This is a genomic window from Glycomyces sp. NPDC046736, from assembly GCF_040645615.1.
Taxonomy (GTDB): domain Bacteria; phylum Actinomycetota; class Actinomycetes; order Mycobacteriales; family Micromonosporaceae; genus Glycomyces.
Map to the genome: position 1 here is coordinate 1 of NZ_JBEYYO010000006.1, position 107,491 is coordinate 107,491.

The 107,491-nt window shown below is 69.7% G+C and carries 125 protein-coding genes, 1 tRNA gene, 2 pseudogenes and 1 CRISPR repeat array (1 of these 129 cut by a window edge); of the genes and pseudogenes, 51 read left to right on the forward strand and 77 right to left on the reverse strand.

Going from position 1 to position 107,491, the window contains the following annotated elements:
* Positions 1 to 253: 253 nt before the first annotated feature.
* Together holA and AB0B28_RS07880 are read left to right on the forward strand one after the other, a co-directional pair.
* The gene (holA, locus tag AB0B28_RS07875) at positions 254 to 1,246 is read left to right on the forward strand and encodes a DNA polymerase III subunit delta (protein WP_360118326.1); all 993 of its coding nucleotides are present in this window, start codon (positions 254 to 256) and stop codon (positions 1,244 to 1,246) included.
* Positions 1,239 to 1,490 carry a hypothetical protein gene (locus tag AB0B28_RS07880; RefSeq protein WP_360118329.1) on the forward strand — a complete coding sequence of 84 codons (252 nt, stop codon included), beginning with the start codon at positions 1,239 to 1,241 and terminating at the stop codon, positions 1,488 to 1,490. Before holA ends, AB0B28_RS07880 begins: the two co-directional genes overlap by 8 nt.
* Before the next feature lie 228 nt (positions 1,491 to 1,718).
* Here AB0B28_RS07880 and rpsT read toward each other — a convergent pair whose 3' ends face one another.
* A complete protein-coding gene (gene rpsT, locus AB0B28_RS07885) occupies positions 1,719 to 1,991 on the reverse strand; it encodes a 30S ribosomal protein S20 (protein WP_360118332.1) in 273 nt (90 codons plus the stop codon).
* 201 nt (positions 1,992 to 2,192) lie between these two features.
* On the reverse strand, positions 2,193 to 2,789 hold the full coding sequence (locus tag AB0B28_RS07890) for a TetR/AcrR family transcriptional regulator (RefSeq protein ID WP_360118335.1): 597 nt from the start codon (positions 2,787 to 2,789) through the stop codon (positions 2,193 to 2,195).
* An 87-nt stretch (positions 2,790 to 2,876) separates the two neighbouring features.
* Here AB0B28_RS07890 and AB0B28_RS07895 point away from each other — a divergent pair, with 87 nt between their 5' ends.
* Both AB0B28_RS07895 and lepA read left to right on the forward strand, forming a co-directional pair.
* A complete protein-coding gene (locus AB0B28_RS07895) occupies positions 2,877 to 3,893 on the forward strand; it encodes a hypothetical protein (protein WP_360118338.1) in 1,017 nt (338 codons plus the stop codon).
* Between the two features lie 662 nt (positions 3,894 to 4,555).
* Entirely contained in the window at positions 4,556 to 6,388 is a 1,833-nt protein-coding gene (gene lepA / locus AB0B28_RS07900) for a translation elongation factor 4 (RefSeq protein WP_360118341.1), read from the forward strand.
* Between the two features lie 48 nt (positions 6,389 to 6,436).
* On the opposite strand, the gene AB0B28_RS07905 is transcribed toward lepA, so the two are convergent.
* From AB0B28_RS07905 to AB0B28_RS07920, 4 genes are all read right to left on the reverse strand, one after another.
* Positions 6,437 to 7,093, reverse strand: a complete 657-nt coding sequence (locus tag AB0B28_RS07905; protein WP_360118344.1) for a hypothetical protein — start codon at positions 7,091 to 7,093, stop codon at positions 6,437 to 6,439.
* Positions 7,094 to 7,288: 195 nt separating this feature from the next.
* On the reverse strand, positions 7,289 to 8,953 hold the full coding sequence (locus AB0B28_RS07910; protein WP_360118347.1) for an alkaline phosphatase D family protein: 1,665 nt from the start codon (positions 8,951 to 8,953) through the stop codon (positions 7,289 to 7,291).
* A 132-nt stretch (positions 8,954 to 9,085) separates the two neighbouring features.
* Complete coding sequence (locus tag AB0B28_RS07915; RefSeq protein ID WP_360118350.1) at positions 9,086 to 9,940, reverse strand: hypothetical protein; 855 nt, start codon at positions 9,938 to 9,940, stop codon at positions 9,086 to 9,088.
* Between the two features lie 30 nt (positions 9,941 to 9,970).
* Positions 9,971 to 10,738, reverse strand: coding sequence for an enoyl-CoA hydratase-related protein (locus tag AB0B28_RS07920; RefSeq protein WP_360118353.1), 768 nt, complete (start codon positions 10,736 to 10,738; stop codon positions 9,971 to 9,973).
* 66 nt (positions 10,739 to 10,804) lie between these two features.
* Between AB0B28_RS07920 and hemW the strand changes: the two genes are divergently transcribed.
* The 14 genes from hemW (at position 10,805) to AB0B28_RS07990 (ending at position 22,479) form a co-directional block, all read left to right on the forward strand.
* Complete coding sequence (hemW, locus tag AB0B28_RS07925; protein WP_360118790.1) at positions 10,805 to 11,959, forward strand: radical SAM family heme chaperone HemW; 1,155 nt, start codon at positions 10,805 to 10,807, stop codon at positions 11,957 to 11,959.
* Between the two features lie 143 nt (positions 11,960 to 12,102).
* Positions 12,103 to 13,263, forward strand: coding sequence for a CapA family protein (locus AB0B28_RS07930; protein WP_360118356.1), 1,161 nt, complete (start codon positions 12,103 to 12,105; stop codon positions 13,261 to 13,263).
* A gap of 132 nt (positions 13,264 to 13,395) precedes the next feature.
* Positions 13,396 to 14,412 (forward strand): heat-inducible transcriptional repressor HrcA, encoded by a 1,017-nt coding sequence (gene hrcA / locus AB0B28_RS07935; protein WP_360118792.1) that lies wholly within the window; start codon positions 13,396 to 13,398, stop codon positions 14,410 to 14,412.
* Between the two features lie 15 nt (positions 14,413 to 14,427).
* Positions 14,428 to 15,561 (forward strand): molecular chaperone DnaJ, encoded by a 1,134-nt coding sequence (dnaJ, locus tag AB0B28_RS07940; protein ID WP_360118359.1) that lies wholly within the window; start codon positions 14,428 to 14,430, stop codon positions 15,559 to 15,561.
* A gap of 72 nt (positions 15,562 to 15,633) precedes the next feature.
* The gene (locus AB0B28_RS07945; RefSeq protein WP_360118362.1) at positions 15,634 to 16,095 is read left to right on the forward strand and encodes a hypothetical protein; all 462 of its coding nucleotides are present in this window, start codon (positions 15,634 to 15,636) and stop codon (positions 16,093 to 16,095) included.
* Positions 16,096 to 16,145: 50 nt separating this feature from the next.
* Positions 16,146 to 16,871: a 16S rRNA (uracil(1498)-N(3))-methyltransferase gene (locus AB0B28_RS07950; RefSeq protein WP_360118365.1), complete on the forward strand. Its 726-nt coding sequence runs from the start codon at positions 16,146 to 16,148 to the stop codon at positions 16,869 to 16,871.
* An 83-nt stretch (positions 16,872 to 16,954) separates the two neighbouring features.
* The gene (locus tag AB0B28_RS07955; protein WP_360118368.1) at positions 16,955 to 17,692 is read left to right on the forward strand and encodes a hypothetical protein; all 738 of its coding nucleotides are present in this window, start codon (positions 16,955 to 16,957) and stop codon (positions 17,690 to 17,692) included.
* Positions 17,693 to 17,721: 29 nt separating this feature from the next.
* Positions 17,722 to 18,075 (forward strand): HIT domain-containing protein, encoded by a 354-nt coding sequence (locus tag AB0B28_RS07960; protein ID WP_360118371.1) that lies wholly within the window; start codon positions 17,722 to 17,724, stop codon positions 18,073 to 18,075.
* Between the two features lie 141 nt (positions 18,076 to 18,216).
* Entirely contained in the window at positions 18,217 to 19,260 is a 1,044-nt protein-coding gene (locus tag AB0B28_RS07965; protein ID WP_360118374.1) for a PhoH family protein, read from the forward strand.
* Positions 19,238 to 19,708 (forward strand): rRNA maturation RNase YbeY, encoded by a 471-nt coding sequence (gene ybeY / locus AB0B28_RS07970; protein ID WP_360118377.1) that lies wholly within the window; start codon positions 19,238 to 19,240, stop codon positions 19,706 to 19,708. The genes AB0B28_RS07965 and ybeY overlap by 23 nt, the downstream gene beginning before the upstream one ends.
* Before the next feature lie 6 nt (positions 19,709 to 19,714).
* Positions 19,715 to 21,010, forward strand: a complete 1,296-nt coding sequence (locus AB0B28_RS07975) for a hemolysin family protein (RefSeq protein WP_360118380.1) — start codon at positions 19,715 to 19,717, stop codon at positions 21,008 to 21,010.
* Complete coding sequence (locus tag AB0B28_RS07980) at positions 21,003 to 21,341, forward strand: cytidine deaminase (RefSeq protein ID WP_360118383.1); 339 nt, start codon at positions 21,003 to 21,005, stop codon at positions 21,339 to 21,341. The genes AB0B28_RS07975 and AB0B28_RS07980 overlap by 8 nt, the downstream gene beginning before the upstream one ends.
* Positions 21,334 to 22,233 carry a GTPase Era gene (gene era, locus AB0B28_RS07985; protein ID WP_360118386.1) on the forward strand — a complete coding sequence of 300 codons (900 nt, stop codon included), beginning with the start codon at positions 21,334 to 21,336 and terminating at the stop codon, positions 22,231 to 22,233. Before AB0B28_RS07980 ends, era begins: the two co-directional genes overlap by 8 nt.
* A gap of 172 nt (positions 22,234 to 22,405) precedes the next feature.
* A tRNA-Met gene (locus AB0B28_RS07990) sits at positions 22,406 to 22,479 on the forward strand.
* A gap of 82 nt (positions 22,480 to 22,561) precedes the next feature.
* Here the strand turns inward: AB0B28_RS07990 and AB0B28_RS07995 are convergent.
* Complete coding sequence (locus tag AB0B28_RS07995) at positions 22,562 to 23,017, reverse strand: MarR family transcriptional regulator (protein WP_360118389.1); 456 nt, start codon at positions 23,015 to 23,017, stop codon at positions 22,562 to 22,564.
* Between the two features lie 100 nt (positions 23,018 to 23,117).
* On the opposite strand from AB0B28_RS07995, the gene AB0B28_RS08000 reads away from it, so the two are divergent.
* The 4 genes from AB0B28_RS08000 (at position 23,118) to AB0B28_RS08015 (ending at position 26,382) form a co-directional block, all read left to right on the forward strand.
* Entirely contained in the window at positions 23,118 to 23,933 is an 816-nt protein-coding gene (locus AB0B28_RS08000) for an alpha/beta hydrolase (RefSeq protein WP_360118392.1), read from the forward strand.
* 44 nt (positions 23,934 to 23,977) lie between these two features.
* Positions 23,978 to 24,751 carry a DinB family protein gene (locus tag AB0B28_RS08005; protein WP_360118395.1) on the forward strand — a complete coding sequence of 258 codons (774 nt, stop codon included), beginning with the start codon at positions 23,978 to 23,980 and terminating at the stop codon, positions 24,749 to 24,751.
* A 181-nt stretch (positions 24,752 to 24,932) separates the two neighbouring features.
* Complete coding sequence (locus tag AB0B28_RS08010; protein WP_360118398.1) at positions 24,933 to 25,766, forward strand: RNA methyltransferase; 834 nt, start codon at positions 24,933 to 24,935, stop codon at positions 25,764 to 25,766.
* Between the two features lie 265 nt (positions 25,767 to 26,031).
* Positions 26,032 to 26,382 (forward strand): Rv3235 family protein, encoded by a 351-nt coding sequence (locus tag AB0B28_RS08015; protein ID WP_360118401.1) that lies wholly within the window; start codon positions 26,032 to 26,034, stop codon positions 26,380 to 26,382.
* A 52-nt stretch (positions 26,383 to 26,434) separates the two neighbouring features.
* On the opposite strand, the gene AB0B28_RS08020 is transcribed toward AB0B28_RS08015, so the two are convergent.
* Genes AB0B28_RS08020 through AB0B28_RS08030 form a run of 3 tightly spaced genes read right to left on the reverse strand, consistent with a single transcriptional unit; the run spans position 26,435 to position 30,352 of the window.
* A complete protein-coding gene (locus AB0B28_RS08020) occupies positions 26,435 to 28,522 on the reverse strand; it encodes an iron ABC transporter permease (protein ID WP_360118794.1) in 2,088 nt (695 codons plus the stop codon).
* Between the two features lie 5 nt (positions 28,523 to 28,527).
* Positions 28,528 to 29,517 (reverse strand): iron-siderophore ABC transporter substrate-binding protein, encoded by a 990-nt coding sequence (locus AB0B28_RS08025; RefSeq protein ID WP_360118404.1) that lies wholly within the window; start codon positions 29,515 to 29,517, stop codon positions 28,528 to 28,530.
* A 10-nt stretch (positions 29,518 to 29,527) separates the two neighbouring features.
* Positions 29,528 to 30,352: an ABC transporter ATP-binding protein gene (locus AB0B28_RS08030; RefSeq protein WP_360118407.1), complete on the reverse strand. Its 825-nt coding sequence runs from the start codon at positions 30,350 to 30,352 to the stop codon at positions 29,528 to 29,530.
* 263 nt (positions 30,353 to 30,615) lie between these two features.
* On the opposite strand from AB0B28_RS08030, the gene AB0B28_RS08035 reads away from it, so the two are divergent.
* The gene (locus tag AB0B28_RS08035) at positions 30,616 to 30,888 is read left to right on the forward strand and encodes a helix-turn-helix domain-containing protein (RefSeq protein WP_360118410.1); all 273 of its coding nucleotides are present in this window, start codon (positions 30,616 to 30,618) and stop codon (positions 30,886 to 30,888) included.
* Positions 30,889 to 31,216: 328 nt separating this feature from the next.
* Here the strand turns inward: AB0B28_RS08035 and AB0B28_RS08040 are convergent, their stop codons facing one another.
* Positions 31,217 to 31,402, reverse strand: coding sequence for a hypothetical protein (locus AB0B28_RS08040; RefSeq protein WP_360118413.1), 186 nt, complete (start codon positions 31,400 to 31,402; stop codon positions 31,217 to 31,219).
* Positions 31,399 to 31,707: a hypothetical protein gene (locus tag AB0B28_RS08045; protein ID WP_360118416.1), complete on the reverse strand. Its 309-nt coding sequence runs from the start codon at positions 31,705 to 31,707 to the stop codon at positions 31,399 to 31,401. The genes AB0B28_RS08040 and AB0B28_RS08045 overlap by 4 nt, the downstream gene beginning before the upstream one ends.
* Positions 31,708 to 31,853: 146 nt before the next feature.
* On the opposite strand from AB0B28_RS08045, the gene AB0B28_RS08050 reads away from it, so the two are divergent.
* From AB0B28_RS08050 to AB0B28_RS08075, 6 genes are all read left to right on the forward strand, one after another.
* Positions 31,854 to 32,579, forward strand: a complete 726-nt coding sequence (locus AB0B28_RS08050; RefSeq protein WP_360118419.1) for a helix-turn-helix transcriptional regulator — start codon at positions 31,854 to 31,856, stop codon at positions 32,577 to 32,579.
* Entirely contained in the window at positions 32,563 to 32,943 is a 381-nt protein-coding gene (locus AB0B28_RS08055) for a DUF296 domain-containing protein (RefSeq protein ID WP_360118422.1), read from the forward strand. The genes AB0B28_RS08050 and AB0B28_RS08055 overlap by 17 nt, the downstream gene beginning before the upstream one ends.
* Positions 32,944 to 33,373: 430 nt before the next feature.
* Positions 33,374 to 33,757, forward strand: a complete 384-nt coding sequence (locus AB0B28_RS08060; protein ID WP_360118425.1) for a hypothetical protein — start codon at positions 33,374 to 33,376, stop codon at positions 33,755 to 33,757.
* A 48-nt stretch (positions 33,758 to 33,805) separates the two neighbouring features.
* A complete protein-coding gene (locus tag AB0B28_RS08065; RefSeq protein ID WP_360118428.1) occupies positions 33,806 to 34,501 on the forward strand; it encodes a hypothetical protein in 696 nt (231 codons plus the stop codon).
* A 9-nt stretch (positions 34,502 to 34,510) separates the two neighbouring features.
* Complete coding sequence (locus AB0B28_RS08070; protein WP_360118431.1) at positions 34,511 to 34,894, forward strand: hypothetical protein; 384 nt, start codon at positions 34,511 to 34,513, stop codon at positions 34,892 to 34,894.
* Between the two features lie 13 nt (positions 34,895 to 34,907).
* Positions 34,908 to 35,051, forward strand: coding sequence for a hypothetical protein (locus tag AB0B28_RS08075; RefSeq protein ID WP_360118434.1), 144 nt, complete (start codon positions 34,908 to 34,910; stop codon positions 35,049 to 35,051).
* A gap of 253 nt (positions 35,052 to 35,304) precedes the next feature.
* Here AB0B28_RS08075 and AB0B28_RS08080 read toward each other — a convergent pair whose 3' ends face one another.
* Positions 35,305 to 35,544: a hypothetical protein gene (locus AB0B28_RS08080; RefSeq protein WP_360118437.1), complete on the reverse strand. Its 240-nt coding sequence runs from the start codon at positions 35,542 to 35,544 to the stop codon at positions 35,305 to 35,307.
* A 1-nt stretch (position 35,545) separates the two neighbouring features.
* On the reverse strand, positions 35,546 to 35,770 hold the full coding sequence (locus tag AB0B28_RS08085) for a hypothetical protein (RefSeq protein WP_360118440.1): 225 nt from the start codon (positions 35,768 to 35,770) through the stop codon (positions 35,546 to 35,548).
* A 54-nt stretch (positions 35,771 to 35,824) separates the two neighbouring features.
* Here AB0B28_RS08085 and AB0B28_RS08090 point away from each other — a divergent pair, with 54 nt between their 5' ends.
* Entirely contained in the window at positions 35,825 to 36,082 is a 258-nt protein-coding gene (locus AB0B28_RS08090) for a hypothetical protein (RefSeq protein WP_360118443.1), read from the forward strand.
* Here AB0B28_RS08090 and AB0B28_RS08095 read toward each other — a convergent pair.
* The 48 genes and pseudogenes from AB0B28_RS08095 to AB0B28_RS08330 form a co-directional block, all read right to left on the reverse strand.
* On the reverse strand, positions 36,079 to 36,444 hold the full coding sequence (locus tag AB0B28_RS08095) for a hypothetical protein (protein WP_360118446.1): 366 nt from the start codon (positions 36,442 to 36,444) through the stop codon (positions 36,079 to 36,081). The genes AB0B28_RS08090 and AB0B28_RS08095 overlap by 4 nt on opposite strands.
* Positions 36,444 to 37,310, reverse strand: a complete 867-nt coding sequence (locus tag AB0B28_RS08100; RefSeq protein ID WP_360118449.1) for an N-acetylmuramoyl-L-alanine amidase — start codon at positions 37,308 to 37,310, stop codon at positions 36,444 to 36,446. Before AB0B28_RS08100 ends, AB0B28_RS08095 begins: the two co-directional genes overlap by 1 nt.
* Positions 37,311 to 37,374: 64 nt before the next feature.
* Positions 37,375 to 38,130 (reverse strand): hypothetical protein, encoded by a 756-nt coding sequence (locus AB0B28_RS08105; RefSeq protein WP_360118452.1) that lies wholly within the window; start codon positions 38,128 to 38,130, stop codon positions 37,375 to 37,377.
* Between the two features lies 1 nt (position 38,131).
* Positions 38,132 to 40,516 (reverse strand): hypothetical protein, encoded by a 2,385-nt coding sequence (locus AB0B28_RS08110; protein ID WP_360118455.1) that lies wholly within the window; start codon positions 40,514 to 40,516, stop codon positions 38,132 to 38,134.
* Between the two features lie 22 nt (positions 40,517 to 40,538).
* On the reverse strand, positions 40,539 to 41,903 hold the full coding sequence (locus tag AB0B28_RS08115) for a hypothetical protein (RefSeq protein ID WP_360118458.1): 1,365 nt from the start codon (positions 41,901 to 41,903) through the stop codon (positions 40,539 to 40,541).
* A 16-nt stretch (positions 41,904 to 41,919) separates the two neighbouring features.
* Positions 41,920 to 42,786 (reverse strand): hypothetical protein, encoded by an 867-nt coding sequence (locus AB0B28_RS08120; protein ID WP_360118461.1) that lies wholly within the window; start codon positions 42,784 to 42,786, stop codon positions 41,920 to 41,922.
* Positions 42,786 to 45,335 (reverse strand): hypothetical protein, encoded by a 2,550-nt coding sequence (locus tag AB0B28_RS08125; RefSeq protein ID WP_360118464.1) that lies wholly within the window; start codon positions 45,333 to 45,335, stop codon positions 42,786 to 42,788. The genes AB0B28_RS08120 and AB0B28_RS08125 overlap by 1 nt, the downstream gene beginning before the upstream one ends.
* Positions 45,336 to 45,551: 216 nt before the next feature.
* Complete coding sequence (locus AB0B28_RS08130; protein ID WP_360118467.1) at positions 45,552 to 46,079, reverse strand: hypothetical protein; 528 nt, start codon at positions 46,077 to 46,079, stop codon at positions 45,552 to 45,554.
* Positions 46,080 to 46,091: 12 nt separating this feature from the next.
* Positions 46,092 to 46,835, reverse strand: coding sequence for an IPT/TIG domain-containing protein (locus tag AB0B28_RS08135; protein ID WP_360118470.1), 744 nt, complete (start codon positions 46,833 to 46,835; stop codon positions 46,092 to 46,094).
* 9 nt (positions 46,836 to 46,844) lie between these two features.
* Positions 46,845 to 47,291 carry a minor capsid protein gene (locus AB0B28_RS08140; protein WP_360118473.1) on the reverse strand — a complete coding sequence of 149 codons (447 nt, stop codon included), beginning with the start codon at positions 47,289 to 47,291 and terminating at the stop codon, positions 46,845 to 46,847.
* A 16-nt stretch (positions 47,292 to 47,307) separates the two neighbouring features.
* Positions 47,308 to 47,652, reverse strand: a complete 345-nt coding sequence (locus AB0B28_RS08145) for a hypothetical protein (RefSeq protein WP_360118476.1) — start codon at positions 47,650 to 47,652, stop codon at positions 47,308 to 47,310.
* 5 nt (positions 47,653 to 47,657) lie between these two features.
* Positions 47,658 to 47,975, reverse strand: a complete 318-nt coding sequence (locus AB0B28_RS08150; protein WP_360118479.1) for a hypothetical protein — start codon at positions 47,973 to 47,975, stop codon at positions 47,658 to 47,660.
* Between the two features lie 4 nt (positions 47,976 to 47,979).
* A complete protein-coding gene (locus AB0B28_RS08155; protein ID WP_360118482.1) occupies positions 47,980 to 48,399 on the reverse strand; it encodes a hypothetical protein in 420 nt (139 codons plus the stop codon).
* Between the two features lie 2 nt (positions 48,400 to 48,401).
* Positions 48,402 to 48,791, reverse strand: coding sequence for a hypothetical protein (locus AB0B28_RS08160; RefSeq protein ID WP_360118485.1), 390 nt, complete (start codon positions 48,789 to 48,791; stop codon positions 48,402 to 48,404).
* Entirely contained in the window at positions 48,791 to 49,162 is a 372-nt protein-coding gene (locus AB0B28_RS08165) for a hypothetical protein (RefSeq protein WP_360118488.1), read from the reverse strand. The genes AB0B28_RS08160 and AB0B28_RS08165 overlap by 1 nt, the downstream gene beginning before the upstream one ends.
* A gap of 16 nt (positions 49,163 to 49,178) precedes the next feature.
* On the reverse strand, positions 49,179 to 50,021 hold the full coding sequence (locus AB0B28_RS08170; RefSeq protein WP_360118491.1) for a P22 coat protein - protein 5 domain protein: 843 nt from the start codon (positions 50,019 to 50,021) through the stop codon (positions 49,179 to 49,181).
* 10 nt (positions 50,022 to 50,031) lie between these two features.
* Positions 50,032 to 50,610, reverse strand: a complete 579-nt coding sequence (locus AB0B28_RS08175; RefSeq protein ID WP_360118494.1) for a hypothetical protein — start codon at positions 50,608 to 50,610, stop codon at positions 50,032 to 50,034.
* Positions 50,611 to 50,697: 87 nt separating this feature from the next.
* Complete coding sequence (locus AB0B28_RS08180) at positions 50,698 to 50,889, reverse strand: hypothetical protein (protein ID WP_360118497.1); 192 nt, start codon at positions 50,887 to 50,889, stop codon at positions 50,698 to 50,700.
* Positions 50,886 to 52,958, reverse strand: coding sequence for a phage minor capsid protein (locus AB0B28_RS08185; RefSeq protein ID WP_360118500.1), 2,073 nt, complete (start codon positions 52,956 to 52,958; stop codon positions 50,886 to 50,888). Before AB0B28_RS08185 ends, AB0B28_RS08180 begins: the two co-directional genes overlap by 4 nt.
* A gap of 3 nt (positions 52,959 to 52,961) precedes the next feature.
* On the reverse strand, positions 52,962 to 54,662 hold the full coding sequence (locus AB0B28_RS08190) for a phage portal protein (RefSeq protein WP_360118503.1): 1,701 nt from the start codon (positions 54,660 to 54,662) through the stop codon (positions 52,962 to 52,964).
* An 11-nt stretch (positions 54,663 to 54,673) separates the two neighbouring features.
* The gene (locus AB0B28_RS08195) at positions 54,674 to 55,945 is read right to left on the reverse strand and encodes a PBSX family phage terminase large subunit (protein WP_360118506.1); all 1,272 of its coding nucleotides are present in this window, start codon (positions 55,943 to 55,945) and stop codon (positions 54,674 to 54,676) included.
* Complete coding sequence (locus AB0B28_RS08200; RefSeq protein ID WP_360118509.1) at positions 55,923 to 56,489, reverse strand: hypothetical protein; 567 nt, start codon at positions 56,487 to 56,489, stop codon at positions 55,923 to 55,925. The genes AB0B28_RS08195 and AB0B28_RS08200 overlap by 23 nt, the downstream gene beginning before the upstream one ends.
* Positions 56,490 to 56,765: 276 nt before the next feature.
* Positions 56,766 to 57,755 carry a hypothetical protein gene (locus tag AB0B28_RS08205; RefSeq protein WP_360118512.1) on the reverse strand — a complete coding sequence of 330 codons (990 nt, stop codon included), beginning with the start codon at positions 57,753 to 57,755 and terminating at the stop codon, positions 56,766 to 56,768.
* 212 nt (positions 57,756 to 57,967) lie between these two features.
* On the reverse strand, positions 57,968 to 59,467 hold the full coding sequence (locus AB0B28_RS08210) for a hypothetical protein (protein ID WP_360118515.1): 1,500 nt from the start codon (positions 59,465 to 59,467) through the stop codon (positions 57,968 to 57,970).
* Complete coding sequence (locus AB0B28_RS08215; protein WP_360118518.1) at positions 59,460 to 59,960, reverse strand: hypothetical protein; 501 nt, start codon at positions 59,958 to 59,960, stop codon at positions 59,460 to 59,462. Before AB0B28_RS08215 ends, AB0B28_RS08210 begins: the two co-directional genes overlap by 8 nt.
* Positions 59,961 to 59,983: 23 nt before the next feature.
* Positions 59,984 to 60,154 carry a hypothetical protein gene (locus AB0B28_RS08220; RefSeq protein WP_360118521.1) on the reverse strand — a complete coding sequence of 57 codons (171 nt, stop codon included), beginning with the start codon at positions 60,152 to 60,154 and terminating at the stop codon, positions 59,984 to 59,986.
* On the reverse strand, positions 60,151 to 60,360 hold the full coding sequence (locus tag AB0B28_RS08225) for a hypothetical protein (protein ID WP_360118524.1): 210 nt from the start codon (positions 60,358 to 60,360) through the stop codon (positions 60,151 to 60,153). The genes AB0B28_RS08220 and AB0B28_RS08225 overlap by 4 nt, the downstream gene beginning before the upstream one ends.
* 21 nt (positions 60,361 to 60,381) lie before the next feature.
* Positions 60,382 to 60,645, reverse strand: coding sequence for a hypothetical protein (locus tag AB0B28_RS08230; protein WP_360118527.1), 264 nt, complete (start codon positions 60,643 to 60,645; stop codon positions 60,382 to 60,384).
* Positions 60,642 to 61,163, reverse strand: a complete 522-nt coding sequence (locus AB0B28_RS08235) for a hypothetical protein (protein WP_360118530.1) — start codon at positions 61,161 to 61,163, stop codon at positions 60,642 to 60,644. Before AB0B28_RS08235 ends, AB0B28_RS08230 begins: the two co-directional genes overlap by 4 nt.
* Positions 61,160 to 61,987 carry a hypothetical protein gene (locus AB0B28_RS08240; RefSeq protein ID WP_360118533.1) on the reverse strand — a complete coding sequence of 276 codons (828 nt, stop codon included), beginning with the start codon at positions 61,985 to 61,987 and terminating at the stop codon, positions 61,160 to 61,162. Before AB0B28_RS08240 ends, AB0B28_RS08235 begins: the two co-directional genes overlap by 4 nt.
* Positions 61,987 to 62,508, reverse strand: coding sequence for a RusA family crossover junction endodeoxyribonuclease (locus AB0B28_RS08245; RefSeq protein WP_360118536.1), 522 nt, complete (start codon positions 62,506 to 62,508; stop codon positions 61,987 to 61,989). Before AB0B28_RS08245 ends, AB0B28_RS08240 begins: the two co-directional genes overlap by 1 nt.
* A complete protein-coding gene (locus AB0B28_RS08250) occupies positions 62,501 to 62,725 on the reverse strand; it encodes a hypothetical protein (RefSeq protein ID WP_360118808.1) in 225 nt (74 codons plus the stop codon). Before AB0B28_RS08250 ends, AB0B28_RS08245 begins: the two co-directional genes overlap by 8 nt.
* Positions 62,725 to 63,123 carry a hypothetical protein gene (locus AB0B28_RS08255; RefSeq protein WP_360118810.1) on the reverse strand — a complete coding sequence of 133 codons (399 nt, stop codon included), beginning with the start codon at positions 63,121 to 63,123 and terminating at the stop codon, positions 62,725 to 62,727. Before AB0B28_RS08255 ends, AB0B28_RS08250 begins: the two co-directional genes overlap by 1 nt.
* 67 nt (positions 63,124 to 63,190) lie before the next feature.
* Positions 63,191 to 63,721, reverse strand: a pseudogene (locus tag AB0B28_RS08260) (DNA cytosine methyltransferase); the annotation flags it as partial.
* Entirely contained in the window at positions 63,687 to 63,881 is a 195-nt protein-coding gene (locus AB0B28_RS08265; protein ID WP_360118539.1) for a hypothetical protein, read from the reverse strand. The gene AB0B28_RS08265 and the pseudogene AB0B28_RS08260, both read right to left, overlap by 35 nt.
* Positions 63,878 to 64,366 (reverse strand): hypothetical protein, encoded by a 489-nt coding sequence (locus tag AB0B28_RS08270; RefSeq protein ID WP_360118542.1) that lies wholly within the window; start codon positions 64,364 to 64,366, stop codon positions 63,878 to 63,880. Before AB0B28_RS08270 ends, AB0B28_RS08265 begins: the two co-directional genes overlap by 4 nt.
* 211 nt (positions 64,367 to 64,577) lie before the next feature.
* Entirely contained in the window at positions 64,578 to 65,051 is a 474-nt protein-coding gene (locus tag AB0B28_RS08275; protein ID WP_360118545.1) for a hypothetical protein, read from the reverse strand.
* Positions 65,048 to 65,716 (reverse strand): hypothetical protein, encoded by a 669-nt coding sequence (locus AB0B28_RS08280; protein WP_360118548.1) that lies wholly within the window; start codon positions 65,714 to 65,716, stop codon positions 65,048 to 65,050. Before AB0B28_RS08280 ends, AB0B28_RS08275 begins: the two co-directional genes overlap by 4 nt.
* Positions 65,716 to 66,123, reverse strand: coding sequence for a hypothetical protein (locus AB0B28_RS08285; protein WP_360118551.1), 408 nt, complete (start codon positions 66,121 to 66,123; stop codon positions 65,716 to 65,718). Before AB0B28_RS08285 ends, AB0B28_RS08280 begins: the two co-directional genes overlap by 1 nt.
* A gap of 4 nt (positions 66,124 to 66,127) precedes the next feature.
* Positions 66,128 to 66,910 (reverse strand): BRO family protein, encoded by a 783-nt coding sequence (locus tag AB0B28_RS08290; protein WP_360118554.1) that lies wholly within the window; start codon positions 66,908 to 66,910, stop codon positions 66,128 to 66,130.
* Entirely contained in the window at positions 66,907 to 67,212 is a 306-nt protein-coding gene (locus AB0B28_RS08295) for a hypothetical protein (protein ID WP_360118557.1), read from the reverse strand. Before AB0B28_RS08295 ends, AB0B28_RS08290 begins: the two co-directional genes overlap by 4 nt.
* Positions 67,209 to 67,682 carry a hypothetical protein gene (locus tag AB0B28_RS08300; protein ID WP_360118560.1) on the reverse strand — a complete coding sequence of 158 codons (474 nt, stop codon included), beginning with the start codon at positions 67,680 to 67,682 and terminating at the stop codon, positions 67,209 to 67,211. Before AB0B28_RS08300 ends, AB0B28_RS08295 begins: the two co-directional genes overlap by 4 nt.
* 59 nt (positions 67,683 to 67,741) lie before the next feature.
* On the reverse strand, positions 67,742 to 68,038 hold the full coding sequence (locus AB0B28_RS08305) for a hypothetical protein (RefSeq protein WP_360118563.1): 297 nt from the start codon (positions 68,036 to 68,038) through the stop codon (positions 67,742 to 67,744).
* Positions 68,035 to 68,244, reverse strand: a complete 210-nt coding sequence (locus AB0B28_RS08310) for a hypothetical protein (RefSeq protein WP_360118566.1) — start codon at positions 68,242 to 68,244, stop codon at positions 68,035 to 68,037. Before AB0B28_RS08310 ends, AB0B28_RS08305 begins: the two co-directional genes overlap by 4 nt.
* Positions 68,241 to 68,474 carry a hypothetical protein gene (locus AB0B28_RS08315; protein ID WP_360118568.1) on the reverse strand — a complete coding sequence of 78 codons (234 nt, stop codon included), beginning with the start codon at positions 68,472 to 68,474 and terminating at the stop codon, positions 68,241 to 68,243. Before AB0B28_RS08315 ends, AB0B28_RS08310 begins: the two co-directional genes overlap by 4 nt.
* Entirely contained in the window at positions 68,471 to 68,803 is a 333-nt protein-coding gene (locus tag AB0B28_RS08320; RefSeq protein ID WP_360118570.1) for a hypothetical protein, read from the reverse strand. Before AB0B28_RS08320 ends, AB0B28_RS08315 begins: the two co-directional genes overlap by 4 nt.
* Positions 68,804 to 69,083: 280 nt before the next feature.
* Positions 69,084 to 69,281 carry a hypothetical protein gene (locus tag AB0B28_RS08325; protein WP_360118572.1) on the reverse strand — a complete coding sequence of 66 codons (198 nt, stop codon included), beginning with the start codon at positions 69,279 to 69,281 and terminating at the stop codon, positions 69,084 to 69,086.
* A complete protein-coding gene (locus AB0B28_RS08330; RefSeq protein WP_360118574.1) occupies positions 69,274 to 69,525 on the reverse strand; it encodes a hypothetical protein in 252 nt (83 codons plus the stop codon). Before AB0B28_RS08330 ends, AB0B28_RS08325 begins: the two co-directional genes overlap by 8 nt.
* Positions 69,526 to 69,749: 224 nt before the next feature.
* Here AB0B28_RS08330 and AB0B28_RS08335 point away from each other — a divergent pair, with 224 nt between their 5' ends.
* Positions 69,750 to 70,247: a hypothetical protein gene (locus AB0B28_RS08335; RefSeq protein ID WP_360118576.1), complete on the forward strand. Its 498-nt coding sequence runs from the start codon at positions 69,750 to 69,752 to the stop codon at positions 70,245 to 70,247.
* 223 nt (positions 70,248 to 70,470) lie between these two features.
* Positions 70,471 to 70,899: a hypothetical protein gene (locus AB0B28_RS08340; protein ID WP_360118577.1), complete on the forward strand. Its 429-nt coding sequence runs from the start codon at positions 70,471 to 70,473 to the stop codon at positions 70,897 to 70,899.
* Between the two features lie 51 nt (positions 70,900 to 70,950).
* Here the strand turns inward: AB0B28_RS08340 and AB0B28_RS08345 are convergent, their stop codons facing one another.
* Genes AB0B28_RS08345 through AB0B28_RS08355 form a run of 3 tightly spaced genes read right to left on the reverse strand, consistent with a single transcriptional unit; the run spans position 70,951 to position 73,781 of the window.
* Positions 70,951 to 72,564 carry a recombinase family protein gene (locus tag AB0B28_RS08345; RefSeq protein WP_360118579.1) on the reverse strand — a complete coding sequence of 538 codons (1,614 nt, stop codon included), beginning with the start codon at positions 72,562 to 72,564 and terminating at the stop codon, positions 70,951 to 70,953.
* Between the two features lie 23 nt (positions 72,565 to 72,587).
* Positions 72,588 to 72,857 (reverse strand): Smr/MutS family protein, encoded by a 270-nt coding sequence (locus AB0B28_RS08350; protein WP_360118581.1) that lies wholly within the window; start codon positions 72,855 to 72,857, stop codon positions 72,588 to 72,590.
* A 9-nt stretch (positions 72,858 to 72,866) separates the two neighbouring features.
* On the reverse strand, positions 72,867 to 73,781 hold the full coding sequence (locus tag AB0B28_RS08355) for a cation diffusion facilitator family transporter (protein ID WP_360118583.1): 915 nt from the start codon (positions 73,779 to 73,781) through the stop codon (positions 72,867 to 72,869).
* 381 nt (positions 73,782 to 74,162) lie between these two features.
* Between AB0B28_RS08355 and AB0B28_RS08360 the strand changes: the two genes are divergently transcribed.
* Complete coding sequence (locus AB0B28_RS08360; protein ID WP_360118586.1) at positions 74,163 to 75,365, forward strand: MFS transporter; 1,203 nt, start codon at positions 74,163 to 74,165, stop codon at positions 75,363 to 75,365.
* Here the strand turns inward: AB0B28_RS08360 and AB0B28_RS08365 are convergent.
* Positions 75,356 to 76,015, reverse strand: a complete 660-nt coding sequence (locus tag AB0B28_RS08365; RefSeq protein ID WP_360118588.1) for a Pr6Pr family membrane protein — start codon at positions 76,013 to 76,015, stop codon at positions 75,356 to 75,358. The two genes, AB0B28_RS08360 and AB0B28_RS08365, sit on opposite strands and share 10 nt — an antisense overlap.
* Positions 76,016 to 76,171: 156 nt before the next feature.
* Between AB0B28_RS08365 and AB0B28_RS08370 the strand changes: the two genes are divergently transcribed.
* A complete protein-coding gene (locus tag AB0B28_RS08370; RefSeq protein ID WP_360118590.1) occupies positions 76,172 to 76,768 on the forward strand; it encodes a DUF998 domain-containing protein in 597 nt (198 codons plus the stop codon).
* Between the two features lie 7 nt (positions 76,769 to 76,775).
* Here the strand turns inward: AB0B28_RS08370 and AB0B28_RS08375 are convergent, their stop codons facing one another.
* On the reverse strand, positions 76,776 to 77,771 hold the full coding sequence (locus AB0B28_RS08375; RefSeq protein ID WP_360118592.1) for an AraC family transcriptional regulator: 996 nt from the start codon (positions 77,769 to 77,771) through the stop codon (positions 76,776 to 76,778).
* Positions 77,772 to 77,898: 127 nt separating this feature from the next.
* Between AB0B28_RS08375 and AB0B28_RS08380 the strand changes: the two genes are divergently transcribed.
* Positions 77,899 to 78,363: a DUF6069 family protein gene (locus AB0B28_RS08380; RefSeq protein WP_360118594.1), complete on the forward strand. Its 465-nt coding sequence runs from the start codon at positions 77,899 to 77,901 to the stop codon at positions 78,361 to 78,363.
* A gap of 355 nt (positions 78,364 to 78,718) precedes the next feature.
* Positions 78,719 to 80,577: a CRISPR direct-repeat array (repeat unit 28 nt; unit sequence GTGCTCCCCGCAAGCGCGGGGATGAGCC).
* 149 nt (positions 80,578 to 80,726) lie between these two features.
* Here AB0B28_RS08380 and AB0B28_RS08385 read toward each other — a convergent pair.
* Both AB0B28_RS08385 and AB0B28_RS08390 read right to left on the reverse strand, forming a co-directional pair.
* A pseudogene (locus tag AB0B28_RS08385) lies at positions 80,727 to 80,882 on the reverse strand (DUF397 domain-containing protein); the annotation flags it as partial.
* 57 nt (positions 80,883 to 80,939) lie between these two features.
* Positions 80,940 to 81,743: a Scr1 family TA system antitoxin-like transcriptional regulator gene (locus AB0B28_RS08390; RefSeq protein ID WP_360118596.1), complete on the reverse strand. Its 804-nt coding sequence runs from the start codon at positions 81,741 to 81,743 to the stop codon at positions 80,940 to 80,942.
* A gap of 296 nt (positions 81,744 to 82,039) precedes the next feature.
* On the opposite strand from AB0B28_RS08390, the gene AB0B28_RS08395 reads away from it, so the two are divergent.
* Positions 82,040 to 82,357 (forward strand): hypothetical protein, encoded by a 318-nt coding sequence (locus AB0B28_RS08395; RefSeq protein WP_360118597.1) that lies wholly within the window; start codon positions 82,040 to 82,042, stop codon positions 82,355 to 82,357.
* A 191-nt stretch (positions 82,358 to 82,548) separates the two neighbouring features.
* Here the strand turns inward: AB0B28_RS08395 and AB0B28_RS08400 are convergent, their stop codons facing one another.
* Positions 82,549 to 83,463, reverse strand: coding sequence for a glycoside hydrolase family 19 protein (locus AB0B28_RS08400; RefSeq protein ID WP_360118599.1), 915 nt, complete (start codon positions 83,461 to 83,463; stop codon positions 82,549 to 82,551).
* Between the two features lie 144 nt (positions 83,464 to 83,607).
* Positions 83,608 to 84,357: a VOC family protein gene (locus AB0B28_RS08405; RefSeq protein WP_360118601.1), complete on the reverse strand. Its 750-nt coding sequence runs from the start codon at positions 84,355 to 84,357 to the stop codon at positions 83,608 to 83,610.
* 122 nt (positions 84,358 to 84,479) lie between these two features.
* On the opposite strand from AB0B28_RS08405, the gene AB0B28_RS08410 reads away from it, so the two are divergent.
* The 10 genes from AB0B28_RS08410 to AB0B28_RS08455 all read left to right on the forward strand — a co-directional run bounded on the left by AB0B28_RS08410 (position 84,480) and on the right by AB0B28_RS08455 (position 95,388).
* A complete protein-coding gene (locus AB0B28_RS08410; RefSeq protein WP_360118603.1) occupies positions 84,480 to 85,169 on the forward strand; it encodes a hypothetical protein in 690 nt (229 codons plus the stop codon).
* A 67-nt stretch (positions 85,170 to 85,236) separates the two neighbouring features.
* Positions 85,237 to 85,854 carry a LysE family translocator gene (locus AB0B28_RS08415; RefSeq protein ID WP_360118605.1) on the forward strand — a complete coding sequence of 206 codons (618 nt, stop codon included), beginning with the start codon at positions 85,237 to 85,239 and terminating at the stop codon, positions 85,852 to 85,854.
* Positions 85,855 to 86,045: 191 nt separating this feature from the next.
* On the forward strand, positions 86,046 to 86,849 hold the full coding sequence (locus tag AB0B28_RS08420; protein ID WP_360118607.1) for a class I SAM-dependent methyltransferase: 804 nt from the start codon (positions 86,046 to 86,048) through the stop codon (positions 86,847 to 86,849).
* A 23-nt stretch (positions 86,850 to 86,872) separates the two neighbouring features.
* Positions 86,873 to 87,769: a hypothetical protein gene (locus tag AB0B28_RS08425; RefSeq protein WP_360118608.1), complete on the forward strand. Its 897-nt coding sequence runs from the start codon at positions 86,873 to 86,875 to the stop codon at positions 87,767 to 87,769.
* A gap of 408 nt (positions 87,770 to 88,177) precedes the next feature.
* Positions 88,178 to 89,359 (forward strand): methyltransferase, FxLD system, encoded by a 1,182-nt coding sequence (gene fxlM, locus AB0B28_RS08430; protein ID WP_360118610.1) that lies wholly within the window; start codon positions 88,178 to 88,180, stop codon positions 89,357 to 89,359.
* 228 nt (positions 89,360 to 89,587) lie between these two features.
* A complete protein-coding gene (locus AB0B28_RS08435) occupies positions 89,588 to 91,468 on the forward strand; it encodes a potassium transporter TrkA (protein WP_360118612.1) in 1,881 nt (626 codons plus the stop codon).
* A gap of 125 nt (positions 91,469 to 91,593) precedes the next feature.
* Positions 91,594 to 93,369: an ABC transporter ATP-binding protein gene (locus tag AB0B28_RS08440; protein ID WP_360118614.1), complete on the forward strand. Its 1,776-nt coding sequence runs from the start codon at positions 91,594 to 91,596 to the stop codon at positions 93,367 to 93,369.
* 186 nt (positions 93,370 to 93,555) lie between these two features.
* Entirely contained in the window at positions 93,556 to 94,617 is a 1,062-nt protein-coding gene (locus AB0B28_RS08445) for a glycerophosphodiester phosphodiesterase family protein (RefSeq protein ID WP_360118616.1), read from the forward strand.
* Positions 94,618 to 94,738: 121 nt separating this feature from the next.
* On the forward strand, positions 94,739 to 94,993 hold the full coding sequence (locus AB0B28_RS08450; RefSeq protein ID WP_360118618.1) for a hypothetical protein: 255 nt from the start codon (positions 94,739 to 94,741) through the stop codon (positions 94,991 to 94,993).
* Entirely contained in the window at positions 94,990 to 95,388 is a 399-nt protein-coding gene (locus AB0B28_RS08455; RefSeq protein ID WP_360118620.1) for a type II toxin-antitoxin system VapC family toxin, read from the forward strand. Before AB0B28_RS08450 ends, AB0B28_RS08455 begins: the two co-directional genes overlap by 4 nt.
* Positions 95,389 to 95,430: 42 nt before the next feature.
* Here the strand turns inward: AB0B28_RS08455 and AB0B28_RS08460 are convergent, their stop codons facing one another.
* The 3 genes from AB0B28_RS08460 to mscL all read right to left on the reverse strand — a co-directional run bounded on the left by AB0B28_RS08460 (position 95,431) and on the right by mscL (position 97,670).
* Entirely contained in the window at positions 95,431 to 96,231 is an 801-nt protein-coding gene (locus tag AB0B28_RS08460; RefSeq protein WP_360118622.1) for a VOC family protein, read from the reverse strand.
* A 69-nt stretch (positions 96,232 to 96,300) separates the two neighbouring features.
* The gene (locus AB0B28_RS08465; protein WP_360118624.1) at positions 96,301 to 97,137 is read right to left on the reverse strand and encodes a VOC family protein; all 837 of its coding nucleotides are present in this window, start codon (positions 97,135 to 97,137) and stop codon (positions 96,301 to 96,303) included.
* Positions 97,138 to 97,283: 146 nt separating this feature from the next.
* A complete protein-coding gene (gene mscL, locus AB0B28_RS08470) occupies positions 97,284 to 97,670 on the reverse strand; it encodes a large conductance mechanosensitive channel protein MscL (RefSeq protein WP_360118626.1) in 387 nt (128 codons plus the stop codon).
* 188 nt (positions 97,671 to 97,858) lie between these two features.
* On the opposite strand from mscL, the gene AB0B28_RS08475 reads away from it, so the two are divergent.
* Positions 97,859 to 98,701: an aldo/keto reductase gene (locus AB0B28_RS08475; RefSeq protein ID WP_360118627.1), complete on the forward strand. Its 843-nt coding sequence runs from the start codon at positions 97,859 to 97,861 to the stop codon at positions 98,699 to 98,701.
* Between the two features lie 30 nt (positions 98,702 to 98,731).
* Here the strand turns inward: AB0B28_RS08475 and AB0B28_RS08480 are convergent, their stop codons facing one another.
* Both AB0B28_RS08480 and AB0B28_RS08485 read right to left on the reverse strand, forming a co-directional pair.
* On the reverse strand, positions 98,732 to 101,101 hold the full coding sequence (locus AB0B28_RS08480) for a hypothetical protein (RefSeq protein ID WP_360118629.1): 2,370 nt from the start codon (positions 101,099 to 101,101) through the stop codon (positions 98,732 to 98,734).
* A gap of 54 nt (positions 101,102 to 101,155) precedes the next feature.
* Positions 101,156 to 102,202 (reverse strand): LacI family DNA-binding transcriptional regulator, encoded by a 1,047-nt coding sequence (locus AB0B28_RS08485; RefSeq protein WP_360118631.1) that lies wholly within the window; start codon positions 102,200 to 102,202, stop codon positions 101,156 to 101,158.
* Between the two features lie 486 nt (positions 102,203 to 102,688).
* On the opposite strand from AB0B28_RS08485, the gene AB0B28_RS08490 reads away from it, so the two are divergent.
* The 4 genes from AB0B28_RS08490 to AB0B28_RS08505 all read left to right on the forward strand — a co-directional run bounded on the left by AB0B28_RS08490 (position 102,689) and on the right by AB0B28_RS08505 (position 107,409).
* Positions 102,689 to 103,981, forward strand: a complete 1,293-nt coding sequence (locus AB0B28_RS08490) for an ammonium transporter (protein ID WP_360118633.1) — start codon at positions 102,689 to 102,691, stop codon at positions 103,979 to 103,981.
* 121 nt (positions 103,982 to 104,102) lie between these two features.
* Positions 104,103 to 105,650 carry a signal recognition particle protein gene (ffh, locus tag AB0B28_RS08495; RefSeq protein WP_360118635.1) on the forward strand — a complete coding sequence of 516 codons (1,548 nt, stop codon included), beginning with the start codon at positions 104,103 to 104,105 and terminating at the stop codon, positions 105,648 to 105,650.
* Between the two features lie 45 nt (positions 105,651 to 105,695).
* A complete protein-coding gene (locus AB0B28_RS08500; protein ID WP_360118636.1) occupies positions 105,696 to 106,802 on the forward strand; it encodes an amidohydrolase family protein in 1,107 nt (368 codons plus the stop codon).
* A gap of 112 nt (positions 106,803 to 106,914) precedes the next feature.
* Positions 106,915 to 107,409, forward strand: a complete 495-nt coding sequence (locus AB0B28_RS08505; RefSeq protein WP_360118637.1) for a DUF4190 domain-containing protein — start codon at positions 106,915 to 106,917, stop codon at positions 107,407 to 107,409.
* A gap of 50 nt (positions 107,410 to 107,459) precedes the next feature.
* On the opposite strand, the gene AB0B28_RS08510 is transcribed toward AB0B28_RS08505, so the two are convergent.
* Positions 107,460 to 107,491, reverse strand: the final stretch of a protein-coding gene (locus AB0B28_RS08510) for a VOC family protein (protein WP_360118638.1). Its footprint extends 325 nt past the window's final position; 32 of the gene's 357 nt are visible here — the last part of the coding sequence; the start codon falls outside the window, past its right edge; it ends in the stop codon at positions 107,460 to 107,462.

A 107,491-nucleotide genomic window follows, 5' to 3' on the forward strand; every position in this document is an offset into this window, starting at 1 on the left:
CGCCGGCCGGCCGCCGCCGGTCCCCCCCGGAGCGCGGCGGGGGCGAGGGGGCGAGGGGGCGAGGGGGCGAGGGGGCGAGGGGGCGAGGGGGCGAGGGGGCGAGGGGGCGAGGGGGCGAGAGGGCGAGAGGTTTCTTTTGGGTGATTTGCGCGGAGCGGTGCCGGGAGGGTGTGGGCTGGGTGCGGGGGTTGCGTGGGAGACGTCGGGCCGGTCGAACACCGTCGTCGTCTCAGCGGCGTGGGAGGATGGGTCGGTGGCCGCACTCCAACCCATCCGCCTGATCCTGGGCGACGACGAATTCCTCGCCGAGCGGGCCGCCGCCGAGTACGTGAAGGCGGTCCGCGCCGAGCTGCCCGAGCACGAACCCGCACCCGCCGTCAACCGCGTCAGCGGCAACGACCTCACCAAAGGCGCCCTCGCCGAGATCACCAGCCCGACCCTGTTCGGCGGCGCGGTCATCGGCGTGGTCGAAAGCGGCCAGGACGTCGACAAGGACACCATCGCCGCCGTCCTCGCCTACGCCAAGCAGCCCGCCCCCGGCATCTACCTCGCCGTCTGCCACAACGGCGGCAACAAGGGCAAGGCCCTCTCCGAAGGCCTCAAGAAACTCGACGTCGACACCGTGCGCGTCTCCAAGATCAAACGCCAGCCCGACCGGGTCGCGTTCGTGCGCGGCGAACTGCGCGACGCCGGGGCCTCGCCGCGGTCGGCCTCCGCCGAGATCGCCGACACCATCATCCAAGCCGTCGGGTCCGACCTGCGCGAACTCGCCTCCGCCTGCTCGCAGCTCGTGGCCGACACCGATGGGAAGATCACCCAGGAGTCGGTCGCCAAGTACTACTCCGGCCGCGCCGAGGTCTCCGGCTTCACCGTCGCCGACGCCACCATCGCCGGGGACGCCGCCGAAGCGCTCGGCGCGCTGCGCTGGGCCATGCAGGTCGGCGTCGACCCCGTGCCGATCGCCGACGCCCTCGCCATGGCCGTGCGCAACCTCTCCCGAGTCGCCGCCGAACGCGGCGGGGCCGCCCAGCTCGCGGGCCAGCTCGGCATGGCGCCCTGGCAGATCGAGAAGGCCCGCAAGCAGTCGCGCAACTGGACCGCCGACGCGCTGGCCGAGGCCATGCGGGTGTGCGCCCGCCTCAACGGCGAAGTCAAAGGCGGCATGGACGACCGCGGCTGGGCCCTGGAGCACGCCATCCTCGAAATCACCCGACTGAGCGCCGCCGGGAGGACCAGCCGTGTCTGAGTACCGCCACGGCCGAGTGAGCCGCCCCCGCCGCCCCTGGTACTCGCGGATGCTGCGCCTGCAACACCTCTACCTGTCGAACCTGTGGTGCGTGGTGCTCTTCGAAGGTTCCGTGGCGCTGGCGATCCTCATGGCGCTCACCGAACTGGTCACCTGGTGGGTGGTGCTCATCCTCCCCGTCGCCGTCGCGGCGATGGTCAAGCTCAACGACGTGATAGCCGGAGCCCTCAGCCGCCACGGCTGAACCGAGGCGTCGCACGCGGGGCGCGGGCCGCAGACGTCGGCGGCGAACTCCCGGTCTCGTCTCGCTCGTCGCGCCGAACGTCCCGCGCGAGCGGGGCCGCAGGCGGCGATCGCCAGCGCGTTGCGCACCCGTTCCCGCCTCGCCCTGACGAACGTCCCGCGGGCAAGCACAAGGCCCGAAGGCGATGCCTTCGGGCCTTGTGAAGCTTTTCGCTCTTCGCGTTCGCGCTTAGGCGTTGGCGGACAGCTTGTTGTAAGCCGCAGCGAGCTTGGACTTGCGCTGCGCGGCCTGGTTTTTGTGGATGACGCCCTTGGTGGCGGCCTTGTCCAGCTCGCGGCTGGCGGCGCGCAGGTGCGTCTCCGCAGCGGTGACGTCGCCAGAGGCCGACGCTTCACGGAACTTCCGGACGGCGGTCTTCAGCGACGACTTCACAGACTTGTTGCGGATACGGCGCTTCTCGTTCGTAAGAATGCGCTTTTCCTTGGACTTAATGTTCGCCACGCGTGAAGCCTCAGTTTCGTGATTGCTTGATTCCTTAATTAACAGCGTCGAAGGCAGAGGGCACTCCGAGCGCTCGTCAACGTTACCAGGAGCCGAGCATCGCACACGCCCTGGGAGCATGACCGCGAGCCAGATTACACCAGGTCGAAGGGCCCGCTCCCCGCCCGGTCCGCGGCTGTAGCCCGCGTTACCCCCGGACGGTCAGGTTCGGGCGCCGCGGGCCCGCAGCGCGGGCAGGATCACTTCGTCGACCATCTCGTCGATCGCGGTGTCGGAGGCGTCGCTGAACACCAGGAACTCGTTGCGCACCAAGTCGGTCGGGAGCCTGCGCAGGCGGGGGGTGAGGTGTGCCTCGTCGAGTTCGCCGCGCGCGATCGCGCGCTGGTACACGCCCGCGTAGAGCAGGGTCACGAGTTCGTCGATGAGCCCGGCGAACAGGGCGTTGCGCGCGACGGGGTCGGCGCTGACCTCGGCGAGGATGCCGAGCATCGCGCCCTGGCCGATGAGCCGCATGCGCTCTCTCGCGAGAGTGAGCAAGGCGACCAAATCTCCGCGCAGCGACCCGGTGTCGGGGATCAGCTCGGCCCGGGGGATGCGGTTGGCGACGCACGCGATGAGCAGTTCTACCCGGCTCGGCCAGCGCCGATACAGCACGGGCTTGCTCGTCCCGGCCCGTTTCGCGACGCCCTCCATCGTCAGGCGGGCGAAACCGACCTCGCTGAACTCGGCCCATGCCGCGTCGAGAATCGCCTGCTCAAGCTCCTCGCCGCGGCGTCGGGACGTTGCCTTGCGCTTCACCGGTCTCCTCTAGATACGAGTCGTTTCTTATGCTACATTGGGCCTGTGAAGATACGGATCGTATCTTACGGATGATTGGAAACCATCATGGAAACCTCCGCCCCCGAGCGCACCCCGATCGGACGGGTGATCGCGCTCAGCGCCGGACTCGCGCTCATCGTCGGCGTCCTCACTCTCGCATTCTCCTGGCCCTCGACCGGAATGGGCCCGCACGAGGTCCCGATCGCCGTCGTCGGCCCCCAAGAGGCCGCCGACCAGGTCCAGGCGCAGCTCGACCAGGCCGAGCCCGACGGCTTCGACGTCACGGCCGCGGCCGACGCCGACGAGGCCGCCACGCTCATCGAGGAACGCGAGGTCTACGCCGCGTTCGCGATCGCCCCCGACGGGATCACCGTCTACACCGCCTCGGCCGCCTCGCCGGTGGTCTCGCGCATGGTCGTCGGCATCGCCGACGGCGTGGCCGCCCAGATGGGCGGCATCCCGGTCACCGTCGAGGACCTCGTGGCCCTGCCCGACGACGACCCGAACGGGGCCGGGCTCGCCGCCTCGGCCCTGCCGCTCGCGGCCGGCGGCATCCTGATCGCGGTGCTCATCGGCCTCAACGTGCGCGGCTCGGGTCGCCAGGTCGCGGCCGCGATCCTCGCGCCGCTCGCGGTCGGCGCGGGCGTCGCCGCGCTCATGCTGTACGTGCTCGAATCGATCGAGGGCGAGTTCCTGCCGGTGGCCGGCGCGCTGGCGCTGGCGATGGCCGGCACCGGGTGGCTGATCCTGGGCCTGGTGAAGCTGCTCGGCCGCGCCGGGGTCGCGGTGGGCGCGGTGCTGGTGATGCTGGTCGGCAACCCGCTGTCGGGCATGGCGAGCTCGCCGGAGATGCTGCCCGCGCCGTGGGGCGAGTTCGGCCAGTACCTGGCTCCGGGCGCGGGCGGGACGCTGCTGCGCTCGGCCGCGTACTTCGACGGCCACGGGGGCCAGACCGCGATCCTGGTCCTCGGCGCCTGGCTGGTCGCGGGAATCCTACTCTTCGCGATCGGCGCGGCCCGCGCGAAGGCGAAGGAGGCGAACGCCGAGGTCGAGGAACGCGAGGCGGTCCCGGCGGCAGCTTGATCGAACACCCGAATCCGGCCGCTCCGCAATCACGCGGGGCGGCCGGAGGTGTGTAAACGCGAGCATCGCTCGATTCGCAGCGCCCCCCGGCTACACATGATCGCCGGTGGGTATGACACATCGGCGAGGGCGAGGGCGAGGGCGAGGGCAGCTCGCGGTGGCGCAGAGGCGCGATCGCGCGGAGGTGTTTGCGAAACGCGAGGAGTGCTCGATTCGCAGCGCCCCCCGACTTCACATGATCGCCGGAGGGTGTGACACGACGGCGAGGGCGAGTGAGTTGAGACGCGGTTGCCGCCTGAGGCGTGTGTGGAACGTGAGCGTTGCTCGATTCGCGGCGCCCCCCGACTTCACATCATCGCTGGAGGGTGTGACACAACAGCGGGAGCGGATCTTGGCGGGAGCGAGCGGGGGTGGGAGTGGATCTCGGCGGGAGCGGGAGCGGGAGCGGGGGTGGGGGTGGGCCGTGGCGGGGTGGGAGTTCGCCGTGGGTGCGGTGTCGTGGGATGTGCGGTGCGGTAAGTGTGGGGGTTGTGGGTGAGCGGGGCGCCTTTTGTGGGCGGGTGGGCGGGGGGTGGTGGGTCGGTAGGGCAGAATTGGCAGACCACCCCGTCCGAGCCGCGCGAGTCGCGGTTCGCCAGCGTTCGCCGAGAGGGAAGGTCACCGTGACCAACGCGCCAGGCTCGACTGCTCCGGAGTCGATCCGGAACTTCTGCATCATCGCGCACATCGACCACGGTAAATCCACCCTGGCCGACCGGATGTTGCAGATCACCGAGGTCGTCGAGGAACGCCAGATGCGCGCGCAGTACCTCGACCGGATGGACATCGAGCGCGAGCGCGGCATCACCGTGAAGTCGCAGGCCGTGCGCATGCCCTGGAAGGTCCGCTCGGGCGAGGACGAGGGCGGCGACTTCGTGCTCAACATGATCGACACCCCCGGGCACGTCGACTTCACCTACGAGGTCTCCCGCTCGCTCGCCGCGTGCGAGGGCGCGATCCTGCTCGTGGACGCCGCGCAGGGGATCGAGGCGCAGACCCTCGCCAACCTCTACCTGGCGATGGGCAACGACCTCACGATCATCCCGGTGCTCAACAAGATCGACCTCCCCTCGGCCGACCCCGACCGGTACGCCGAGGAGATCGCCCACCTCATCGGCTGTGAACCCGAGGACGTCTTCCGCGTCTCGGGCAAGACCGGCGAAGGCGTGGCCGAGCTGCTCGACGCGGTCGTGAAGCAGATCCCGGCCCCCACCGGCGACGCCGAAGCGCCCCCGCGCGCGCTCATCTTCGACTCCGTCTACGACGTCTACCGCGGCGTCGTGACCTACATCCGGGTGGTCGACGGCAAGCTCTCCTCGCGCGACCGCATCCGCATGATGTCGACCCGCGCCGACCACGAGCTGCTGGAGATCGGGGTCATCAGCCCCGAACCGGTGGTCTCCAAGGCCCTCGGCGTGGGCGAGGTCGGCTACCTCATCACCGGCGTGAAGGACGTGCGCCAGTCGAAGGTCGGCGACACCGTCACCCTCAACAAGCGCCCCGCCGAGACCGCGCTGCCCGGCTACACGATCGCCAAGCCGATGGTCTTCTCCGGGCTCTACCCCATCGACGGCTCCGACTACGGCAACCTGCGCGAAGCCCTCGACAAGCTCCAGCTCAACGACGCCGCGCTCCAGTACGAGCCCGAGACCTCCGCGGCGCTCGGGTTCGGCTTCCGCGTCGGGTTCCTCGGCCTGCTGCACCTGGAGATCATCCAAGAGCGCCTCGAAAGGGAGTTCAACCTCGACCTGATCTCGACCGCGCCGAACGTGATCTACCAGGTCGTCAAGGAAGACGGCGAGGAGATCGAGGTCACCAACCCCTCGGAGTTCCCCGAAGGGAAGATCCACTCGATCACCGAGCCGATCGTCAAGGCCACCATCCTGACCCCGACCGAGTACATCGGGACGGTCATGGAGCTGTGCCAGGCCAAGCGCGGCGTCCAGATCGGGATGGACTACCTGTCCACTGACCGCGTCGAGATCCGCTACACGATGCCGCTGGCCGAGATCGTGTTCGACTTCTTCGACCAGCTCAAGTCCCGCACCAAGGGCTACGCCTCGCTCGACTACGACATCGACGGCACCCAGGAGTCCGACCTGGTCAAGGTCGACATCCTCCTGCAAGGCGAGCGGGTCGACGCGTTCGCTGCGATCGTCCACAAGGACCAGGCCTACCCCTACGGGGTGCGGCTGTCCGAGCGGCTCAAGAAGCTCATCCCGCGCCAGCAGTTCGAGGTCCCCATCCAGGCCGCGATCGGCTCCCGGATCATCGCGCGCGAGACCATCCGCGCCCTGCGCAAGGACGTCCTCGCCAAGTGCTACGGCGGCGACATCTCCCGCAAGCGCAAGCTGCTCGAGAAGCAGAAGGAAGGCAAGAAGCGGATGAAGAACATCGGCCGCGTCGAAGTCCCGCAGGAGGCGTTCATCGCCGCCCTGCGCACTGACGAGGACTAAGCGAGACACGAAGGGGCGGAGCCGATTCGGCTCCGCCCCTTCGTCGTGCTACTGGCCCCCGGACGAGGGCGGCTGCTGGTGCCCCACACCCGGGTTCGGCGGCTGGGGCGGGTAGTTGCCGGGGTGCTGCGGCGGGACCGGCGGCTTGGGCTGGTTGCCCGGCCGCGACCGGATCCAGTGCGCCACATCCGGTTGGAACAACAGGTAGAACGCCGCGCCGATCGCCGCGAGCTTCACCAGCGCCAGCAGCGAGCCTAGCGCGGCGAACCAGCCGATGGCCCACACGCCGAAGAAGCCGCCCAGCGAGAAGAACCCGAGGACGCCCAGGGCGATGTACAGCGGCACGCGCGCGTCCGTGGCCCCGAAGACGCCCAGGCGCTCCTTGGCCACGAGCCACACGACCACGACCGCGCCGGCCCCCCACAGCAGGTTGAACACGGCGCCGCCGACCAGGAACCCGGTCGCGTACCACCAAGGCGCGGTAGCGGAAGCGAGGATCGCGAAGATGAGGATCAGCACGGTCGCCGCGGCGTAGGCCCACAGCGCTTGCGTGAACTGATTGATCTTCTTGGGACGGTTGGGGTTCTCTTTGATCCCCCATTCGACGAGGAGGTCCGGGGACGGCCCCGGGCCCTGTCCTGGCGCGCCCGGGCCGGGGCCGGCGCCATGCGGATTCGGTTCGGGCGATTGCGGCGGGTACGTCATATTCGCAGCTCCGGGCAGAGAAAAGGGTGTGCTGTCACTGCTCACTGTAGCCCTCGGCCCCCACTTCCGGGGGCCCGAGCCGCACGCCATCCGAATGGGGGACAGGTCATTTCGCGACAATTCAGGAATAGCGAAGAACGGTGTCCGAACAATGGGAAAGGGCGGCGCCCGAACGCCGCCCTTTCGCGGGAGGAACTAGTTCAGGAAGTCGTCGGCGAGCTCGTCGGAGTCGGCGAACGGCCCTGTGTCCTTCGACATCGTGGCCGGGTCCACCGGCCGATCGTACGTCTGGTGCAGCGTACGGTCCCCGTCCACCACCGAATAGGACCGCCGCGTGTACACCGGGGCGCCCTGCACCGTCACCTGCGGCACCACCCGGAAGTGCACGTCCATCTGGTCGGGGCCGATCACCGTCTCCACATACCCGCGCTGCGCGTTGCGGAACTTGATGTGCGGGTTGATGACCAGCGCCGCGTTGTCCTCCGGCACCGAGTCCACGCCGTTCCCACCCGACGTGATCGATGAGGCCACCAGCTCCACGCCCACCGAAGCCCCTTGCGCAGCAGGGAAGTCCGGCAGGATCTCCCCGGCCCAGTGCGTGTGCACGTCCCCGGTCAGCACCACCGGGTTGCGCACCTCGGCCTCGACCCAGCCGTCGATGATCCGCTGCCGCGAGGCCGCGTACCCGTCCCAGCCGTCCATGCTCGTGCGCAGGTCGTCCTCGGCCGCGGCCGCGTCCCGCTGCGTGAAGAACACCTGCTGCCCGAGCAGGTCCCAACGCGCGCTTGAGGAGTGGAAGCCCTCGATGAGCCAGTCCTCCTGCTCCTGGCCGGTGATGGTGCGCGACTCGTCCCACGCGTCGGCGCAGTTGCTCTGCGTGCCGTCGCCGCAGGCCTGGTCGTCGCGGTACTGGCGCGTGTCCATCATGTGGAAGTTCGCGAGCTGTCCCCATTGGACTCTGCGGTAGAGCTGCATGTCGATCCCCGAAGGGACCGAGGACCGCCGCAGCGGCATGTTCTCCCAGTACGCCTTGAACGCGGCCTCGCGCCGCCGCAGGAAGTCCTCGGGCTCAGGCGTGTCCGATCCGGACTCGGGCACCTCGTCGGCCCAGTTGTTCTCGACCTCGTGGTCGTCCCAGACCACCAGCCACGGCGCGACCGCGTGCGCGGCCTGGAGGTCGGGGTCGGTCTTGTACTGGGCGTGGCGCTGGCGGTAGGTCGCCAGCGAGACCGTCTCGGGCCCTTCGTGGTCGCGCACGTTCCCGTCGGGGGAGAGGTACACCCCGGCCTTGTACTCGTACTGGTAGTCGCCGAGGTGGAGCACCAGGTCGGGGTTCGACTCGGCCAGGTGCCGGTAGGCGGTGAAGTAGCCGTGCTCGTACTGCGAGCACGAGGCGAAGGCCATCCGCAGCTCGGCGGGTATCGAGCCGAGCGGCGGCGCGGTGCGGGTGCGCCCGACCGGGGAGACCCACCGGCCGGTCCTGAAGCGGTAGTAGTACTCCCGGCCCGGTTCCAGGCCCTCGACTTCGATGTGGACGCTGTAGCCGATCTCGGGGCCGGTCTCGTACCGGCCCGAGGCCACGCGGCGGCGGAACCGCTCGTCGGTCGCCACTTCCCATCGGACGTCGACCGAGCCGTTCGGCATGCCGCCCATGCCGTCCTCGGCCAGCGGGTGCACCGCCAGGCGGGTCCACAGGACCACGCCGTCGGGTTCGGGATCGCCGGAGGCGACGCCCAGGTTGAAGGGGTCGGCGTCGAGGGTCGGGTGCCTGCGGCTCTGGGCCCACGCCACTGCCGGGACCGCGGAGGCGGCGGTCGCGGAGGCGGAGGAGGCGAGCAGGATACGGCGCGAAAGGCGCATGTGGACCTCGCTTTGATGGGGGTTGTGCGGGTTTGACCCACCCAGCCCAACAAGCGATCGTGGAGGAACCTGGTCCCTGGCCCTACGCTGCGGTGAACCGCCGCTGAACTCTGCCGCTGTTGCGGCGGTTGCCTACTCGGTCTCGGCGAAGGTCACGACGATGCGCGCGTACGTGTCGTTCGCGGCCGCCACCGCCTCCTCGCCGTCCACTTCGGCGTCGGGCGCGGCCCAGCCGTCTTCCCCTGGCGTCCATACCAATCCCGAGAACGCCACGCTGGCGATCCGGTGGTCGTAGGCGCGGGCGACGGCCCACGCGGCCCGGTTCCAGCCCTCGGCCGCGCCGTCGGGCACGATCACCATCGTCGAACCGTCCACATCGGCCTCGGCGCCCCACTGGTAGGAGTACGCCTCGGCCAGCACCGCCGCCTCGGGCTCGGGCTCCTCGGCCCCGCCGGAGATGCACATCAACCCCGACTCCTGGCCCCCGGCCAGCGCCTCGGCGATGACCACGGCCTCGTCCTCCCACTGCTCGTACAGCTCGGGGTAGGCGCTGATCTGGACCGCCTGCGAGGCCTCGGCGAGCGTCATCTCCCGCCAGCCGTCGATGCGCTGGAGCTTCTCGTAGAACTTGAACGAGGCGTAGACGGGGTCCATGAGCTCTTCCTCGGTGCCCCAGCCCATGCTGGGCCGCTGCTGGAACAGCCCGAGCGAGTCGTGGTGCCCGTAGTTCACGTTGATGAGCTCGGACTCCTGCATGGCCGTGGTGATCGCCACCGACACCGCGTGCTCGTCGAGCCCGTCGCGCATCCCGACCGCCGCGATCGTGGCCGCGTTCGAGGTCTGCTGCGCCGAGAGGTGCACCTGGGTCTCGCCCGAGCCGAAGTAGCAGCCGGTGCGGCTCGGGCGCAGGAAGTCCTCGGCCGTCTCGCCGCAACCGGCGAGCGTCGCGGCCAGGGCGAGGGTCGTCAGCGCAGGGAGCAGGCGCACGGGAGACTCCGATCAGGTCGGTCGGGCCTGTCAGCCTACCCAGGAAGGCGACCGCTTCTCAATGAACGATCGGACACCTTCGCGTCCCTCTTCGGAGAAGAAGTACTCAGCCGTCACGGCAGCCGCATCGCGCAACTCCTGTCGCAGATCCGGTGTGGCCGTGAGCACTTTGATGCCCGCCTGCGCCGCCGGGCCGCCCGCGACGAGGGCCCCCACGGTCTTGGCCTGCCATTCGTCGGCCGCGCCGGTGACGACCGCGTGGGTGATCAGGCCCCACCGGTGCGCGTCGTAGGCGCCGAAGGCCTCCCCGGTCAGGAACAGGGTGCGCATCTGCGCCGGGGTCAGGTGGCGAGCCACGACCGGGCCGATCACGGCCGGGACCACGCCCAGCCGGACCTCGCTGAACGCCATGCCCGCGTCGCCTTCGACGATCGCGATGTCGGCCGCGGCCAGGAGCCCCAGGCCCCCGCCCTTCGCGCCGCCCTTGGCGACCGCGACCACCGGTTTCGGCGACTCGCAGATGTCGGCGAGCAGCTCGGCGAGGTGCGCTGCCGGGAGTTTCTCCAGGCTCGTCGCGGCCGCCGACTCCTTGAGGTCGGCCCCGGCGCAGAACACCGGGCCGGTGTGGTCGATCACGATGGCGCGCACGTCGTTATCGGCGAGCGCCGTCGCCAGCGCCTCCCGGAGCTCGGCGATCATCCGCGTGGACAGGGCGTTGCGCCGGTTCGGGGCGTCGAGGGTAATCGAGGCCACGTTCCGCGCCGGCCAGTACTTGATCAAAGCATCGTTGCCGTTCATGCCAGTACCGTAGTCAGCGTGTCCACCAGTCCCGCAACCGCAGCCGCGACTTCGCCCGCCTCCGCGATCGACGCCGGCGCGGGCGGCCCCATCGACGCCGGTTTCGGCTTCTACGTGCACGTCCCGTTCTGCGTCTCGCGCTGCGGCTACTGCGACTTCAACACCTACACCGCCTCCGAGCTGGGCGCGGGCGTCTCGCGGGAGACGTACTCCTCGATCGTGCGCGCCGAGATCCGATCGGCCGCGGCCAGGTTCGACACCCGGCCGAAGGTCGACACGGTGTTCTTCGGCGGCGGCACCCCGACCCTGCTGCCCGCCGCTGACCTGGCCGCGATCCTCGCCGAGATCGACCGCGAGTTCGGGCTCGCCGAAGGCTACGAGGCCACCACCGAGGCCAATCCCGAATCGGTGGACGCCGACTACGTGGCCGAGCTCCACGACGGCGGCTTCACGCGATTGTCGGTGGGCATGCAGTCGACCGCCTCGCACGTGCTCAAGATCCTCGACCGCGAGCACTCCCCGAAGAAGGCCCTGGCCGCCGTCGAGCACGCCCACCGGGCCGGATTCGAGCATGTGAGCCTCGACCTCATCTACGGCACGCCCGGCGAGACCGCCGCCGACTTCGCAGAAAGCCTCGCCTCGGCGGTGGACACCGGCGTGGACCACGTCTCGGCGTACGCGCTCATCGTCGAGGACGGCACCGCGCTGGCCCGCCGCATCCGCGCCGGCGAGGTCGCCCAGCCCTCCGACGACGTGGCCGCCGACCGTTACCTCGCGGCCGAAGCGGCCCTCTCGGCGGCCGGTTTCGAGTGGTACGAGGTCTCCAACTGGGCCAAGACCCCCCAGGCGCGCTGCCGCCACAACCTCCTCTACTGGGAAGGCGGCCACTGGTGGGGCGCGGGGCCGGGCGCCCACTCGCACCTGCCGGGGGTGCGCTGGTGGAACCACAAGCACCCCTCGACGTACGCCACGGCGCTGGCCCAGGGCCTGCCCGCGGCCGGGCACGAGGAGCTCACCGAAGAGGACCGCTATCTGGAGCGAGTGCTCCTGCTCACCCGGCTGGCCACCGGGGTGCCCGTGGCCGAGCTGCGGCCCGCCGGAGCCGCCGCGGTCGAACGCGTTGTGGCCGACGGGCTCGGCGTCCTCGCAGCAGGCCGCCTCACCCTCACGCTGCGCGGTCGCCTCCTCGCCGACGCCGTGGTGAGAGACCTCACCGCCTGACGAACCCCGGGCGGGCGACCCGTAGATTTGACGACGTCACGCGGGAGCCTGCGTCTCGTAAGCTCCCCGGCCCTCCGGCACCGCACCCCATGCGAAGCCCGCCGGAGCCGACCCCCGTCCCCCATACCCGGAGCCCGCCACCCATGCACACCTCACGTTCAGCGCGTCCCTACCCGGCTGCCCTGCGGGGCACGCAGCTCGCCCGCCGCGGGCTCCTCACCGCCTCCGCCGCCGGGCTCGTCGCGGCCGCCGCGGCCTGCTCCGAGGAGGAGCCGCCCCCGGCCGACGAGGGCGGCATCGGCGCGGCCGAGGAGAGCCCTTCGCCCGAGCCGTCCCCCCAGCCGCCCCGCGAGATCACCATCACGCACGTGGGCGACACGATGCCCGGCTCCTACCCCAACCAGCTGGCCTCCGACGAGGGCGCGAGCTTCTTCTCCGGCGTCAAGGACGTCATCACCGGCGACCTGCGCATCGCCAACCTCGAAGGCGCCCTGTCGACCCACGAGTTCGACAAGTGCGGCGGCGGCACCTGCATCTACTTCCGCCTCCCCGCCGAGTACGCGCAGGTCTTCGCCGACGCGGGCTTCCACGTCCTCAACCAGGCCAACAACCACGGCTGGGACGCCGGGCCCGACGGCGCGACCGAGACCCAGGAGGCCGTGCGCGCCGCCGGGATGGAGATCTGCGGGATCAAGGACGAGGTCGCCCTGGTCGAGACCGAGTCGGGCCTGACCGTCGGCCTGGTCGGCTTCGCGCCGTACACGTTCTACACCGACAACCGCGACCTCGACGCGGTCGCCGCCCTCGTCTCGGCCGCCAAGCAACAGGCCGACATCGTGATCGCCACCGCCCACCTCGGCGCCGAGGGCACCGACCACCGCCACGTCCCCGAAGGCGTCGAGACCTACTTCGGCGAGGACCGCGGCGACACGCGCGCGTTCGCCCGCACCTGCATCGACAACGGCGCCGACGTGGTCTTCGGCCACGGCCCGCACGTCCTGCGCGGCATGGAGTACTACAACGGCAAGCTCATCGCCTACTCCCTGGGCAACTTCGGCGGCGGCCAGAACCTCTTCGCCGGCGACGGCGCCCTGGGCCGCTCGGCGATCCTGTCGGTCACCATCCGCGAAGACGGCACCATCGTCGCAGGCCAGGCCCTCGCCACCCGCATGGACGGCGACGGCTACCCGCAGGTCGACGCCGACAACGGCGCGTTCGACGACTTCAACGAGCTCGCCGCCGACTTCGGCGACGACGCCGTGACCGTCGCAGACGACGGCGCGCTCGTGTTCCCCGGTGTCTGAGGGCCCACGTAGACTGGCACTCCCGGACCGGGAGTGCCAAACTTGAGTCCGGCCCGAGGCCGGGCGCACGCCCGGCCGCAGCGCCACCGGGCACGCAAAGCCCGGCAACGACACTGAGGGGACGTGGCAGCGATGGACGACCGCAAGCTCGAAGTGCTGCGCGCCATCGTCGAGGACTACGTCGCCACCCAGGAACCGGTCGGCTCCAAGGCCGTCTCCCAGCGCCACGCCCTCGGCGTCTCCGCGGCCACCGTCCGCAACGACATGGCCTACCTCGAAGAGGCCGGCTACATCCAGCAGCCGCACACCTCCGCCGGGCGCATCCCCACCGCCAAGGGCTACCGGCTCTTCGTCGACCGCCTCGGCAAGATCAAGCCGCTCTCGGCCGCCGAGCGGCGCGCCGTGCACCGCTTCCTCTCCGAGGCCGTCGACCTCGACGACGTGGTCACCCGCACCGTGCGGCTGCTCTCGCAGCTCACCCACCAGGTGGCCGTCGTCCAATACCCGAGCCTCAACCGCTCCTCGATCCGCCACCTCGAACTCGTCTCGCTCACCCCGACCCGTCTCATGATCGTCATGATCACCGACACCGGCCGGGTCGAGCAGCGCTTCACCGAGGTTCCCGCCGAGCTCAGCGAGGACAACGTCCTCGAACTGCGCCGCCTGGTCAACGAGCAGCTCCAGGGCAAGCCCCTGTCCGACGCGCCGCGGATCATCGCCGACCTCGCCTCCCTGGCCCGCCCCGAGCTGGGCGCCACCGCCACCGCGCTGGCGCAGGGCCTGCTCGACACCGTGGTCGCGCGCACCGAAGAGCGCGTGGCCGTCGCGGGCGCGGCCAACCTCACCCGCGACGGGAACTTCTTCGCAGGGTCCATGCGGCCCATCCTCGAAGCCCTCGAAGAGGAGGTCGTGCTCATGCAGCTGTTGGGCCGGGCCGACTCGAACGCGCTGTTGACGGTGCGCATCGGCGACGAGAACGAGATCGACGACTTCCGCGAGACCACCGTGGTCGCCGCCGGATACGGGCCGGGCTCGGTGGTCGGCCACATGGGCGTCCTCGGTCCCACCCGCATGGACTACCCGGGCACGATCGCGGCCGTCCGCGCCGTGGCCCGGTACGTGTCCGAGATTTTGGAACAGAACCGCTGACAGGACAGAGCGCACGTGGCTAAGGACTACTACGGCATTCTCGGCGTCGACCGGAACGCCAACGACGACGAGCTCAAGAAGGCGTATCGGAAGCTGGCACGCAAGTACCACCCCGACGTCAGCGACGAGCCCGACGCTCAGGAGCGACTCCAGGAGATCAACGCCGCCTTCGAAGTCCTCATGGACCCCCAGAAGAGGGCGATCGTCGACGCCGGAGGCGACCCGTACTCGCGCGCCGCAGGCGGCGGCGCGGGCGCTCCGTTCATGGGCTTCGAAGACATCATGGATGCCTTCTTCGGCGGCTCCATGGGCGGCTTCGGACGCCGCGGCCCGCGCTCGCGCACCCGGCCGGGCAACGACGCGCTGCTGCGCCTGGACCTCGACCTCGAAGAGGTCGCGTTCGGCACCGAATCGACCCTGACCGTCGACACCGCGATCCTGTGCGACTCGTGCGACGGCTCGTGCACCGAGGGCACCGCCGAACCCCAGGCCTGCACCACGTGCGGCGGTTCGGGCGAGGTCCAGGTCGTGCAGCGCACGATCCTCGGGCAGGTCCGCACCGCGCGCCCGTGCTCGGCGTGCTCCGGATACGGCACGATCATCACCGACCCGTGCCGCAAGTGCGGCGGCGAAGGCCGCGTGCGCTCGCGGCGGCGCATCACCGTCAAGGTCCCCGCCGGCGTTGAGGACGGCATGCGCATCCGCCTCTCCGGCGAAGGCGAGGTCGGCCCCGGCGGCGGGCCCGCCGGCGACCTCTACGTCGAGGTCCACGAGAAGCCCCACGAGGTCTTCACCCGCGAAGGCTCCGATCTGCGCTGCCGCGTGCGCGTCCCCATGACGCAGGCCGCGCTCGGCACCAAGCTCAACATCCACACCCTCGACGACCAGGTCGAAGTCGAGGTCGCCACCGGCACCCAGCCGGGCACCGTCAAGAAGGTCCGCGGCCACGGCGTCCCCAAGCTCCGAGGCGGCGGCGCCCGCGGCGACCTCTACATCGAGCTCGACGTGCGTACCCCCACCAAGCTCGACACCGAGCAGGAGGAACTCCTCAAGAAACTCGCGAGCCTGCGAGACGAGGAGATCAAAGAGGTCAAAGGCGGCAGCGGGTTCTTCTCAAGGATGCGAGACGCCTTCAACGGCCACGCCTAGACAGCGCTGAACCGGCCCCGGCCTGGCCGGGGCCGACTTCGACTCACCAATCCTGAAACGGGGAGCCTCTCGATGCCCGGTCTGGCAACCATCGTCACCGTCGTGCTGGTCGCGGCGGCCCTCGCCCTCGTCGTCATCGCACTGCGCCGCCGCCCCCGCGGCGGACCGAGGCGCGACGCCACCCCGCCCGCTGGCGGGCCCCAGATCGGCGAGCGCTGGCTCGCGGACGTGCCCTTCGCCGACGAGCCCCGCCGCTCCAAGGAACGCCCCGTCCTGGTGATCGGCTACTCCGGCCGCGGCTACTGGGCCCTCAAGTGCACCACCCAAGAGCCCCGCGACGCCGGGTGGCGCGTCGCCGCCCCCGCGAACCGCTGGGAACCGCCCGCCGACAAGGACGGCTGGGTCGACCTCGTCCCCAACCACCTCCCGCGCGCCCGCTTCGACCATTCCTTCGGTCGCATCGGCGACCAGGGCCTCTATCGCAAGATCACCGGCCGCCTGCGCTGGGAACGCGCCGTCGACTTCACCCGCTGAACGCGGACTAAGCTGTTCCGGTCAGCGACACGCCACCGAACAGGAGCCACGTGAGCGATCCGGTCTTCCTCGTCGACGCCCTGCCCTCCACCGACGAGTTCGTCCTCGACGGCCCCGAAGGGCACCACGCCGCCGACGTGCAGCGCCTCCAGCCCGGTGAGACCCTGCTCCTGTCCGACGGCGCCGGGGCGGTCGCCTCGGCGCGCGTGACCGCCGCCGAACGCGGATCGCTGCGCCTGGCCGTCCTCGAACGACGCACCCTCCCCGAGCCCGACCCCAAGCTCACCGTGGTCCAGGCCCTCCCCAAAGGCGACCGGGGCGAACGCGCCGTCCAGATGCTCACCGAGATCGGCGTCGACGAAGTGATCCCTTGGGCCGCATCGCGATCCATCGTCCAATGGAAAGGCCCCCGCGGCGACAAGGCCCGCGCCAAATGGACCGCCACCGCCCGCGAGGCCACCAAGCAGGCCCGCCGCGCCCGCCTCGCTCACGTGGCCGAACTCCACACCACCAAGCAGCTCGTGCAGCGCCTGCGCCAAGCCGCGCAGGTCCTGGTCCTCCACGAGAGCGCCACCGCTCCGCTCTCGGGCGTCGACCTCGCCGCGACCGGCGAGATCGCCCTCGTCATCGGCCCCGAAGGCTCCATCAGCCCCGACGAACTCGCCGCCCTCGCCGAATTCGGCCCCCCGATCCGCCTCGGCGACACCATCCTCAGAACCTCGACAGCAGGCCCGGCCGCCTTGGCAGTACTCCAAGCCCGTCTGGGGCGCTGGTAGCACCCGTTCGGGGGACCGTCCGTCTACTCCGGAACGACTAGCATCGAAGGAGCCTCGAACCCTCCGCACCCCTTGGGGATCCAATGAACGCTCCCGTTCGCGAGTCCCGACTCAACCGAGCCCACCTCATCGTCACCATCGTCACCTCGCTCGCCGCCGTCGGCCTCGGCGTCTTCAGCATCGTCAAACAGGACCAGGCACAGGAACTGACGGTCAACATCGAAGGCCTCAGCGACGACCTGAGCGCGATCGAATCCGAGCGCGACTCCTACTCCGCCCGCGTCGACGAACTCGAAGCCGAACTGGCCGACACCGGAGACGAGACCGGCGAGACCACCGTCTCCTCCCCGGCCGCACTCGACTTCGAGGACAACCTCGCCGTCGAGAACTGCACCAACTACCGCAGCAGCGGCGGCCAATGGAACACCGAACCCGTGCGCCTGGGAGGCCAGGAGTACACCGACGCCTTCTCCTGCGTCCCCTACATCACCGACGCGACCATCGCCGACGGGCGCAAATCCGTCGGCTACGTCGACTTCGCCGTGCCCGGCGGCGCCGAGCGCCTCACCGGAGTCGTCGGCATCGCCGACGACTCGGCCGACACCGCCATGGTCCTCGAGTTCATCGTCCTGCCCGTGCCCGAGACCGGCGAGCCGCTGTTCGCCCAGACCCTCAAATACGGCGACGTCCAGGAACTCGACCTCGACCTCAGCGGAACCAGTCGAGTCCGCTTCCAAGTCGAGATCGTCGACACCGAGGTGTACGGCGCGCTCACCGACGGCACCGCCACGGCCTCCTGGGCCGAGGTCCGCATGGCCTGAGACGCCCCGCGACCTCCTAGACTGTCCGCATGAACGACGCCGACTGCCTTTTCTGCAAGATCGTCGCCGGGGACATCCCCTCGACGAAGGTCGCCGAGACCGAACGGGTGCTCGCGTTCCGCGACATCCACCCCAAAGCGCCCGTCCACGTCCTGGTGATCCCGAAGGACCACTACGCGAACACCGCGGCCCTCGCCGCCGCCGACCCCGCGCTGGCCGGGGACCTCCTCGCCGTCGCGGCCGACGTCGCCGCGGCCGAAGGGGTCGACCAGAGCGGGTGGCGCCTGTTCGCCAACACCGGCGACGACGGCGGCCAAGACGTGTACCACGTCCACTTCCACGTCGTCGGGGGCAAACCGCTCGGACCGATGCTCGCGGCCTGAAATCACAACGGCGACCGGATTTCTCGTTGTTGCCCGCTCGCCGCAGCAACTACCATTGACCTACCGCAAGCGGCGGCCCCCGAGGCCGCCGAACTCTCACCTTTGGAAGCAGGTGGCGAACAGCCCTCGCGGGCGAAGCCTATGACCGACCGCTCTGACCACGCCCAGAACACCTCGACGATCACGTCCACGATCACCGTCGGCGACCAGAGCTCGCTCATGGCCCTGCTCGGCCGCGCCGACGAGAACCTGCGCTTCATCGAACGCCGCTTCCCCGGCGTCGACCTCCACGTGCGCGGGGACACCATCACCCTCACCGGCATCAACGGCGCGCCGCGCGCGGCCGAACGACTCGTGAAGGAGCTGCTCGCCTTGATCGAGAACGGCGAGGACGTCGACGCCGACGTCATCCGGCGCACCGAGAACATGCTCAAGGCCGCCCCCGGCGAGCGCCCCGCCGAGGTGCTCACCCAGAACATCATCTCCAAGCGCGGCAAGGCCATCCGGCCCAAGACCATCGGTCAGAAGCGCTACGTCGAGGCCATCGACGAGAACACGATCGTGTTCGGCATCGGCCCCGCCGGCACCGGCAAGACCTACCTGGCCATGGCCAAGGCCGTCCAGGCCCTCCAGGCCAAGGAGATCAACCGGATCATCCTCACCCGGCCCGCCGTCGAAGCCGGAGAGAAGCTCGGCTTCCTCCCCGGCACCCTCTTCGAGAAGATCGACCCCTACCTGCGCCCCCTCTACGACGCCCTCCACGACATGATCGACCCCGCCTCCATCCCCAAACTCATGGAAGCGGGCACGATCGAAGTCGCCCCCCTCGCATTCATGCGCGGAAGGACCCTCAACGACGCGTTCATCATTCTCGATGAGGCGCAGAACACCACGCCCGAGCAGATGAAGATGTTCCTCACCCGCCTCGGGTTCGGGTCCAAGATCGTCGTCACCGGTGACATCACTCAGGTCGACCTCCCCGGCCACGCGACCTCCGGGCTGCGCATGGTGCGCGACATCCTCGAAGGCCTCGACGACGTGCACTTCGCCACGCTCAGCGCCGACGATGTGGTCCGGCACCAGCTCGTCAGCGATATCGTGAACGCCTACGAGCGGTGGGACGCCCGAAGCGGCGACCCCAGGAAAGGGCAACGAGGAAACCGTGGGCATCGAGATCATCAATGAGTCCGGGACCGAAGTCGACGAGCCGGGCATCCGCGCCGTCGCCGACTTCGCCCTCAACGAGATGGGCGTCAACCCGCTCGCCGAGCTCTCGGTGCTCGTGGTCGACATCGACCACATGACCGAGCTCAACCGCCGCTGGATGGGCGGCACCGGGCCCACCGACGTCCTCTCGTTCCCGATGGACGACGCCATGCCCGGACGCCCCGACTCGACCGAACCGGGCACGCCGATCCTCGGCGACCTCGTGCTCTCGCCCGAGGTCGCCGCGGCCCAGGCCAAGGAGGCCGGGCACTCCACCGCCGACGAGCTGCACATGCTCACCGTCCACGGGGTGCTCCACATCCTCGGCTACGACCACGCCGAGCCCGAGCAGGCCAAGGAGATGTTCGGTCTCCAGAACCGCATGCTCGACTCCTGGCGGGCCAAACGAGTCGCGGCGGAGAGTTAGGACCCGATGTTCCCGTACTCGCTCCTGGCCGCGGCGATCGCACTGACCGCCGTCGCCGGGGCCGCGGCCGCTGTCGACTCGGCCCTCACCGCCGTCTCGCCCGCCCGCACCGCCGAGCTCGCCGAACAGCGCCGCAGAGGCGCCGAAGCGCTCGTCAAGGTCATCCACGACCTCCCCAGGCACCTCAACCTCCTGATCCTGCTGCGCCTGGCCTGCGAGGCCGCCGCGATCGCGATCGTGGCCGTGGTGGCGTTCGACGCCTGGAACGACTCCTGGCCGGCCGTGGGCATCTCGGCCGCGATCATGACCGTGGTCTCCTTCGTCGCCATCGGCGTCGGCCCCCGCACCCTCGGCCGCCAGCACGCCTATCCGATCGCGCTGGCCGCGGCCGGGCCGGTCTCGCTGCTCGGCACCGCGCTCGGGCCGCTCGCGAAGGTGCTCATCCTCCTCGGCAACGCCGTCACGCCCGGCAAGGGTTACCGCGAAGGGCCGTTCACGACCTCGGAGATCGAGATCCGCGAGATGGTCGACGCCGCCGAGGCGCAGGGGACGGTCGACCACGAGGAGCGCGACATGATCGCGTCCGTGTTCGCGCTCGGCGACACCGTGGCCCGCGAGGTCATGGTGCCGCGTACCGCGATGGTCTGGGTCGGGGCCGACATGCCCGCCGACGAGGCCAAGCGGGTCGCGCTGCGCTCGGGCTTCTCGCGCATCCCGGTCGTCGGCGAGGACCTCGACGACCTGCGCGGCGTGGTCTACCTCAAGGACCTCGCCCGCCTTGAAGGGGTCAACCCGCCCGTGTCCGAGGTGATGCGGGCCGTCTCGTTCGTCCCCGACTCCAAGCCGGTCGACGACCTGCTGCGCGACATGCAGACCGCGCGCATCCACATCGCCGCGGTCGTCGACGAGTACGGCGGCACCGCCGGGCTGGTGACCATCGAGGACATCCTGGAGGAGATCGTCGGCGAGATCACCGACGAGTACGACCAGGAGCTTCCGCCGGTCGCGTGGCTCGACGACCACACGGCCCGCGTCACCGCCCGCTACGCCGTCGAGGACCTCGCCGAGTTGTTCGACGTGGACCTGCCCGAGGTCGACGTGGACACCGTCGCCGGCCTGCTCGCGTCCGAGCTGGGCAAGGTCCCGCTCGCGGGCGACCGGGCCCGCATCGCCGGGCTCGACCTGACCGCCGAAGGCACCGTGGGGCGCCGCAACCGCATCGAGACGGTGCGCGTCGCGCGCCTGCCCGAAGACCCGCGGCCGCCCGCCGCGAACGATGAGAGGCACGAGATCAATGTCTGACCTGACCCTGGACGGCCTGGACGCCGAGGACGCGAAGCTCGTCACGCTCGCGCGCGGCGCGGCCGGACGCGTCCAGCAGCCCACGGGCGCGGCCGTGCGCGACGGCATCGGCCGCACCTACGCCTCGGCTGCGGTCGACCTGCCCTCGCTCAAGCTCAGCGCGCTCCAGGCCGCTGTCGCCCAGGCCTTCGCCGCGGGCGCCGACAAGCTCGAAGCCGCCGTCGTGTTCGGCGCCGCCGACGACGAGGACGGCCTCAAGGCCGCCAAAGAGATCAGTTCCGACCTGGCCGCGTACTCGGTCATCCGCAAAGAGGTGCACCGTCTTGTCTAGCAACGCATTCCGCGCCGGCTTCGCCTGCTTCGTAGGCCGCCCGAACGCCGGGAAGTCCACGCTCACGAACGCGATCATGGGCCAGAAGATCGCGATCACCTCCAAGCGGCCGCAGACCACGCGCCACGTGGTGCGCGCGATCCTCCACCGCCCGGACTCCCAGCTCATCCTGGTCGACACGCCCGGCCTCCACCGGCCGCGCACGCTGCTGGGCGAGCGGCTCAACGACCTGGTGCGCCAGACCTGGTCCGAGGTCGACGTGATCGGGCTGTGCCTGCCGGCCAACGAGAAGCCCGGCCCCGGCGACAAGTTCATCGCAGGCGAGATCGCCAAGCTCCACGCGAAGGTCGTCGCGGTCGTCACCAAGATCGACCTCGTCTCGAAGGACAACCTGGTCCGCCACCTGACGAACGTCGAGGCGCTCGCCGACTTCGCCGACATCGTGCCGGTCTCGGCCAAGCAGGGGGAGAACCTCGACACGCTGGTCGACGTGCTCTCGGGGCACCTGCCCGAGTCCCCGAAGCTGTACCCGGACGGGATGATCACCGAGGAGCCCGAGCGGGTCATGATGGCCGAGCTCATCCGCGAGGCCGCTCTCGAAGGCGTGCGCGACGAGCTCCCGCACTCGCTCGCGGTCGTGATCGAGGACGTCGAGGACGAGGAGTCCGAAGGCGGCCCCCGCAAGAAGATCTGGGCCGAGATCTACGTCGAGCGCGACAGCCAGAAGGGCATCATCATCGGCAAGGGCGGCGAACGCCTCAAGCGCGTCGGCACCAAGGCCCGCAAGGGCATCGCCCAACTCATCGGAGGCCGCGTCTACCTCGACCTCCACGTCCGAGTCGCCAAAGACTGGCAACGGGACCCCAAGCTCCTGGAACGCCTCGGCTTCTAACCAACCCGAGACGAACTCGCAGGCCCGGCCCGATGGGACCGGGCCTGCGGCGTCCCAAAAGCGAAGTCCATCCCCGAACACCCCAAAACCACCCCGAAAACCCACAGTGACCCCACTCACCCCACCCGCCTTGGCACCCCTCCCCAAAGCCATGTAAGCTTTAAACATACGGCGCGGGATAGAGCAGCTCGGTAGCTCGCCAGGCTCATAACCTGGAGGTCGGTGGTTCAAATCCGCCTCCCGCTACTATGAAATACCAGGTGAGAGCCGGTTTCCTCGGAAGAGGGGGCCGGCTCTTTTGGGTTTTGCTCGTCTTTTGCTTGCGTGGTCAGGTGTCGATTCGGGTCAGGGCGCTTGGGTTGAGGTGGGTGGCCAGTAGGCGTAGTGCGTCTTTGACCTCGTTGAGTTGGGTGGGGTCTTCGAGGGCGGCGGTGAGGATGGGGTCGATGTCGGCGGCGCGGACCTTGGCGACTCGGGTGGAGACCCGGCCTGCGGGGCGGATGAGGGTTCGGCGGCGGTCGGTCGGGTCGGGTTCGCTTTCTACCGCGCCGGCTTCGCGCAGGCGGGCGACGCAGGCCGAGACCTTGCTTTGGGGGAACCCGGTCCGGGCGGCGATGTCCTTGATCGGTGTGCCGGGGTGGGCTTTGATGTCGGCCGCGACGATGATCACCGACTGCTCGCTGGTGCCGTAGACGCCGATGCCCTCGGTCGGGATGGCGGCCTCGCCGAGCTTCATGAGGGTGCGGCCCAACAGGGCCAGTTCCATGCCGTTCACGTCGAACATAATACATCATGACTGATGCATCACAAGAGATGTGTCAATCTTGATGCATCAGAAAAGATGCAATATCGTGGAGTCCATCGAACCCCATCAAGGAGGACCCATGATCACCGGCCTGCTTCCCGTCGACGGCGCGACCATCTACTTCGAGCAGCGCGGCACCGGCCCGCTCATGCTCATCTCCCAAAGCGGCGAAGGCGACGCCCAGCGCTCCGTCGACCTCGTCGACGCCCTTGAGGACGACTTCACCTGCCTCACCTACGACCGCCGGGGTCTGTCGCGCAGCCCCGTCGAGGACCCTCAGGTCGCCATCGCCGACCACGCCGAGGACGCCCGCAGTCTCCTCGCCCACCTCGCCGACGGCCCGGCTTTCATGCTCGGTTGCAGCTTCGGCGCCGTCATCGGCCTCCACCTGGCCGCCGACCACCCTGAGCACATCGCGACGCTCATCGCCCACGAACCGGTCGCCCCCTGGCTCCTGCCTCCGGATGCGGCCGCAGCGCACCGCCGCGAACTCGCCGACCTCCAGCACCTCTACGCCGCAGACGGACTCATGGCGGCGCTGCCGGCCATCGCCGCCTCACTTGGCATCGACCCCGCAGGTCCGACCGAACCCGACCTGACCCCGCAACCCATGAACGACCAGCGCCGGACCAACTTCGCGCACTTCATCACGAACGAATTCACCGCCATCCGCACCGACCCCGGCTGCCTCAGCCAGCTCGACGCGACCACCGCCGCCATCATCCCCGCCGCTGGAGTCACCACCCCGCGAACCGCCTTCGACTACCAGGCCGCCCTCCACCTCGCCGAGCTGCTCAACCGACCCCTCACCACCCTCCCAGCCGGCCACAACGGCAACCTCACCCACCCCCGAGCCTGGGCAAACCAACTCCGCACTCTCCTCAACACCCGCTGAACGCATCGAGGTGGGTTGTCGGTGGGGTGGGGGAGGATGGGCCCATGACAGCGAGGTTCGAGGGCGCCGATTTCCGTGGCGCGGTGTTTCAGTCGGTGGACTTGTCGGGGGCGGTGTTTCGGGACTGCGATTTGAGCCGGGTTCGGATCACGGGGTCGGCGATTCCCGAGTTGCGGGTGTCGGGGCATGGCGGGGAGATCGATCGGTTCGTGGTCAACGATGTCGACGTGACCGATTTCGTGCAGGGCGAGCTCGATCGGCGCTATCCCGAGCGGGTGCGGTTGCGGGCGGTGCGGACTCCTGACGACTTCCGGTCGATGTGGAAGGAGCTTGAGCGGCTCTGGCAGGAGGCGATCGCCCGGGCCGAGCGGTTGCCGGAGGCGGTTCGGTTCGAGCGGGTCGATGAGGAGTGGTCGTTCGCTGAGACGTTGCGGCACTTGACTTTCGCCATCGACGTCTGGGTGGGGCGCATGGCGAGGGGAGAGGAGCGGCCGTTCCATCCGATCGGGATGCCGACCGGGGACTATCCGGCCGAGGCGGCGCGGGGGATCGGTGTCGATGTCGAGGCTCGGCCGTCGTGGGACGAGATCGTGGAGGTCCACGCCGGTCGGGCGGCGATGATGCGCGAGGCGGTCGCGGCGCTGACCGACGCGGAGTTCGAGCGGGTCGTCTCCGCTGAGCCCGCCCCGACCTGGGGCGTGGCGACGCGATCGGTCGGTCGGTGCCTACGGGTGGTGCTCAACGAGCACTGCGAGCACCGTCGGTTCGCCTTGCGGGACCTGGCGATCCTCGAAGGCTCCGCTGACGATTCGGCCTGAGCGGCCCGCCGACCCTCCTTGCTTTCGGCTCAGCGCGCCTGAGGTCGCGCCGCCGAGAAAAGCGGTTGAGTCTCGCGAACCTTGAAAGTTACGCTGAGCTTCAACCCTGGCGATCACGGAGCGACTCGCGATCCCATTGCGAAGCATGGAAAGCGACGTCGCGCGGTCTCGCCTGCCCTCGGTGAGCACAAGAGAGATGGCGACGAGGATGGAACTGCGGCACATCGGAGTCGGCCATCCTGCCGTCAAGGACATTCTGCACATCGCAAGGAACACCGCGCCCAATCGATTCAACCTCGTTGTGGCCGAAGGTCTGTGGGCGATCGAGCTGGCGTTGGATCTGGGTCTGCGTATCGACAAGTTCTATTACACGCCCGAGCTCGTCAGATCCTCGAACGCCGCGAACAAAGCCGCCCAGGCCGCCGAACGCGCCTATCGCGCCTATGAGGTCTCCGAGAAGACCATGAGGCGAATGTCCGAACGCGACGCTCCCGAAGGCCTCCTGGCGACCGTCGAGATGCCGCGATGGGAACCCGAGGACGTCGCTTTGAGCGACGACGCGCTCATCGTCGTATCAGACGGCATCGAGATCCCCGGCAACCTCGGGACCCTGCTCAGAACCGCAGAAGGGGCGGGCGCCGAGCTGCTGGTGATGGCCAACCGGCGAACCCGCATGTCCCATCCGAAGGTCTTCCGCGGCTCCAAGGGCATGAGCCTGCGTGTGCCCCATGTGGAGTTCGACGACGTGACCGAGGCGATCGATTGGCTCAAGGGCCGAGGTGTACGCGTCTATCTGGCCGACACCGACAAGTCCACGAACTACCGCCGCATGGACTACTCCGGACCGACCGCCCTCGTGCTCGGCAACGAGCGCTACGGCATCTCGAAGCCTTGGTACGACCACGGTTTCGAGCAGATCGGCATCCCCATGCTCGGCATCGCCGACTCGCTGAACGTGTCCGTATCGGCCTCGGTCCTCATCTACGAAGCCCGCGCCCGCAAAGACGGCTGGTAGGCGACTTCCCCGCATTCCGGGGCCTGAGAACACGACTCGACGGGGAGCGCTAAAAAACTTCGATTTGTAGGTTCCCTACAGCGCGCGGGAACTTACGGTTGTCGCTGTGTCGCTTATGGGTCGGACGAGGGTTCCTCGGATGGGATGGCATCGACAAGAGTCAGCTTGGGGCGCAACCATGATCACTTTTGGTGTGCTTGACTTCACTGATTGTGGTGCTTAGGTTCGTCCTCGATACGATCGACTCGTTCCTCCCGGAGGATGTATGCGCTGCAACAAGATTGCCGCTGTTCCGAACCCGCGCCAGGCCGTCAGCTATTCGACGTTCTTCCTCAATGTGCTGACCGGCAGGAAGCCTGCCGCCGAGGCCCGGCTGTTCGCCACCGAGGAAGGGTGGGCCTCGTTCGCGCGGATCAGGAGGCGGGTGCCGATGCGGTTCCGGCAGGTGCGCGTGGTCAAGGCGACCTTCCCCGCGCACCGGACCGCTGAGGTGGTCGCCATGGTCGAGGACGGGGCCACGCATCGGGCGATGACGTTGACCTTCACCGCGACCGACCACGGCTGGCGCCTTATCCACTGCGACCTCATCGACCCCGCGATGCGCAGGTTCGCCTAGCACTCCAATGCGACTGAGGCCGCCGAGTCATCGACTCGGCGGCCTCGCGCGTCTATGCGGTGCGGGTTCTCGTCCTCCACAGCAGCCACACGAAGTACGGCGTGCCGATGAGGGCGCAGACCAGGCCCGCCGGGATCTGGGCTGGGGCGATCACCGTGCGGCCCAATGTGTCGGCGATGCTCACCAGCAGTACTCCGATGAGGACCGACACCGGCAGCACCCGGGTGTGGCGGCTGCCGACCAGGCCCCTGGCCAGGTGCGGCGCGACCAGGCCCACGAAGCCGATCACCCCGACCACGGCCACGGCCGCGGCAGTGAGGATCGCGGCCGCGCCCAGCAGGAGCAGCCGGGTGCGTTCGAGCCGCACGCCGAGCGTCCGCGGGGTGTCGTCGTCGAGTGTGAGGAGGTCGATCTCCTTGCGGTGCGCGATGATCAGCGGCAGGACCACCACGAGCGCGGCCACCAGCGGGATGAGCCGGTCGGTCGTGCGTCCGTACGTGGTGCCCGAGAGCCAGGTCATCGCCTTCGGGGTGTTCCACGGGTCCGACGCGAGGATGATCAGCACGATCGCGGCCATCCCGATCGACCACACCCCGATCCCGATGAGCACCAGGCGGGACGTGTCGAGCCCGCCGCGCCACGCCAGCGCGTACACCAGCGCGAACGCGCCGAGCCCGCCGATCGCGGCGAAGGCCGTCACGGTCCAGGCCCCGGCCGAGGGCATCCAGGTGATGAGCGTGACCGCGCCGATGCCGGCCCCGGCGGTGACGCCGAGGAGGCCTGGTTCGGCGAGCGGATTGCGAAGCACCCCTTGGGTCACCGCGCCCGAGCAAGCGAGTGCGGCCCCGGCGAGGACCGCGGCGAGCACGCGCGGGAAGCGCTGGTCGATGATCCACGTGTAGGAGGACCCGGTGGCGCCGGTGATCCAGTTCCACAGGTCGCCGCCGAGGAGCATCGTGTCGCCCGAGAGCATCCCCGCGAACAGCGCCGCGAGGGAGGCGGCGGCGAGCCCGGTCACGATGAAGCCGAACGCGAGCCTGCTGCGGCCCGCGGCGCCGTGGAGGATCGCGGGCCGGTCGGCCGAGCCGCCGGAGGTCACCGAGCGTGCGAGCCAGACCATCACGATCGCGCCCAGGAGGGCGGTGGTGACGCCGACCGGGATCTCGAAGCTCTTGTCGGCGCTCAGCAGTGCCCGCATCGCGTAGTCGGCGCCGACGACCACGAGCGCGCCGCACAGGGCCGCGAAGGGGATGAGCGCGCGGTGGGCGAACAGTCCGGGGAGTCTGCGGGCGATCTGCCTGGCGATGACGGGGGCGGCGAGGCCGACGAAGCCGACGGGGCCGGCGACGGCGACGGCGCACGCGGCCAGCAGCAGCGAGCACACCACGGCGATGGTGCGGGTGCGCCGCACGTGGACGCCGAGGCTGGCGGCGGTGTCGTCGCCCAGGCGCAGGAGGTCGAGCCGGGGTGCGAGGAGCATGGCGATGACGATCGCGGCGATCACGATCGGGACGGACTGCGTCACGGCCCCGAAGCTGGTGAGGTTGAGATTGCCCGAGCCCCAGGCGAACAGGCCCGTGGTCTGCTCTTGGAACAGGATGATCAGGAGCGAGACCATCGAGTTCGCGGCCATGGCGGTGGCCGATCCGGCGAGGATGAGCCGGGTGGTGGCCGATTCGCCGCCGCCCGCGGCGAGCGCGAGCACGAGTCCGGCGGTGGCGATCGCGCCCGCGAAGGCGACGCCGATGCCCGACAGCAGCGGGAGGCTGATCCCGAAGGCCGCCACCACGGTCACGGCCAGGTAGGCCCCGGCGTTGACCGCGAGCGTGTCGGGGCTGGCGAGCGGGTTGCGCGCCACCGATTGCAGGAGCACCCCGGACGCGCCGAGGGCGACTCCGACGAGCACGGCGGCGGCCAGGCGCGGCAGGCGGGCTCCGGTCAGGACGTTCCACACGCTCTGGTCACCGGAGCCGAAGACGAGGCCGACGACGTCGCGCACGCCGAATTCGGAGGTCCCGACCGTCAGGTGCAGGGCGGCGAGGACGACCAGGGCGGCGACGGCGAGCGCGAACACCGCCGCGACGGTGAAGCGTCGCGGCGGGTTCGCGGTGGGTGCCCCGGCGCTCGCCGGGGCGCTCACGGTGCTCAACTCGCGTAGACCTCGGCGAGGTAGTCGAGGATGGCCTCCGAGGAGCGGGGGCCGCCGAAGGTCCAGACGCTGTGCGGCAGTTCGTAGAGCTCGCCGTCCTGGACGAACTTCAGGCCGTCCCAGATCGGGTTGCCGACGAGCTTCTCGTTGAAGATGTTGTCGTTGTAGGAGTTGTTGTAGATGAACTTGAGGTCGGTGTCGGTGTACTGGGCCATGCCCTCGACGTCGGTGCCGCCCAGGCCCCATGCGCCGTCGGTCTCGCCGGTCCAGGCGTTCTCCAGGCCCACGGCGGTGCCGAGCGCGCCCACGACCGAGCCGGGGCCGAAGGGCCGGATGGAGATCGCGTCGCCTTCGACCCAGCCGTCGGCGTAGAGCAGCGGGATGTCGCCGGTGCCGGCGGCCTCGATGGCGGCGGCGGTGTCGGCGATCTTGGTCTCGAACTCGGTCCACAGCGCGGCGGCTTCGTCGGTCTTGCCGAGCAGTTCGGCGATCATGTCGACGTCGCGCTTCATGCGGGCGAGGTTGTCGGTCTCGTTGGAGCCCTCCACGACCAGGACGGGCACGAACTCTTCGATCGAGCCGATGAGCTCCTGGTCGTCGGTCTCCATGACCACGAGGTCGGCGTTGAGGCCGGCGATCGCGTCGACCGAGGGCTCCTGGCGGGTCCCGACGTCGGTGACAGTGTCGTCCAGGGGCGCCGAGGCGCCGACCCACGTGTTGTAGCCCTCGAGGTCGGCCGCGCCGACGGGCATGACGTCGAGGCTGGCGACGATCTCGACCTCGGCCCATTCGAGCGCCACGACCTTCTCGGCGGGGGCGTCGAGTTCGACGGTGCGGCCGAGGAAGTCGGTGACCGAGACGGGCCCGGCGTCGGAGCCCTTCTTCTCGTCGTCGCCGCCTTCGGTGGTGCCGCACGCGGCGGCGGCCAGCAGCACGGTGGCGAGTGCCGCGGGCACGGCGGATCGCTTGAGGTGGGGGAGTCGCATCGGGTTCCTTCTATTCGGTGGTGGTGCTCGCGAGCCTGCGGGTGTGCCGGCCGATGGGCCGGGCCGTGAGCAGGCCGGTGGCGGGATCGGCGTCGACGCGGATGTCGATGCCGTAAGCGGCGGTGAGGTTCTCGGCGGTGAGGACCTCGGCGGGGGTGCCGGCGGCCCTGACGCGGCCGTCGTGGAGCAGGACCGCGTGGTCGGCGACCGCGGCGGCCTGGTCGAGGTCGTGGAGGACGACGCCGACGGCGGTGCCGTGGTCGTCTGCCAGGTCCCTCACGAGGTCGAGGATCTCGACCTGATAGCGCAGGTCGAGGTGGTTGGTGGGCTCGTCCAACAGCAGCACGCCGGTGTCCTGGGCGAGGCAGGAGGCGAGCCAGACGCGTTGGCGCTCACCGCCGGAGAGCGCTTCGACGCCCTTGTCGGCCATGTCCTCGACGCCGCAGATGCGCATCGCGTGCTGGATCTTGGCCGGGCCTTCGGCGTCGCCGTGCCGCCAGCGTCCGCGGTGGGGGTGGCGTCCGTAGCCGACGACGTCGATCACGCGGATGCCGCCGGGGACGGGCCGGGACTGGGACAGGAGCGCGACGCGGCGGGCGAAGTCCTTGGGGCTGAGCGCGGTGGCGTCGGCGCCGTCGGGGAAGTCGACGGTGCCCTGGTCGGCCTTGTGGAGGCGCGCGAGGGAGCGCAGGAGGGTGGACTTGCCCGAGCCGTTGGGACCGAGCAGGGCCGTGACGCGGCCACCGCGGAGGTCGATGTCGGCGTCGTGGACGACGGTCTCGCCGAAATAGGCGAGTCGGAGGGCGCGGCCGTTCAAGCCGACGTCATCTGGCATGTAGGCAAGGCTAACCTATCTCATGTTCGACTGCATCTCGGCTGGTAGGCGCCCCGCGGGTCGGTCACAGCGGCGCCGGGACCTGCAATGAGTCCCGTTCGCGCCCAAACGGATCATCGACCGGTGAGGACTCGCACACCACGCGTAAGAGTGAAATCCGGCGCGGCACTCTGGACTTGACCGTGCCGGGTGGGGTCGACTGGTCCTTGGCGGCGTCGCGCCGATGCACCCCGTGTCGGTGCGGTCCGCCGGAGAGGACGAACATGACACCGAATGCGAAGGTGGGGCCTTCGAGTGTCGTCATCGACGAGATCTGGACGGTCGAGCGCGTGAAGTCGCTCGGAGTGATGACGAATGTCGAGACGGCCGCCCAGATTCTCGGGATCGGCAGGACGGTCGCGTACAGGCTGGCCAAGGACGGTGACTTCCCCGTCCAGGTCCTTCGGATCGGCCACAGCTACCGGGTCCCGGTGCTGCGGCTGCTCGAACTGCTCGGCGCACCTGACGCGCCGATCGAGAACCGGATGGTCCACTAGCGGACGCCGGGCGGCGCCGCCGCATCAGGGGAGGAATGCGACGGCGCCGTCCGGCGTCTCTCAGCGCTTCTTGCGCTTGTCCTTGTGGGTGAAGATTTACGGGATAAGAACCGAGAATGAGGGAGCCCGACCGCCGGTGCTGGAGCGTGGCGGCCGGGCTCGTCTTCGGCGTACCTCACCAAGATCATCTTTGGGGGGTTCGACACCCGACCGAGTGAATGGGCCCCGGGGATGCCCATGACCCCGGGGCCTGCCCGGCCCATCCACCTAGGCCAGGAGAAGAGGTGGGCCGCCGCGTTCTGGCGCTCGCGGCGGCCCGGGGGGCGGGTCAGCCGTCCTGGGGAGCGGTACGCGCCGCCTGGGTGATGATCAGGGCCGCCTCATCGAGGGCGTCTTGTCGCGCGCGGGCGCGGGCGCAGTACCACTCCAACGGACGCCGCTCGACACCTTCGGGCATCGGCACGTCCCACGCGGGGCGTGCGCCCGTGAGGTAGCCGGGGATCGGGTCGGTCATATCGCACCCCAGGCGTAGGCGAGACGGGTACGGACGCGGCCAGCCTGGCGCTCCATCCATTCGGTGCCGCGGCCCGCGAGCACCTCCGCCGACCACTTCACTACCGCTTCGGGGGTGCCCCCGCGCGCGACGGTCCCGGCGTCGAGCTCGCCGCCGTCGTCAATGAGGCGAAGCAGAGCCGTGCGGGTTCCGGAGTCCCCCCAGATCTCGAGGTTGCCGCCGTCAACGGCGAGCGGGCCGCCGACGAGGTTGAAGCGGCCGTCAACCTCGGGAGGTTTCGGATAGCGGGATCGGCTGGGCGGCATCGGAGTCTCCATCAGTCGGTCACTCGGACGGGCCTGTCCTCTCACGACCCGTGTATGTAGTCTGAGACACAGGACACGCAGGCGGGAAGCACGACGCTGTTGGCAAACAGCGGCCGCCGTTGGCAAACGGGAGTCGACCCATGCGGATGAACCAAGCACTCAGGCACGCTAGGAACGCCGCGGGCCTGTCGTTCGCCGCGGTCGCCAACGCCGGCCTCATCGACCGCGGCACGCTCTGCAAGGTCGAGCAGGGCAAACGGACCCCCACCGAGAACGTCATCCGCGCCTACGAGAAAGCACTCGGGATGCACCGCCGCGAAATTTTCACCCTGGCCGCCGCCGCCCTCGGCGTCGCGCTCACCGCCGACGACCGCGAGACCATCGGCGACCTCTACGCCTCCATAGCCAGCGGCGACGACACTCCCTTGGCGACCGTCCAGACCACACACGCCGTGGACCACTCGATCCAGGCGCTCGCGATCCGTGAGAAGCGCACCGTCAACCGGCTCCGGGCCTGGCTGCACGACGGGGGCACTGCCGAGCTCCGCGTCAACGCCGCTGGCATCCTCGCCAAGACTCGGAAGATCGACCTCGCCGACGAGGTCGCGCTCGCGCTCGCCCGCGACACCGACGCCCGCGGGCTATACCTCGCCGCGGTGCGCCGCCGCGTCGGCGACGACCCGGCCGACCTCGCCGCCGAGCTGCGCAACGACCGGGACTCCGGTGCACGCTGGTGCGCGGCCTGGCTGCTGGCCGGGTCCGGGCAGACGCCAGCGCTGGCGCAGGCGATGCGCACCGAACCCTCCCGGGAGACCCTCCGGGTGATGGCACTAGCTGCGACAGGAGCACTACACGATGACGTTCAGGATTGAGGTCACCGGCGGCGAGCTGGTCGAGGAGCTGACCCGAGAGTTGACCGAGCGCGGCGTGAAGGAGGCGGGCATCGTGCTCGTCGGCGGGGTCGACCGCTTCACTATCTCGAACATGGCCGCGAAGAACGTCCTTGAGGACGTCGAAACGACCTACGACCAGCCCGGCGAGCTGACCGGGACCGGGGAGTGGCGGCCCAAGATCGAGGGCTCCCAGCTGCACCTGCACGTCACGTGCGGGACCGAGGGCGACATCGCGCGCGCCGGGCACCTGCACGAGGCGTGGATCGAGACGTTCTTTGTGCACGCCTACGTGACCCAGCTCGTGCCCGCCCCGGAACGGCGCACGGGCAAGGCGTGGTCCTAGAACGAAAAGCGGCGGCCGCTCCCGACGAACGGGGCGGCCGCTTCACGTTGTGTCACGCTGTCCGGGACGGTGGGGTGTCACCCGATCGGGGGATGTGTCTATGTGAGGTGTGCTCGCTACGCTGAGGCAGTCCCTCGTGGACGTGGTCCTCGCCTCGGCGGGGCTGAGCCTGCATAGGTCAGGCGGAAAGCATGTTCCCCGCTGCTGCGGGGATGAGCCACGTTTCAGATGGGGATGACCGTGTTCCCTGCCTCGGCGGGGGTGGCCCTGGCATCAAGCCAGGGCCTTTATGTTTTCCTCGGCCTCTACCAGGTGTGTTTCATCTGTTCGGGTGAATCCCACCCCCAGGCTTGTACAATCACCGTACAGTGATGTACGATGGTTGTACACCGAGGGGGAGATGGTCCCCCACCCGAGATCGGAGCACGACATGAACACCACCCCCGAATGGGCCGCGAACTCCCAGGTCTATGCCGACTACCTCGCCGCCAGCACTCGCTGCGCCGCCGCGTTCGCGCCCGCTCCCCAGATCCGCACTAACGCCTGGACCCACCCCGGCACCGGCGAGGTCCGGTACTACCTGGACACCGACGACCTGGCCGCCGCCGCCGGCTACGACCCCGCCGCCCGCGTCCTCGCCGGTGTCGACGAACACCTCTCCAAGAACAATGTCCGCCACATCGCTGACTACCTGTACCGCGCGAAGTTCTGGGTCGACGCCGCTGGCGTCCTCCACCAGAACGCGACCGGCCTTCACTTCACCTACCGCGAGGCGTTCGAGGCCGCGATCGACCGCGCCGACATCATCCGCTAACCCACCACCCTGGGGGCGTGAGCCCCCGGGGACCGAAAGGACCAAGCCGTGACCGACTGGAAACAGGCGCTCGCCGAGGCCACCGCCGGACGCGAGCACGCGCGCGCCATCGAAGAGCAGGCGATCCGCGACGCCCGCGCCGCCGGTGCCACCACTACACAGATTGCCGAGGCGCTCGGGATCAAATCCAGGTGGCGGGTCACCGAGGCCGAACGCAACAGCGCCGACCCGGCCAGCCCCGTCCTCGGGCCCGTGGTGTACCTGCGGGGAGCGGGCAGGAGCGACGAAACGTGGGAGCGGATGCGGCAGGCGATGTGGGCGCGCGGCTGGCACACCACCCCCGACCGCACTGCTGCCTGGCACCTCGCCCGCGGCGGCCACCCCACCGTCCTCGTCGACTTCTCCACGACCGTCAGCGGGGTCATCGTGACCCCGGTCGTCGCCAAGTACGTCCAGGACGAGGCTGAACTCGTCGCCCCGAAAGGCCGCGACGGCCACCCCTACCTGGGCACCCGCACCCCAGAGCCGGTGATCGACGACCCGGAGGGACGCCCGAATCCGGCCCCGATGATCGTCCCTGACGAGGCGGTCGCCCGCGCCTACGACGAAGGCCGCAACTACATCCCCAAAGAGGAGCTCGTCCCCGGCACGCCCCGGCCTGGCGTGCGCCGTGTCCTCGACGTCGAGCGGATCGCCCGCCTCGTCGCCTCCGAACTCTCCCGACACCCGGGCCGCGACCGATAGGAGCCCGCCATGACCTTTACGCTTCCCGACCACATCGCACGGCAAGTCACCCTCTACGCCGAACGCCGCGGCATCACCCCCGACCAGGCGGCCGAGCGGCTCGTCTCCCACGGATTGACCGAGATCGGCGCTTGGTGGCTCGGCGAGGATCCGACCGCCTTCCCCTACCACGTCGAGCAAGCCGAGATCGGCACCGACGGTGACGGGGAGCGGCTGATGCAGCCGGGATGGTCACTTGTCCAGGGCGCAGTCAGCCACGCCGAGGCGCGGGAGATCCTCGCCGAGACCGCCGGCATCGACCTAGACGCCGTCGCCACACTCCCGCTGCGGATGCCGACCCGCGGACCGAAGCCGTTCAGCACCACCGTCTACCGGATCGTGAAAATCGCCTAGAAGGAGCGAACCCATGACCACGACCATCACCGCCGAGGACCTGCGCGACCTCATGGCCGCCGACAACGACCGCGAGTCAGGCGACGCCTACCGGCTCACCCTCGCCATCGGCCCCAACGGGCGACCTGATCATCATCGCCCGAGGCGACGCCAGTAGCCGTGACGCACGGATCGTTACCGACGCCGAGGCCGTTGCTTCCTACGTCGGCGATCTGGACGACGAGTACGCCTCGGAGCTGCTGGCGAGCTTCGCCGAGGAGCTGACCGCCGAGCTGGCCGGCGGGGAGTAGCCGGACACGACGAAACCGCCGCCCCTCCGAGTGGAGGAGCGGCGGTTCGTACTGGTCTTGGCGTCGAGTCTGCCCGGCCCCGGCGGCCGCGGGTATCGGCCGATCGGGTCCGGATCTCGCCTACTCGGCGTCTGGCGGCTCCTCGCCGGGGTCGCGGAGGTTCGCGAGCGCGATGACCCCGGCGGCGATGGCCGCGACTCGGGCGACGTGGTCGACCAAGCCACCGGCCGGGCCGACACCGTAGGCGTCGAGGACCGCGAGGGTGATCATGCCGAGCACGACCACCGCGAACACGGTGCCGCGGAAGCGCTTGGGGATGAGGGTCAGGAACCTCCGGACGAGGTTGAACGCCTGCTGCATGTCAGTCCTCCGTGTTCTGGCGGGCGAGGGCGGCGTTGCCCCAGAGCATCGCCTCCTCGCAGGCGGTGAGCGCGAGAGCCTTCTCGCGGCCTTCGGGGAGCTTCTCGTTGAGGAAGTCGGCCAGCGCCTTGCAGTGCTGGCGGACGGAGGTGTGCGCGTCGCGCTTCTCCTCGGTCGTGGCCGGGTGGAACGCGAATCGGTGTGCGATATCGGCGGGGCTCGCCATGCTGCCTCCTGAGGTAGTTTCGTACAGGTGTCGGAAAAAATCTCGGTTGTGATCATGGACCACACGATCCCGGGGACGGTCGACGAGCGGCGGTGGCGCCAGCGCGGCCACTGGGGGACGTGGCGGGACTACGTCCTCGACCTCGGGGCGCTTGATGACGGCCGCTGGTACGTCCGCCAGCTCGCCCACGACCTCGTCGGGCCATGGCGCGCCGAGGTCTACGCGACCGAGAAGGACGCGCGGACAGTCGCCGCTGCGGTCCTGGCCGCTGCCCGGCCAGTGCTTGAGGCCGCGGACTACCGCGAGATCTAGGTGGGGAGGTCGCCGCCGAGGCGCGTGACCTCGGCGGCGAGTACGGTCTCGCGCTGCTCGGCCCGGTCGAGGCGGCGGCGCAGTTCGGCGATGTCGTTGTCGAGCTGGTTCCCGCGCTCGTCGGCGCGCGCGAGGTCGGCGCGGAGCCGGGCGACTTCGGCGCGGGACGCGGCCAGTTCGGCACGTAGCTCATCGAGCAGTTCCCCGTAGGCGCCGTAGATCTGCTTGTGCGCCTCCTCGGTGATCTGCCCGACCTGCGCCCGTCGGAGGCGGCGGCTGACCAGCGCGGTCACGAACGAGGCGCCCGCCCCAGAGAGTGCCGAGGAGCCCGCGAGCGCGAGGGCGATCTCGACCGGCTCCATTAGGTCACCGGGTTCTCGAACGCGGCCCGCCACGTCGCGGGGCCGGGCTTGCCGTCCGGTTCGAGGCCCTGGTCCCGCTGGAAAGCGATGGTCAAGACCTTGTACTCGGGGCCATAGAACCCGTCGTTCCCGGAGCCGCCGAGGTACCGCTTGCCCTTGCCAACCGGCCACCCGCGTTTGCGGAGCTGCTCGCCGAAGATCTTCAACCACTCTCGGTCCGTCTTCCCCTTGAAGACGCGGCCGAAGTAGCCCGACACGGACGAGCTCGGCCCGCCCTTCGGACCGAAGTAGTGGCCGGCGGGGAGCGGGAACGAGTACTTCGGGCCCGGCGCGGGCTTCGTGCCCTTCGCGGGCGTCGACGGCTTCGGGGCCGGTGTCACCGACCCGCCGCCCGGCTTGTGGCCGGCGAGCTTCGACTTCGCCCACGAGTGCAGCGAGCCGCCGGGGCACGCGGTGCTCCCGAGGTCGCGGTGACCGTAGACGGTGAGGGCGCTGCCCTTGCGCTTGCAGGCCTCTTGGTAGAGCCACGCGACCGCGTCGAGCGCCGCGTCGGTGGGCAAGCCGGACTCGTAGTTGCCGATGACGCAAACGCCGACCGTGGCCGTGTTGTGGTTCGCGGCGTGCGCGCCGACGCCGAGCCAGCCGCGCCCCATGTAGATCTTCCCGGCCTTGTCGACCAGGAAGTTGTATCCGATGTCGGACCAGCCGTTCGTGTCCATGTGGTAGCCCTGGATGGCTTTCACCGTCTGGTCGGCGCTCGCGGCGGAGTGATGCACCACGAACCCCTTGCGGGAGCCCCAGGTCGTCTGGTGGACGGTGCTCTTCGCTTTGCGGGCGCCCCACGCGGCGCGGGAGATGATCTGCATGATGATGATGCCTCTCTGAGAGTGGGGTCGGGGTGCGCCGCCGGCTCGGCGGCGAAGATGGGGGTTAGGACTGGAGGCCGAACAGCCGGTCACATTGGATGCGCGCACGGGTAGCGCCGCCTGAGCAGTGCAAATACAGGTCGAACCCCTGGCTCGACCCGGGAGTGATCGCCGACCCCCACCCAGGCACCGGCACCACCTGTGTGAGTCCGCCAGCGCTCGTAGCGGCGGTGACCCCGCCGATATCCAGACGCCAGGTTGCGCTTCCGCCCCCGATGGTGGTGGTGGAGACGCCGATCGACACTCGGGGGTGCCACACCGGGTTGATCCCCTGCATCACCTTCGTCGCCGTCGTGTTCGCAGTGGACGGCCACAAGGAGCCGTTGCCCTCCCCGAAGCTCTGCGCCTCGAACGACGGCACGAGCCGGTAGTTCAGGTACGGCCTGCCGAGGCCGTGCCCGGTCTCGCCGTCGTTGGTCATGACGTAGTTGCCGGCGTTGTCGTACAGCGCCCACGTCTGGCGACCGGTGTCTCCACCCAACAAGAACGCGCTCGACCCGGTGTCGAACGCGAACCGCCAGCCCCTCGATTGCGTCCCGAATGCGACGTCACCCCAGTAGGCGACGGTGACGCCGTCCTTCGATACGAGTTTGAGTTCGCCGCCGTCGATGGTGATCGCGCCGCCGATGACGCGCAGGCCCCGGGCGCCGATCGAGGCATCCTCCAAGCGGCGCCCGGACAGGAGTTCGCGGAGCTTCTGCTCGAGCTGCTGGACTCGTCGGGCCAGCTGCCCGTCGAACGCGAATTCAGACGCCGGCATGTCAGGCCTCCAGCAGGATGGTGGGTTTCACGATCTGGGCTTCGGGGTCGAGTTCCCAGGCGAGGACGCGGCCGCGCACGGCCCGCCCGAGCGGGTCGAGGTGCCCCCACAGGTCGAGGTTGACGGTGTCGCCGATGTTCCAGTCGACGCCGAGCCGGGCCGGTTCGATGTTCGCCCGGCACGTGATCACCACTGATTTTGTGCCCTCCCGCAGCTCGGCGAGCTTGCGGCGGGCGTGCGCGTTGAGCACCGAGGGGTTCTTGATCGAGGACGAGGGCTGGAACCGGTACTCGTACCGTGGGATACCCGCATCGAGTTGGAACTCGTCGCGGATCCGCGCCGACGTAGGCGTGTCCTCGCCCTCGCCCGAGGTGTAGGCGAGGATGTCGTTCGCGCCGCGGCCATCGGAGTAGTCCCACGTCCAGTCGTAGTCGACGTAGACCGGGGAGATCGACGACAGGGTCACAATCGGGTCGACGCGCCCGATGCGTTTCCGCAGGCGCGCGACCTTGCGGACGTGGGTCTGCCGGCTGTTCGTCCACTCCAGGTCGATGGTCCAGTCGGGGCCGTCCTCGACCTCCGCGAGCTCGGAGACCCGCTGGAACACGAGGCCGTTTTCGTCGTCGAAGTACTCGCGGTCGCGGACCGTCCCGGTGTCGGGGGCGTCGACGACCAGGCCGATCCCGTGCTCGTTGTTCGCGTCGCCGATGAGCCCGGCCCAGATGCGGGCCTCGTCGACGCCGGTCCATTTGTGGTCGCCGACGTAGCGGCGGTTGAGGTAGCCCTCCAGGGAGACGAGCCCGAGCTCCGCGGTTGGGGCGGTGCCCCCGATGGGCTTCAAGAGGATCCCGGCCCAGGCGGGGACGCCGTTGACCACGGCGACGTACATCGTCGTGCGCGGCTCCAGGATCCGGTCGGCCAGGCCGAGCAGACGCCCCGGGCCCGCCGTCGGCAACGGCAACGTGAGGGTGGTCTGCCAGTAGTTCGACAGGGCCCGCCCGAACGTGCCCTTCACCATCGGCAAGTGCGCGATTTTCGCGCCCGACACCAGGTCGCAGGCGTACCAGTCGACCCGGTTCGTCGCGGTCGCGGTCGCCCCCGGGACGGGTGTCGGCGCTGGCGGTGGCGTGGGCTGCCCGGTCGCGAAGCTGATCGTGTGCTGGCGCCAGACGGCCATCCCGGAGTACCCGGTGAGGGTCATGGTGATCTGGGAGCCGGTGTCGTCGACGGTGACCATGCCCCACTGCGAACGGCCACCCTGGAATCCCAGGTCGTACTGGGAGCCGGAGGCCTCGGAGGGGGTGGCGTCGATCGACGCGCACAGGAGCACGGGGAAGCCGCCCCAGGGGTTGGCGGCGCCGGAGGCGAGGCCGAGGGCGTGAACGTCGGCGGTGAGCATGACCATTGACGACGCCCACGACCGTGTCCCGCCCGAGGAGGGGACCGCGATCGAGGTGAGCATGGTGGCGAGCTCTTGGCGTTCGGTGGTGAACGAGGACCAGGTGTCGACGTGGCCGCCGAGCCACGGGGTGGGCATCCACCACACCAACGCGACCGCGGTCGTCGTGGTCAAGATGCTGCGCATCCAGTCTTTCTGCGCCTGCCCCAACATGGTTTTCGACGCGTTGTCGGCCGCGCCGTTGGGGGTCCGGTCATACCTCGTGTCGGCGAGGATGTGGAGGGTCCGGTCGATCTGCCACGCCCGGTAGACCGGCCCGGCCGCGCCCATCGGGTAATGCGGCATGAACTCGCGGACGACCTGCGCGAGGTTCGGTTTGTCGAGGCTGGTGCCGTCGGAGTCGTTGCCGCCCACGAAGTCGTGGTCGTCGTAGCCGACCTCGGTGGGGACGCGCAGGACCGCCGCCTGGTGGGGTTGGCGAAGCACGTCACGGTAGATCGCGCGGATCGTCCCGACCGTCCCGTCGGGCACATAGACGCCGTCGCCCGGGTTGCCGTAATGCCAGTCCCCCAGGCACACACGCAAGTCCGCGTCCACGCCCGCGATCTGAGAGAGAACCGGCGGGTTCGAGCCGCGCGTCGAGGGCAGGACCGTGGTGTCCTCGGCGGGGTAGTCAGGGGTGAGCCCGGCGTCGCCGAAGCCGACCACCCGGTGGAGGCCGGTCGACCCGGTCGGCCGGAACGTCGTGAACCGGCCGATGCGGTCGGGGTCGGTGTCGAGGGTGCCGTCGTCCTCGATCGCGCACCAGTACTCCGTGGCCGGGGCGAGCCCCTCGACCGAGAAGTGGACGGTCCCGGCGGCGTTGATCGGGACCGGCCCGACCCACTGCGGCGAGTCCAGGTTCTGGTTGGTGGAGACGGCGAGTCGGGCCATCGCGCCGTCGATCTCGCCGGTGACGCGCACCGATGTGGGGGTCGGCGCACCCACCCAAATCCACTCGGTGCCCACCCTATTCTTCCTCCTGGTAGGAGCCCTGCACCGTGAGGAACATGCCGGAGGCGAGCATCGTGCCGGTCATGTTGTTCAGGTTCGGGGTGGTGCCGTTGTCCATGCGGAGTCGGTCCCACACCGCCCCCGAACCGCCCGTGAACGAGACGGCCTGCCCGGCCCGGTTGCCGCCCGAGCCACCCGAAGCGCCCTCGACGGCCATCTCCACGACCTGCCGTGTCGCCCGGTTGATCGCCGTCGGCGCGGTGACCGTGAAGTTCGCCGAGCCCGACCCGGCCGAGGAGACCACGAGGTAGACGATGAAGCACACCGTCAACGGGGCGATCCGCTTCCACCGGCCGGTGAGCGTTGAGAACGTCGCCGAGCCCTGCCCGGCGACGGTCGGTGTGTAGATGTTCCAGCCGACCGCCTGCGGCGACGAGGTCATGGCCGACACGTAGGAGTGGTTCACCACGGACGCGACCGGCTGGTACGTCGACCCCGAGTAGCGGACGAGCGTGTCCGTGGAGGCGACGTCCGCGTACATGCCCTCGCGGCGGACCGCGAGCGTGAGCGCGGAGGTGTTGGCCACGGGCAGGATCCCGCCAGCGGCCACAGTGTACTCAGGCGCGTAGGCCAGCGACGGCGGGGTCCCCGAGGACACCGACGGGACGGTGAACCGGGCGAGCTCGAACTCGCCCGGCGGAAGGTCGGGTGCGGTCGCGATCGGCGCCGGGGTGCCGGGGATGAGGTACGTGTCGGCGACGATGAACCCGGTGACGTCCTCGGCGGTGTCGCGGATGCGCCCGGCGAGGAGGTCGATGCGGTTGTTCGTCGCGTCGGCGGCTGCGGCGACGTGCGACGCGGTGGGGATCGCGCACAGGTACGGCCCGCCCTGCGTCCCGCCCGCGACCGGGTTGATGACGATGTTCGTATCGGCGACGGTGACCGTCAGGCCCACGTGGGTCACCGCGTCGGCGGACGAGTTCGCGATGACGCCCGCGCGAGCACCGAACCGGCCGGTCGCGGTCGCCTCCGCTGTCGGCCGGGACTTGTAGAGAAGCCCGCCGAGGGCCTGGCGCAGCTGCTGCCCGGTGTAGACCGCCGCGGCCCGGTCGACCGTGACCTCCCCGTCCGTCTCGAAGGCGACGACGGGGGAGCCGGGGGCGTACCGCAACTGGAAGTCGTCGCCAGCAACGTTCGCGACGTAATAGGGCGCGCCGGGGACGAGGACGCCGTCGGCGCCGCCGTCGGGGCTGGCGGTGACGACCTGTTCGCCGTCGACGAGGTCGTGATCGGCGATGGTGAGCGTGTCGGTGGCGGCGGTGACGGTCGCGACGCCGACCGCGGCACCGGACGCACCGGAGGTCGCAAAGAGCGCAGTCAAGGCCAGGGCCTCCTTTCTAGTGGGTGTTGCGGTAGCGGATGGTCAGCCGCGAGCCGGTGAGGGAGGCCGCGCGGTACTGGATCGTGGCGGCCTGCCCGGCCGGGAGGTAGGGCCACGGGCCGAGCGCGTACGCCGACGACAGGCGCGACACCGAGCTGTTCAGGATCACTTCCTGTGTGCGGGTGTCGATGTCGAGCCATTCGTCGTCGCCGAGCGTCAGGTCGAGGTAGAGGGTCCGGGAGATCCCGCCGACGGTGACCGTGATGTACGGGGACACGACCGGCCCGGTCAGCTGGAACAGGAGCCGCGCGGGCGCGGTGCCGGCGTTGAGGACCTCGACTTCGCCGTCGGCGACCACCGAATAGATACCGAACGGGACCGTGAACGGGACGGAGAGGCCGCCGGTGAGGCGGTAGAGGCCGATCTCGGAGGACTGCTCGGGCCCGGAGTAGATCGTCGGATCGGGGCAGTAGAACTCGGCGTCCGCCCACTGCTGCCCGGTCCGGGTGCGCTCGAACTCGGTAGCGAGCCCGCGCGGGCGCCCGTACATCGCGTACTCCACGCCCCCGGTGACCCACGCGAGCTCGGCCTCGGTGGTGTCGTCGCGGATCGGCGCGAACGCCGCGTCCAGGGGCCAGTGCAGGTTCATGTACCCGGCGGCGTCCTCGCCCGCGATCGAGATCCGGAACGGCACACGCGTGGGGGTGCGCCACTCGGCCGCGGCCCACCCGCCGTCCCCCCACGGGGCGTCGCCTTCGCCGGAGACGCGCACCCCGCGGCGCAGCGGGTTGAACGTGTTGAGCCGGTACGGTGTGCCGCGCCCGAGCACGAGTTCGGTGCCGTTCGGGCGCGTCAGCCGCACCTGACCCTCGTTGAGCGCCATTAGGTCACCACCAGGGAGTTGTCACGGTCCTCGTCGGATCGGGTGCGGCCGTTGGTGCGGATGTCGAGCCGGGCGCGGACGTCGGCGAGTTCGCGGAGGAGCTCGCGGTCTTCGTCGGACAGGCGCGTCACGGGCTCGCCCTGGCCGCCCGGCGGGGCGGGGAGGGTGAGTTCGGCGCCACCGGTTTCGGTGCCGCCGACGATCAGCGCCAGCTCGGACGTCATCGCGCCGAGGACCCCGGCGATGACGCCGCGGCGGGCCCACAGGTCATCGGCGAAACCGTCGATAATGGTCTGTGCGGGGCCGCGTAGAATGGTCCGGTCGACCGATTCGGGGCCTTTCCAGTCGGGGATCTTCGCCGTGAGATCTGAGAATGTGGATTCGACCGACGACCACATTGATTTGACACCGTCGATCAACCCGTTCACGATATCCTTGCCCGCATTCCACAGGAGCGAGCCCAAGTCGCCGAGCGCGGACGTGATCTTGTCGGGGATGCCGCCGACCCACTCGACCAGGGAATTCAGTTTGTCTTTCGCAGCATTGTAGACACCCTGGAACCAGCCGCCGATTTTGGACGCGAGTGTCCCGAACCATGCGAAGATCAGTTTCGCTTCGTTGATTTTCTGGTTGAAGTAGTCGACGATGACGCGGACGATGAGCATCACGGCGGCCTTGCCGGTCTCGAATTGCTGAGTGATCCACTCCCAAATCTGTTGCGCGATAAGAGAAACGAGTGCCTTTCCTTGCTCGAATTTCTCGACGATCCAATCCCAGGCGATGCCCATCATCGCGGCTACCGTGTCCCAGTGCGTTGCGAGGAGCACGATGATCGCGACCAGCGCGACGATCGCAAGGATGATCCACGTGATCGGCGACGCGAACAGTGCATAGTTCCAGGCCCACTGTGCGACGGTGAGGATCACCATGACGAGCTGCAACGTTTTGAACACCGCGACCCCGGCGGCGACGCCCGCGAGGATCGGCAGCAAGACCGGGGAGATCATGATCAGGAAGTTGATGACCCCGCCGAGGGGGATGAGCAGGGTCGACACGACGCTGAGGAAGTCGCCGAAGCTGGAGGCGAGCCCGGCGATGTCGAGTCCCTCGATGACGTCGCCGATCCGGGTGATGACGGTGGTCAGCTGCGGGCCGATGTTGGTGGCGATGTCGCCGATTTTCGGGGCGAGCTGGGTGGCGATCACGGACGCGAGCGCCATGATCACGGGGGTCGCGGCGGCGCCGACCTCGGCCAGCGACTCGAAGAACGTCTGGAGCGCCTCGGCGCCCTCGGCGGTCTTCAACCAGTCGGCGAACTGCCCGGTCACCGACTCGATCGTGTGCAGGAGGCTGCCACCAGCGTCGTTCGCGGCCCCGAACACGCTCGAGAAGATGCTCCCGAGGTTCCCGACGATCGACCCGAGGGTCGACAGGGTGTCTTTCATGACCGCAAGCAGCTCGGTGATCCGACCCGATTCCTGCGCCTTGGTCGCCCAATTCTGGAAGCGGTCGCCGAGCTGCGCGGCCCACGTGCCAGCGTCGGCCAGCAGCGGCGAGGTTTCTTCGAGGAGCGTCCCCAAGCCGCGGATCCAGCCGTCCATGCCGCCGGCCCACGCTTCGAGGCCTTTCTGGGTGTTGGCGAGGACGGCGTCGAGCCCGGCCATGGCCTCTTTCGACCCGGCCGCTTTGAGCGCCTCAACGATCAGCGTGTTGAAGCCCTCGGCGACGCCCGTGAGACCGCCCTTGAGCTTGGGGAGGACCTTGTCGCCGATGACGGTGAGCTGGTCGCCCACCCCCTTCCACATCGCCGACTGCACCGATTTGGTGACCGCTTCCCACGCGGGTTGCATGTCTCTGACCGCGGCGACGACCTCGCGCGCCGGGCCGGGGAGCTTTTCGAGGGCCTCCTCGTCACCAGCGATCGCGTCCCCAAGCCCTTTGAACCCGATCTTCAGGGTGGCGACGGCGGCGACGAGCCCGCCAAGGAACACCGGCGCGGCGACGGCCATACCGCCGACCGCGGTGGCGAGCGTCCCGACGAGGGTGATCAACGGACCCAGTGAAGACGCGGCCCCGGCGGCAGCGGTCGCAATGATCGCGAGGACGGCCGGGAGCGCGACGCGCCGCGCCGAGTTCGAGATGTGCGCGAACAAGTTCCCGAAGGAACTGCGGAGCGCGCCGAGGTGGTCCTCGGTCTCGTTGAGGAACTGCCGCAGGCCCATGCGGGCCCGCCGCCGGAACCCGTCGCCGTACCGTTCGCCGTGGTCCTCGCCGGACTTGATGAACCGGCCGCGCGCGTCACGGAGGCGGCCGTTGGCGTCGCGCATCGCGCCGTCAACGTCGGTCTCCGCCTTGCGTTTGAACCCGTCGCCGTAGCCCTTCCCCGCGGCCTCGCCCTCGGATATGAACTTGCCGCGCATGTCACGCAGGCGGCCGTTGGCGTCCCGGTGGAACTCGGCCATGTCGCGGCGCGAATCCTTCAGGCCTTTCTTGAGGCCGTCGTTCTTCGCGTCCAGGACCGTGAACAGCTTGCCGAGGTTGAGCGCCAAGGGGTCACCTCCTCCTCGGGGTCGGGGCGTCCGGGGTCTTCGGTGGCGGCGCGAGCTTGCGCTGCAACCTGGTGTCCGCTGTGGCGAGCCCGTTCAAACGAATCAGGAACCAACGCCACGAGTACCGTGTGAGGGCGCCACGGGCGCCGAGGTCGACGCCGTACTCGGAGTGGAAATCCGCCTCGATCAGGCCCCAGTGCTTCGAGAGAATGCGGTCTACGGTTGGCTTGGGTTCTTCGTAGAACTCGTAGAACCCCGACGGGAAGCGCCGCCCGCACCCCCACCGGTCTTCTTCTTCGAGCCAGACCCGCGGGATGTCGACTTCTTCGTCTTGGCCTTCGCCCGGCGCTCGGCCCGGTTCTCCCGCGCCTCCGCCTGCGCTTTTCCCGACCACACGTCGGCCGCGTCGTCGGCGTCGGCGAGCATCCACGTGATCGTGGCCTGAAGCGCCCGCTGAAGCGCGGGGGCGCGGACGCCGTCGGTGAGCATCTCGTCATAGGCCGGGCCCATGACCCGGCGCATGAACGCGTGCTCCTCCTCGTCGTTGAGCTCGCCGTCGTCGTCGGGGTCGCGGCGGCCCTCCGCGATGGCCTGACCGACCCGCATCTCGCCCTTGAGCCACAGGACGTCGTCCATCGACGGCGCCTCACGGACGTAGTCACGGCCCTCAGGGTGAGCCGTCGAGCGCAGCGAGATCGTCAGGTCCTCATCGAGGAGGGCATCCAGTTCGGATAGGCGCGGCATGAAGCTCCTCCTCTACGCGAAGACGTACGAATCGAAGGCGTTGTCCACGGACGCGCCGTTGCCGTTGGTGACGATCACGCGGACGGTCGAGGCGGCCACGGCCGGCGTCACCGCCACGATCAGGTGATCGGACACGACCGTGAAGTCCGCTTCGTTCGACGCACCGAACTCGACAGTCTCGGTGTCGGTGAAGTGCGAACCGGCGATGTGGACGAGCGTGCCGCCGGCGGCCGGACCGGTCGAGGGAGCGACGCTCGTGATGAGCGGGACCGGGGAGAGCGTCAGCGGGTTGGTGATCCGCACCAGGTGCGGGTTCTGCGCCCACGGCTTGTAGGTGATCGCGACGCGGTCGAGCTGCTCGTCGTCGCCGCCGTCCGGGGTCCACGTCGGCAGCCCGTACCCTTCGTAGGCGTCGACGCCGCCGTTGCGGTCGAAGTACCGGAAGTGGACGACGGTGTTGCGGCCCGCGTGGGCCTCGGCCCGCGACTTCAGGTAGGCGTGGACGGGGTCGACGGCGTACGAGAGGTCGTCCTCCTTGTAGGAGATCTTCTGCTCGACCAGCCACTCCTTCGCGGTGCGGGTGTAGCCGATCGCGCCGTCCGAGTCATAGTCGGAGTCGCGCTGGTCGGTGTGGGTGTGGCCGTCCTTGAACTCGGTCATGCCCGGCAGCTGCTCCCAGACGTCCGTGCCCGAGTGCGGCCAAGCCGTGTCGATCTGGAAGATGTAGCGCCTCGCGAGCGCGGTCTCGTTGCTCATCAGGGTCTCCTATTCGGTGCGGTACGCGCTCATACGGACTGCCTGCGCGCGATAGTTGTCGGTGGTCTCGTGGCGGTTGCTCTGGTCGACGCCGGGCAGCTCCACACCGGACTGGTGCCGGATCTGCTGGATGCGGACGCCGCCGATGTGGACCCAGGCGAGACCGTGCAGGGCATCTAGGACGGGGTCCCTGAGCGCGAGCACGGAGGCGAGGCCGCCGTCGGCGGCACCGCGGCACTTGACCTGAACGTGCTGGACGGTGTCGGTCCCAGAGTCGTCGGGGCCGGGCTGGTAGGGGGTGAGGATGATGAGCTGGTCGAGCTCTGGCGGCGACCAGCCGAGCACGATCGCGGCCTCGCTGGCGCTGTAGCCGCCGTTCGGTTTCCACACACCGGGCGTGTGGGCGGCGAGGTACTCGGCGAGGCCGACGAGCAGGTCCTCAGTCCACGAAGCCACGAGCGGCACCTCCCGGTTATCGCATGGCCCGGCGCAGGGCCGCGGCGATGATCGCGAGCATGATGTCCCGCTGAATGTGCATGGGGGCTTCGAGGTATTTCGCTTGCCGGCCGGGGTCGTGACGCCACGTCAGCTCCTCGTGCTGCCGGACCGCATAGACCGTGTCGAAGCTGACCGCGCACTGGAGCGCGCCCCGGTCCTTGGAGGCGACACCGGAGCGCTCGAGGGTGCCTTCCTCGATCGGGACGACCGCTTGTGCCTCGTGGAGGAGGTGCAGGGCCGCGTGCCACAGGCCTTGGAAGAGCGCCTCTTCGAGCCGCTTCTCGACTTTCTCGCCGTCCCAGTCGAAACGGACGTACACGGTCCCTACTCGCAGTTCACTTCGATGTGCTCGGGGAGCTCGTCGAGGTCGCCGGCGTCGTGGTTCTTGACGATGATCACGGTCGAGGGGCGGCCGGACGCGAGCGTGACGCGCGACAGCGCGGGGATGGTCGGGCCGGGGTCGGCGTAGAACGTCGACTCCGAGACCGTCTCGGCGCCGGCCTTGTCGCGGACGGTCCGGCGGGCGTCCTCGCACCAGCACTCCACGGTGAAGGGGGCACCGAAGGTGGGGCGGCCGTGACCGTCGATGCCGGTGTACGGCTCGACGGTCACGACGTGCTGTAGGAAGATCTCCGGGAGCACCAGGTCACCTCGACGTCCAGGGTTCGCCAGGGATGAGGCCAGCGCGGCGGAGGATGCTCGCGGCCTCGGCCGAGTACGGCGAGGCGGTTTTGGTGCCGCCGCCGGTGGCCTGGCCGCGGGTGACCGAGGCCGTCCCGATCTTCGCGGACGCGAACTGCTGGGCGCCGGTCGAGTTGCGGTCGCCGATCGCGCGCTGGTAGTCCGCCTGCGCGCACGTGGCTTCCATGAGCGCCTCGACCACGTCGGCCTTGACCGGTCTCCCGTCGGCATCGGTCTCGTAGTACGCGGTCGTCAGGAGCTCGTCGATCCGGCCCGAGGCCGCCCGCAGGGCGCGCTGGGCGCCTGCGGGCGGTGCCGAGGGTGTCCCGCCAGCGGCGAGCCATTCGGCGTATTCCTCGGGTGTGGCGTAGACCGGCTGTGGCACGGCTACTCGCCGCCGTCCCCATCGCCGGGTTCGCTGCCGGCCTGGTCCGCGTCGGGTTCGTGCGAACCGTCGGCGTCGTCGGCTGCGGCGCCGTCGCTGTCCTCGCCGGGCTCCTCGACGGCCTCGGGGGCGTCGGGGAGTTCCTTGAGGTCGGCGAGGGTCATCGCGTCGGCGTCGTCGGGGGTGAGCCCGTGCACGCGCACGGCCCAACCGACCCAGGCCGCCTTGGCGGCGTTCTTCGCGGGCCGCTTGGCCTCGTCGAGCGGCGCGGCCACGTCGGACACCTGCGTGAGGTAGCCCTTCATCAGCCGCTTCTCGATGTCCTTGGGGAGCGGCAGGTCGTACGTGAACACGCTGCCGCCTTCCCCTCGGAGCTGCACAGTGCCGGTCATCAGGTGTTCCGGGGAACCTTGAGTGCCGTCACGGTGCCGGACGTGGTCGACGAGGTGAACCGGAGCGTCCCGTCGTTCTGGAGGAACCGACCGGACTCGAACGGCCCGAAGTACCGGACCGTTTCGGCCGCGACCGAGACGGCGAGGTTGCCCTGCCCGGCCGCCAGCGCGGGCGGGTTCTCGCCAGCGACGACGGTAAAGGTCAGTGCGTTGCTCTCGTGGGTGTTTTCGACGCGCAGGACCGTCAGCTCGGGGCGGGCCCGGACGATCTCCATGTCGTTCGTCGGCGCGGCGACGAGGGTCGTCCCGGCAGGCTGGAGCGTGCTGCCGTTGGGGACGAGATCGGTGTACGGGACCTGTGTGGTTGCCATGATCGGTGTCCTCCTATCAGGTCTGCGAGGCGGTCAGGACCGCGATGTGGTCGGGACGGACGAGCTTCGCGCCGTAGACGTTCAGGCCCTTGACCGCGTCCGAGAACGAGTCCTCGGGCTGGTAGGCCACGGTCTTGCTGATCTGCGTTGCGAAGCTGATCGCCTCGTTGGTGCCGGCCTGGATGACGTAGTCGTCGCCGGTCGGGTTCGGGCACTGGTTCGACTGCGCCAGCTCGAACCCGAGGACGCGGCCCACGCGGCCGTTGCGCAGCGGCTCGGTCGAGCCGGACGCGGAGGCGTCGAGGAACTTCGACTCCTCAAGCAGCAGCGAGAAGAACCAGGGAGGGCCGGTCAGGTAGCGGCCTTCCTCGGGGATGTCGGCCTCGTCGAGCTTGAGCTTCAGGCGCCGGATCTGCGTGTACGCCAGCGCGCCGGAGGTCACCGAGACGGTGCCGAGGTCGTTCGCGGCGACGACGCCCGTGTACAGGTTCGCGACGTACAGGTCCGCGAGCTGAGCGACCCGGTAGGCCGCGCGGCGCATCGCCTTGGACATGACGTCGCCGCGCGCCTGGCGGGCGTCGACGTCGTCGACCTTGAACGCGAAGTACTTCAGCTGGTCGATGACCATGGTGCGCTGCGCGTCGGTGAGCTCCTCGGGGACGATCGACGTCTCGTTGGGCTCGTAGTCGGAAACGGTCGGGTCACCGATGGAGGTGATGCGGACCGTGTCGCCGTACTCCGAGATCTCGCCTTCGTAGTCGCGGTTCACCACGCCCGGCTGGGCGTACACGAGTCGCGTTTCGAGAGCGTCGAGGAGTACCGCCGACCAGATTTCCGGGATGAACCGGTCAATGGACATTGGATTTCCTTTACATGAGGTGTGACAGCTTGCCCTCGGCGTGAGCCTTGGCGATGTCCTTGGGGGACATCTGGGCGAGCTGTTCGCGGGTGATCTGCCCGGCGCCGTTCCCGCCGTTGAAGTCGCCGCCCGACCGCTTGGGACCGGTGAAGGTTTTCGCGAGCTTGTCGACAGCGGACTTGATCGCCGTGGAGTCGACCTCGCCGTCTGCGCCCACGAACTTGGACGAGTCGATGAGGTCGCCGATCGCGGAGAGGTCGACGCCCTTCGCGGCGGCGGCAGCTTTGAGCTCGGCGGCGGCCAGCCGCGACCCGTAGGTCTTGGCGGCCTCGGCGAGCCCGTCGGCCTTCGCGGCAGCGACGGCCTTCTCCTGGTCGGACATGGCCGCGGCCTCGAGCTTGGCGAGCTTCTCGGTCGCGTTCTTGTTGTCCTTGGCGAGCTTCTCCCACTTGCGGGCCTCGGCCTTCCAGTCCGTGCCGTCGCCGTCCCCTGCGGGATCGGTGACGGGCGGCTGCGGCGCTGGCGGCGCCGCGGGCGGGTCGGTGGCCGGGGGCTGCGTGGGCGGCTGGTTGTCGTCGGGCTTGGTCATGGTGATGCGCTCCCGTGCGGGATCGTGCCCTCGGCCGTGCGGCCCCAGGCGGGATGGATGGTGGTGCTGCCTCCGTGCGGAGGACGTCTATTCGTCGGCGTCGTATTCGACGTCATCGCCAACGTGGTCGAGGTATTCGCGGACGAACGCCAGCGCCAACCGGCGTTGGTCGGGGGTGCCGTTCGCGTTGTACGGGCAGGTCTCGATGGGGCGGCCGCGGCGTGCGGCTTCGACGGCGACGCGGCGGGCTTGGTCGAGCTGTACGTCGGTGACGGTCATACGCCCTGTCCTCTGCGGTGCTCGGCGTGCCCGAACAGTTCGGTCCGGTACTGCGTGTAGGTCATGCGGCCGTTGGTGTCGAACCATTCGAGGAGGTCGGCGGACGCGTATTTGCGGGCCCGCGCGGCGTTCCCCGAGAACAGGGTTTTCGGGTCGATGCGGGCGTTGCGGCCTGCGGGGGAGAGCATGTGGCCGCGGGTGGCGTCCTCGGCGGCGAGGTAGGCGAGGTGCACGTATTCGCGGTACAGGCGCCGGATCGTGTCTTCGCGGGTTTCGCCGAGGGCCCGTTCGGCGTCGATGGCGGCGGCCCGGGTCTGCTGGTCGAGGTCGGTGTCGTCGAGGTCGTACACCTCGGCGTAGGCCTGCTGCCACGACTTGCCGGCGTCGACGAGGTCCTCGACGCGGGCCTGTTCGGGCGTGAGGTCGGCGGGCCGGGCCGGTTCGGGGCGGGGTGCCCGGTCGGTGTCGACCTCGGCGGCCGCGGCGGTCGCGCGCTGGCGGAGGGCCGCAGCGCGGCGGTCGCGTTCGGCGGTGATCCGGTCGAGGATGTCGGGGCGATCGGCGTGTTCGCGTGCGTAGTGGTCGAGCCAGCGCTCGCCGAGCCCTTCGAGGTTGATCCCTTCGAGCGGGTCCGGCGAGGCGGCGGCGGCCTGGTCGCGGCGTTCGAGTTCGGCGAGGATCGGCGCGAGGACGTCGGGGCGATCGGCGTACTGGCTGAACAGCCCGAACAGGTCATCATCCGAGCGGGCGGCGAGGCCTTCGAGGTTGACGGGGTCGGGGAGCGTCGGGGCCGCCTCGGTCGCCGGCGCTGGCGTCCGGTCCGGTGTTGCGGGGGGTCGGGGGTCGGGGATGGTGCCTGGTTCAGGTGCGGGACCGTCGTAGTCGACGGCCTCGCGGTGCGGCTGCCGGTGCAGGCCGGTGTCCTCGATGTGCTGGCGTATCTGCGCTTCGCGTCGGCGGACAACACGGTTGCGGGCGGCACGGCCTTCCGGTGTCATCGCCCCGGCGGCGCGGCGTTTCGCCCGGCGGGTTTCGCGTTCGAGCCGGCGGAGCTCTTGCCGGTCGGCGTCGCCTTTCGGGTCCTCAGTGCCCGTGGGGAGGCGGGTCACGCCGGGCAGGTAGATCCCGAGCGAGTGCCGGCAGTTCGGGTGAAACAGGCCCCGCAAGACGGCGTCGCCGAGGGTGGCGTGGACGTCGACGGTGACCATGAGGCCGTCGGTGATGCCGTGCTCGACCTGGCGGGGCCCGGCCGGGCCGACGAGGGACAAGATCTTGCCCTCGAACGGGCGGCACAGCGTGCACTCTTGGGGGGCGTCGGAGACGGTCACGAGGTCGACCCCGGCGGCCCGGAACTGCGAGATGGCGCCCTCAAGGGCGGCGTGCGCGACGGTCGTCCGGGTCGCCATGTCGACGTACGCGCCAAGCGACCAGTTCCGGCCCGCCTTGTCCGTAAACCCGGTGATCCCTTGAGAGAGCAGCCGGTCCATGACGACCTCGCCAGCGCGAAGCCGGGACTTGGTGCCGGCGAGGACGTCGAGCGTCGCGGCGGCCATGACGTCCCTGTAGGCGTCCTGGTCCCAGCGGAGCACCCGCAGGTGGGTTGAGGACATCCGCTGCGTGAGCTCGCCGACGAGGGCCATGATGCTGTCGACGCCCGGCAGGTCCCCGCGCAACGCGTCGAGTTCGGTTTGGAGGCGGCGGTTGCGGCGGCGAGCGATCCCGGTCAGGCGGGTGATGCCGCGGACGATCCGTGACCGGCGAGCAGCCCAATCGACCCACCGGTCCGTGCCCGCGCGGGTCAGCTCGTTCACGGCGGCGTGCGCACCCGACGCGAACGCGTCGAGGACGGCCTCCTCGGCGAGCGCGCGGGCGGGCCCGGTGAGCGCCCGAAGGATCGACTCGGCGGACTCACGCAAGCGCCGGTAGGCGTTGAGTTTCGGGAGGGCCGCGTCGCGCAGGTCCTCGCGGACTTGCCGGGCCAGCGCGGCCGCGAGACGCTCCTCAGCGTCTCCGAACAGGCGGGCGAGGTTGCGGGCGAGCTCGGCGGAGAGCTCGCGCGGCACGGGCATGGCCTACGCCCCGGCTCCCGCGAGTTCACGCTCGTCGGCGCTGGCGTCCTCGTTCTCGCCGTCGGGGCTGGTGTTGGCGGGGTGGCCGTCGACGTCGAACATGTCCGGGTCGTCGAGCTGCGCGCCGATCTGCTGCTCTTCGAGGATCTTCTCGACCTCGGCGTCGACAGCGGTGTCGTCCCAGTCGGGGTGGAGCTCGCGGACTTTCGTCTCGGTCGAGGCGGCGCGGGCGGTCTCCCAGTTGGCGACCTTGCGGGAGACGGCCTCGGGGTCGACGGCGACCGCGTCGGGCCATTCGAGTGTCACCTCGAACCCGGTGTGCCCGGCGAGCTCCAACAGGGTGGTGATCATGGAGCGGAGCGCGGGACCCCAGTACCGGCACTTGCGGGCGCGCGTGGTCCAGCTGCGGCGTTCCTTCGCGGCGACCTCGGTCGCGGTGATCGCGACTTCCCCGGTCAGGCCGAACGTCTGCGGCGAGTACCCGGCCGAGGACACGGTGTCGGTCTTGATGCGGAGGATCACGGCCTCGTGCTCCTCGACGCGGATTTCGGCCTGTACCAGCTCGATCTGTAGGCCCTTGTCCTCGTCGATCATCGCGTTGATCGGCTCGTACACCTCACGGTCGAGGTCGAACGAGGCGCCCTTGCCGCGGCCGTGGTCGCCCATGTACGCCTTGGGGACGACGATGCGGGCCTTGCCGAGGTCGACGTCCCGGACCATCGACGAATAGGAGAGGTCGAGGGCGTCCATGAGGCCCTCGATGCCGGAGAAGTCGGAAACGCCGAGGTGCGCGGCCTGCGGGATGTCCCTCCAGATCCGGTTGGGGCGCATGTTCGGGACGTACTCGACGGTGAGCCGGTCGATCCCGGTGGCGATGGTGCCGACTTCGTCGACGACGTCGGCCAGCGCCGTAGTCCCGGTGAACCCGGCGAGGCCCTGCGAGGCGGGGAGGCCGAGCGTGTCCTCGGTGCCGGCGAACACGGCGTGCTCGACCGAGCCGACCGCGTGCCGTTCTAGATGCCGGTAGACGGTGCGGCCGGAGCGCTTGATGACCTTCCAGAACGTGCAGGCGACGAGGTGGCCGAGTTCCCACTCGGGGACGGCGCAGTCGGGGGCGATCACATCGAACCAGGGCGCGGCCGCTTTCTCGGTGTCCCAGCGGGCGCGGAGGAACACGCCGGAGAGCGCGGCGCAGGTTTCGGCGCCTTCGAGGAGGCGGGCGTGAGCGCCGTCGTCCATGAGGTCGTCGACGAACTGCTGTGCGGCGGCGGTCTCAGGCGAGGGCTCCGGACGCGCGGCCGCGCCGTCGGTGTCCTTGTCGTCTTCGGCTGGGGGCGGTTCGGTTTCGCCGAGCCGGGAGATCGTGATCGTCGGCGGCTCGGAGAACAGCAGGTCTGCGGACGCGCTGGCAATGTCACCGGCGATCGGGTCATGGAGACGCCGGCGCGGCTGGCCGTTCGTGCGGGTCGCCCAAAAGTAGCGGACGACGCGGGAGATCAGGCGCCGGACGGTGCGGCGGAACCCGCCACCTTCGGAGGCGAAGAACCCGGTCCGGTCCGGTTCGGCCTGCCCGGAGTAGACGGCGGCGAGCTTGTCGGGGTCGCCGGAGTGCCACGCGGCCCACACCTCGATGCGGTCGAGGATGGGGCCCATCCATGCGGGCGGCCATGGGGCCTCGGGCTCTTCGGTTCCGGGGATCGGCACGAGGTCACCTCCTATGCGGCGAGGGAGAGGTCCGAGCGCAGCATCGGGCGCCAAACGGATCGGGTGGTGTGGAGCGCGTACCGGAGGGCGTCAACACCGTGGTCGGCGACCTTGATTGGTGCGTCTTCACCGCGGAGGGCTTTCTCGTCGTCCCACGAGTAGCCGGGGAGTTCAGTGATCAGCCATTCGCACGAGCGGTGGATCTTGAGCGCGCCGAGGTGCAGCAGCGAACCGAGGGTCCGGATGCCGTCAACGACTTCGTTGTTCGCTTTCATGACCGCGATGCCGTCGCGGTCGAGCTGGGTCCGGAACGGTTTCGCGGAGGGGTCGACGATCACGTACTCGGGGTTGAGGCGTTGGCGGGTCATCCAGTCGCGGAGCTCGGCGGAGTATTCGACGTCGCTCATGCCGCGGTGCTTGGCGCGGGCGTCGTATCGCCACTCGGAGGTTGCGTAGAGGATGCCGTCGGCGCCGAGGCCGATCGAGACGGCGTGGAACGGGTTGGTGGCGCCGTGGTCGACGCCGACCGAGATCCAATGCGTGATCGTCGGGAGCGTGTCGACGACGTGCCGGCGTTCATCCCACATGTCGAAGATCGCGCCTTCGGCGGCGACCCACTCGCCCAACACGAATCGGCGGTACCAGAGGCCGACGAACTCGTTCTTGATCGCTTCGACGTACTCGGCCGGGAGGGACGGGTTGTCGTCGAGGGTGAAATGCCAGTGCCGGAGGTTCAGCTCGCGTTCGCGGAGGATGAATCGTTGCCGGAGCCAGTGCGCGGGGTTGTCCGGGTTGCTGGTGCCGAACACTTTTGCGCCGGGGACGGACATGCGGCCGAGGAGTTGGTCCCAGTACACCTCGGGCAAGAGGCTCACTTCGTCGGCGTAGGCGCCCGCGCAGGTGAGGCCTCGGAGTCGGCCTTCGGCTTTGACGTCGTTGGCGGTGATGACCTCGATCTGCCGGCCGAGGATCGTCGCCGTGCTCGCGCCCCTCGTGTACTTGACGAGCTGGGAGAGCTTTCCGGTGATCGCAGGGTCCGCGAGCGGCCCGAACACGTTGCGCGCGACGGTGTCGTAGGTCTTGCCGGTGACGACGAGCGCGCCGCCGCGGGGCGCTTTGGTGACGTAGGCGAGCCAGCGCAGCAGCGACGCGATGGTCTTCCCCGACCGGATCGACCCGGTCCACAGGTTGATGCGGGCGTTGGCGTGCGCCATGGACCGTTCCTGGAGCGGCGAGAGCGCGTCGAGGTCGGCCGGAAGGTCAGGAGCGAGGGTCTCGGGCATCGGGCCCGCCCTCGGCGTCTACATCGTCGTCGGGGCCGTCGCCGTGCTTGGCGTGAAGCCCGCCCATGATCCGGTCGAGCAGCGACACGGCCTCGTCGAGGCCAGCGCCGGAGTCGTGCCGGTCGATCACTATGTGTTTGTCGATCGCGGTCGCCGCAGTCACCATCAGGTTCCGCAGGTCACCGGTCGGTGGTTTGGGGAGTTCCTTCGAGTTATAGACGTTGTCGCGGCCGCCGAACGCGAATGCGGTGTGCGGGGCGTCCATGTCGTCGAGAAGCTCCCCGGCCTTGACGAGGAGGCGGCGCGAGAGCGTGGCGCGCATGGAACGGTTGTCGGCGAGCGCGGCTCTGGTCGCGTTTTCGGTGTGCGTCCGGTCGAACGCGTCCGCGAGGTTTTCCTCGGCTGCGATCTTCGAGACGGTGGAGGCGGCGACGTCGTGGCGGCGGGCGATTTCGTTGCGGCCGAGGTTGCTTGTGCCGTTGTGGGCCGCGCGGATGTCGGCGAGGATCGCGGCGCGCTTGTCGTCGGGGAGGCGGAGAGGCATGGGCACCTCCCCGGGGGGTTTCGCTAGGTCGGCGTGTCGCCGGGGGGCTTGTCGGGTTGGTCGTCGGGGGCGGGCCAGTCGCGTTCGCGTTCGCGGTCTTCGCGGGTGGGGCCGTCGGGGGGTTCGGGGGTGGTCATGTGCTCACCGTACCGTGTTTGGCCTGTGTGGACATCCCCCGTTTGGTGCGGGCGGGCCCGTGAGGTCCCGCCCGCGTGCATCCCCGTAGATGACCGAAGGGCCGTGAACACAGTTCACGACCCTGACCGCGCAAGCGTCTCACGCGGCGAGCACTTTGTCAACTTCCGGCCCGTGGTCTTGGTCATTCTGTCCAGTGTTGCGTTCGGTGGCGGCCTGCTTGGCGGCGTCGTTGAGGTCGCGCAGGACGCAGCGGCGGACGTCGCCGATCCTGTAGCGGTTGGCGCGGGTTTCGCGGTCGATGCCGTAGGACTCGAGTTGGTCGCGGTCCTTCCAGGTGCGAAGGGTGGACAGGGGGATGTCGATGCCCATCCATGCGGTGATGATGCCGACGACAACAGGGGCGGGAAGGATGTGGCCTTCGATGCGGTCGAGGAGTTGGGTGCGGCGGCGTTCGACGTCGTAGACGGCTCCGCACAGGGGGCAGGTGGTGAACGGGTGTCCTTTGGGGGCGCGGAGTTCGGCGTTGCAGCGGTCGCCGTGGTCGTCATAGGTGTAGTCGCAGCGGCCGAGGGTGACCATGGCCGGGGGGATGTCGACGGCGTCGCGGATGTGGTCGAGGAGGCGGCGGGTGGTGTGGAGCAGGTCGGCGGCGTCGGGCTCGTGGCGCCACCATCGGGAGGCGCCGGCGAGTTCGAGGGCTTGTTCGGCGAGGGTGGGGGCCGCGGTGGCGGGGTCGAGGTAGAGGGTGCGGCAGGAGGGGTGGGCGCACCAGGTTTGGGCGGTGTCGCAGGCGGGGCGGTGGCGGGGGGCGAGGGTGTGGGGTCGGTGGGTGTGGAGGCGCGCGGTCCAGTTGTTGAGGAGGCGGCGGACGGCCGCGTGGAGGTTCGCGGCGTGGAGGTTGACCGGGAGGGGCTGCTCGTCGGGGCGGTGCCCGGCCGGGCCGCTGGTGTCGGGGTGGTTGATGCGGTCGCGGCGGGTGACGGTGGTGGCGAGTTGTGGGGCCCAGACGGCGAGGGACCAGAGGGTACGGACCCCGCCGGTGGTGCAGGTGCCGCACAGGGCGCCGGTGTCGCCTGCGGTGGGTTTGCCGCAGAGGGTGCAGTTGAGGGCGGTGCGAGGCTTCGGCATGGGGTCCTCCGTGTAGGTGTTGTGGGTGGGGGCGGCCCCGCGCGGTGGCGGGGCCGCCCGGTGGGTCATTCGGCGCAGTTGCCGCAGTGGTCTTCGGGGTTCGAGCAGTCCTCGCAACCATCGAGGTCGATGAGGGCGCCGCAGCTGGGGCAGTCCATGAGTCAGTTCTCCTTCGGTTCGGGGCGGCCTCGCCATCGCGGGGCCGCCTTCTGCTACTTGGTGATCAGGCCCGCGGCGCGGGCGGCGGCGAGGAGAACGCCCGGGGTGGGCTCGGCGTAGAGCTGCTTCCCGGACTCTGAGTTCCTGCGGCTGGTGAGCCGGGCGTGCGTCCCGTTCGGGCCTTCTTCGAGTTCGAAGGCGCCGATGACGCGGCGGTGCGGGTTGGTGATGTCCCACTCGCGCAGGCGCCACTGGCGGCCGTCGCCGTCCTCGTCGGTCTGGTCGATCCGCTTGTGAAGGCCGAGGCCGTTGCGGTAGGCGGCGGCCATGACGTCGCGGACGGTCGGTGCGGGGGCGCCGAGACCGTGGCCCTGTTCCCGCAGCATCTTTTCGGCGGCCGCGCGGAGGCCGACCTTGAACGCGTCGAGCACGTCAGGGCCCATGCGCTCAAGGTTCTCCTGGAAGCGGCTCCGTGTGGCCTTGTCGACCACGTACCGCGACGCCGAGCGCGTCCCGGCGGGGTGGTGTGTGGTCCGGTCGTTGGCGGTGGGCCGGGCGGGTGTCGGGGTCTCCGATGGCGCCGGGCGGGCCGCGGGAATCCTGGAGCGGTAGAACATGTTGGAGGGGAGCGCGGTGACGTGCTTGAGGACCTCGTCGAGCATGACGGCGAGGTCGCCGAGGCCGATACTGCCGAGGCGCGCCTGCCGGTCCGCGGGAACGTCGAACAGGGCGGCCAGCTTCTCGTCCTTCGGTTCTTCGCCGATGGCCTGGAGGATCATGTCGCCCCAGCAGCCCGCGCAGTCGGGGCCTCCGCGGTCGTCGTCGGCCTTGTGGTCGCGGTGGGGGAACCTCTCGCCCCACATCTCGTCGTAGGCGATACGGCCGAGCGAGTCGATGGTCTCCCGCTGGCGGGCGACGCCAGCCTTCAGTTTCTCGACGGTTGCCCACGCTTCGCCGAGGTCGGCCTGCGACCGTTCGAAGCGGCCCTCCATCTCGCCGAGCTGCTGCTCCAGGCGAACGGCGATGCCGCGGGCTTTCTCGCGTCCGGCCTTGGCGTCCTCGGCAAGGTTGGCCTGGTGGCGGATCTCGGTGACCAGGACGCCGTTGTGGGCGCCGAGGCGGTCCACTTCGAGGACCATGTCCTCCAGCAGCTCGGCCACGGCCTGGAGGGCGCCGGGGCCTTCGGGGAGGTCCCCATCGGCGAGCCCGCGGGCGGCCTTCACACGCTCGTGGCGGGCGGTGAGGTCGGTGAGCGCGGCCTCCTTCGATGCGACGTGCCCGGCGGGCTCGCCGAGCTTCCCGGCCGCGGCTTCGCGCAGCAGGTCCGGGACGGTCACGCTGGAGCCGTTGGCGCCGCGGAACATGACCCAGTCGGAGGGGAAGCGGTTCGCGTCGGCGAACTCGCGGAGCGCGTCGGCTTCGATGAGCGGCCGGACGAGGGCGACGAAGGCGCGGCCCTTGGCCTCGCACTCGTCGCACAGCTCGGGCGCGCACCAGCATTCGGGCTGGAACCGCTCGGCCGCGGCGCGCTCGGCGGGGGTGAGGTCAGCCATTGGTGAGGGCCTCCTCGCCGCGTTCGGCGGCTTCGAGGCCGCGGGCGATCAGGCGGAGCGCGTCGCGCATCGCGACGGGGTCCTTCTCGGAGACGGCCTGGCGGGCGACGCCCGCGAAGTACCGCGTCGAAGCGGCGAGCCGGGAGGCCTCCAGGGCGTCGAGGGCGCCGCCGGTGCGCTTGACCGTGGTCTCCGACAGGCGCAGCTCCCCGGACGGGTCGAGGGTGCCCGAGGCGGTGCGGTGGCGGTGCAGTGCGGCCATGGCATCGCGGAGCGGGTCGGCGAGGTCGGGGTTGGCGAGCTCCAGCGCGGTGATCGCGAGGCGCACGGTCGGGGTGCCGGAGTCGTCGACGACCTCGGTGCGTTCGACGTGGCGAAGTTCGACGACGCCGACGACGCGGCGCCCGGGGGTGGCGTAGAGGCCGGGGACGAACGGTTCCAGGCCTGCCTCGGCGTTCGCGCCGAGTTTGGGGATGATCTTGGCTGCGGTCATGGGATTCGGGGTTCCTTTCGGGTTCAGAGGGTTCGGGAGACGAGGAGGGCCGCGAGCGCGAGGAACGCGGCGGCTGCGGAGTAGGCGGCGATGGTGAAGGCGATGCGGGAGCGGCGGAGCGCGCGGTCGGTGATGCTCTCAGAGTTGAGTTGCCGGTCGCGGTCGTAGCGGCGTTGCGCGCGGGAGTCCCTCACTGGTCGGCGCCGATGCGTTCGACGGTGACCTGGAACTTTTCGGGGGCGAGGGTGCGGCCGTCGGTCTCGACGGACGTCAGCTCGACGATCGCGTGGGCGGCGTCGACGATGCGCGCGGAAACGTGCGCGTTCAGGCCGTCGTCGTAGTCGCCGTCAGCGGCGACGGCGTACTCCAGGACGTCAGCGGGAGTGAAACGAGTGCTCAAGGGAGGGTCCTCTCGGGTGGGTTATCGGGTGGTCGAGTAGGGGCCGCGGCGGAGGCGGCGGGCGAACCGTCGCCGCCAGCGCCATTCGCGGTAGTCGACGAGGCGGCGTCGCCACCACGGCAGGGACGCGTACGCGTCGGCTGCGGCGGTTTCGGCGGCACGGATCTCGGCGACGGCGTCGGCGAGGTGCCGGTCGAGGGCGGCGAGGATCGCGGCATCGTCGGTGTCGGGTTCGTAGTCGAGGCCGTCCTCGGCGGGCGTGTAGTCGTCGGCGATCTCGCTCACGGGGTGGCCTTTCTGGCTCGGTGGATTTGGGTGAGGGCCTCGCCTGCGGTGCGGGCGAGCGAGGCGGGGTCGGACTGTCGGCGCCGCTGCGCCCGGTAGGCCACGGCGGCTTCGCGGGCGCGGCGGAGGTTCTCGGGGATCTCGGGGGCGTCCTCGCGGCCGAGGCGGTACGGGGTCGCCTCAGCGAGTGCCTGGCGGACCAGGGCCGCGCCCCGGGCGTTCCGCTCGATGCGCGCCGCGTTCGCCGCCTCCGCGCGCCACTCGATCGCCCGCTCCGGGGCCGGGGCCGCGAGCGCGGACGGCGGGAGCGCCCGCAGGATCTCGGCGCGGATCTCGCCCGGGGAGAACCACGCCTTCCGCTTCGCCAGGCGCACCACGGCTGCCTTCGCGGTTTCCAGGTCGGCCGGGACGTCGGCGAGGACCATCGACCACGCGTCCGGGGTGTACTTCGAGAACTGCTGCGCGGGCTGCATCGACGCGACGAACGCGACGAGGACAACGGCGTCGGTCTCCCTCATGACAGGCCTGCCTCTCTGGCGGCGGCGCGCTGGTACGCCTCGGCGAACAGCTCGTCATTGGCCTGTTTGGGGCGGCGGATCGCTACGACGTTCGAGGGCTGCTGGCGTTGCGCGGCCAGCCGGAGCTGGTCGTATTTCTCCCGCAGCTTCGGCATGGACATGACGTTCGGTTTCCAGAACTCGTCCTGCTGGCACCAGTCGATGGCGGTGCGGACCTGTTCCTCGGTCCGGCCGTCGCGGTCGAGCATGAGGCGGGCGGCGTCGCGCCACTTCTTTGTGACCGTGGGGCGCTTCGAGCCGTTCTTTTCGACCCAGTCGGCAAGGTGCTCGCACAGCCGCTCCACATCGTCGCGGGGCGGCGGAGCCGTCTCCGACGAAGAGGTATTAGAGGTACGGGTCGGGTCGGGTCGGGTCGGGGCAGCGTTAGTCACGCCGTCCGTAACGCCGTTACTGGAGCCGTTATTAACGCCGTCAGTAACGGGTGCCTTCTGCCGTTCACGCCAGCGTTTCTGACGTTCGGCAGTCTTCGCCCGCTCGGTCTTGACCTGCACTTTCGACGGCTGGTAGTCGAGGAAGTCGTGCAGATTCCACCCGTCCTCGGTGGGCTCCCAAAGGCCCGCTGCTTCAAGTTCCGCCACGTACTTTCCGGGACGCTTCATGCGGCGCGGAGCGATCAAATCGAGCCGGTTTTTCGGCAGATACCCGTCAGTAAGCCACTTGGAACTGCGGAAGATCGCGTTCGTGTGGAGCCGAAAGGCGCCATCGGATAGCGGCTCGATCTTCCAGTGGTCCGGGAAGTCGTCGTCAAAGCGAACCCATGGCATCAGAACAGCCCTCCCTCATGTGATGTGTGCAGAACGGCCGCGGCGGTCACCGTGAACGGGCGGACGCGGATGACCGCGCCGGGCGCTTCGAGGACGTCGGGGTCGGTGGGGTCGTCGACGTAGACCTTCGCGAGGGCGCCGTATCGGACCACGCGGGCGTCGTCGGCCCACAGTCCGGCGTCCGTGAGGGCGTCCTCAGTCGACCTGGTGAGCTTGCTCAAATCCGGGACACGGTCGGGGAGCGCGTCCTCGTAGCGCGGCTTCAGGCGGCCCGCGTTGCGGCCGGTCCCGTAATGCGAGGCCGGGCGCGGCATCGTGAAGACCATGTCCACCAGGAGCGGCCCGTCGAGAGGGGCAGCGGGGCGGACACAGGCGGCGGCGGTCGCGACGGCGGCCCGCCAGGGCTTGACCTTCGCCGAGGACTCAACGAGGATCACTGAGCCATTGCGGCGGCGGCCCTTCACGGACTTCGATCCCTGCGGGCCCGGGATGCCGTAGGCGACGATGCGGATCTCAGCCACGGCTCGCCTCCCGCATCGCGAGGAGCATCCGCAGCGCGGCCGCGCCCTGCTGGCGGACCACTCCGTTGCCGGCGGCCTTCAGTTGGGCGTTGCGGGGGATGCCGGGGACGGCGGTGATGTGCCCTTCGGGGGCGCCCATCATCCACTCAACGAACCGGGCCGCGAGCCGGGGGCCGTTCCGGCCGGGCTCGGTCGGGGCCGGGGCCGGGCGGCCCATCACGTGCTCCCATCGGGCGATGGCGGGGGCGTAGGGGCCCCAGTCGAGATCTTCCGGACCGCGATTGACAGGGGCGTTCCCTGCCCGTTCCCGTTCGTGCCCTTGGCGAGGTTCCGCTGGCGCCGCGCCTCCCAGTTCTCGAGGTCCTCCCCGTCGTTCGGGTTCGACGCCGCAGGAGTCGGCAGCAGCCGCACGGCTGCGCTCGGGAGCGTCAGGTCGCCCGAGCTGCCGCGCTGGTTCGGGCCGCCCTTCGCCCCGTCCGACGCCCGCGGCGTCGGCAATAGAGCACACGCCTCGGCGGCGAGGTTCTTCCCGTGCGTCCCCGCCAACTGCGACGGGGTCCGCTTGGTCTGCCGGTTCTCGTTCTCCGAGGCCCTCGGGGTCGGCAACAGCACCACCTGCGTCTCCAACCGGGTCTGGTTCCGCCGGGACGAAAGGTCCCCAGGGCCGCACCCGGAAGTCGTCATCGGCGTCCCAAGCAAGGCAGAACCAGCGCTCGCGCCGGTGTGCCGCTCCAACGTCGGATGCTCGTAGGCACGTCCACGCGAGGTCATACCCGAGCGCGGCCAGCGAATCGGCGACGGCACCGAATCCTCGAACAAGGAGGGCGCTGACGTTCTCCAAAACGACGAGTCGGGGTCGAAGTACGCGAACGGCTCGCGCGACATAGGGCCAGAGCCAACGCTCATCTTCGTGTCCTTTCCGCTTGCCCGCGTTGCTCACCGGCTGGCACGGAAAGCCAGCCGTGAGGACGTCGACAGGCGCCACGCGGGCCCAGTCGATCGCGGTGATGTCGCCGTGGTTGGGGATGCCAGGCCAGTGGTGCGCGAGGATCCGCGCGGCCCACTGGTGGCGGTCGTCGGGGTCGTATTGGGCGTGCCAGGTCACCTCGGCGGGCAGGACGTCCATGACGGCCATGTCCAAGCCGCCGTAGCCCGAGCACAGGGACCCGATGCGGATCTCAGCCACGGCCGCCTCCCAGGCGCCAGCGCACATGCCACAGCAGGCAGTACTCGCAGCCCTGGACACGCAGGTCCGAGGTCCGGTGGTGGGTGTCGCGGGCGATCCTGCGCCGATGCACACGCGCGATCCGTTTCGTCACGTAGCCGCGCAGCTGCGTTTCGGGGCAGGTTGCGGCCCATCCCTGGCGTCTCATGCAGCGGCCCTCCGCTCCCGCTGCGCCCGCATGTGCGCCTCGTGGCAGCCCTGCGGGCCCCGGCAGCGGCAACCGAACCCGTTGTAGCCGGTGTTCGTGCCGTGCGGGGCCCGCGGATGAACCAGGTACCCATCGACGAGGGTCCGCTCGGCGAGCCGCTTCGCGCGGGCTTTCGCGTTCGCGGCCTTCGTGCGCTCGCGCTGCCGGGCCTGCGACCGGGCGACCCAGATCGCGTGCCCGACGACCGCCCGCTCGATCACCTGGTGGCGGTGGCGGTCACGTTCGTACGCGCGAACCTCAGCGGTCGCGACCGAGAACGACACGCCCAAGATCGCGGCGATGTCACGGATCGGGATCGACATGTCGGTGAGGGCCGCGACCGCAGCGGGCCGCTCCCACTCCGGGATGCCCGGGGTCTTCTCCCCTTGGAGGCGGCGCAGCAGCGGCACGAGGTCGACCGCGCCGTACAGGGTGCGAACGGTCATGTCCCGCATGACGTCACCTCCTCGGGGTGTTGGCGGGTGATGTGGATCTGCGCCTGCCGGTACGCGTCCTCGCGCGTCAAGCAGTGCTTGACGTCGCCGGGGTGGGCGGGGCAGGTGACGGCGAGGTCGTCCTCGAACGGACAGCGCGGGTTGCGGCAGGGCGCCACCCGCGCGCGCAGCACGCGCGCGGGGGACGGGGCGGGGGCGGTGTTCACTGCCCGGCCGCCAGTTCCAGCAGACCCGACCCGGCCAGCAGCTCCCTGGCGCGTTCCTTCGCCTCGGCCGAGGGCCGTGCCGAGACGTACGCGGCACCCTCGGTGATGTCGACCCCGGGGATGACCTCCCCGGTCGAGGTGTCAACGGGGGCCTTCGCCTTCTTCGCGGCGTTCAGCAGCCGCAACCGCACGTCCGGGTCCACCGTGGTCACGATCGCGTCGGGGTAGGTTTCGGCGACCCAGGCCGTGAACGCGGCCTCGTCGACCACGGTCGCGGAGGTCCGGCCCGCCCCGACCGAAACAGCCCCGAGGTCGGTACCGTCCTCGTCGGCGACACGGACACGCTCAGCGCCCGAGGCGGTCATCTCGTAGAGGAGCCGCTCCTTGGCGGCGTCACCGCGGGCTTTGACCTCGTCGGCGAACAGCTTCGCGGCCATGGCTTCGCGGGCGAGCGTCTTCAATTCGGTCATGCGGGGGTTCCGTTCTCGATCAGCTCGCCTTCCAAGGCGGGGCTGGTGGGGGTGTCCTGGGTGTCCTCGGCGGCGTCCTGCACCGTGTCGGGGTCGGGCGGCAGCGCTGCGGCCCGCTCGGTGGCCTTGGCGCGCAGCGCGTCGGCTTCGGCCTTGGTGATGATCTGTTTCGTGCTGGCCTCGGCGATGCGCTTCCACACGCGGGTGAGCGCGCCCTTGTGGACGGCGGAGAGCACGCTCGCCATGAGCTCGGCTGCCTCAGGCCCAGGGTTGAACGGGGGCCGCTGCGGCGGGGCGGGTGTGGCGTCCTCGAAGGACTCAGCTCGCCGGTTGCGAACCTCTTGCGCGGAGGCGATGCCGCGTTTCGTGTCGGCGGCGAGGGCGGCCACGATCGCGCGGCCCCATGCTGAGGTCTCGGCGTTCTGGACCTCGGAGCCCTTCGTGTACGGGGTCCGGCCGGGGATCTCCTCCCAGGCGGTGCCCATACCGGGCCGCTTGTCGTCGGGGTCGCGGTAGGCCGCGGCGGTATAGACCACCCAGTCCTTGCCGGCGACCTTGACGAAGTCGAGCTTCAGCTGCTGGAAGGACCCCTCGGGGTGCTTGTCGCGGAACTCGGTGATCCGCTCGGCGACATCAACGTAATCGTCGGAGAGTTCGAACCCCATCAGAACGGTCCGATCTCGCACAGGGGCGTGAATCCGTCGGGCCCGTACTGCGGGGTGTCGGTCTGGCCCCAGGCGGTGCCCTCGGCGATCCGCCGCGCGGCCTCGTCGACCGAGGCGTACGTCAGCGTCGCGCGCAGCACAATCGCGAAGGCGCGGTGCGTGCCGTTGCGCTGCCCGGTCAGGAGCATCGCCGCGTACTGGTCGGGGTCGTCACCCATCTCGACGGCGACGCGCGCGGCGTCGGCGTGCTCGGCGGCCAGCGCCTTGATGGCGCGCGAGATGACCGCGGCGTTGTCGTCGCGCTCGGTTTCGGCCTCGGCGAGGCGGCGGCGCAGTTCGGCGATCTCGGTGTCGCGGGCGGTCTCGGTCGTGGTGTGCCACTCGGGGCGCTTGATGGTGTCGGTCATGGCTCTACTGGCCTTCCGTGGAGGTGGTGGCGAGGGCGTGCTCCAGACCCGGGAGCTCGGGGGACGCGCCGAGGCAGCGGCGCAGGTACTTCAGGCCGTCAGCGGTGATGCGGACCTGGTCGTCGGTCTGCTCGACACCGTCGGGTGTGCGCCAGGTGCGGGCGCGGAGCACGACGTGCCGGGAGTGCCGGGCGTAGGGGATGCCGCGCGCATCCAGGAGCTTCAGCTCCCGGAGCTTGCGGAACAACCGGTTCTGCCCGGTGTCGATGGCGGGGTCGCGGTTGAGGATGTGCGCGGCCTCGCGGACGGAGTAGTCGCCCTTCGCGGCGGCGAGCACGTCCCAGGCGTCGGCCTTCGGGGTGGCCTCGTTGAGCGCGGCCTTGGTGTGCTGGTGTGACTCGACCTCGTCGGCGTAGGCGCGCAGGGCCTCGGGGAGGGACTGCGGGACCGCGACCGAGTAGGAGCCGGTGCGGCGCAGCGTCGGGAGGACGTCGGCGGTGACCCACCGCTTGAACACCTTCGCGGACTCCAGGCGGGAGCCGAAGATGAGCGCGTACAGGCCGGATTCGTTGACGGCGGTCGCGTTCGGGTTCCCGCGCATACCGTCGCGGATCGCGACGGTATTGCGGTCCTCCTCGTCGACGTGCTGCGCGACCGCGGCGCGGCCATTCGTGTAGCCGAGGATCGCGGTCACGTCGGCGGCGACGAAGTACGGCTCGCCGTCGAGCTCGACCGTGCGCACCGCGGCGCCGGTGACGGGGAAGGTGAAGCGTTCGAGCGCGGTCACTTCGGCTCACCCGCCTCGGCGAGGTCGTCGCGGATCGCTGCGGCCTGGTCGGTGATGAGGTTGCGGGCCATGTGAACGCCCCGCGCCTCGGCCTCGGACATCCCGGACCCCAGGTGCAGGTCCACGAGCTGCCCGAGCGCGTCGGCGGCCTCCTCGTAGGCGCCGATCTGGTGGAACGGCTCGGCAGCCTCGGCAGCGGCGCGACCGGCGTCGGCGAACTCGGTCATCCCCACGCCGTCGTAGAACTCGCGGCGCAGCGCCTCGGCGGCGGCCTGCTCGGCGGCGGTGTACTCGGTGGTCACAGCGACTCACCGTCCTCGGCCTCGTGCCCGACGGCGGCGAGCGCCTCGGGGCCCCACGGGTCGTCCCCGTGCATGTCGGTCACCGGGTCGGACAGGTCCGGGCCCTCGTGCTCGCCGCCGTCGTCGTTGTACGGGGCCTGGAGCATGTCGGCGATCAGCTCGGCCAGGCGGCCGATCTCGCGGCCGCGCTCGGCGAGGCGGCGGAACTTCTCGATGGCCTGGAGGTCGTACTCCAGGTCCCCGGGGTCCACTGGTTCGCCGGCCTCGGGGCGATTGACGACGTCCGACGCCGCATCCTCGACGAGGACCTGGAGGTACCGCACGGCGGTGTATTCGCCGTCGTCGTCGGGGATGACCGGCTGGTTCCAGGTGATGTTGAGCAGGTTGACGGTGGTGGTGAGATCCTGGCCCCAGTAGAGGCACTTGAGCAGGTCAAGGGCCCGCGTGTCGTGGTGGCTGAGATCGGTCATGGTGTGGCCTTTCGGGTGGTGGCGGGGGCGCGGCGCCAGCGCACGCCCCCGCTCGGGGGTTACGAATCGGGGAGCTGGTCGAGCAAGCTCGCGGCGAGGGTCCGGAAATCCGCGTCGCCGATCAGCTCCATCTCGATGCGGCGCAGGTGATGCCGCTGCGACCGGTCCTCGGCGGCGAGCTCGGACGCGGTCAGGCCGTGGATCTGGCGAGGCGCGCGCGGCCCCAGGTCATCGAGGTCGACGGGGTCGTATTCGCGGGTCGGCTCGTCGAGCCCGGGCAGTTCCGGGCGGGACAGGGCCGCGCGGGCGGCGCGGAGCGTCAACGCGACGACGGCGAGGGTGCGGTGAGCGATCATCGACGGCCCCCGATCCGGTTGCGGGCCTCGACGTCGTCCGGGCCCGCCGCAGTGAACGGATGCCTCGGCGTCCGGTCGTCGGTGTGGAGCTCCCCGGCCTGCCGCTGGACCGCCGCGCGCAGGTCGCGCAGTTCCGGCCAGTGCACGACGACACCAGCGGTCAGGCCGACCAGGACAGCGACAGCGCACGCGATCACGTAGCTCATGACGTCGCCTCGCCTTCGACGATGTCGTACTCGGCGGTGATCACCATGGCGGGCGACCGCACCCAGTACTGCGCGCCCGGGCCCGTGCGGGAGAATCGGTGGCGCGGGCGCCGCCGCATCATCACGGCGAGGACCCGCGGGGCCAGCGACCACGCGGCGAGGGTCACGGCGACCATCAGGACGGCGACGACCCAGAACAGCGCGACAACCAGGACAGCATCGGCGTTCACAGCGACACCCCCGACATCTCGCCGGTGTAGACGGCGACCTCGACGGCCCCGATGCGTCCGGTCGTCTCGTACCGGAAGATCCGCTCCGGTCGGTCGTGGCGCTGGACGTCGTCGAGGAGGCCGGCGATCCGCTCGGCGTCCTCGTGCCCGGCGACGTAGAACTTCACCGGCTCCTGCGCGGCACGCGGGAGCCGGATTTCGGGGTCGGCTTCGAGCGCATCGAGCAGGGACCGCATCCCCGCGATCCACGCCGTACGGGCGGGCGTCTCGGCACCCAGCCCGGCCGGGTCGTTCTCCTGCTGAGTCCCGGTAGTGTTGTTGGTGATCATCTATGACGCTCCTTCTGCATTTCGCGTCTGGGAGATCCGCCCCGGCCGTTCCCGCGACCGGGGCTTCACTCATCTGTCGTGCCGCGTTCGGGACTCGACCCGACCCCCAGACCCCCGCCTGCGCCTTGTACGGCCGACTAGGTCCGGCTCTCATGAGCACGGCCAGCGGGTGATCAGCTCCGCCTTCACCTCCCGGTGCCCCGGGTGGTCTGTGATGGGCCGCCCCGTGCCCGTTGGGGCGGCCCTGCCAGCGGGAATCAGATCGCTGGCGGTGAGTGGTCTATGCGGCCCGGACGTGCTCGGCGTCCGGGGCCCGGAGATCGGCGATCGTCAGGCCCGCCCGATCCATCGCCCGTCGCCAGACCGACGCGAGCACGCTCGCCGTCGCGGGGTCCATCGCCTTCGGCTTCGGTGAGATCGGCTGGGGGCCTGGCGGGCTCGAAGGCCCCCCGGGGCGGTCGCCGTCAGCGCTAGACATCGGCCCGCTCCTTCCGTCGCTGCTCGACGATCGACCGCAGCTCGTGTGCCTCGTCGATGCGGATGAACGTGAGCTGTCCTCGCTTGATCCGCTTCAGGTGCCCCCGCTTCACCTCGCGGTCGACCTGGCGTCGGCAGATATCGACGACGTCCGGAACGTCGTCGATGAAGTAGCAGGGACGACCTCGCACGATTGCGATGTCGAAGCCCTTGACCGGCTCCACCGGCCCCGTGGTCTTATTCATGAGACCACTCTAGTCATGGTCTTATGGATAAGACCATAGCTGTTTGGCCAAGTTCGACTGACCGAAAGTATGAGCCGTGTCCTGCGTACAGGACATAAGATTAGGTAATGCGCGTACTGAGTCGTGACCGCAGGACCACCACACCCACTATGAAGTGGTCTTATCCTCGTGACAAACCATCAACCTGGGAGCGGCGGCATCGCCCACAGACCTATCGTGGTCTTATGCCCAGGACAGATAATCCCGGCCCCGGACGTGATCTCCCCGCGTTCGGAAGATGGCTGCGGCGCACGGTCGACGCGCTCGCGCGCGCCGAGGGCGTCTCGCATCGCAAGTTCATGGAGGATCGGGACGTCAACCGCGCCAACGTCAGCCGCTGGTACAAGCTCACCAACGAGATGGCCGGGCCGACGCGCGAAACTGTGGAGCGCGAGTTTGATCGGCTCGGCATCTCTGACGAGGACCGCGCCGAGCCCTACGGGCACCTCGGCTGGGCCGTTTCCTCCAGCGGCGAACGCTTGAGCAGCCTCGAAGCGAAGCGGCGGCGCGCCGAGGCGCTGCTCCGTCTCAACCTGTCGCCAGCGCAGCGCGCGGAGTATAAGCGGATGCTTGGGGACTACGAAGCCGCGCACGAGGCGCTCTTGGACAGGTTCTTCGAGCGCGCCGAAGCCGACATGCGCCAGGCCCGCGAGGACGCCGAGGGCGGTCACCCTAACGAATAGGGTCGGCTACAGGTTGCAACCGATTCGGTCGCGAAACCTGGGACGAACGGATGACCTCGCAGGCCTTGTTTTGTCGCCTAGCCGACACATAGTGTTCTTAGACGGTGCTGGAGCGCTGATAAGCACATCCTCGGCGATAACAGGAATACACATGACAGAACAGGACTCACAACAGTCACAGCCAGCACAGCGGCGGAACACCATCCACCCCCTGCTGGGTGCCATGCCCGCCCTCGTCGGAGTCGTTACCGCGACCCTCCACATCCGCCAGCCGCTCGTCTCGATCGAACACCAGCCGATCCTCATGAACGGCGTCCTCGCCGCCGTGTGCTTCTCCCTCGCAGCATGGCTGTTCTGGGGCCTCGAACTGGTTGTCCAACGCGTTTGCTCGCGCTTCGACGAACGTCATGACCGCCTCGAAGCCGCCGCCGAGGCCCACGCCAGCGCCACGCAAGGCGCGTTGAATCGTTCGCATCGCAAGCTCGCCCGGCTCTGCAAGCTCATCGAAGACGCCGAACGCCGCCTCGCCGAAACCGAACGCCGCCTCGGCCACGCCCAACAGCAACTAGCGACGATCGAGCAGCAAGGCGTCGCCCTCGGCGCCGCGTTCATCGAAGACGGTGTCCCGCAAGACTCCTGGCGCAACAACTAAGGCCAGGGGACGGTGCGGCGGGGAGAAGGGGACCGCACCCCGCCGCACCGCCTACCGCCACTCGATCGTGATCCTGGTCGAGTCGAATCGCGCGTAGGGCGGCGTTGCCTTGCCCAAACGCACCTTGCCGACGACGAGGTCGATCACAGCCCGGCGCTCCCCGAGCGTCATGTGCTCCCACACCCGCGGGTCCTTCAGGACACGAGGGTCCAGGTCGTCATCCGGCGGCGGGGGAGGGACCGAAAGAAGCTCCGCCTGGATCGCGCCCTCGCGTTCGTCGAGCACCGCCTTCGCGGATTCCCACTCCACATCCCCCAGCGACTCGCTCGCCCAAAGCGCGGCGAGCTTGCTGCGCTTGATGCTCATGGATTCCAGCTCGTCCAAAAGGACGTCTCGCTGCGCCGCATGCGGGTCGGTGCCGAACGCGGCGGCGAACTCCGGAGTTGCGACGTAGCTCATCAGGCGGTCGCGCACATGGTTTTCGAGCCAGTCGGCTTTGATGCCGACGCACCCGCCGCCGCCGTATGTGGTTGTGCACCAGTAGTACGGCACGCTCCGCTTTCGCTCGCCGCGACCGAACGATTTGATCCCCGCCACCAGTTTGTGTCCGCATGCAGCGCAAACGGCCACGCCCCCAGTCAGGAGGTAGCGGCGGCGAGTTCGGGGCTGGTCAATCACCGCCGCAGTGATTTTGAAGGTCTTGCCGGCCCTCGTGGTGACCTCGCGGGGCTGCTTCATGCGAGCCAGCAGCCGGTTCCGCATCGCCAGCGCCTGCGCGTGCGCGTCCTCAGCGAAAGGGTCCTCGCAGAGCAAGGGCGGCCAGTTTCCCTGCCCGATGAGCTCTCCTTTGAAGACACGCAGGCCCGCGACCGTCGGGCTGATGAGCCACTGCCGCAGCGTCCCGTGCCGCATGATCGTTGGGCGCCACGACTCCTCGCCGGTTTCTTCGTCGATGATCGGGTCTCCATCCTCATCGCGGATGATCCGCCGATGCGAACCCGGGACCCCCAACGTACGCAGCTCGGCCGCGGCGGACTGAATGCTCCAGCCGTCGAGTACTGCCTTCGCCGCCCACAACCGCGGGCGCCACTCCTCCTCGACGATCTCGTATGTGCGCACCCCGCGAACTTTCGTGTTCCTGTACCCGGCGGGCGGAGCGTGCGGCGGCAGCCCCTGGATCGCGTTCTCCTTCAGTGTGTCGGCAACCCGCGACTTGAGCCGCCGAACTTCTCCGCCGCCGAGCACCGCCTTAATCCCGGCGACCTCGTCCTGAACGATCACGACACCGTCTCGGTTGGTGTGGATCTCGTCAATGCCGGCGGCGGTCAGTTCCTCTGCGACCATGAACCATTCGCTGGGGCGGCGCACGAACCGGAACTGCTCGACGACCCAGATCGCGGCGATGCGGCCCTGGGAGACCCAAACACGCAGCCGCTCGAAGTCCGGGCGGATCACGTTGGGGTCGATCGCGGAAAGGTCGTTGTCGGAGAACACCTCAACGGGAACGCCCGGCCACTGACGCTCCGCGTACGCGAGGCCCCATTTCTGCTGCTTCGCTACGCCTTCTTTGCGCCCACGCTTGTCAACGGAGATCCGGCAATAGATCGCAATCACCTTGCGCCGCAAGGCATCTTTCCCCTGGAAGATGGGGGGTATCTCATCCATGACTCAGTTTAGACGAGTGTTATTTATCGGCGCAACTTCTTGTGCTGAAAATGGACGAAGAGGCGCCCGAAGTTCTTCGAGTCCTTGTCCACCCGGTGGTACAGGGCCTTGACCTCCTTCTGGTCGAGGAACCTGAGCACCTTCTTCTTGAGCTGCCCCGAGCCCTTGCCGGGGATGATCTCGACGAGGTCGATCTTCTTGGCGACCGCCTCGTCGATCACGTCCCGCAAGGCGCGCTCGATGAGGTCGCCCTTGTTGTAGATGTCGTGCAGGTCGAGCACCAGTTTCGCCATGCCCGCAGCCTAAGCCGCGACGCGGGGGATGTCCGGCTCGATGTAGATGAGCTTCGCCTTGGGGACGGCCGCGCGGATGCGCGCTTCGGCCGCGTCGATCTCGGCGGCGACCTCTTCGCCGGTCTCGGACCGGCCGATCCCGATCTTGGCGGCCACGAGCAGCTCGTCGGGGCCGATGTGCAGGGTCTTGAGGTGGATGAGGCTGTTCTCGTCGCCTTCGTTGATCGCGGTCGTGATCGCCGCGATGTCCTCCAGCGTGGCCGACTCGCCGATGAGCATCGAGCGGATCTCGATCGCCAGGACGATCGCGATGAGGACCAGCAGGACGCCGATGCTGAGGGTGCCCAAGGCGTCGAAGACGATGTTCCCGGTGGCCCACGACAGGCTCACGCCCAGCAGCGCCAGGACGAGGCCGACGAGCGCGCCGACGTCCTCCAGCAGGATCACCGGCAGCTCAGGCGACCGCGAACCCTTGATGAACTGCGTCCACGACTGCTTCCCGCGCACCGCATTGGACTCCTTGACGGCCGTGCGCAGCGAGAACGACTCCAGGATGATCGCCACGACCAGCACGATCACGGCCACCAGCGGCGTCGTCAGCTCGCCGTGGTGGGACAGCTTGTGATAGCCCTCGTACATCGCGTACAAGCCGCCGATGGAGAACAGGACGATCGAGACGATGAACGCGTAGATGTAGCGTTCGCGCCCGTACCCGAACGGGTGGGCCGGGCTGGCCGCCTTCCGGGAGGCCTTGCCGCCGATGAGCAGAAGGACCTGGTTGGACGCGTCGGCCACCGAGTGCACGCCCTCGGCCAGCATCGACGCCGAACCGGTGATGGCCGCCGCGACGAACTTGCTGACCGCGATACCCGTATTCGCCAAGAGCGCCGCGACGATCGCCTTGGTGCCGCCTTCTGCTGACATCGGCCGTGATTCCTTCCGTACGTGGCGCTCGTCTCGCCGAGCGCTAAGCGAGTCTGCCACGGCCGCGCAAGTGCCCGACTCGGACACGGCTCGCGTCCCGTGTAGCGAACCAGACAGGCGTTCGAGGCTGCGTGGCGCGCGCGGGCGCTGCTACCCTGGAGAGGTAAGGCGACGCCCCGGACGCGCTGCGTTCGGACCGGGCGAAGGAACGTACACCGCCAAGGAGGATCACTCCTCCGGCCGCAGGCCCTCGGGCCTTTGGCCCCTGTACGGACCCAGCCCGCGCCGCCTTCGCGCGGACCGAGTGGTGGACCGGTTCCGGCAATGAGACCCGCAGGGTCTTGCCGTGAATCGACCGCTGTACCGCTTGGAGAGTCCGCCGTGACCACCCTCGAACGCCCCACCCCCGTCGTCAGTGCGCCCGCGGAGCGCGCCACCGCGAAGCAGTGGCTCGCCGTGGCCGCCGTCGCGCTCGGCGTCTTCGTCGTCATGACCTCCGAGGTCCTGCCCGTCGGCCTGCTCACCCCGATCGGCTCCGAACTGGGCGTCAGCCCCGGCACCGCGGGCCTCATGGTCACCGTCCCCGGCCTCGTGGCCGCCATCGCCGCGCCCCTGAGCGTGGTCTTCACCCGCCGCCTCGACCGCCGCCTCGTGCTCATCGGCCTCGCCGTGCTCGTGGCCGGCGCGAACATCGGCGCCGCCACCGCCACCGGATTCGGCCCGCTCCTGGCCGCGCGCGTCCTCGTCGGCATCTCGATCGGCGCGTTCTGGGCCGTCGCGGGCGGCATCGCGCTGCGCCTGGTCCCCGAAAGGGACGTCCCCCGCGCCACCGCCGCGATCTACGGCGGCATCGGCGCGGCCACCGTGCTCGGCGTGCCGCTCGGCACCCTCATCGGCGACGAGTTCGGATGGCGCGCGGCCCTGTGGTCCCTCGTGGGCCTCGCCGCGCTGGCCATGGCCGCGATCGCGCTGCTGGTGCCGAAGCTCCCCTCCAACACCACGGTCTCGTTCGCCTCTCTTCCGAACCTGGTGCGGCGCAACAAGTCGGTGCGCCTGGGCCTGGTCTTCACGTTCCTGATCGTGACCGGGCACTTCATCGCCTACACGTTCATCAGCCCGATCCTCCAGTCCAACGGGATCGCGGCCTCGCAGGTCAGCCTGCTGCTCCTCGCGTTCGGCGCGGCCGCGCTCGTCGCGACCGTGGCCTCCGGGGCGCTCATCGGCCGCCACCTGCGCCTGACGCTCGCCGCGCTCGGCATCGTGATGGCCGTCGGCATGGCGCTCTTGGCCTTCGCGGTCGGCGACCTGTTCTCGGCGACCGCGGTCCTCATGCTGTGGGGCCTGGGCTACGGCCTGGTCTCGCCCGCCGTCCAGACCTGGTTCATGAAGTCCGTCGAGCCCGGCGAAGTCGAGGTCGCGACCTCGCTGAACACGGTCATGTTCAACCTCTCGATCGCCGCGGGCTCCTTCGCGGGCGGCCTGGCCGTGGACGAGGCCGGGACGTCGAGCGTGCTGTGGATCGGCGCGCTGCTGCTCGTCCCGGTCGTGGTCTTGGCCCTGCGCTCCCGAGGCGCTCAGGCCTGAACCCGCGCCAACCGCCGGTCGGCCCACCCGGCCAGCGCCGCGAGGATGAGTGCCGCGACCAGCACGATCGCGGTGTTGCGCAACGCCACCGGGTAACCGAGCTCGGCCGCGTCGAGGAACGGATACGGGTACCAGCCGCTCGCCGCGCCGTGCGCGAACGTGTAGGCGATCCACGCCGCGGGCCAGGCGAACGCCCAGGCCACCGTGCGCGGCTCGACGCGCCCGTGAGGCCCGAACAGGAGCCACCCGGCCAGCACCGCGATCGGCGAGACGAAATGGAACGTGATGTTCAGCAGCCCCGGCACCCCCGAATAGTGGCCCAGCGGCGCGAGGACGAGCGCGAACACGATCCCGGTGATCGCGATGCCCAGCAGCGCGTCGAGATGCAGGACGCGCCAGGCACGCCCGTCGCGGCCGGGCCTGGCGACCAGCAGCGCGGTCATCGCGCACACCAGGATGTTGCTCTGAATCGTGAAGTAGGAGAACAACCTGACCAGCCGCACCGCGAGGTTCTCGTGCGGGCCCTGCCCGGTGCTGTTGACGTCGGTCCCACCCTGGAGGACGAGCACGACCTGAGTCACCAAGGCCGCGAACACCAGTCCGCATAGCACCGCGTTCCAAGCCCGCCCGACCCGCGCTCGCGTCCCCATGCGTTCCCCTTCCGCCGTGAGCGGAGGATATCGCCTCAGCGTCCGATTCGGACGGAAACCGGCGCGCGCGAATGCACCTCAGGAGGTACGTCGCGAGCGCCGATCCACAACCCCAGGATGACGCCGAGACCACATGCGCCCCAATAGGTTAACCGCATGAAACCGCAACACGCCCTCGTGCTCGCAGGCAGCGCCCTCACCGCTGCCGCCTTCGCCCTCTCCGATGTCGTCAACCGCGAGATGAGCCCGGTCGCCGAGACCGTCAGCCGCTTCGTCAACACCGGGCACGGATGGCTGGTCACGTTGGGGCTGTGGGGGTTCGTGCTCGCGGCGGCCGCGCTCACGCTGGCCGTGCCCGACCGCGCCGGACGCGTCCTGTTCGGCGTCCTCACCGCCGGAGTCCTACTCGCGGCAGTCTTCCCCGCCGACCCGCCCGGGCAGTGGGCGAACCCCTCGACCGCCGAGCAGATCCACGGCCTCGCCGCCTGGATCGGGCTGATCTGCGCCAACGTCGCCATGCTGCTGCTGTCCCGGCGCTGGCGCGGGCGCGAGGGCATGCCGGGCTCGCTCGGCCCGGTCGCGGTGTGCGCCGCGATCGCCATGGGGCTGTTCATGGTCTGCACGTTCGACGCGATGTTCTTCCGGGCGCTGCCGAGCCTGATCGGGGTGACCGAGCGCCTCGCCATCGCGGCCGACCTGGCGTGGATGTGCCTGGCGGCGGTCGGTTTGGGCGCGCGCAAAGTGGGCGCCTGAGCCGGTCTCAGACCGGCACGGTGGGGCTGCGGAACAGGTGCGCCGCCTCGCCGGTCAGGGCGGGGCCGTGGTCGGTGGGGTCGCAGGCGGGGGTTCGCTTCCTGAATTGGCCTGGGGGCGTGCCGAAGTCGCGTTTGAAGGCGGCGGCGAACGCGAATTCGGAGGCGTAGCCGACTTGGCGGGCCACTGAGGACAGTGGGGCGTCGGTGTCGGCGAGGAGGCGCGCGGCGAGCGTCAGCCGCCAGGACGTGAGGTAGCCCAGGGGCGGTTGGCCCACGAGGTCGGTGAAGCGGCGCGAGAACGCCGAGCGCGAGAGTCCGGCGACTTCGCCGAGGGACGCCACGGTCCACTGGCGGGCGGGGTCGGCGTGGATCGCGCCGAGCGCGGCGGCGATCGCGTCGTCGGCGAGGGCCGCGCCCCAGCCACTGAAGGGGCACTGCTCGGTGCGGTGGCCGAGCATGGCGCGCAGCAGGTACATCAGGATCGCGTCCAGGAGCGCGTGGACCACGGTGTCGCCGCCGCTCTGCTGTTGGCGGAGCTCGGCGTCCAGCAACGCGACGGCGGCGGCGAACTCCGGCCGCGCTTCGGGGTCGGCGGGCATGTGCACGTATGCGGGCATCGAGGCGATCATGGGGTGGGTGCGGCCGGGGGCGAGTTCGTAGGCCATGCAGAGCGCCACGTGGGTCGGGTTGTCCACATTGGTCCTGACGATGGAGTCGGTCCTGATGGCGTTGGGGTCGCAGGGCGGGTCGAGGGGGGTGTCGACGGCGTCGCCGATGGTGTGCGAGCCGCCGAGGGGGAGGAGCAGCGCGTCGCCTTCTTCGAGTTTGAACGTCTCGCCGCTGTCCATGGTGACGACCGCGCTGCCTCGCACCATGACCTGCACGCCGAAGCCGCCCGTGTGGCCTGGGTGGCGGTTCGCCCACGGCGAGACGCGCGCGAACCGGGCCGCGAAGGGGCGGCCGGTGCGCAGCACGGTCATGACATCGCTGAGCACGTCCATGCCCGAAGCCTAGCCGGGGCGGGACGATCGCGCATGAAGCGAGGACGCGCGAGGATGGACACAGGGCCCGACCTGCAATAGCGTGGAACGCGTTCCCCTGTCGAAAGCCCGAGCGTTCGGAGAATGAATGTCCACACAAGACAATGCATCGGCGCGGACCGCCCCGGTCTGGCGCACCCGCCTCATCGCCCTCCTCGCCGCCGCGGCGGCGGTGGCCTTGATCGCGGTGATCGGCTCGGCGCTGGGCGCCGAGATGAAGGCCACGAACCCGGGCCAACCGACGATCGAGATCACCCCTGTCGTGGCCGCGATCGCGGCCCTGGTCGCGGGCGGTCTGGGCTGGCTGGCCCGCAAGGTCCTCGACCGCATCGCGCCCCGCAAGGCCGCCAAGGTGTGGCTGATCGGCGCTTCGGTCGTGTTCCTCTTGCAGCTGCTCCCGCCGCTGCTGACCGAGGCGACCACCGGCACCAAGATCACCCTCCTGATCCTCCACGTGGCAGTGGCCGCGATCCTGGTCCCGGTCCTGGCCAAGCCCACGGCCCCCGCCGAGCCCGAAGCCGCGGCAGAACCCGAACTCCAACCCGAGGCGTAATAGGGCTGCGAGCGGCCAGCGAGTTCTGGTCGCTCGCACCCGAGATCTAAGAACGCGGCTTGGCGCCGACCTGTTGACGCAGAAGACAGCGCGCAAAAGAACCGCAACCCGAGGAGGCCACCCGCACCAAATCAAAAGCCGGGCCGGGGGCGGGCCTTGAAGTGCCGCTTCAATCCAATCCGCAAATGACGAACCAAGCACACGGAAGCGAGACAAACCCGACCGACCAAAACGCAGCACCAACCCCGAAACAAGCCACCCCCCAAGTGCCTCCAGCAGGTTCAATTCATATGGCTACTATGGAAAGTGACTGCAAAAGCGAGTCATGCCCCACCAGAAGCCAAGGTAAAGAAGTGTGCTCCCCGCAAGCGCGGGGATGAGCCGCCTGATCCCGGCCTTATCGCGGAAGTCCGTGCGTGTGCTCCCCGCAAGCGCGGGGATGAGCCGACCTAGGCGGCCCTACCAAGGGCCGCAGATTCGTGCTCCCCGCAAGCGCGGGGATGAGCCCGCGAACAGGGCCGCGCTGTGGCCGCTCGGGTCGTGCTCCCCGCAAGCGCGGGGATGAGCCGGGACCATTCATGACGGAAACATACGATGCGCCGTGCTCCCCGCAAGCGCGGGGATGAGCCCCAGCGGGGCCGGGCGACGTGGACGATGGACCCGTGCTCCCCGCAAGCGCGGGGATGAGCCTCGCCGCTACGTCGGCGACCACAAGTGGACCGGGTGCTCCCCGCAAGCGCGGGGATGAGCCGTCCGGCACGTCGGCCAGGGCCTCGTTGATGGCGTGCTCCCCGCAAGCGCGGGGATGAGCCCCGGAGTTCACTCGCGACGTCCAGGCAGATGTCGTGCTCCCCGCAAGCGCGGGGATGAGCCCGATGTGAAGGAACTGTCGGGGACGCTCAACGAGTGCTCCCCGCAAACGCGGGGATGAGCCGTCGTCCCGATCACCACCACCGCCGACAAGTGGGTGCTCCCCGCAAACGCGGGGATGAGCCGACCCGCGACAACAAGGACGGCCGGGAACGGACGTGCTCCCCGCAAGCGCGGGGATGAGCCGTGCGAGACGCACAACAAGGAACTCAACGCCTTGTGCTCCCCGCAAGCGCGGGGACGAGCCCAGGTTGTGTCGGTCGGGTACGAGCGCTTGCCCGTGCTCCCCGCAAGCGCGGGGATGAGCCCCCGGCCAGCAGGATCTCCGAAGCGGCGCGCGGGTGCTCCCCGCAAGCGCGGGGATGAGCCTTTGCAGCGGCCAGGGGCTTTCGCGGCCCCGGCGTGCTCCCCGCAAGCGCGGGGATGAGCCCGCGCGCGTCACGGTCTCCTACCGGCTCGGCGGGTGCTCCCCGCAAGCGCGGGGATGAGCCCACACCGCCGCGGCTCTCACTCTCCATGTGGCCGTGCTCCCCGCAAGCGCGGGGATGAGCCTGCCAGTCCCCGAGGCACACGCGAAGGTCCGCGGTGCTCCCCGCAAGCGCGGGGATGAGCCCCTTCTGACTTCGCTCAGCTCGTAAACGTGGTCGTGCTCCCCGCAAGCGCGGGGATGAGCCGGACGAGTACGCGTCTATCGCTTTCGGGGGCGGGTGCTCCCCGCAAGCGCGGAGATGAGCCGGGGGTGAACGAGATGCCGCTCCTGGCAATCCTGTGCTCCCCGCAAGCGCGGGGATGAGCCCACCGTGGCGTGCTGTATCGCGGTCATGTCGTTGTGCTTTCCGCAAGCGCGGGGATGAGCCGGCCGAACGCGATCCGGAAACGGGTGGCTGGCGGTGCTCCTCGCAAGTGCGCGATGAGCCCGGGTTCAGGGCCCGCCGCACCTGGGCGTTCTGGTGCTCCCCGCAAGCGCGGGGATGAGCCTGACCGTCTCTCGCGCCGCCCGCCTCGCCGGAGGTGCTCCCCGTAGCGCGGGGATGAGCCCGCCGCCCGGCCTCGTTGGGTCGGGTTCAACCTGTGCTCCCCGCAAACGCGGGGATAAGCCCGAAGAAGACGCCAAGCGCCTCAATGCCAAGCGGTGCTCCCGCGCAAGCGCGGGGATGAGCCGCAGAACTCCGCGCCGGGCCGGAACTCCTCGTGGTGTTCCCCGCAAGCGCGAGGATGAGCCCAGGTCGGCGTAGTCGATGGGGTTGCCGGACTCGTGCTCCCCGCATATGCGGGGATGAGCCTGGTTGAGCACGACAACCGAAGGTGCGCCTGATGTGCTCCCCGCAAGCGCGGGGATGAGCCTCAGCTTTGGCGGATCGAAAGCTGTGAGTTTGGGTGCTTCCCGGCCGTGGGTGCGGGTTTGAGTGGGGGTTGTTGGGGGATGAAAATGGCCGCTGCCCTGGGTGGGCTGCGGCCGGGGGTTGGTGGGTGGGCGTTAATTTGACTGTGGTGAGGAGGGCCTTGAAGTCTGTGGGGGTGGGGTCGAAGATCGGGGAGTCGTGGCCGAGTTTCGAGTCTTTGACCTGGAACGCGTCTGCCTGGTGGCGGGCTTCGACGCAGACGGCGTCGTCATTGCCCGAGCTGCGAGTGCTTTTTCTCCAGGTCACGCGGCATTCGACACAGTAGCTGTTGTCGCCGCCGTCGCTGTGGGTGGTCTTCGCTGGCTATCTGATCCAGTCGCTGAGGTCGCCTTCGATTTGGCGGCCTGCTGACCACATCGAGTTGAAGAGCATGTCGTATAGCTGGACTTTCTCTGCTTCTTCGATGTGGCGGGTTTCGTCGATGGATTCGACGAAGACGAATTCCGGGGGTGCTTCGGGGAGATTGCCTGGGAGGAAGATTTCGAAGGCGTGCTCAGCGCCGTAGTGGAGTCCGTCGAGGATGCGGATTTCGCAGTTCGGCCATTGGTTGATTTCCAGTAGATGCTCGAACTGCTCCTTGGCCCAATCCCAGCCGCTGGTCTGTTGCAGGGCGTTGGAGCTGCACAGGAACCGTGTGGTCGGCATGGGGTTTCGACCGCCTATGGTCATCAGGCGGCGATGTTTGCGCTGCCAGTTCAGCTCAGGGTTCGTTGACGGCTCTGGGAGCAGTTCCAAGTGGTACCGCCTGATCTGGAGCGGACCGGGGATGAACCAAGGCTCCCACTGGAGGAACTTCGCCGATCTGGCTTCTGCTCGTTCGAGGATGAAGAGACTGCGCTTCTCGCGTTCGGAAACGAGTCCGCCGGTGTAGAGCTGCTGAATGACATGTTCGAGGAACTTGACTCGGGCTTCGGGTGCGCCGCATATCTGCGCGAACCGTGTCGCCATGCCCATCTTCGGGCGGGTCTCTCCGGAGACGTAATTCTGGACAGTGCGCACACTCACGCCGAGGGAGGAGGCGATTTGCGCGTAGGTCAGGTCTGTTTCCTCGGCCAGAGCGACGAGTTCGCTGCGGTAGTACCATTCCGCGACCTTTGAGAGCGGCATGGACCCTCCCGGAGTTCGGTGGTGGGAACGGACGGTGATCACAAAATACACGTGGCCGCCCGTACGACGCAATACCGACCGGCGACCGGAAAGGTTGGGGCGCAAAACTTTCCGGTAAGGCTTGCGCAGGTCTCTTACCAGCAGGAACTTCCTTTGTGTCGGCTCTTCTGCCGCCCTTGCGGACCGCTTAGATTTGTCTCAACGCGAGTCTCCCCGTTCGACTCGCGACCAGTCGGGAATCCGACAGTGCATGACAGTGTCCGGCAGTGTCCAACCGTGCGAAATGGAGACGCGTGATGAGCGACCCGAACGAGGCCGCCGAGCCTCAGCGGAATCCCCTCTACCGAGGGACCTTTCATGATGAGTACCGGTCCTATTCGGTGCGGGCCTCAAACGCCACGGCCCCGGACTCGTTCCAAGTCCTCACCGGCGAGCGCGGTGATGATGTCGTCCTCGTGGTCTCCGGCCTGAACTCCGGCGACCTCAAGGGAACCTGGGGTCGGTACTGGTCGGGCCTCAAACCGCAGTCGAAGATCTGGATCGAGGAGCAGGCGTTCCGGGCCTTCTACTCGCAGCGCCGCACCGTCGCCTCCGCGAGGTTCTGCAATGGGTAAGGGCTCGCTTCCCGCTGGCCCCGCTCGCCGTGCGTTCGATTGAGCCCCAGATCGTTCCGCGGCCCGGCGATTGAACCTCGGGCGGGTCGCGGAACTTCGAGGCCCCGCGTCTCCCCAGGACGGGCGGGGCCTCAACGGGTCGGCCGGGCCGGGTGGAGCCCGGCCGACCCGTTTCTCACCGTTTTCCGCTGTCAGCAGTAGAGGTTGCCGCCGGGGCCCACGCCGAGGATGCTGGTGAAGGACTGGTATTTGTCGACGCGGCTCTGGACTTGGCCGGGGTTGCCGCCGTTGCATTCGATCGCGCCGTTGATGGAGCGGATCGATTCGCCGAAGCCCGCGCCCGTGGTCATCGCGGTGTGGCCGGACATCGAGCCCGGACCGCTCTGGGTGTTCCAGTACCACAGGGCGGTCTGCCACGCGACCGTCGCGTCCTGCTGGACCAGCCACGGGTTGGTCAGCAGCGGCAGCCCGAGCGCGTTGCCCGCCGCGTTGTAGTTGAAGTTCCAGCTCAACTGGATCGGTCCGCGGCCGTAGTAGGCGGCCTGACCGGCCGGGCAGCCGTAGGGCTGGCCCGGGTCGCAGTAGTGCGGGTAGTTCGCCTCGTTCTGCTCCACGATGTGGACCAGGCCGCCGGTCTCGTGCGACACGTTCGCCAGGAACGCCGCCACCTCCTGGCGGGCGACGGTGTCGCCGCCGGTGTTGCCGAAGGCCGGGTAGGACGCGGTGGCGTTCACGAAGCCCTGGTAGGTGTAGAACGAGTTCCGGTTCGGGAACATCTGGTTGAACTGGGCCTCGGAGACGACCAGGCCCGACGGGTCGGGATCGGGGTCGGGGTCCGAGCCGCCGCCGCAGGCTCCGGCGCTGCGCCAGACGCCCCATTCGCCGGTGGTCCCGGGCGTCTCGCCCTGGGTCCACCATTGCGCGGTCCAGTTCTGGCCGCCGTGGGAGACCACGTTCCCCTGGGTGTAGACGGCGCCGCTGTTCCATGGCGCCGCGCACGCGGCCTGGGCCGTGGCCGCGGAGGACGGGAGTGCCACGGCGATCGCAAGGGAGAACACGAGGGCGCCGAAGAGCGCGAGGAGCTGTCGGCGAGATCGTTGGAGCATGGTTCACCTCATATCAAAAAAGAAACCTTCCTTATGGATAAATGTAACTTTCTCGGTGTCATGGCACAAGGCTCCGCAACCGCCCGCTTCCAGGGATTTCGGACTTCTCTTGGGGGAGAAACGATGCAGTGAGACCCGCGGGACTCAGGCCGGAACCGCGCCCGTGTCAGGGTCGCGCGAGGTGATGCAGTACTCCAGCCCCGCCGGGTCCCGCAGCACCTGCCACCACTCGTGGCGGCGAACCGCCTCGGCTCCCAGGGCCACGTGCCGCTCGGCCTCGGCTTCCATGTTCGCGCAGGCCAGGTCCAGGTGCGCCGAAACCCGGCCGCCGGACTCGTCCAGGCGCTGGATCAGCAGCCGCAGCGGCGTCTCCATCGGCGAGAGCAGCCGCCGGAACTCCGGCGAACGCGTCTGTGCCAGCGGCCAGCCCGTGAGCCGCCGCCAGAACTCCAACTCGGATTCGAGCGCATCAGCCGGGACGTCCAGACACAGCTGGTCGACCCGGCTGCGCGAGCCGCCCGGCCACGACAGCGGCGCCGGAACCTTCGCCTCCCCCTCGTGCTCGACCACGCAGAACGCGAAACCACCCGGCGAACGCAGCACCACCAGGCCCGGTTCCCGATGCAGCACAACGGCACCCAGCACCTGCGCGCGCTCGGCGTCGGCCTCCACGTCGTCCACGTGCAGATCGAGATGACTCCCGCCCGCGCCCTCGCGGACCCGCTGCACCCGCAGATGCGGATCGCCCGCAAGCGGATTGAGCGTCGCGAACGCCCCGTCCGGGCCCCGACGCGGCGACAGCGTCGACCCGGTGACCTTGAGCCAGAACAGGACACCCTCCTCGAAACCCTCAGAAGGGAAGTCCCAGAACGCGGTAGTCCATCGGATCGCCATACCCCGATCCTATGCCGCCCGCCGGACTCATCCGGGGGGACTAGTACCCAGGTACGGCGTTTTCGAAGGGTGAAACCCCTGGTTACAGTAGGCGCGTTCACCTATGCAGGAAAGGCGATCCCGTGCCCGAGAACCAACCCGACCGCACCGTCGTGGCCGACCCGCGCTGGGTCGCCCCCGCGATCCTCGTGGCCTTCCCCCTCATCGGCGCGGCCCTCGGCTGGGGCCTCACGTTCGTCGCCGAATGGATCACCGGCCTCGCCTGGTTCCCCTTCCAAGGCCTCTTCGAACTCTTCACCGACCTCTCCGAGACCCTCCAACTCGTCGTCGGCCTCGCGCTCGGCGCGATCGTGGGCCTGGTCCTCGCGTTCCTGTTCGTGAGCGAGATGCTCGAAATCCACGTCGACCGAGACGGCATCCGCGTCAAGCGCGGCAACCTCGACCGGACCATCGAACGCGCCGACATCGAATCGGTGTTCGTCCAAGACAAACTCCTCGTCATCCTCGGCCAGGGCCGCCGCGAACTCCTCCAAGCCGAATTCGACGTCGACCGCGACGACCTCGCCGCGGCCCTGCGCAAATACGGCTACACCTGGCGACCCGACGGCGACCCCTACGCGTCCGAGCTCAAGCGCTGGGTCCCCGGCGCCGACGGCCTGCCCCGCGGCGCCGACGCCGTCCTCAGCGCCCGCGCCACCGCCCTGGAGAAGTCCAAGGACGACGACCTGCGCGAACTGCGCGACGAACTCACCGCCCTCGGCGTCGTAGTCCGAGACAAGGACAAGAAGCAGTACTGGCGGTCCGCCGAATAAGACCCGGTAGGTCACCCCAGTCGACCGGCGGATGCGGGCCCGGCCCCGGCGGTGGCAGCATCGAGCCATGACCGTGCTGCTGCTGTTCTCGCTGGCGATCATCGTCGCCGCGATCGTCCCTGGACCCGACTTCGCGATGGTGGTGCGCAACACCGTGCTCTCGGGGCGCGCCAGCGGGATGTGGACCGCCATCGGGATCGGCCTCGGCGTCTCGGTGTGGGTCGTGGCCGCCTCGATCGGCATGGCCGCGCTGCTCGCCGCCTCGGCGCTGGCGTTCACGATCGTGAAGGTCGTGGGCGCGGCCTACCTGGTGTACCTCGGCGTCAAGTCGATCCGGGCCGCCGTCAAGGACCGCAAGCGGCCGGTCGACGAGCTCGACCTGGGACGCGAGATGAGCCGCTGGGCCGCGTTCCGCTCCGGCCTGCTCTGCAACGTGCTCAACCCGAAGGCCGCCGTGTTCTTCACCGCGCTCATGCCTCAGTTCATCGGCTCCGGTTCGCAGTGGACGCTCGTCAGCGAGCTGGCCGTCGTCGCGATGATCACCTGCACCGTGTGGTTCCTGCTGCTGGCCAACCTGATCGGCCTCATGCGCAAGATCCTCGACCGGCCCCGCGTGCGGGCCTGGCTCAACGGGGTGACCGGCGCGGTCATGGTCGCGCTCGGGCTCCGCGTGGCCGCGACGTGACCGGCCGGGCCGGTTCGCGGGGAGCCGCGCGCGGCGATGTCGTACCCATGCGGTGAGATGACAAAGCGGCGGCCAGCCGCCGGCCCTTCGCGCTTGCGGGAGTGCGAAGGACCGGCAGACCGGCCGCCGTTCCGCGTCCCCGCCGGTAAATCGGTGGCGGGCCGCCGGGTGCGGGCGGACGATCTATACCCATGAGCGAATGGGAACTCGAACGCGAGATCACCGCGTATTACGAACGAGGCGAAGAACGCGAGCGCCTGACGCGAAACCCGCGAGGGCGACTCGAATTCGTGCGCATGCAGGACCTGTTGCGCCGCCTGCTCCCCGGCGAAGGCCTCGACGTGCTCGACGTGGGCGGCGCGACCGGCATCCACTCGGCCTGGCTCGCCGCCGACGGACACAAGCCGACGCTCCTGGACCCCGTCTCCGACCAGGTCGCGGTCGCGGCCGCGCTCCCCGGCGTCACCGCGCTCGTCGGCGACGCGCGCGAGCTGCCGTTCGAGGACGCGAGCTTCGACGCGGTGCTGCTCATGGGCCCGCTCTACCACCTGGTCGAACGCGAGGAACGGGTGAGGGCCATCGCCGAGGCGCGCCGCTGCGCGCGGCCCGGCGGGCTCGTGGCCGCGGTGACGATCAACCGCGTCGCGGGCTGGAACGACCACCTCCTGTTCAGGGCCGGCGGCGACGACAAGGGCATCAGCGCCGAGGCGAGCCTGCGGGTGCTGCGCGAAGGCGACCTGCGGTTCTTCGACCAGCACATGTTCACCACCGCGTACCTCGCGCACCCGTGGGAGGTGGCGTCCGAGTTCGCCGACGTGGGCCTGGACGCGACCCAGTACTCGGTGCAGGGCTTCCCCGGATTCATCCCCCAACTCGAAGCGCTCGTGGACGACCCGGCCGGGTTCGCACACCTGATGGAGGGCTTGCGCGAGATCGAGACCGAGCCGTCCCTGCTGGGCGCGGGGAACCATCTGCTGACGGCGGCGAAGGTGTAGGAATGGTGGCCTGAGGAGGTTCCATGCGCTGGGTTCGGTTCGCAGCGATCGCCGCGTTCGCGCTGAGTGCCGCTGCGGCCGGGCTCGCCGGGAGCCTCGCCTCGCCCGGATCCGATGCGGCAGTGCCGGAGTCGGCTCCGGAGAGCGGAGCTTCGGTCGAGGCCGGGGTGTCCGCGGCGCCCGACTTGACGGCCACCGCCGAGCTTCGGCGCTCGTTCATGGCTCCCGGGGCGGTCGCGATCGCGGTGACGAACCACGGCGGGGCGCCGGTCGAGGTGATCGGCGTTGAGCTCGTCTCGGATTCATTCGCGCCCTTGGGGATCCAGGAGTTCGATGCGCGCGTGCCGCCCAGCGAGCACCCCCGCGACCTCATCACCGCCTACGGCGAGGCCCGCTGCCCGGACGGCCTCGACTCGGTCGCCGCGCCCTCGACTGCCGTGCTCACGGTCGTGACCGAGGACGGCGCGACGCATGAAGTCGAAGCGGCCCTGCCGCACCCGAACGGCACCCTCGACCGGTTGCTGAGCGAAGCCTGCGCGGCGCGGGTGGTCGCCGCCGCTGTGGACGTCGCGCTGGGAGAGCTGACCTCGGCAGAAGGCGGCACGCTCACCGGGGACCTGGTGCTCACGCCGCTGGCCGGGGCCGCGCTGGTGGTGACGGAGGTGCGCGGGAGTGTCCTGTTCACGATCGCCGCTGAACCGGCTGAGGGCGGGGCAGGGGAGGCGCTCGCGGTGCCGCTCGGCTTCGACGCGCATCGCTGCGATGGGCATGCGGTGGGTGATGCGAAGCAGCCCTTCGGGTTCACGGTGTGGATCGCGATCGACGGCGGTGACCCGGTGGCGACCCCGATAGAGGTTGCGGACCCGCAGCGCGACGCGCTGTGGACGATGCTCGACCGCCGCTGCGACCACGACGACTGACGGCCGCGCGGCGACACCAGCGCGGCGAACGCGGGGTTGGCGCGCGACGGCTTCCGCGATACCGTCCGTCGCCGTCGCCGTCGCTCTCGCTCTCGCTCTCGCTCTCGCTCTCGCTCTCGCTCTCGCTCTCGCTCTCGCTCTCGCTCACGCGAACGCGAACGCGAGGGTTCGGCGTGCTTTCTCCCGCCTACGGGTGACTTCTCGGGAGCGGGGCGCGAAATTGTCATACCCTGCGGTCACGCTTGAAATCGGGGACCCAACCCAGGCGGATCGGGCGTTATTCGGCGTGCTCGGGGGACGGCCCGGGGGGTGGGACGGATGGAACTGGAGGAGGCGGACCTGGCACATCGGACGTACGCTGGAGGCGTGGGTGATCACACCGATACTTCCGGTAATGAAGCGAGCCTGTTGCGCGCCCGGCTCATCGGGAACCTGCGCTCTGCCCGGGTCATCCGCAGCGACGCCGTCGCCGCCGCCATGCTCGCCGTGCCGCGCCACCGGTTCATCCCCGAAGCGCCCCTGCGCACCGCCTACGCCGACGAGGTCTACGTGACCAAACGCGACGGCCACGGCGACCCCGTCAGCTCGGCCTCCCAGCCCTCCATCGTCGCCACCATGCTCGAACAGCTCGATCTGCGCCCCGGCCAGCGCGTCCTGGAGATCGGGGCCGGGACCGGCTACAACGCCGCCCTGATCGACGCCCTCGTCGGACCCGAAGGGGCGGTGACCGCTGTCGACATCGACGCCGACACCGTCGACCGCGCCCGCCGGGCCCTCGACGCGACCGGGCGCGAACGCGTGCGGGTCGTGCGCGGCGACGGCGAGCTCGGTGTTGCCGACGGCGCGCCCTACGACCGGATCATCGCCACCGTCGGCACCTGGGACCTGCCCCCGGCCTGGTGGGAGCAGCTCGCTCCCGGCGGCAGACTCGTTGCGCCGCTGAGCATCCGCGGCTGCGAGCACGCCGTGGCCTTCGACGCCGTGGACGGCGTCATGCGTTCCAGCTCCATTGTGGGCTGCGGCTTCATGCCGATGCGCGGCCTCGGCGGGCACGGGGACCAGACCGTCGAACTCTCGCAGGGCCGCATCCTCTCCTTCCATGTGGACCAAGGGGTCGAGGCCGACGGGGCGGCCGGGGCGCTCGACGGGCGCGGGTCGACCGTGTGGACCTCGGTGCGGCTCAAGCCGAACGAGGACGCGTCGCAGCTGTCCCTCTGGCTCGCATGCGCGTTTACCGGCTACGGGCGCATGAGCGCGCCCTTCGCCGATCACGGGCTCCAGCGGCTCCTCATGCGCTGGGCCAACCCGGCCGTCGTCGAAGGGCGGGACTTCGCCTACGCCGTGAGCCGGAAAGTGGGCGAGGGCAACGAGATCGGGGTCCGCGGCCACGGCCCGGACGGCGCCGACCTCGCCGCGCGGGTGGCCGAGCAGGTCGGCGTGTGGGACCGCGAGTGCCGCGACGGGGTGCGGCTGGAGATCACCGCGTACCGCGACGGGACCGAAGGCCCGGGCGACGCGCGCTTCACCGTTCCCAAGCGCCACACCAGCCTTGCGATCCGCGTCGCGCCCGTCGAGGCCGACCTCCGCTAGCCCGCCCGCCCCGAATGTGAGGGTGTTTCGCCCAGTTCTAAGGTGAGGTCTTCGGCGCGCCCGAACCCCCTCGCGCCCTGGTGACCCCGCGTAGCGTCCCTGCGCAGGCCGATCGCAGTGGACGCGATGCGGTAATAGTGTTCGACACCCCGAAATCCTCCCGGCCCACTCGCCTCCGCCCCGAGTCGGCCGGTCGACAGACGTTTCCCCAGAAAGGACGCCTCCCCGATGTCCGATCCGACGTTCAAACAGCGAGCGCGCTATTGGTTCGACAACACCATGTCGAAGGGCACGAAAGCACTCATCGGCTGGCTGACCGTGATCACGCTCGTGCTCACCGCGATCTGCGCGATCCTCGTGCTCATATTCGCGAGAGGCTCCGACGGCGGCTCGGCGGGCCTGGGCACCGTCCTGTGGACCTCGTTCCTGCACGTCCTGGACCCGGGCAACATCTCAGGGGACGAGGACAAGCTCCCCTATATGGTCATCATGTTCGCCACCACCATCGGCGGCATCGTGATCATCTCCTCACTGGTCGGTATTCTCACCACCGGTCTCGACGCGAAACTCGAAGAGCTCCGAAAGGGCCGCTCATTCGTGGTTGAGACGGATCACACCCTCATTCTCGGCTGGTCCGATCAGGTCTTCATCATCATCTCGGAATTGGTGGAGGCCAATGAGAGCGAGAAGCGCGCGTGCGTCGTGATCCTCGCCGACCGCGACAAGGTCGAGATGGAGGACGAGATCCGCACGAAGCTCCCCGACCTCAAGACCACTGTGGTCGTCTGCCGCACCGGCGACCCCTCCGACCCCGCCGACATCGGGATCGCGAACCCCACCAGCGCCAAGAGCATCATCGTGCTCACCTCCGCCGAGGAGGACCCCGACGCGCAGCTCGTGCGCAGCCTCCTGGCCGTCACCCAGGGCGGGGCGCTCAAGTGCCACGTGGTCGGGGCCGTGGCCGAGGGCCGGAACCTGCCCGCCGCGCGCCTGGCCGGCGGCCGGGCCGCCCACGTGGTCGACGCGAACGACCTCATGGCCCGCCTCATGGTCCAGACCTGCCGCCAGTCGGGGCTCTCGGTGGTCTACACCGACCTGCTCGACTTCGGCGGCGACGAGATCTACATGGTCGAGGAGGCCGCGCTGTACGGCCGCCCGCTGAGCCAGGCGCTGCACTCCTACCGCACGTCCTCGGTCATCGGGGTGATGGGCCGCGACGGCCGCTGCCACGTCAACCCGCCTTCGAACGCGGTGCTCAACCCCGGCGACAAGCTGATCCTGATCGCGGCCGACGACTCGGCGATCCGCCTCGACGGCTCGCGTCCGGCGATCGACGAGGGCGCGATCGTGACCCGCCCGGACGCCCCGCCGCGCCCCGAGCGGACCCTCATCCTGGGCTGGAACGCCCGCTCGCGGATGATCCTGGAGCAGCTCGACCAGTACGTGGCCCCCGGTTCGATCACCGACGTGGTGACCGACCACCCCGACGCGCCCGAGGCGGTGCGCGCGATCGGCCCGACGATGCGCGTCCAGGGCCTGAACTTCAAGAACGACGACACCACCGACCGCCGGATGCTCGAGTCGATCAACCCCGGCGGCTACAACCACATCATCGCGCTGTGCTCGGACGACGTGTCGCCGCAGCTGGCCGACTCCCGGACCCTCGTGTCGCTGCTGCATCTGCGGGACATGGCCCAGCGGGCGAATTCGCGCTTCAAGGTCGTGTCGGAGATGGCCGACGACCGCAACCGGGCGCTCGCGCAGGTCACGCAGGCCGACGACTTCATCGTCAGCGACAAGCTCATCAGCCTGCTGCTGACGCAGACGGCCGAGAACCCGCACCTGTCGCAGGTGTTCGCGCACCTGTTCAGCCCCGAGGGCTCGGAGATCTACCTCAAGTCGGCCGACCTCTACGTGCGGCCGGGCGTGCCGGTCAACTTCTACACGGTGGTCGAGTCGGCCCGGCGGCGCGGCGAGACCGCGATCGGCTACCGGCAGGTCGCGCTGGCGCAGCAGGCCCCGGGCTACGGCGTGAACCTCAACCCGGACAAGTCGCAGATGTTCATGCTCCAAAGCGGCGACAAGATCATCGTGCTCGCCGAGGACTGAAGGGTCTTACGACCTGAGTATGAGGACGAACTGCGACTCGCGGCCGACGGCGGTGTCGGGGGGCGTGGGTAGTGTCGGAAAAGACCGCGAACACCCAGCGGTCTGAAGTTCAGAGGAACCAGCTGATGACCGACACCACCGCGACGGCCGAGGCCGCCGCGTCCGAAGCACCGGCGAAGGCCCCGTTCTCGCGATTGTGGTCCTACGCCCGCCACCACCTGCGCCTGCTGCTCATCGGCGGCGCGCTCTCGTTCGCGGGAGGGGTCGTCGGCCTCGTCCAGCCGCTTATCGCGATGGACGTCATCGACACCCTCTCGGCGAACGAGTCCCTGACCCGTCCGCTGCTCTACCTCACGGCCGTCGTCGTCATCGGCGGCGCGCTCTCGGCGCTCGGCCCCTATCTGATGCAGATCGCCGGGCAGAACGTGGTGCTGACCGTGCGCCGCCAGCTCATCGGCAGGCTCATCCGCCTCCAGGTCGCCGAGGTCGACCGCCTCAAGCCCGGCGACCTCGTCTCGCGCCTGAGCTCTGACACGAACCTCCTGCGCACCGTCGCCAGCACCACCGTCATCGGCGGCGTCACCGACACGTTCATGATCCTCGGCGGCATCGGCCTCATGGCCTGGCTCGACCCGGTCCTGTTCGGCACCACCATGGCGATGGTCGTGTTCGTGACGGTGATGATGCTGTTCATCATGCCGCGCATCCAGAGCGCCACCGTCGACTCCCAGAAGGCCCTGGGCGACATGGGCTCCCTGCTCGAACGCGCCTTCAGCGCCTTCCGCACGGTGAAGGCCTCCGGCGCCGAGGACCACGAGATCGGGCGGCTCGACGCGGCCGCCACCACCGCCCGCGACAAGGGCGTCAAGGCCTCCTTCTGGGAGGCCCTCGCGGGCGTGGCCGCGTTCCTGCCGGTCAACATCGCGTTCCTGATGGTGCTCGGCGTCGGCGGCGCCCGCGTCGCCTCCGGCGCGATGGAGGTCGGCACCCTCATCGGGTTCCTGCTGCTGCTGTTCTACCTGATGGGCCCCATCAACGGCCTCATCGCCTCGCTCGCGCAGCTCCAGACCGGCCTGGCCGCGATCCACCGGATCGAGGAGGTCGCCGGGCTCGACTCCGAGGAGCCGGTCGAAGCCGCGGCGCCGATCGCCGTGCGCGAGGGCCCGGCCCAGGTCGAGTTCGACAGCGTGACGTTCCGGTACGCCGAGGAGCTGCCGCTGGTCCACCACGGCGTCTCCTTCGCCTCCAGCGGCCGCGGGCTGACCGCGCTGGTGGGCCCCTCCGGCGCGGGCAAGACCACCGTGTTCTCCCTGATCGAGCGGTTCTACCCGGCCACCACCGGCACGGTCCGCGTCGACGGCGTCCCGGTCGAGGACTGGCCGCTCGAAGAGCTGCGCGGCCTCATCGGCTACGTGGAGCAGGACGCGCCGGTGCTCGACGGGACGCTCCGCGAGAACCTCGTCATGGCCGCGCCCGGCGCCACCGAAGGCGACCTGGACGAGGTCGTCAAGGTCGCCCGCCTCACCGAACTGGTCGACAAGCTGCCCGACGGCCTCGAATCGACTATCGGCCACCGCGGCACCACCCTCTCCGGCGGCGAGCGCCAGCGCGTCGCCATTGCCAGGGCCCTGCTGCGCAAGCCGCGCCTGCTGCTGCTCGACGAGGCCACCTCGCAGCTCGACGCCGCGAACGAGGCCGCGCTCAAGCAGGTCATGCTCGACGCCGCCGAGCGCACCAACGTGCTCGTGGTGGCCCACCGGCTCTCCACGGTGACCAGCGCCGACCAGATCGTGGTCTTCGACGCGGGTCTGGTGCGCGCCACCGGAACCCACGCCGAGCTGGTCGAGATGGACGAGCTGTACCGCGACCTGGCCGCGTCGCAATTGCTCACCGCCGCATAGGAATCCGCCGCAGCGCCCGCCCGGGGACCCCGGGCGGGCGCTGTCGTGTTCCCCGAAGTGCGCCGAAACACCCGTTTTCAACCACTCTTCAAATAGAGTTCAGCCGCGAGAGAGGCCCGCGCCCGATGAGCGCGGTTGGCTGAGGTCCCCAGTCCCGAACGACCGCCTTCCAGGAAGGGGATCTGCATGTCCCGCAAGGGCGCACTCCTCCGCGGCACCGCCGCACTCTTCATCGCCGGAGTCCTCATCGGACTCACCGCCGCCCCCGCGGCCGCCTGGCCCGGCCACGGCCACCCCGGGCACGGCCACCACGACGACCCGATCGTGATCGCCCACCGCGGCGCGAGCGGCTACCTGCCCGAGCACACGCTGGAGGCCTACCAGCTGGCCGTCGAGCAGGGCGCCGACGTGATCGAGCCCGACCTCGTTCTCACCGCCGACGGCGAGCTCCTCGCCCGCCACGAGCCGGTCCTGGACGAGACCACCGACGTGGCCGACCGCCCCGAGTTCGCCGACCGCAAGACCACCAAGCTCGTGGACGGCAGCCCGGTGACCGGGTTCTTCGCCGACGACTTCACCCTCGCCGAGCTCAAGACCCTCCGCGCCGAGGAGCGCCTGCCCGACCTGCGGCCCGGAAGCGCCGCCCACGACGGCGAGTTCTCGCTGGTCACCTACGACGAGGTCCTCGACTACGTGGCGACCCTCGACCGGAAGGTCATCACCTACCCGGAGATGAAGCACCCGGCCTACTACGAGGAGCAGGGCCTGAGCATCGAGGACGCCCTCGCCGACCTGCTGGAGGAGCGCGGCCTCGACCGCAAGCGCTCCCCGGTGTGGGTGCAGTCCTTCGAGTACCAGAGCCTGCTCAACATCGCCGAGCGCGTGGACAACCGGATCGGGCTCAACATCGACGGCCAGGGGGAGATCTCCGACGCCGACCTCGACGAGTACGCCTCGACCCTGGACACGGTGAGCCTCAACAAGAACCGGATCTTCCCGCGCGACGCCTCCGGTGCGATCGGCGAGCCCACCGACGTGGTCGACCGCGCCCACGACCGGGGCCTGGACGTGCACGTGTGGACCTTCCGCGCCGAGAACACGTTCCTGCCCGCGAACCTGCGCACCGGCGACGACCCGGCCGCGTGGGGCGACATCGAAGCGGAGTTCGCACTGTTCTACGACCTCGGGGTCGACGCCGTCTTCAGCGACTTCCCCGACCTCGCCATCGCCGCCCGCAGCGCCTGCTGACCAATCCGAAAACAAGGGCCGCCCCGCCGCCGGGGCGGCCCTTCCCTCGTCTGCTCCGAGCGGACACGCCGAGTCCTCTCGGGTCCACGGATTTTCTGTGCATGAATCGTATGCTTGGTGCATGCATGAGAGCTACGCTGGAACCATGAAGAACATCCAGGTGAAGAACGTGTCCGACGAAGTCCACCGGGTGTGGAAGACCCGGGCGGCTGCGGAGGGCATGTCGATGCAGGAGTACCTGCATCGCAAGCTGACCCGCGAGGCGCAGCAGCCGACCGTCGCCGAAGTTCTCGCGAGGGTCGAGCACCGCGGCGGTCCGAAACTGGACGGCGACGAGATCGTGGCCATGATCCGCGAAGACCGCGATTCCCGGTGATCATCGTCGACGCCTCGGTCGTCGTATCCGCTCTGATCTCGTTCACCGAACCGCATCGACGTCTGCGCGAGGAGCTGGAGCAGCAGGAGCTGGCAGCTCCGAGCCACCTCAACCTCGAAGTGATGTCGGTGCTCCGTAAGTACAGCCGTAGGAAGGCCGTCACTGAGGAGCGGACTGCGATGGCGCTGGTCGACCTAGCGCAGCTTCCGGTCGAACGTGTGCCCGTCGCCGCCTTCGAAACCCGGATCTGGGAGCTGCGCCATAACATGACCCCCTATGACGCGGCATATGTCGCGCTGGCGGAGCGGCTGGGAGCGGATCTTTGGACTTTCGACCGCAGGCTGGCGGCGGCACCCGGTGGCGAGTGCACTGTACGGGTTCCCGATTCTGACTGATTCGCGAAGAGGACACCGCTCCGGCGGTGTCCTCTTCGCGAATCAGTCCCAGGCTCTTGGGGATTGGATTCCCATCGTCGTTCCTCCTGGGGCGGCTATGCCCGCTACTCGCAGACCCGGGACGTCCAGGGGCGGGGCCGCTATCGTGCCGCCGAGTTCGACGGCGCGTTCGGTGTAGGCGTCGGTGTCGGGGACGGTGACCATGACGCTCCATTGCGGGGGCATGTTGAGTTCGAAGCCGTCGGCGGCGTGGCAGCCGCCGAATTCGGGGCCGCCCGCGCCGGGGGAGAGGGCCGCGTACGGTTTCGGGTTCGCGGGGTCCTCCCAGGGCGGGGTGACCGCGGTCCAGCCGAGCAGGTCCACGTAGTAGCGCATGGCGTCGGCCGGGACGCCGTCGAAGTGGTACTCGGCCCACACCACGCTGTTCGGCTCCCCGAACACCCCGAAACCGGTGTCGGGCTGCTTCGCCTCGACGAGCCCGAACGAGGCGCCGTTGGGGTCCTCGACCATCGCGAAGCGCAGCATGTCGGCCACGTTCTGCGGTTCCTCCGCGAGCGAGCCGCCCAGGGCCACGGCCTGCTCGGCCGAGGCGTCGCAGTCGGCGACCTTGAACTGGACGTTCCAGATCCGCGAGGGCGCCATGCCCGGCGGGCACGGCATGATCCCCATGACCGGCCGGTCGCCGCCTGCGCCCGGGAGCGAGAACGTGGTGTAGTGCGCGAGATCCTCCCCGGCGTCGGTGGAGGTCCAGCCGAACAGGGCCTCGTAGAACCTGGTGTCCGCCTCCAGATCGGCGGTCAGGGAGTCCGACCAGATCGGCGCCCCCAGCGGGATCGAGTTCATTGACCTGCTCCTTCGCAGAGATGACCCCTCCACCGTCGCACGCGTGCCCAGGAGGCGCAGCCGAACCGCTCAGTCCTGCGCGCGCTCCCTGGACGACATGACGGTGAAGTGCGCGCCGGTCGGGGAGACCAGGACCGCCATGCGCCCGCCCGGGTCGTCGACGGGCGCGACCGCGAGGGTGCCGCCCAGGTCGACGGCCTTCGCGGCCGTGAGGTCGACCGAGTCGGTCCCGAAGCACACCAGCCAGTGCGGCCCCCGGTCGAGTTCGGGCCCGAGCGCCATGCGCGCCCCACCGAACTCGGCGTTCCCGCGGCAGTGGTGGTCGTCGAAGTCCTGCGCCCACAGACCCACGTACGGCGCCTCGGGCTCGGGCTTGTCCTTCCCCGGGACCTGGACCTCCCAGTTGAGCAGCTCGGCGTAGAACTGCATCGCCTCGACCGGGCGGCCGTCGTAGACGTACTCGAACCACACCACCGCGCCCGGCTCGTCGTACGCGGTGAACCCCATGTGCTCGTTCAGCGGCTCGAACAGGCCGAACTCGCCGCCGTCAGGGTCGCGCAGCGACGCGAACACCAGGTCTTCGCCGATGCGCACCGGGTGGCTCACGATCGCAGCCCCCAGCTTCTCGGCCTCGGCCGCGGCCTTGACGCAGTCGGGCACGTGGAAGGCCACATCCCAGCTCCCCGGCTTGTCGCGATCGGCCGGCGCGCGCGAGACCAGGCCCGCCACCGCTCTGGCCGTGGCGACCGAGGTGCCCAGGCACAGCTCGGTGTAGTGCCCGTAGTCCTCCCCGGCGTCGAACGTGGACCAGTTGAACAACTTGGTGTAGAACTCCAGATCGGCGGCCATATCGGGGGAGGAGCAGTCGGCCCAGATCGGGGCTCCGTGCGCGATCGACTTGGTCATGGTGCAGTCCTTCGAGGTCGGTTCGGCGAGGCCTCCCCACCGTGCCATGCGGGTGTGACACCCGCAAGCCTTCGCCGCGTACCCGCCGTCTACAACAGGCAAACACGAAGGCCCGCCCGGGAACCGGACGGGCCCTCGACGAATGCTCAGCTCTGGTTGCGCTGGCGCAGGAGGTCGCGGATCTCCTCCAGGAGCACCACCTGCTCCTCACGGACCACTTCGGCCTCCTCAGTGGAGGACATGAACCGCTCGCGGAGCTTGTTCATGGGCATCACGATCACGAAGTACACCGCGACCGAGGTCAGGAAGAACACCAGGATCCCGTTGAGGAAGACCCCGTAGGGGAACTCGACGCCGTTGACGGTGAAGCTGCCGCCGACCTCCGCGCCGCCGGTGACCAGTGTGATGAGCGGATTGAGGAACGCGTCGCCGAACGACCCCACGAGCGCGGTCATCGCCGCGCCCATGACCACCGCGACGGCCAGTTCGACCACGTTGCCGCGCATCAAGAACTCTTTGAACCCTTTGATCATGGTCTAGAGTCTCGCATCCCGCCCTCGCAGCACAGGTGTCGCGCGTCCCGGTGTCGCCGACAGCGACCTGAATCACCCGCACGGGATTCGCCGGTCCGGGAACAAACGCGGGCCCCGCGGCGGTTGTGCCCTGCGTCGGACGCATGAGGCACCGGCACCCCAAGCACCGCACAAGAAGGGCTTTCGTCATGAGCGACATCGTGATCGGCGGCGATCTCAAGGTCAACCGGCTCGGATACGGGGCCATGCGCCTGACCGGCGACCCGGGGATCTTCACCCCGCCGAAGGACCGCGCCGCCGCGATCGCGGTGCTGCGCCGCGCCGTGGAACTGGGCGTCAACTTCATCGACACCGCCGACTCCTACGCGCTGGGCGACAACGAGTCCCTCATCGCCGAGGCGCTGCGTCCCTACAAGGACGGCGTCGTGATCGCCACCAAGGGCGGCAACACCCGCCCCTCGCCCGAGGAATGGGTCGCGGTCGGCCAGCCCGCCTACATCCGCCAGCAGGCCGAGCTGAGCCTGCGCCGCCTCGGGGTCGAGACCATCGACCTCTACCAGCTGCACCGCCTCGACCCGAACCTGCCGGTGGCCGACCAGATCGAGACCGTGGCCGACCTTCAGAAGCAGGGCAAGATCCGCCACATCGGGCTCTCCGAAGTCTCTGTGGCGCAGCTGAAGGAGGCCCAGGCCGTGGCCCCGATCGCCAGCGTCCAGAACCTCTACAACCTGGTCACCCGCCAGAGCGAAGAGGTGCTGAACTACACCGCCGAGCAGGGCATCGCGTTCATCCCGTGGTTCCCGATCGCGGCGGGCGCGCACGCCGGGCCCGACGGCCCGGTCGGCAAGATCGCCGCCGAAGCGGGCGCGACCCCGGCCCAGACCGCGCTCGCGTGGCTTCTGCGCCGCTCGGCGAACATCCTCCCGATCCCGGGCACCAGCTCGATCGCGCACCTCGAAGAGAACTACGGCGCTTTGGATCTGACGCTCTCCGACGCCCAGTACGCGGCCCTCGACGGCCTCGGCGAATGACCCGCGCCCGTGGGGCCCGCGAGGCGGGCCTCACGGGTTGAGCGGCGCGAGGCGGAACCGCTCGAAGTCGGCGGTGCGCCCCTCGGGGTTGGCGAACGCGATCGTGTTCGCGCCCGCTTCGAGCTCGACGATCAGCGGGAAGGTCCAGAAGTCGTTCCACGACCACGTGCCCCGCATCGGGAACCGCCCGATCCGCTTGCCGTTCACGGTGACCTCGCACCGCAGCGCCACGATGTCCACATTGTACTCGTGCTCTCTGGCGCGCTCGTCGTTCGCGTAGTGCACCAGCAGCACATGCGGTCCGGCCGCCGCCTCGACCTCGATGCTCGCGCTCGCGCCGCGACCGTTCCACCCGATCACGTGCCCGCCCACCGCGAAGTCGTTGACGATCAGCGCCGACCCGCCCGCCCGGACCGCTTCGTGCGCGAGCACCTCGACCGGCTCGGGCCCGGCCGCCGGCTCCACGACCAGCCCCTCCACCTCGGACCCGGTGTGCAGCCGGTTGACACCGCGGTGCAGGAACACCGGCCGCCGCAGGTCGACCGGCAGGTTCTGGTTCTGCGGCCCGGCCAGCACACCGCTTTCGGCGCCGCCGATCGCGTGGTACCCGTCGGCTTTCGCGTACACGTCGAACGTGCGACCCCGCCCGGTGCGCACGAACGCCCCGTCGTAGCACTCGCGGTCGGGCCGCCGCCGCGTGAGCGTGATCTTGTCGAGCGCGACCTCCCCGGTCGCCGTCCCGATCGCCCCGGCCTTGGAGAGCCGGATCGCGTTGGGGCCCTCCAGGAGCCGCACCACCTCGGTCAGGACCGAGCCGTGCCGCCAGTTCATCGTGGTCGGGTAGCGCACGAACCGCTCGGCCCCGTTGACCGCCAGGACCTGCTCGGCCGGTTGCGGTTCGATCGGCTCGTGGCCCCTGCCGTACATGTGCGCGTAGTAGATCCCCAGCTCGTACTCGCCCTCGGAGGGCACCTCGACGTCGAAGTCCACCGCTGAGTCGTTGGTGTTGAGCTCGGCGACCTCGCCGCCCCCCGAGGCCGCGAACCAGCCCTCACCGGGCCTGCCCCTGCGGCTGGCCTCGCCCGAGGTCACGCACGCGTCCTCGGCCTCCCACGAGCCCGTCCACGGCGGCGCCTCGATCGGCTCACGCTCGCCGCGCTCGATCGTGAACCAGTACGCGGCCATCGGATCGACTTGGGGCACTTCGACTTCCAAGCCTTCAGGCGGCGCGGTGATACGCAGGAGCGGCACCGGCGGGCCCGCCGCGCCCTCGTACCCGGTCCAGTCGATGCGGTGCACGGTGGCGGTGACCCGCTCGCCCCAGAACCCCGCGTCCAGGCCCTCGGCGACGACGGTGAAGGCCCGGTCCCCGCCCCCGGCGAGGATCTGCGCGGTGCCCCGGGCGCGGTCCAAGGTCGCGATCCCCTGCAAGGTGTCCACAGTGTCCGGTTCGGGCGGCTTGACGAGCACGGTCTCGCCGGTCATCCCCGAGTAGGCGCGGTGGAACCACCACGCCCCGTTGGGCAGGTTCGGCTGCGGGGCCGCCCCCGAGTAGCCGCCCGCGGTGGTCCAGAACGCCATGTCGGCGTGGACTCTCGTCTCCTCGAACATCGCCGCCCACTGCACGAGCTGGCCGGGCACGGACAGGTCGCGGTGGTCGCCGTACTCGTCGATGTTCACCATCCGAGGCGCGATCCCAAGGCCCCGTTCGAGTTCGCGGTACTCGGCGTACCGGCCGCGGTACTCGGCCAGCGACCCCGGAGACAGCTCGTGCCAGGTGGTCCACTCCGGCAGCGTCTCGGTGTCGCGGGCCCGCCGCAGGAAGTGCGGCAGGAAGCTCGGGTGGTAGCGCGACTCGTTGGGGCCGGCGATCGGCACCCCGGGCGCGATGCGGCGCAGCAGCTGCGCGGTGGTGATCCAGTCGGCCAGGAACCGGTCGAACGCGGCCGGGTCGTCGCCCGCGAGCGAGTACCAGATCCAGTCCGGTTCGTTGAACGGCACCAGCACCAGCCGCCCCTGGTTGGCGACCTCGTCGAGCATCGGCGGAACCACCGCGCACAGCCGCTCGTGGTACACGTCGATCCCCACGTCCTCATAGGGCCACTGCGCGAACAGGTCCTGGAGGTACACGAACGCCAGCCCCGCGGTGCCCCGCACCCGCCCGTTGCGGCGCAGCACCGCCACCGCGTCCGAGGCGTCCCCGCCGGGGTGCTGCTCGCCGCCGTCGGGCTTCACCGCGAGCGTGGTGATGTCGATCGCGTCCAAGAGCTCGTCGCCGGGCACGCCGTCCTCCGCCACGCCGTACAGCGATCCGGTCGCGCCGTGCAGCACCGGCCCGGTCGGGGCGGCGAAGTCGACGGTGAAGCGGGCGGGCCCGAGGGGGTGGGGCGGAGGGGTCATGGGCGTGGCCTTTCCAGGTCAAGTCCTCAGGGGGTGTCAGCCCTTCTCGACGGGTCAGGACCGGGGGCCGGGAGGCCCCGAGGTCTCGCGGACGATGAGCTCGGGCTCGGGCCAGCTCGGTCTGGGGCGCGCGATCGAGGAGTCGACGCGGTGCCGCAGCAGCTCGAACGCGCCGCGCCCGACCGACTCGAAGTCCTGGTTCACCGTGGTCAGGGCCGGGCTGGTGTACGCCGAGAACGGCGTGTTGTCGAAGCCCACGATCGACAGGTCCCCGGGCACGGTGCGCCCGGCCAGGTGCGCGGCCCGCAGCGTGGCGAGCGCGAGGTGGTCGTTGCCGCACAGGATCGCGGTCACCTCCGGGTCGGCCACGAGCGGCTGCACGGCCTTGAACGCCTCGGCGATGCTCCACCCCGAGGTCACCGGCTCGGGGACGGCCCGCCCGGCCTCGCGCAGCACCCGCGCCCAGCCTTCGGCGCGGTGGGCCTTCCCGCCCCCGAACGTGTCCGTGGAGGTCGGGATCGCCAGGTGGTGGACGGTGTCGTGGCCCAGGTCGAGGAGGTACCGGGTGGCCTCGGCCGCGGCCTTGCCGTCGTCCATGCCCACCAGCCACGGCGAGGCCGCGAGCTCCTCGGCGGTGTAGGACCCGATCGCGACCATCGCGTGCGGCTGGGTGTCGAGCAGCGTCTGCTTGGCCCGCATGCCCGGCTCGTCGTGGGCCATGATGATCGTGGGCTCGCCCGCGCGCGGCAGGCGCGCGATGATGTCGGCGTCCGAATGCGTCTCGGCCGGGTCGAGCACCGAGATCTGGACGCTCCAGTCCAGGGCCCGCGCGGCCCGCTCGATGCCCCGCAGCGCGGCCTCGGCCCCGTAGAGAGAGGTGTCGGCGGTGAGCACGGTGACCGACTCGACCGCCCCGCCCGCCAGGCTCCGCGCCAGGCGATTGGGCCGGTAGCCCAGCTCGGTGATGGCGTCGGTGACCTTGTCGCGGGTGGCGGCGGCGACGCGCGGCGAGCCGTTGACGACCCTGGAGACGGTCTGGTGCGAGACTCCGGCCAGCCGGGCCACGTCCCAGATGCTCGCTGCCTTCTTCGGTTGCGCCATCGCAGTCGGTCTCTTTTCGTCGTCGTCGCGTCCGGGGGCGTGCGGCCGCGGTCTGGTACGACGATACGCGGTGTGAGCTGAGCGATCATTTCTCCGACTCGCGGCAACCCTTCGGGCACGGTTCTGTAACGACCAGGTCATGACGAGGTAACGGACGAATTGGACTCCGCAAAAGCCGCGAAAGCCGCAGAGACACCAGCCGTTTCAGTGGTGCGCGTCTCACACCTCGCTGTGCGGAGGAGTTCACACGCTCGAAATCTTTCGCGACAGCTTCTTAACACGCAGGCCCGGGCCGCGTAACACGTCTTCGTGAAGCTGGCTTCACTCCGGTAGGTAGGAGAATCACGCGCCGGCCGCTTCCCTTCGGGGCGACACGGGCTCCGGCCCGCGGCCGGCGCGTGACACCCACCCAGAGCAGCGACGCTCCCCTCACGCCGGACCACAGCCCTTCACCTTGCACCTATCTTTCGGAGAGAGGAGGCGGCCATGCCCGAGCTCGATACCGGCAACAACGCGTGGATCTTGATCTCAGCCGCCCTGGTCCTGCTCATGACCCCCGGACTCGCCCTGTTCTACGGGGGCCTGACCCGGGCCAAGAGCGTCATCAACATGATGATGAAGTGTCTCGTCGCCATCGGCATCGTCTCGATCGTGTGGACGCTCGTCGGCGAGTCCATCGCCCTCGGCGACGGCAACGGCAACGCGCTGTTCAGCATGGACTTCGACTCCGCCTTCGGCCTGCGGTACGTCAACGACCTCACCTTCGACGACGCGGGCGTCTCCACCGCCGCGATGTCCGCCTTCGGGATGATGTTCGCGATCATCACCGTGGCCCTCATCGCCGGCGCCGTGGCCGACCGCATGAAGTTCAGCGCCTGGGTCATCTTCGCCACCGCCTGGGTCATCCTCGTCTACGCACCCGTCGCCTACTGGGTGTGGGGCGACGGCTGGATCGCCGAACTGGGCGTCCTCGACTTCGCCGGCGGCGCCGCCGTCCACGCCAACGCAGGCGCCGCCGCCCTGGCGCTCGCCCTGGTCGTCGGCCGCCGCATCGGCTGGAAGGACGGCAACTTCGCGCCGCACAACCTGCCGCTCGTGGTGATCGGCGCGGGCCTGCTGTGGTTCGGCTGGTTCGGCTTCAACGCCGGCTCGGCCTTCGCCTCCGACGGCATCGCGGGCCTGGCCCTGCTCAACACCCAGGTCGCCACCGCCGCCGCGATCCTCGGCTGGCTCCTGATCGACCGCATCCGCGGCATCAAGCCCTCCGTGCTCGGCGCCTGCTCCGGCGTCATCGCGGGCCTGGTCGCCATCACCCCGGCCGCGGGCCTGGTCGAGCCGCTCGGCGCGATCGCGCTCGGCGCCATCGCGGGCATCATCTGCCCGCTCGCCATCGGCCTCAAGCACAAGCTCGGCTACGACGACTCCCTCGACGTGGTCGGTCTGCACATGGTCGCCGGGATCTGGGGCTCCATCGCCGTCGGCCTGTTCGCCGTCGAGGGCATCGCGGGCACCGCGGGCCTGTTCTACGGCGGCACCTTCGGGTTCCTCGCCAACCAGACCCTCGCGGTCCTGGCCGTGGTCGCCTACTCGTTCGCCGTGGCCCTCATCATCGGCCTGATCCTGAAGTTCACCATCGGGGTCCGCATCAGCGAAGAGGAAGAGCTCGCGGGCATCGACGCCGCCCAGCACGGCGAGGCCGGCTACGACCTCCCCGTCAACGGCAACATCGCCCTCGACGCGCCCGGCGCGACCGAGGCGCCCGAGAAGGTCACCGCCTAGTACCTCAACGCACCGCCGGACGGCCGCCCCTCACCGGGCGGCCGTCCTTTTCGCGCCCGGCGCGCCAGCACCGTTAAGCTCGTAGGGACACCTTCACCGTTCACCACCGAGAGGCCCACCCGTGTTCGACGCTCTGTCAGATCGACTGTCGGGAATCTTCGAGTCGATCCGCGGCAAAGGCCGCCTGACCGAAGCCGACATCGACGCCACCGCCCGCGAGATCCGCCTCGCGCTCCTCGAAGCCGACGTGGCCCTCCCGGTGGTCCGCACCTTCATCGCCCAGATCAAGGAGCGCTGCAAGGGCGCCGAGGTCTCCAAGGCCCTCAACCCCGCCCAGCAGATCGTCAAGGTCGTCAACGAGGAGCTCATCGCGATCCTCGGCGGCGAGACCCGCCGCCTCAACTACGCCAAGCAGCCCCCCACCGTCATCATGCTCGCGGGCCTCCAGGGCGCGGGCAAGACCACCCTGGCCGGGAAGCTCGCCAAATGGCTCAAGGCCGACGGGCACGCTCCGCTCCTGGTCGCGGCCGACCTCCAGCGGCCCAACGCCGTCGGGCAGCTCCAGGTCCTCGGCCAGAGGGCCGACGTGGCCGTGTACGCCCCCGAGCCCGGCTCCGGCGTCGGCGACCCCGTCAAGGTCGCCCTCGACTCCATCGCCGAGGCCAAGCAGCGCGGCAACGACGTGGTCATCGTCGACACCGCCGGTCGCCTGGGCGTCGACGAGGAGATGATGCAGCAGGCCCGCGACATCCGCGCCGCGGTCAATCCCGACGAGGTCCTCTTCGTCATCGACGCCATGATCGGCCAGGACGCCGTCAACACCGCCGAGGCCTTCCGCGACGGCGTGGGCATCACCGGCGTGGTCCTCTCCAAGCTCGACGGCGACGCCCGCGGCGGCGCGGCCCTGTCGGTCCGCCACGTCACCGGCCAGCCCATCCTCTTCGCGTCCACCGGCGAGAAGCTGGAGGACTTCGACGCGTTCCACCCCGACCGCATGGCCTCCCGCATCCTCGGCATGGGCGACATGCTCACCCTCATCGAGCAGGCCGAATCGGTCTTCGAGGAGGAGCAGAAGGAGGAGATGACCCAGAAGCTCCTCCAAGGCGAGGACTTCACGCTCGAGGACTTCCTGGAGCAGATGCAGGCCATCCGCAAGATGGGCCCCATCGGCAACATCCTCAAGATGATGCCCGGCATGGGCCAGATGAAGCAGCAGATCGACTCCATCGACGACAAGCAGATCGACCGCACCACCGCGATCATCCGCTCCATGACCCCCGCCGAACGCCGCGACTCCACCCTCATCAACGGCTCGCGGCGCCTGCGCATCGCCAACGGCTCGGGCGTCACCGTCTCCGAGGTCAACCAGCTCCTGACCCGCTTCAAGGACGCGCAGAAGATGATGCGCCAGATGTCGGGCGCGATGGGCCTGCCCACCGGCACCAAGGCCACCAAGTCGCCCTACAACAAGCGCAAGGGCAAGAAGACCAACAAGAAGAAGACCGTCAAGCGCGGCGGACCCGCCGCGAACCGCACCGCCCAGGCTCCCAAGGCCCTCCCCGGCCAGATGCCCGACCTCTCAGGGCTCAACCCGGCCGACCTCCCCGACATCGACATCGAGCAGTTCTTGAAGCAGCAGGGCTTCCAGAACCCCGACAACGACAAGTAGGGTCCCGCTGGACAACGCGACCGGGCCGGGCGATACTGCGAGGCGATGACTGAGCGCCTCGCACCGCCGCCCGCCCGTACGCCACTGCACCTGAGGGTGGTGTGGCTCCCCGACGACACCGAACGCGACGTCTACCTCGACGGGGACCGCCTCACCTTCGAACCCGTCCCCGGCGCCCTCACCGTCGCCACCGGCGGCTACGCCCTCCCCGGGCTCGTCGACGCCCACTGCCACATCGGCATCCGCCGCGGCGCGAGCCCCATCGAGAGCCTCGACGAGGCCCGCGCCCTCGCCCGCACCGACCGCGACGCGGGCGTCCTGGCCATCCGCGACGCCGGATCGCCCTACCCCTACCCCGAACTCGTGGGCGAGGACGGCATCCCCCGCCTCATCCGCGCCGGGCACCACATCGCCGCCTCCAAGCGCTACCTGCGGGGCATCGGGCTCGAATGCGAACCCCACGAGGCCGTCGCCGCGCTGGCCCGCCAGGCGGCCCTCGGGGACGGCTGGGTCAAGCTCGTCGGTGACTGGATCGACCGCTCGAAGGGCGATCTCGCCCCCTCGTTCGAGCCCGAGATCCTCACCGCCGCGATCCGGGCGGCCCAGGCCGCGGGCGCGAAGGTCGCCGTCCACACCTTCTCCGAAGAGGCCGTGCGCTGCGTGGTGGAAGCCGGGGCCGACTCGGTCGAGCACGGCACCGGGCTCTCGACCGACCTCCTCGACCTCATGGCCGCGGGCGGCACCGCCCTGGTCCCGACCATGATCAACATCGAGACCTTCGACGACATCGCCGCCGAGGCCGACGTCAAGTTCCCCCGCTACGCCGACCACATGCGCCGCCTCAAGCAGGGATTCCCCGAGGTCGTGCGTGCCGCGTGGGAGGCGGGCGTGCGCGTCCACCTCGGCACCGACGCGGGCGGCGGGATCAATCACGGCCTGGCCGCCGAGGAGATGCGCCTGCTCCACGAGAAGGCCGGCATCCCCGCCGCCGAGGTCGTGGCCGCGTCCTCGTGGGGCGCGCGCGAATGGCTCGGCATCCCCGAGGGCCTGGGCGACGTCGTGGTCTACGAACGCGACCCGCGCACCGACATCACCGCCGCGCGCGAACCTTCGCTCATCGTGTTGCGGGGAAGCGTGGTCGAGCGCCGGTGACCTCGCCCGACTCGCCGAATTTCGCGAACAGGCCTCGTCACCGACCCGTGGCGGAAATGGGCTATCGTGAAGCGTCCCGCGCCGTTTCCGCCCGAGCAGAGAGTCAGCCTAGATGACCTATCCTCCGAATCCGGACCAGTCCGGACAGGGCGGCTTCCAGTACGACCCGTACGGCAGCCAGCCCGGTTCCCAACCCTCCCAGCCGCAGCCCGGCGGCTACAGCCCCCAGCCGCAGCAGCCCGGTTACGGGCAGCCGCAGCTGCCGCCGGCGGCCCCCGGCTACCCGCCGCAGTACGGCGCGCCCGGGCCCTACGGCCCGCAGCTGCCCAAGGGCCAGGCCATCGCCTCGATGGTGCTCGGCATCATCGCGGTCGCGTTCCTGTGCATCCCCTACGCGGGCGGCTTCATCGCCTTGGTCTGCGGCATCATCGCCGCGATCCTCGGCGGCATCTCGATGAAGAAGATCAACGCGGGCGTCGCCGGAGGCAAGGGGCAGGCGATCACCGGTCTCGTGCTCGGCATCATCGTCTGCGCGCTCGGGGCGCTCAGCATCATCCTCGTCGCGGCGGGCGTGGCGATGCTCGGTACTACCGGCGCTGCGCTGTAACACGCACGTCGAAGGCGGCGCGGGCTTCGGCCCGCGCCGCTTTTTCGTGCTCAGAACTTGACGAGGCAGAACGGGTGCCCCA

Bases quoted from the DNA above. Each gene is read 5' to 3' on its own strand.
- AB0B28_RS07895 (WP_360118338.1), top strand. From the start codon at position 2,877: ATGGAAACCTCCGCCCCCGAGCGCACCCCGATCGGACGGGTGATCGCG.
- AB0B28_RS07905 (WP_360118344.1), bottom strand. From the start codon at position 7,093: ATGACGTACCCGCCGCAATCGCCCGAACCGAATCCGCATGGCGCCGGC.
- AB0B28_RS07910 (WP_360118347.1), bottom strand. From the start codon at position 8,953: ATGCGCCTTTCGCGCCGTATCCTGCTCGCCTCCTCCGCCTCCGCGACC.
- AB0B28_RS07920 (WP_360118353.1), bottom strand. From the start codon at position 10,738: ATGAACGGCAACGATGCTTTGATCAAGTACTGGCCGGCGCGGAACGTG.
- AB0B28_RS07930 (WP_360118356.1), top strand. From the start codon at position 12,103: ATGCACACCTCACGTTCAGCGCGTCCCTACCCGGCTGCCCTGCGGGGC.
- hrcA (WP_360118792.1), top strand. From the start codon at position 13,396: ATGGACGACCGCAAGCTCGAAGTGCTGCGCGCCATCGTCGAGGACTAC.
- AB0B28_RS07945 (WP_360118362.1), top strand. From the start codon at position 15,634: ATGCCCGGTCTGGCAACCATCGTCACCGTCGTGCTGGTCGCGGCGGCC.
- AB0B28_RS07955 (WP_360118368.1), top strand. From the start codon at position 16,955: ATGAACGCTCCCGTTCGCGAGTCCCGACTCAACCGAGCCCACCTCATC.
- AB0B28_RS07960 (WP_360118371.1), top strand. From the start codon at position 17,722: ATGAACGACGCCGACTGCCTTTTCTGCAAGATCGTCGCCGGGGACATC.
- AB0B28_RS07965 (WP_360118374.1), top strand. From the start codon at position 18,217: ATGACCGACCGCTCTGACCACGCCCAGAACACCTCGACGATCACGTCC.
- AB0B28_RS07975 (WP_360118380.1), top strand. From the start codon at position 19,715: ATGTTCCCGTACTCGCTCCTGGCCGCGGCGATCGCACTGACCGCCGTC.
- AB0B28_RS07980 (WP_360118383.1), top strand. From the start codon at position 21,003: ATGTCTGACCTGACCCTGGACGGCCTGGACGCCGAGGACGCGAAGCTC.
- AB0B28_RS07995 (WP_360118389.1), bottom strand. From the start codon at position 23,017: ATGTTCGACGTGAACGGCATGGAACTGGCCCTGTTGGGCCGCACCCTC.
- AB0B28_RS08000 (WP_360118392.1), top strand. From the start codon at position 23,118: ATGATCACCGGCCTGCTTCCCGTCGACGGCGCGACCATCTACTTCGAG.
- AB0B28_RS08005 (WP_360118395.1), top strand. From the start codon at position 23,978: ATGACAGCGAGGTTCGAGGGCGCCGATTTCCGTGGCGCGGTGTTTCAG.
- AB0B28_RS08015 (WP_360118401.1), top strand. From the start codon at position 26,032: ATGCGCTGCAACAAGATTGCCGCTGTTCCGAACCCGCGCCAGGCCGTC.
- AB0B28_RS08025 (WP_360118404.1), bottom strand. From the start codon at position 29,517: ATGCGACTCCCCCACCTCAAGCGATCCGCCGTGCCCGCGGCACTCGCC.
- AB0B28_RS08030 (WP_360118407.1), bottom strand. From the start codon at position 30,352: ATGCCAGATGACGTCGGCTTGAACGGCCGCGCCCTCCGACTCGCCTAT.
- AB0B28_RS08035 (WP_360118410.1), top strand. From the start codon at position 30,616: ATGACACCGAATGCGAAGGTGGGGCCTTCGAGTGTCGTCATCGACGAG.
- AB0B28_RS08040 (WP_360118413.1), bottom strand. From the start codon at position 31,402: ATGACCGACCCGATCCCCGGCTACCTCACGGGCGCACGCCCCGCGTGG.
- AB0B28_RS08045 (WP_360118416.1), bottom strand. From the start codon at position 31,707: ATGCCGCCCAGCCGATCCCGCTATCCGAAACCTCCCGAGGTTGACGGC.
- AB0B28_RS08050 (WP_360118419.1), top strand. From the start codon at position 31,854: ATGAACCAAGCACTCAGGCACGCTAGGAACGCCGCGGGCCTGTCGTTC.
- AB0B28_RS08055 (WP_360118422.1), top strand. From the start codon at position 32,563: ATGACGTTCAGGATTGAGGTCACCGGCGGCGAGCTGGTCGAGGAGCTG.
- AB0B28_RS08060 (WP_360118425.1), top strand. From the start codon at position 33,374: ATGAACACCACCCCCGAATGGGCCGCGAACTCCCAGGTCTATGCCGAC.
- AB0B28_RS08070 (WP_360118431.1), top strand. From the start codon at position 34,511: ATGACCTTTACGCTTCCCGACCACATCGCACGGCAAGTCACCCTCTAC.
- AB0B28_RS08075 (WP_360118434.1), top strand. From the start codon at position 34,908: ATGACCACGACCATCACCGCCGAGGACCTGCGCGACCTCATGGCCGCC.
- AB0B28_RS08080 (WP_360118437.1), bottom strand. From the start codon at position 35,544: ATGCAGCAGGCGTTCAACCTCGTCCGGAGGTTCCTGACCCTCATCCCC.
- AB0B28_RS08085 (WP_360118440.1), bottom strand. From the start codon at position 35,770: ATGGCGAGCCCCGCCGATATCGCACACCGATTCGCGTTCCACCCGGCC.
- AB0B28_RS08090 (WP_360118443.1), top strand. From the start codon at position 35,825: ATGGACCACACGATCCCGGGGACGGTCGACGAGCGGCGGTGGCGCCAG.
- AB0B28_RS08095 (WP_360118446.1), bottom strand. From the start codon at position 36,444: ATGGAGCCGGTCGAGATCGCCCTCGCGCTCGCGGGCTCCTCGGCACTC.
- AB0B28_RS08100 (WP_360118449.1), bottom strand. From the start codon at position 37,310: ATGCAGATCATCTCCCGCGCCGCGTGGGGCGCCCGCAAAGCGAAGAGC.
- AB0B28_RS08105 (WP_360118452.1), bottom strand. From the start codon at position 38,130: ATGCCGGCGTCTGAATTCGCGTTCGACGGGCAGCTGGCCCGACGAGTC.
- AB0B28_RS08120 (WP_360118461.1), bottom strand. From the start codon at position 42,786: ATGGCGCTCAACGAGGGTCAGGTGCGGCTGACGCGCCCGAACGGCACC.
- AB0B28_RS08130 (WP_360118467.1), bottom strand. From the start codon at position 46,079: ATGCCGCGCCTATCCGAACTGGATGCCCTCCTCGATGAGGACCTGACG.
- AB0B28_RS08135 (WP_360118470.1), bottom strand. From the start codon at position 46,835: ATGAGCAACGAGACCGCGCTCGCGAGGCGCTACATCTTCCAGATCGAC.
- AB0B28_RS08160 (WP_360118485.1), bottom strand. From the start codon at position 48,791: ATGACCGGCACTGTGCAGCTCCGAGGGGAAGGCGGCAGCGTGTTCACG.
- AB0B28_RS08165 (WP_360118488.1), bottom strand. From the start codon at position 49,162: ATGGCAACCACACAGGTCCCGTACACCGATCTCGTCCCCAACGGCAGC.
- AB0B28_RS08170 (WP_360118491.1), bottom strand. From the start codon at position 50,021: ATGTCCATTGACCGGTTCATCCCGGAAATCTGGTCGGCGGTACTCCTC.
- AB0B28_RS08175 (WP_360118494.1), bottom strand. From the start codon at position 50,610: ATGACCAAGCCCGACGACAACCAGCCGCCCACGCAGCCCCCGGCCACC.
- AB0B28_RS08180 (WP_360118497.1), bottom strand. From the start codon at position 50,889: ATGACCGTCACCGACGTACAGCTCGACCAAGCCCGCCGCGTCGCCGTC.
- AB0B28_RS08185 (WP_360118500.1), bottom strand. From the start codon at position 52,958: ATGCCCGTGCCGCGCGAGCTCTCCGCCGAGCTCGCCCGCAACCTCGCC.
- AB0B28_RS08195 (WP_360118506.1), bottom strand. From the start codon at position 55,945: ATGCCCGAGACCCTCGCTCCTGACCTTCCGGCCGACCTCGACGCGCTC.
- AB0B28_RS08200 (WP_360118509.1), bottom strand. From the start codon at position 56,489: ATGCCTCTCCGCCTCCCCGACGACAAGCGCGCCGCGATCCTCGCCGAC.
- AB0B28_RS08205 (WP_360118512.1), bottom strand. From the start codon at position 57,755: ATGCCGAAGCCTCGCACCGCCCTCAACTGCACCCTCTGCGGCAAACCC.
- AB0B28_RS08210 (WP_360118515.1), bottom strand. From the start codon at position 59,467: ATGGCTGACCTCACCCCCGCCGAGCGCGCCGCGGCCGAGCGGTTCCAG.
- AB0B28_RS08215 (WP_360118518.1), bottom strand. From the start codon at position 59,960: ATGACCGCAGCCAAGATCATCCCCAAACTCGGCGCGAACGCCGAGGCA.
- AB0B28_RS08235 (WP_360118530.1), bottom strand. From the start codon at position 61,163: ATGAGGGAGACCGACGCCGTTGTCCTCGTCGCGTTCGTCGCGTCGATG.
- AB0B28_RS08240 (WP_360118533.1), bottom strand. From the start codon at position 61,987: ATGCCATGGGTTCGCTTTGACGACGACTTCCCGGACCACTGGAAGATC.
- AB0B28_RS08250 (WP_360118808.1), bottom strand. From the start codon at position 62,725: ATGGGCCGCCCGGCCCCGGCCCCGACCGAGCCCGGCCGGAACGGCCCC.
- AB0B28_RS08265 (WP_360118539.1), bottom strand. From the start codon at position 63,881: ATGAGACGCCAGGGATGGGCCGCAACCTGCCCCGAAACGCAGCTGCGC.
- AB0B28_RS08270 (WP_360118542.1), bottom strand. From the start codon at position 64,366: ATGACCGTTCGCACCCTGTACGGCGCGGTCGACCTCGTGCCGCTGCTG.
- AB0B28_RS08275 (WP_360118545.1), bottom strand. From the start codon at position 65,051: ATGACCGAATTGAAGACGCTCGCCCGCGAAGCCATGGCCGCGAAGCTG.
- AB0B28_RS08280 (WP_360118548.1), bottom strand. From the start codon at position 65,716: ATGGGGTTCGAACTCTCCGACGATTACGTTGATGTCGCCGAGCGGATC.
- AB0B28_RS08285 (WP_360118551.1), bottom strand. From the start codon at position 66,123: ATGACCGACACCATCAAGCGCCCCGAGTGGCACACCACGACCGAGACC.
- AB0B28_RS08300 (WP_360118560.1), bottom strand. From the start codon at position 67,682: ATGACCGATCTCAGCCACCACGACACGCGGGCCCTTGACCTGCTCAAG.
- AB0B28_RS08305 (WP_360118563.1), bottom strand. From the start codon at position 68,038: ATGATCGCTCACCGCACCCTCGCCGTCGTCGCGTTGACGCTCCGCGCC.
- AB0B28_RS08310 (WP_360118566.1), bottom strand. From the start codon at position 68,244: ATGAGCTACGTGATCGCGTGCGCTGTCGCTGTCCTGGTCGGCCTGACC.
- AB0B28_RS08320 (WP_360118570.1), bottom strand. From the start codon at position 68,803: ATGATCACCAACAACACTACCGGGACTCAGCAGGAGAACGACCCGGCC.
- AB0B28_RS08325 (WP_360118572.1), bottom strand. From the start codon at position 69,281: ATGTCTAGCGCTGACGGCGACCGCCCCGGGGGGCCTTCGAGCCCGCCA.
- AB0B28_RS08330 (WP_360118574.1), bottom strand. From the start codon at position 69,525: ATGAATAAGACCACGGGGCCGGTGGAGCCGGTCAAGGGCTTCGACATC.
- AB0B28_RS08335 (WP_360118576.1), top strand. From the start codon at position 69,750: ATGCCCAGGACAGATAATCCCGGCCCCGGACGTGATCTCCCCGCGTTC.
- AB0B28_RS08340 (WP_360118577.1), top strand. From the start codon at position 70,471: ATGCCCGCCCTCGTCGGAGTCGTTACCGCGACCCTCCACATCCGCCAG.
- AB0B28_RS08345 (WP_360118579.1), bottom strand. From the start codon at position 72,564: ATGGATGAGATACCCCCCATCTTCCAGGGGAAAGATGCCTTGCGGCGC.
- AB0B28_RS08350 (WP_360118581.1), bottom strand. From the start codon at position 72,857: ATGGCGAAACTGGTGCTCGACCTGCACGACATCTACAACAAGGGCGAC.
- AB0B28_RS08355 (WP_360118583.1), bottom strand. From the start codon at position 73,781: ATGTCAGCAGAAGGCGGCACCAAGGCGATCGTCGCGGCGCTCTTGGCG.
- AB0B28_RS08365 (WP_360118588.1), bottom strand. From the start codon at position 76,015: ATGGGGACGCGAGCGCGGGTCGGGCGGGCTTGGAACGCGGTGCTATGC.
- AB0B28_RS08370 (WP_360118590.1), top strand. From the start codon at position 76,172: ATGAAACCGCAACACGCCCTCGTGCTCGCAGGCAGCGCCCTCACCGCT.
- AB0B28_RS08375 (WP_360118592.1), bottom strand. From the start codon at position 77,771: ATGGACGTGCTCAGCGATGTCATGACCGTGCTGCGCACCGGCCGCCCC.
- AB0B28_RS08380 (WP_360118594.1), top strand. From the start codon at position 77,899: ATGTCCACACAAGACAATGCATCGGCGCGGACCGCCCCGGTCTGGCGC.
- AB0B28_RS08390 (WP_360118596.1), bottom strand. From the start codon at position 81,743: ATGCCGCTCTCAAAGGTCGCGGAATGGTACTACCGCAGCGAACTCGTC.
- AB0B28_RS08395 (WP_360118597.1), top strand. From the start codon at position 82,040: ATGAGCGACCCGAACGAGGCCGCCGAGCCTCAGCGGAATCCCCTCTAC.
- AB0B28_RS08400 (WP_360118599.1), bottom strand. From the start codon at position 83,463: ATGCTCCAACGATCTCGCCGACAGCTCCTCGCGCTCTTCGGCGCCCTC.
- AB0B28_RS08405 (WP_360118601.1), bottom strand. From the start codon at position 84,357: ATGGCGATCCGATGGACTACCGCGTTCTGGGACTTCCCTTCTGAGGGT.
- AB0B28_RS08415 (WP_360118605.1), top strand. From the start codon at position 85,237: ATGACCGTGCTGCTGCTGTTCTCGCTGGCGATCATCGTCGCCGCGATC.
- AB0B28_RS08420 (WP_360118607.1), top strand. From the start codon at position 86,046: ATGAGCGAATGGGAACTCGAACGCGAGATCACCGCGTATTACGAACGA.
- AB0B28_RS08425 (WP_360118608.1), top strand. From the start codon at position 86,873: ATGCGCTGGGTTCGGTTCGCAGCGATCGCCGCGTTCGCGCTGAGTGCC.
- AB0B28_RS08435 (WP_360118612.1), top strand. From the start codon at position 89,588: ATGTCCGATCCGACGTTCAAACAGCGAGCGCGCTATTGGTTCGACAAC.
- AB0B28_RS08440 (WP_360118614.1), top strand. From the start codon at position 91,594: ATGACCGACACCACCGCGACGGCCGAGGCCGCCGCGTCCGAAGCACCG.
- AB0B28_RS08445 (WP_360118616.1), top strand. From the start codon at position 93,556: ATGTCCCGCAAGGGCGCACTCCTCCGCGGCACCGCCGCACTCTTCATC.
- AB0B28_RS08450 (WP_360118618.1), top strand. From the start codon at position 94,739: ATGCATGAGAGCTACGCTGGAACCATGAAGAACATCCAGGTGAAGAAC.
- AB0B28_RS08460 (WP_360118622.1), bottom strand. From the start codon at position 96,231: ATGAACTCGATCCCGCTGGGGGCGCCGATCTGGTCGGACTCCCTGACC.
- AB0B28_RS08465 (WP_360118624.1), bottom strand. From the start codon at position 97,137: ATGACCAAGTCGATCGCGCACGGAGCCCCGATCTGGGCCGACTGCTCC.
- mscL (WP_360118626.1), bottom strand. From the start codon at position 97,670: ATGATCAAAGGGTTCAAAGAGTTCTTGATGCGCGGCAACGTGGTCGAA.
- AB0B28_RS08475 (WP_360118627.1), top strand. From the start codon at position 97,859: ATGAGCGACATCGTGATCGGCGGCGATCTCAAGGTCAACCGGCTCGGA.
- AB0B28_RS08480 (WP_360118629.1), bottom strand. From the start codon at position 101,101: ATGACCCCTCCGCCCCACCCCCTCGGGCCCGCCCGCTTCACCGTCGAC.
- AB0B28_RS08485 (WP_360118631.1), bottom strand. From the start codon at position 102,202: ATGGCGCAACCGAAGAAGGCAGCGAGCATCTGGGACGTGGCCCGGCTG.
- AB0B28_RS08490 (WP_360118633.1), top strand. From the start codon at position 102,689: ATGCCCGAGCTCGATACCGGCAACAACGCGTGGATCTTGATCTCAGCC.
- AB0B28_RS08500 (WP_360118636.1), top strand. From the start codon at position 105,696: ATGACTGAGCGCCTCGCACCGCCGCCCGCCCGTACGCCACTGCACCTG.
- AB0B28_RS08505 (WP_360118637.1), top strand. From the start codon at position 106,915: ATGACCTATCCTCCGAATCCGGACCAGTCCGGACAGGGCGGCTTCCAG.